General features: G+C 59.3%; 103 protein-coding genes, 1 tRNA gene and 5 pseudogenes. 50 read left to right on the forward strand and 59 right to left on the reverse strand.

The annotated features are described in order from the left end of the window. Positions 1-72 precede the first annotated feature (72 nt). Positions 73-429, reverse strand: coding sequence for a 6-carboxytetrahydropterin synthase QueD (gene queD, locus H8S56_RS17180; RefSeq protein ID WP_080265974.1), 357 nt, complete (start codon positions 427-429; stop codon positions 73-75). A gap of 187 nt (positions 430-616) precedes the next feature. Between queD and H8S56_RS17185 the strand changes: the two genes are divergently transcribed. The 7 genes and pseudogenes from H8S56_RS17185 to H8S56_RS17210 all read left to right on the forward strand — a co-directional run bounded on the left by H8S56_RS17185 (position 617) and on the right by H8S56_RS17210 (position 6,225). Then, a complete protein-coding gene (locus H8S56_RS17185; RefSeq protein ID WP_187519294.1) occupies positions 617-925 on the forward strand; it encodes a PepSY domain-containing protein in 309 nt (102 codons plus the stop codon). Beyond that, positions 925-1,230 (forward strand): PepSY domain-containing protein, encoded by a 306-nt coding sequence (locus H8S56_RS17190; RefSeq protein WP_024685516.1) that lies wholly within the window; start codon positions 925-927, stop codon positions 1,228-1,230. The genes H8S56_RS17185 and H8S56_RS17190 overlap by 1 nt, the downstream gene beginning before the upstream one ends. Next, positions 1,230-1,898 (forward strand): response regulator transcription factor, encoded by a 669-nt coding sequence (locus H8S56_RS17195; RefSeq protein ID WP_187519295.1) that lies wholly within the window; start codon positions 1,230-1,232, stop codon positions 1,896-1,898. The genes H8S56_RS17190 and H8S56_RS17195 overlap by 1 nt, the downstream gene beginning before the upstream one ends. Further along, positions 1,895-3,220 carry an ATP-binding protein gene (locus tag H8S56_RS17200; RefSeq protein WP_187519296.1) on the forward strand — a complete coding sequence of 442 codons (1,326 nt, stop codon included), beginning with the start codon at positions 1,895-1,897 and terminating at the stop codon, positions 3,218-3,220. The genes H8S56_RS17195 and H8S56_RS17200 overlap by 4 nt, the downstream gene beginning before the upstream one ends. Before the next feature lie 195 nt (positions 3,221-3,415). After that, positions 3,416-4,147 (forward strand): annotated as a pseudogene (locus H8S56_RS24975) (cache domain-containing protein); the annotation flags it as partial. Between the two features lie 102 nt (positions 4,148-4,249). Further along, on the forward strand, positions 4,250-5,005 hold the full coding sequence (locus H8S56_RS24980) for a methyl-accepting chemotaxis protein (protein WP_408003826.1): 756 nt from the start codon (positions 4,250-4,252) through the stop codon (positions 5,003-5,005). 155 nt (positions 5,006-5,160) lie between these two features. After that, positions 5,161-6,225, forward strand: a complete 1,065-nt coding sequence (locus H8S56_RS17210) for an AI-2E family transporter (protein WP_024694498.1) — start codon at positions 5,161-5,163, stop codon at positions 6,223-6,225. 57 nt (positions 6,226-6,282) lie between these two features. Here the strand turns inward: H8S56_RS17210 and nuoN are convergent, their stop codons facing one another. The 22 genes from nuoN to H8S56_RS17320 form a co-directional block, all read right to left on the reverse strand. Continuing rightward, a complete protein-coding gene (gene nuoN / locus H8S56_RS17215; protein ID WP_024685521.1) occupies positions 6,283-7,752 on the reverse strand; it encodes an NADH-quinone oxidoreductase subunit NuoN in 1,470 nt (489 codons plus the stop codon). 7 nt (positions 7,753-7,759) lie between these two features. Further along, positions 7,760-9,292, reverse strand: a complete 1,533-nt coding sequence (nuoM, locus tag H8S56_RS17220; RefSeq protein ID WP_187519298.1) for an NADH-quinone oxidoreductase subunit M — start codon at positions 9,290-9,292, stop codon at positions 7,760-7,762. 39 nt (positions 9,293-9,331) lie between these two features. Then, positions 9,332-11,185, reverse strand: coding sequence for an NADH-quinone oxidoreductase subunit L (nuoL, locus tag H8S56_RS17225; protein ID WP_024685523.1), 1,854 nt, complete (start codon positions 11,183-11,185; stop codon positions 9,332-9,334). Next, on the reverse strand, positions 11,182-11,490 hold the full coding sequence (nuoK, locus tag H8S56_RS17230; RefSeq protein ID WP_002554020.1) for an NADH-quinone oxidoreductase subunit NuoK: 309 nt from the start codon (positions 11,488-11,490) through the stop codon (positions 11,182-11,184). The genes nuoL and nuoK overlap by 4 nt, the downstream gene beginning before the upstream one ends. Further along, the gene (gene nuoJ / locus H8S56_RS17235) at positions 11,487-11,996 is read right to left on the reverse strand and encodes an NADH-quinone oxidoreductase subunit J (protein ID WP_024685524.1); all 510 of its coding nucleotides are present in this window, start codon (positions 11,994-11,996) and stop codon (positions 11,487-11,489) included. The genes nuoK and nuoJ overlap by 4 nt, the downstream gene beginning before the upstream one ends. 10 nt (positions 11,997-12,006) lie before the next feature. After that, entirely contained in the window at positions 12,007-12,555 is a 549-nt protein-coding gene (nuoI, locus tag H8S56_RS17240; protein ID WP_004884641.1) for an NADH-quinone oxidoreductase subunit NuoI, read from the reverse strand. An 11-nt stretch (positions 12,556-12,566) separates the two neighbouring features. Continuing rightward, positions 12,567-13,574 (reverse strand): NADH-quinone oxidoreductase subunit NuoH, encoded by a 1,008-nt coding sequence (gene nuoH / locus H8S56_RS17245; protein WP_004884642.1) that lies wholly within the window; start codon positions 13,572-13,574, stop codon positions 12,567-12,569. After that, positions 13,571-16,288 (reverse strand): NADH-quinone oxidoreductase subunit NuoG, encoded by a 2,718-nt coding sequence (gene nuoG / locus H8S56_RS17250; protein ID WP_187519299.1) that lies wholly within the window; start codon positions 16,286-16,288, stop codon positions 13,571-13,573. Before nuoG ends, nuoH begins: the two co-directional genes overlap by 4 nt. Positions 16,289-16,427: 139 nt before the next feature. After that, a complete protein-coding gene (nuoF, locus tag H8S56_RS17255; protein ID WP_004884644.1) occupies positions 16,428-17,786 on the reverse strand; it encodes an NADH-quinone oxidoreductase subunit NuoF in 1,359 nt (452 codons plus the stop codon). Next, a complete protein-coding gene (gene nuoE / locus H8S56_RS17260) occupies positions 17,783-18,280 on the reverse strand; it encodes an NADH-quinone oxidoreductase subunit NuoE (protein ID WP_004884646.1) in 498 nt (165 codons plus the stop codon). Before nuoE ends, nuoF begins: the two co-directional genes overlap by 4 nt. Before the next feature lie 2 nt (positions 18,281-18,282). Continuing rightward, positions 18,283-20,064 (reverse strand): NADH-quinone oxidoreductase subunit C/D, encoded by a 1,782-nt coding sequence (nuoC, locus tag H8S56_RS17265; RefSeq protein ID WP_024685528.1) that lies wholly within the window; start codon positions 20,062-20,064, stop codon positions 18,283-18,285. A 74-nt stretch (positions 20,065-20,138) separates the two neighbouring features. After that, positions 20,139-20,813, reverse strand: a complete 675-nt coding sequence (locus H8S56_RS17270; RefSeq protein ID WP_004884656.1) for a NuoB/complex I 20 kDa subunit family protein — start codon at positions 20,811-20,813, stop codon at positions 20,139-20,141. A 10-nt stretch (positions 20,814-20,823) separates the two neighbouring features. Then, on the reverse strand, positions 20,824-21,237 hold the full coding sequence (locus H8S56_RS17275; protein WP_002554011.1) for an NADH-quinone oxidoreductase subunit A: 414 nt from the start codon (positions 21,235-21,237) through the stop codon (positions 20,824-20,826). A gap of 452 nt (positions 21,238-21,689) precedes the next feature. Further along, positions 21,690-23,015 carry an isocitrate lyase gene (gene aceA / locus H8S56_RS17280; protein ID WP_024685529.1) on the reverse strand — a complete coding sequence of 442 codons (1,326 nt, stop codon included), beginning with the start codon at positions 23,013-23,015 and terminating at the stop codon, positions 21,690-21,692. 524 nt (positions 23,016-23,539) lie between these two features. After that, positions 23,540-24,271: a secretin N-terminal domain-containing protein gene (locus H8S56_RS17285; protein ID WP_187519300.1), complete on the reverse strand. Its 732-nt coding sequence runs from the start codon at positions 24,269-24,271 to the stop codon at positions 23,540-23,542. 198 nt (positions 24,272-24,469) lie between these two features. Further along, entirely contained in the window at positions 24,470-24,892 is a 423-nt protein-coding gene (locus H8S56_RS17290) for a GNAT family N-acetyltransferase (RefSeq protein WP_024685531.1), read from the reverse strand. Beyond that, complete coding sequence (locus H8S56_RS17295; RefSeq protein ID WP_024685532.1) at positions 24,885-26,051, reverse strand: ribosomal protein uL16 3-hydroxylase; 1,167 nt, start codon at positions 26,049-26,051, stop codon at positions 24,885-24,887. The genes H8S56_RS17290 and H8S56_RS17295 overlap by 8 nt, the downstream gene beginning before the upstream one ends. A 61-nt stretch (positions 26,052-26,112) precedes the next feature. Beyond that, positions 26,113-27,483: an adenylosuccinate lyase gene (gene purB, locus H8S56_RS17300; protein WP_187519301.1), complete on the reverse strand. Its 1,371-nt coding sequence runs from the start codon at positions 27,481-27,483 to the stop codon at positions 26,113-26,115. Between the two features lie 132 nt (positions 27,484-27,615). Continuing rightward, positions 27,616-28,236 carry a high frequency lysogenization protein HflD gene (gene hflD / locus H8S56_RS17305; protein WP_024685534.1) on the reverse strand — a complete coding sequence of 207 codons (621 nt, stop codon included), beginning with the start codon at positions 28,234-28,236 and terminating at the stop codon, positions 27,616-27,618. Then, entirely contained in the window at positions 28,236-29,366 is a 1,131-nt protein-coding gene (gene mnmA, locus H8S56_RS17310; RefSeq protein WP_024685535.1) for a tRNA 2-thiouridine(34) synthase MnmA, read from the reverse strand. Before mnmA ends, hflD begins: the two co-directional genes overlap by 1 nt. 60 nt (positions 29,367-29,426) lie before the next feature. Further along, positions 29,427-29,873 (reverse strand): NUDIX hydrolase, encoded by a 447-nt coding sequence (locus tag H8S56_RS17315; RefSeq protein WP_187519302.1) that lies wholly within the window; start codon positions 29,871-29,873, stop codon positions 29,427-29,429. A 106-nt stretch (positions 29,874-29,979) separates the two neighbouring features. After that, entirely contained in the window at positions 29,980-32,205 is a 2,226-nt protein-coding gene (locus tag H8S56_RS17320; protein ID WP_024685537.1) for an NADP-dependent isocitrate dehydrogenase, read from the reverse strand. 504 nt (positions 32,206-32,709) lie between these two features. On the opposite strand from H8S56_RS17320, the pseudogene H8S56_RS24555 reads away from it, so the two are divergent. Then, positions 32,710-32,914, forward strand: a pseudogene (locus H8S56_RS24555) (NADP-dependent isocitrate dehydrogenase); the annotation flags it as partial. A gap of 83 nt (positions 32,915-32,997) precedes the next feature. Here the strand turns inward: H8S56_RS24555 and cspD are convergent. After that, entirely contained in the window at positions 32,998-33,279 is a 282-nt protein-coding gene (gene cspD / locus H8S56_RS17325; protein ID WP_024685539.1) for a cold shock domain-containing protein CspD, read from the reverse strand. A 224-nt stretch (positions 33,280-33,503) separates the two neighbouring features. On the opposite strand from cspD, the gene clpS reads away from it, so the two are divergent. Both clpS and clpA read left to right on the forward strand, forming a co-directional pair. Then, the gene (clpS, locus tag H8S56_RS17330) at positions 33,504-33,866 is read left to right on the forward strand and encodes an ATP-dependent Clp protease adapter ClpS (RefSeq protein WP_004884680.1); all 363 of its coding nucleotides are present in this window, start codon (positions 33,504-33,506) and stop codon (positions 33,864-33,866) included. A 30-nt stretch (positions 33,867-33,896) separates the two neighbouring features. Then, positions 33,897-36,170 carry an ATP-dependent Clp protease ATP-binding subunit ClpA gene (gene clpA / locus H8S56_RS17335; protein ID WP_187519303.1) on the forward strand — a complete coding sequence of 758 codons (2,274 nt, stop codon included), beginning with the start codon at positions 33,897-33,899 and terminating at the stop codon, positions 36,168-36,170. Positions 36,171-36,282: 112 nt separating this feature from the next. On the opposite strand, the gene infA is transcribed toward clpA, so the two are convergent. The 3 genes from infA to aat form a co-directional block, all read right to left on the reverse strand. Continuing rightward, entirely contained in the window at positions 36,283-36,501 is a 219-nt protein-coding gene (gene infA, locus H8S56_RS17340) for a translation initiation factor IF-1 (RefSeq protein ID WP_002553999.1), read from the reverse strand. Between the two features lie 101 nt (positions 36,502-36,602). Beyond that, positions 36,603-37,310 carry an arginyltransferase gene (locus tag H8S56_RS17345; RefSeq protein WP_024694507.1) on the reverse strand — a complete coding sequence of 236 codons (708 nt, stop codon included), beginning with the start codon at positions 37,308-37,310 and terminating at the stop codon, positions 36,603-36,605. A gap of 49 nt (positions 37,311-37,359) precedes the next feature. Further along, the gene (gene aat / locus H8S56_RS17350) at positions 37,360-38,049 is read right to left on the reverse strand and encodes a leucyl/phenylalanyl-tRNA--protein transferase (RefSeq protein WP_024685542.1); all 690 of its coding nucleotides are present in this window, start codon (positions 38,047-38,049) and stop codon (positions 37,360-37,362) included. Between the two features lie 479 nt (positions 38,050-38,528). Here aat and ftsK point away from each other — a divergent pair, with 479 nt between their 5' ends. The 6 genes from ftsK to cysG all read left to right on the forward strand — a co-directional run bounded on the left by ftsK (position 38,529) and on the right by cysG (position 46,036). Further along, positions 38,529-40,928: a DNA translocase FtsK gene (gene ftsK, locus H8S56_RS17355; protein WP_024685543.1), complete on the forward strand. Its 2,400-nt coding sequence runs from the start codon at positions 38,529-38,531 to the stop codon at positions 40,926-40,928. Positions 40,929-41,004: 76 nt separating this feature from the next. After that, a complete protein-coding gene (lolA, locus tag H8S56_RS17360; protein ID WP_024685544.1) occupies positions 41,005-41,628 on the forward strand; it encodes an outer membrane lipoprotein chaperone LolA in 624 nt (207 codons plus the stop codon). A gap of 19 nt (positions 41,629-41,647) precedes the next feature. Beyond that, positions 41,648-42,970, forward strand: a complete 1,323-nt coding sequence (locus H8S56_RS17365; protein WP_024685545.1) for a replication-associated recombination protein A — start codon at positions 41,648-41,650, stop codon at positions 42,968-42,970. Then, complete coding sequence (gene crcB, locus H8S56_RS17370) at positions 42,970-43,344, forward strand: fluoride efflux transporter CrcB (RefSeq protein WP_024685546.1); 375 nt, start codon at positions 42,970-42,972, stop codon at positions 43,342-43,344. The genes H8S56_RS17365 and crcB overlap by 1 nt, the downstream gene beginning before the upstream one ends. A gap of 16 nt (positions 43,345-43,360) precedes the next feature. Further along, positions 43,361-44,641, forward strand: a complete 1,281-nt coding sequence (gene serS / locus H8S56_RS17375; RefSeq protein ID WP_024685547.1) for a serine--tRNA ligase — start codon at positions 43,361-43,363, stop codon at positions 44,639-44,641. Further along, entirely contained in the window at positions 44,642-46,036 is a 1,395-nt protein-coding gene (gene cysG / locus H8S56_RS17380) for a siroheme synthase CysG (RefSeq protein ID WP_187519304.1), read from the forward strand. 51 nt (positions 46,037-46,087) lie between these two features. Here cysG and H8S56_RS17385 read toward each other — a convergent pair whose 3' ends face one another. The 9 genes and pseudogenes from H8S56_RS17385 to H8S56_RS17425 form a co-directional block, all read right to left on the reverse strand. After that, positions 46,088-47,086, reverse strand: coding sequence for a glutathione S-transferase family protein (locus H8S56_RS17385; RefSeq protein WP_187519305.1), 999 nt, complete (start codon positions 47,084-47,086; stop codon positions 46,088-46,090). A gap of 108 nt (positions 47,087-47,194) precedes the next feature. Next, positions 47,195-48,196 carry a glycosyl transferase family protein gene (locus tag H8S56_RS17390; protein ID WP_024685550.1) on the reverse strand — a complete coding sequence of 334 codons (1,002 nt, stop codon included), beginning with the start codon at positions 48,194-48,196 and terminating at the stop codon, positions 47,195-47,197. Next, entirely contained in the window at positions 48,193-48,528 is a 336-nt protein-coding gene (locus H8S56_RS17395) for a TusE/DsrC/DsvC family sulfur relay protein (protein ID WP_187519306.1), read from the reverse strand. The genes H8S56_RS17390 and H8S56_RS17395 overlap by 4 nt, the downstream gene beginning before the upstream one ends. Further along, complete coding sequence (tusB, locus tag H8S56_RS17400) at positions 48,525-48,821, reverse strand: sulfurtransferase complex subunit TusB (RefSeq protein ID WP_187519307.1); 297 nt, start codon at positions 48,819-48,821, stop codon at positions 48,525-48,527. The genes H8S56_RS17395 and tusB overlap by 4 nt, the downstream gene beginning before the upstream one ends. Next, positions 48,821-49,183: a sulfurtransferase complex subunit TusC gene (gene tusC / locus H8S56_RS17405; RefSeq protein WP_187519308.1), complete on the reverse strand. Its 363-nt coding sequence runs from the start codon at positions 49,181-49,183 to the stop codon at positions 48,821-48,823. Before tusC ends, tusB begins: the two co-directional genes overlap by 1 nt. A 1-nt stretch (position 49,184) precedes the next feature. Next, complete coding sequence (gene tusD / locus H8S56_RS17410) at positions 49,185-49,577, reverse strand: sulfurtransferase complex subunit TusD (RefSeq protein ID WP_187519309.1); 393 nt, start codon at positions 49,575-49,577, stop codon at positions 49,185-49,187. 119 nt (positions 49,578-49,696) lie between these two features. Continuing rightward, positions 49,697-50,278, reverse strand: coding sequence for a hypothetical protein (locus tag H8S56_RS17415; RefSeq protein ID WP_187519310.1), 582 nt, complete (start codon positions 50,276-50,278; stop codon positions 49,697-49,699). Between the two features lie 49 nt (positions 50,279-50,327). Beyond that, a pseudogene (locus H8S56_RS17420) lies at positions 50,328-50,555 on the reverse strand (hypothetical protein); the annotation flags it as partial. Positions 50,556-50,716: 161 nt separating this feature from the next. After that, positions 50,717-50,804: transfer RNA gene (locus tag H8S56_RS17425), tRNA-Ser, on the reverse strand. 122 nt (positions 50,805-50,926) lie between these two features. Between H8S56_RS17425 and H8S56_RS17430 the strand changes: the two genes are divergently transcribed. From H8S56_RS17430 to H8S56_RS17440, 3 genes are all read left to right on the forward strand, one after another. Beyond that, entirely contained in the window at positions 50,927-51,598 is a 672-nt protein-coding gene (locus H8S56_RS17430; protein WP_083181329.1) for a Bax inhibitor-1/YccA family protein, read from the forward strand. Positions 51,599-52,050: 452 nt separating this feature from the next. Then, the gene (locus H8S56_RS17435; RefSeq protein WP_187519311.1) at positions 52,051-53,490 is read left to right on the forward strand and encodes a serralysin family metalloprotease; all 1,440 of its coding nucleotides are present in this window, start codon (positions 52,051-52,053) and stop codon (positions 53,488-53,490) included. A 56-nt stretch (positions 53,491-53,546) separates the two neighbouring features. Continuing rightward, positions 53,547-53,930, forward strand: coding sequence for an AprI/Inh family metalloprotease inhibitor (locus H8S56_RS17440; RefSeq protein WP_187519312.1), 384 nt, complete (start codon positions 53,547-53,549; stop codon positions 53,928-53,930). A gap of 6 nt (positions 53,931-53,936) precedes the next feature. Here the strand turns inward: H8S56_RS17440 and solA are convergent, their stop codons facing one another. The 3 genes from solA to H8S56_RS17455 all read right to left on the reverse strand — a co-directional run bounded on the left by solA (position 53,937) and on the right by H8S56_RS17455 (position 58,338). Then, the gene (gene solA / locus H8S56_RS17445; RefSeq protein ID WP_187519313.1) at positions 53,937-55,112 is read right to left on the reverse strand and encodes an N-methyl-L-tryptophan oxidase; all 1,176 of its coding nucleotides are present in this window, start codon (positions 55,110-55,112) and stop codon (positions 53,937-53,939) included. 475 nt (positions 55,113-55,587) lie between these two features. Beyond that, positions 55,588-57,171, reverse strand: a complete 1,584-nt coding sequence (locus tag H8S56_RS17450; protein WP_187519314.1) for an aldehyde dehydrogenase (NADP(+)) — start codon at positions 57,169-57,171, stop codon at positions 55,588-55,590. Between the two features lie 276 nt (positions 57,172-57,447). Next, positions 57,448-58,338, reverse strand: coding sequence for a LysR family transcriptional regulator (locus tag H8S56_RS17455; RefSeq protein ID WP_187519315.1), 891 nt, complete (start codon positions 58,336-58,338; stop codon positions 57,448-57,450). 104 nt (positions 58,339-58,442) lie between these two features. Between H8S56_RS17455 and H8S56_RS17460 the strand changes: the two genes are divergently transcribed. The 3 genes from H8S56_RS17460 (at position 58,443) to H8S56_RS17470 (ending at position 60,894) form a co-directional block, all read left to right on the forward strand. Then, positions 58,443-58,982 carry a GNAT family N-acetyltransferase gene (locus tag H8S56_RS17460; protein WP_187519316.1) on the forward strand — a complete coding sequence of 180 codons (540 nt, stop codon included), beginning with the start codon at positions 58,443-58,445 and terminating at the stop codon, positions 58,980-58,982. Between the two features lie 6 nt (positions 58,983-58,988). Beyond that, positions 58,989-60,164: an MFS transporter gene (locus H8S56_RS17465; RefSeq protein WP_187519317.1), complete on the forward strand. Its 1,176-nt coding sequence runs from the start codon at positions 58,989-58,991 to the stop codon at positions 60,162-60,164. 82 nt (positions 60,165-60,246) lie between these two features. Continuing rightward, a complete protein-coding gene (locus H8S56_RS17470) occupies positions 60,247-60,894 on the forward strand; it encodes a TetR/AcrR family transcriptional regulator (protein WP_024694527.1) in 648 nt (215 codons plus the stop codon). A gap of 42 nt (positions 60,895-60,936) precedes the next feature. On the opposite strand, the gene H8S56_RS17475 is transcribed toward H8S56_RS17470, so the two are convergent. After that, complete coding sequence (locus tag H8S56_RS17475; protein WP_024685565.1) at positions 60,937-63,678, reverse strand: beta-glucosidase; 2,742 nt, start codon at positions 63,676-63,678, stop codon at positions 60,937-60,939. Positions 63,679-64,157: 479 nt separating this feature from the next. Here H8S56_RS17475 and H8S56_RS17480 point away from each other — a divergent pair, with 479 nt between their 5' ends. The 13 genes from H8S56_RS17480 to H8S56_RS17540 all read left to right on the forward strand — a co-directional run bounded on the left by H8S56_RS17480 (position 64,158) and on the right by H8S56_RS17540 (position 75,335). After that, positions 64,158-64,367 carry a hypothetical protein gene (locus tag H8S56_RS17480; RefSeq protein ID WP_032610375.1) on the forward strand — a complete coding sequence of 70 codons (210 nt, stop codon included), beginning with the start codon at positions 64,158-64,160 and terminating at the stop codon, positions 64,365-64,367. Between the two features lie 103 nt (positions 64,368-64,470). Next, positions 64,471-66,195: a type II secretion system ATPase GspE gene (gspE, locus tag H8S56_RS17485; RefSeq protein WP_024685566.1), complete on the forward strand. Its 1,725-nt coding sequence runs from the start codon at positions 64,471-64,473 to the stop codon at positions 66,193-66,195. Next, on the forward strand, positions 66,192-67,394 hold the full coding sequence (gene gspF / locus H8S56_RS17490; protein ID WP_187519318.1) for a type II secretion system inner membrane protein GspF: 1,203 nt from the start codon (positions 66,192-66,194) through the stop codon (positions 67,392-67,394). The genes gspE and gspF overlap by 4 nt, the downstream gene beginning before the upstream one ends. A 25-nt stretch (positions 67,395-67,419) precedes the next feature. Beyond that, positions 67,420-67,851 carry a type II secretion system major pseudopilin GspG gene (gene gspG, locus H8S56_RS17495; RefSeq protein WP_073163253.1) on the forward strand — a complete coding sequence of 144 codons (432 nt, stop codon included), beginning with the start codon at positions 67,420-67,422 and terminating at the stop codon, positions 67,849-67,851. Between the two features lie 7 nt (positions 67,852-67,858). Next, on the forward strand, positions 67,859-68,293 hold the full coding sequence (locus H8S56_RS17500) for a prepilin-type N-terminal cleavage/methylation domain-containing protein (RefSeq protein ID WP_187519319.1): 435 nt from the start codon (positions 67,859-67,861) through the stop codon (positions 68,291-68,293). Then, a complete protein-coding gene (locus H8S56_RS17505) occupies positions 68,293-68,664 on the forward strand; it encodes a type II secretion system protein (protein WP_024685570.1) in 372 nt (123 codons plus the stop codon). Before H8S56_RS17500 ends, H8S56_RS17505 begins: the two co-directional genes overlap by 1 nt. Continuing rightward, complete coding sequence (locus H8S56_RS17510; protein ID WP_032610376.1) at positions 68,664-69,293, forward strand: prepilin-type N-terminal cleavage/methylation domain-containing protein; 630 nt, start codon at positions 68,664-68,666, stop codon at positions 69,291-69,293. Before H8S56_RS17505 ends, H8S56_RS17510 begins: the two co-directional genes overlap by 1 nt. Then, the gene (locus H8S56_RS17515; protein ID WP_024685572.1) at positions 69,290-70,024 is read left to right on the forward strand and encodes a type II secretion system protein GspK; all 735 of its coding nucleotides are present in this window, start codon (positions 69,290-69,292) and stop codon (positions 70,022-70,024) included. Before H8S56_RS17510 ends, H8S56_RS17515 begins: the two co-directional genes overlap by 4 nt. Beyond that, a complete protein-coding gene (locus H8S56_RS17520) occupies positions 70,021-71,103 on the forward strand; it encodes a type II secretion system protein GspL (RefSeq protein ID WP_024685573.1) in 1,083 nt (360 codons plus the stop codon). The genes H8S56_RS17515 and H8S56_RS17520 overlap by 4 nt, the downstream gene beginning before the upstream one ends. Further along, positions 71,084-71,695, forward strand: a complete 612-nt coding sequence (gene gspM / locus H8S56_RS17525; protein ID WP_187519320.1) for a type II secretion system protein GspM — start codon at positions 71,084-71,086, stop codon at positions 71,693-71,695. Before H8S56_RS17520 ends, gspM begins: the two co-directional genes overlap by 20 nt. After that, the gene (locus tag H8S56_RS17530) at positions 71,692-72,222 is read left to right on the forward strand and encodes a type II secretion system protein N (RefSeq protein ID WP_187519321.1); all 531 of its coding nucleotides are present in this window, start codon (positions 71,692-71,694) and stop codon (positions 72,220-72,222) included. Before gspM ends, H8S56_RS17530 begins: the two co-directional genes overlap by 4 nt. Then, positions 72,222-74,540, forward strand: coding sequence for a type II secretion system secretin GspD (gene gspD, locus H8S56_RS17535; protein WP_187519322.1), 2,319 nt, complete (start codon positions 72,222-72,224; stop codon positions 74,538-74,540). Before H8S56_RS17530 ends, gspD begins: the two co-directional genes overlap by 1 nt. A 75-nt stretch (positions 74,541-74,615) precedes the next feature. Next, positions 74,616-75,335 carry an alpha/beta hydrolase gene (locus H8S56_RS17540; protein ID WP_187519323.1) on the forward strand — a complete coding sequence of 240 codons (720 nt, stop codon included), beginning with the start codon at positions 74,616-74,618 and terminating at the stop codon, positions 75,333-75,335. Between the two features lie 187 nt (positions 75,336-75,522). Here H8S56_RS17540 and H8S56_RS17545 read toward each other — a convergent pair whose 3' ends face one another. From H8S56_RS17545 to H8S56_RS17580, 8 genes are all read right to left on the reverse strand, one after another. Further along, on the reverse strand, positions 75,523-76,698 hold the full coding sequence (locus tag H8S56_RS17545) for an MFS transporter (RefSeq protein ID WP_408003827.1): 1,176 nt from the start codon (positions 76,696-76,698) through the stop codon (positions 75,523-75,525). A 269-nt stretch (positions 76,699-76,967) separates the two neighbouring features. After that, the gene (locus H8S56_RS17550; protein ID WP_187519325.1) at positions 76,968-80,006 is read right to left on the reverse strand and encodes an efflux RND transporter permease subunit; all 3,039 of its coding nucleotides are present in this window, start codon (positions 80,004-80,006) and stop codon (positions 76,968-76,970) included. Then, entirely contained in the window at positions 80,003-81,103 is a 1,101-nt protein-coding gene (locus tag H8S56_RS17555) for an efflux RND transporter periplasmic adaptor subunit (RefSeq protein ID WP_187519326.1), read from the reverse strand. The genes H8S56_RS17550 and H8S56_RS17555 overlap by 4 nt, the downstream gene beginning before the upstream one ends. Next, a complete protein-coding gene (locus H8S56_RS17560; RefSeq protein ID WP_187519327.1) occupies positions 81,100-82,290 on the reverse strand; it encodes an efflux RND transporter periplasmic adaptor subunit in 1,191 nt (396 codons plus the stop codon). Before H8S56_RS17560 ends, H8S56_RS17555 begins: the two co-directional genes overlap by 4 nt. A gap of 75 nt (positions 82,291-82,365) precedes the next feature. Further along, positions 82,366-83,229 carry an alpha/beta fold hydrolase gene (locus H8S56_RS17565; RefSeq protein ID WP_187519328.1) on the reverse strand — a complete coding sequence of 288 codons (864 nt, stop codon included), beginning with the start codon at positions 83,227-83,229 and terminating at the stop codon, positions 82,366-82,368. Between the two features lie 467 nt (positions 83,230-83,696). Next, the gene (locus H8S56_RS17570) at positions 83,697-85,094 is read right to left on the reverse strand and encodes a sensor histidine kinase (RefSeq protein WP_024688766.1); all 1,398 of its coding nucleotides are present in this window, start codon (positions 85,092-85,094) and stop codon (positions 83,697-83,699) included. Next, positions 85,072-85,755, reverse strand: a complete 684-nt coding sequence (locus H8S56_RS17575; protein WP_024688767.1) for a response regulator transcription factor — start codon at positions 85,753-85,755, stop codon at positions 85,072-85,074. The genes H8S56_RS17570 and H8S56_RS17575 overlap by 23 nt, the downstream gene beginning before the upstream one ends. A gap of 86 nt (positions 85,756-85,841) precedes the next feature. Next, on the reverse strand, positions 85,842-86,777 hold the full coding sequence (locus H8S56_RS17580; RefSeq protein ID WP_187519329.1) for a formate/nitrite transporter family protein: 936 nt from the start codon (positions 86,775-86,777) through the stop codon (positions 85,842-85,844). A gap of 224 nt (positions 86,778-87,001) precedes the next feature. Here H8S56_RS17580 and H8S56_RS17585 point away from each other — a divergent pair, with 224 nt between their 5' ends. Then, positions 87,002-89,125, forward strand: coding sequence for a TonB-dependent siderophore receptor (locus tag H8S56_RS17585; protein ID WP_187519330.1), 2,124 nt, complete (start codon positions 87,002-87,004; stop codon positions 89,123-89,125). A gap of 17 nt (positions 89,126-89,142) precedes the next feature. On the opposite strand, the gene H8S56_RS17590 is transcribed toward H8S56_RS17585, so the two are convergent. The 4 genes from H8S56_RS17590 to H8S56_RS17605 all read right to left on the reverse strand — a co-directional run bounded on the left by H8S56_RS17590 (position 89,143) and on the right by H8S56_RS17605 (position 93,640). Then, positions 89,143-90,099: a D-2-hydroxyacid dehydrogenase family protein gene (locus H8S56_RS17590; RefSeq protein ID WP_187519331.1), complete on the reverse strand. Its 957-nt coding sequence runs from the start codon at positions 90,097-90,099 to the stop codon at positions 89,143-89,145. A gap of 39 nt (positions 90,100-90,138) precedes the next feature. Continuing rightward, the gene (locus H8S56_RS17595; protein WP_024688771.1) at positions 90,139-90,792 is read right to left on the reverse strand and encodes a DUF1345 domain-containing protein; all 654 of its coding nucleotides are present in this window, start codon (positions 90,790-90,792) and stop codon (positions 90,139-90,141) included. A 133-nt stretch (positions 90,793-90,925) separates the two neighbouring features. Further along, complete coding sequence (gene gudD / locus H8S56_RS17600) at positions 90,926-92,278, reverse strand: glucarate dehydratase (RefSeq protein WP_187519332.1); 1,353 nt, start codon at positions 92,276-92,278, stop codon at positions 90,926-90,928. A gap of 36 nt (positions 92,279-92,314) precedes the next feature. Next, positions 92,315-93,640, reverse strand: coding sequence for an MFS transporter (locus H8S56_RS17605; RefSeq protein WP_187519350.1), 1,326 nt, complete (start codon positions 93,638-93,640; stop codon positions 92,315-92,317). A gap of 476 nt (positions 93,641-94,116) precedes the next feature. Between H8S56_RS17605 and H8S56_RS17610 the strand changes: the two genes are divergently transcribed. Continuing rightward, the gene (locus tag H8S56_RS17610) at positions 94,117-94,830 is read left to right on the forward strand and encodes a FadR/GntR family transcriptional regulator (RefSeq protein WP_024688774.1); all 714 of its coding nucleotides are present in this window, start codon (positions 94,117-94,119) and stop codon (positions 94,828-94,830) included. A 10-nt stretch (positions 94,831-94,840) separates the two neighbouring features. Here H8S56_RS17610 and H8S56_RS17615 read toward each other — a convergent pair whose 3' ends face one another. After that, positions 94,841-95,995 (reverse strand): alpha/beta hydrolase, encoded by a 1,155-nt coding sequence (locus H8S56_RS17615; RefSeq protein WP_187519333.1) that lies wholly within the window; start codon positions 95,993-95,995, stop codon positions 94,841-94,843. Positions 95,996-96,199: 204 nt separating this feature from the next. Between H8S56_RS17615 and H8S56_RS17620 the strand changes: the two genes are divergently transcribed. From H8S56_RS17620 to H8S56_RS17635, 5 genes and pseudogenes are all read left to right on the forward strand, one after another. Beyond that, a complete protein-coding gene (locus H8S56_RS17620) occupies positions 96,200-97,291 on the forward strand; it encodes a sugar diacid recognition domain-containing protein (protein ID WP_187519334.1) in 1,092 nt (363 codons plus the stop codon). Between the two features lie 109 nt (positions 97,292-97,400). Further along, entirely contained in the window at positions 97,401-98,540 is a 1,140-nt protein-coding gene (locus tag H8S56_RS17625; RefSeq protein WP_187519335.1) for a glycerate kinase, read from the forward strand. Positions 98,541-98,836: 296 nt separating this feature from the next. Then, positions 98,837-99,607 (forward strand): annotated as a pseudogene (locus H8S56_RS24985) (HAMP domain-containing protein); the annotation flags it as partial. Between the two features lie 15 nt (positions 99,608-99,622). After that, on the forward strand, positions 99,623-100,462 hold the full coding sequence (locus H8S56_RS24990; RefSeq protein WP_408003828.1) for a methyl-accepting chemotaxis protein: 840 nt from the start codon (positions 99,623-99,625) through the stop codon (positions 100,460-100,462). Between the two features lie 121 nt (positions 100,463-100,583). Next, on the forward strand, positions 100,584-101,828 hold the full coding sequence (locus H8S56_RS17635; protein ID WP_187519337.1) for a D-mannose isomerase: 1,245 nt from the start codon (positions 100,584-100,586) through the stop codon (positions 101,826-101,828). A 16-nt stretch (positions 101,829-101,844) separates the two neighbouring features. Here H8S56_RS17635 and H8S56_RS17640 read toward each other — a convergent pair whose 3' ends face one another. Then, positions 101,845-102,891 carry an AbrB family transcriptional regulator gene (locus H8S56_RS17640; protein ID WP_080266825.1) on the reverse strand — a complete coding sequence of 349 codons (1,047 nt, stop codon included), beginning with the start codon at positions 102,889-102,891 and terminating at the stop codon, positions 101,845-101,847. Positions 102,892-103,061: 170 nt separating this feature from the next. Between H8S56_RS17640 and H8S56_RS17645 the strand changes: the two genes are divergently transcribed. Together H8S56_RS17645 and H8S56_RS17650 are read left to right on the forward strand one after the other, a co-directional pair. Then, the gene (locus H8S56_RS17645) at positions 103,062-103,967 is read left to right on the forward strand and encodes a LysR family transcriptional regulator (RefSeq protein WP_024694543.1); all 906 of its coding nucleotides are present in this window, start codon (positions 103,062-103,064) and stop codon (positions 103,965-103,967) included. A gap of 108 nt (positions 103,968-104,075) precedes the next feature. After that, positions 104,076-104,288 (forward strand): hypothetical protein, encoded by a 213-nt coding sequence (locus H8S56_RS17650; protein ID WP_187519338.1) that lies wholly within the window; start codon positions 104,076-104,078, stop codon positions 104,286-104,288. 199 nt (positions 104,289-104,487) lie between these two features. On the opposite strand, the gene H8S56_RS17655 is transcribed toward H8S56_RS17650, so the two are convergent. Continuing rightward, positions 104,488-104,985 carry a nucleoside 2-deoxyribosyltransferase gene (locus H8S56_RS17655; protein WP_187519339.1) on the reverse strand — a complete coding sequence of 166 codons (498 nt, stop codon included), beginning with the start codon at positions 104,983-104,985 and terminating at the stop codon, positions 104,488-104,490. A gap of 170 nt (positions 104,986-105,155) precedes the next feature. On the opposite strand from H8S56_RS17655, the gene H8S56_RS17660 reads away from it, so the two are divergent. Continuing rightward, a complete protein-coding gene (locus H8S56_RS17660; protein WP_187519340.1) occupies positions 105,156-106,853 on the forward strand; it encodes a VRR-NUC domain-containing protein in 1,698 nt (565 codons plus the stop codon). Between the two features lie 90 nt (positions 106,854-106,943). On the opposite strand, the gene H8S56_RS17665 is transcribed toward H8S56_RS17660, so the two are convergent. Together H8S56_RS17665 and H8S56_RS17670 are read right to left on the reverse strand one after the other, a co-directional pair. Further along, positions 106,944-107,249 carry a hypothetical protein gene (locus tag H8S56_RS17665; protein WP_187519341.1) on the reverse strand — a complete coding sequence of 102 codons (306 nt, stop codon included), beginning with the start codon at positions 107,247-107,249 and terminating at the stop codon, positions 106,944-106,946. Positions 107,250-107,380: 131 nt separating this feature from the next. Then, complete coding sequence (locus H8S56_RS17670; RefSeq protein ID WP_024685113.1) at positions 107,381-107,668, reverse strand: hypothetical protein; 288 nt, start codon at positions 107,666-107,668, stop codon at positions 107,381-107,383. A 517-nt stretch (positions 107,669-108,185) separates the two neighbouring features. On the opposite strand from H8S56_RS17670, the gene pstS reads away from it, so the two are divergent. From pstS to pstB, 4 genes are all read left to right on the forward strand, one after another. After that, positions 108,186-109,205, forward strand: a complete 1,020-nt coding sequence (gene pstS / locus H8S56_RS17675; protein ID WP_024685114.1) for a phosphate ABC transporter substrate-binding protein PstS — start codon at positions 108,186-108,188, stop codon at positions 109,203-109,205. Positions 109,206-109,287: 82 nt separating this feature from the next. Then, complete coding sequence (gene pstC / locus H8S56_RS17680; protein ID WP_024685115.1) at positions 109,288-110,283, forward strand: phosphate ABC transporter permease subunit PstC; 996 nt, start codon at positions 109,288-109,290, stop codon at positions 110,281-110,283. Further along, positions 110,280-111,164 (forward strand): phosphate ABC transporter permease PstA, encoded by an 885-nt coding sequence (pstA, locus tag H8S56_RS17685; RefSeq protein WP_024685116.1) that lies wholly within the window; start codon positions 110,280-110,282, stop codon positions 111,162-111,164. Before pstC ends, pstA begins: the two co-directional genes overlap by 4 nt. Continuing rightward, positions 111,164-111,943 carry a phosphate ABC transporter ATP-binding protein PstB gene (pstB, locus tag H8S56_RS17690; protein WP_004883964.1) on the forward strand — a complete coding sequence of 260 codons (780 nt, stop codon included), beginning with the start codon at positions 111,164-111,166 and terminating at the stop codon, positions 111,941-111,943. The genes pstA and pstB overlap by 1 nt, the downstream gene beginning before the upstream one ends. On the opposite strand, the pseudogene H8S56_RS17695 reads toward pstB, so the two are convergent. Continuing rightward, positions 111,944-112,872, reverse strand: a pseudogene (locus H8S56_RS17695) (LysR substrate-binding domain-containing protein). Between the two features lie 240 nt (positions 112,873-113,112). Between H8S56_RS17695 and H8S56_RS17700 the strand changes: the two are divergent. Then, positions 113,113-114,108 (forward strand): alpha/beta fold hydrolase, encoded by a 996-nt coding sequence (locus H8S56_RS17700; RefSeq protein ID WP_024685118.1) that lies wholly within the window; start codon positions 113,113-113,115, stop codon positions 114,106-114,108. 162 nt (positions 114,109-114,270) lie between these two features. Here the strand turns inward: H8S56_RS17700 and H8S56_RS17705 are convergent, their stop codons facing one another. Then, a complete protein-coding gene (locus tag H8S56_RS17705; protein ID WP_187519342.1) occupies positions 114,271-115,098 on the reverse strand; it encodes an HDOD domain-containing protein in 828 nt (275 codons plus the stop codon). Between the last annotated feature and the right edge of the window lie 245 nt (positions 115,099-115,343).

Consider the following 115,343-nt stretch of genomic DNA (forward strand, 5'->3'; position numbering starts at 1 on the left):
TGGGCGCCTAAAAAGCCAAGGTCTTAAAACCAGGACAAAAAAAAGCCACCTGGTAAGGTGGCTTTTTGAAGGTCATTCCCCGCGATACTCACATCCACTGGTACAGGTTTCATGGATGCGAACGGCAGAGAGTTCTGGAAGCAGCGGTTTCAACTCATCCCAGATCCATTTCGCCAGATTCTCACTGGTTGGGTTTTCGAGGCCCGGAATATCGTTCAAATAGTTGTGATCAAGGCGCTCATAAAGCGGCTTGAAGATGGCCTTGATCTCGGAGAAGTCGCGAATCCAGCCTGTATGAGGATCGACTTTACCGGCAAGGTGGATGCCGACGCGAAACGAGTGTCCATGCAGGCGGCCGCACTTGTGGCCTTCTGGCACATGAGGCAAGCGGTGCGCGGACTCGAACGTAAACTCTTTGAAAATTTCCAAAATGTATCAACTCTGGGAAAGTGGCTATCGCAGAAGCGACAATTGCAGCGCACGAGTTTAACAGTAATGGTTTGAAACTCCATCGTGGGTGATGGCGATCATCACTGATAGCATGTGGCCAGACCTATTCAGTTTGAGTTAAGTTGCCAGCGCTATGGTGGGTGCCATAAAAGCACTGGACGTGATCATGAGAACGCCGATAACCCTGCTGACCGCGCTAACCTTATCCACGACTGCCTGTATCATTCACGCACGTGACGTTGATCCGGATGAAGTCGTGCGGTTGAGCAGCGCTGGCACCATCAAACCCTACGAATTCCTTGATGCCCAGGCGTTGAGCCAACATCCAGGTGCAAGGATCGTAGAATCCGGGCTTGAAACTCAGTACGGCAAGTACATCTATAAGGTTGAGCTTCGTGATGTGAGGGATACCGAGTGGGATCTCGAGATCGACGCCGTCACGGGAAAAGTCTTCAGGAATCGTCAGGATAATTAATGAATGTCGACAAGCGTCTTTGCGCGACCTTGGTATTGAGTCTGGTGTGCTCGTATACCTATGCCAGAGACCTGAACCAGGATGAAGCGCTCAGCTTGCGTCAGCGTGGGGTAATTCTTCCGCTTGAGCAGTTCATCGAGCGGGCATTGGGGTTGTATCCGGGTGCCAGATTGCTGGAGGCCGAGCTGGAAGAGAAAGACAATGCCTATGTCTATGAGTTTGAATTGCTGACCCTGCAGGGCGTTGTTCGCGAACTTAAGTTCGATGCGCGCGATAGCCGATTGTTGAAAGATGAGGAAGATTGATGCGGCTGCTATTGGTTGAAGACCATGTACCCCTTGCAGATGAGTTGATTGCAGCGCTTGGGCGACAAGGCTACGCCATTGATTGGTTGGCAGATGGACGTGATGCGGTTTATCAAGGAACGAGCGAGCCCTACGATCTCATCGTGCTCGATCTGGGCTTACCCGGCATGTCTGGCCTGGAAGTGCTTGAGAAATGGCGCAGCAGCGGGCTGGCGACGCCGGTGCTGGTACTTACGGCAAGGGGATCCTGGTCTGAACGTATCGAGGGACTTAAGGCCGGTGCCGACGATTACCTGACCAAACCGTTTCACCCCGAGGAACTTCAACTGCGTATCCAGGCGCTGCTGCGCCGCTCTCACGGGTTGGCTAACCAGCCAACGCTGGAGGCCGCAGGCTTGAAGCTGGACGAGGGACGCCAGTCTGTCACCCGTGATGGCGTTGACATCCAGCTAACCTCAGCGGAGTTTCGTCTGCTGCGTTACTTCATGCTCCACCCCGAACAGATTCTATCCAAAAGCCACCTGTCCGAGCATCTGTACGATGGTGAGAACGAGCGCGACTCCAATGTGATTGAAGTCCACGTCAATCATCTGCGGCGTAAGCTGGGCCGTGCGGTGATCGAGACACGTCGTGGGCAAGGTTACGTCTACGGTGGGGCAGGGGGTTGAAATCCATACAGCGGCGATTGAGTATCGGGCTGATCGCCGTCATGGTGGTGGTAGGGCTGGTCATGGCGCAGACCAGCCTCTGGTTGTTTGAGCTTGGCTTGCAACGCTATCTCGAATCAGGTCTGCGCAACGAAAGCGAGAACTTGCTCGTGGCTTTGGTTCGCGGGCCTGCAGGGCTGCAACTGGACGAGCATCGCTTGTCTGGCGCCTACCAGCGTCCGCTGTCTGGCCACTACTTTCGAATCGATCTACCGCAAGGTCATTGGCGCTCGCGTTCACTCTGGGATTTCGAGCTGCCGGAGTCCTCTCCAGTTGGTCTGCACGCCAATTTCGAACTGGGTCAGACAGGACAATCGCTCCTGATGCTGACCGCCGAATACCGCAAGTTCGGCAAACAGATTTCGATTACGGTGGCTCAGGACTACACCCCGGTGAGGGCCAGTTTCAGGCGCATGCAACAGATCGGACTGGGGCTGGGGTTTGCCGCTTTGATTCTGGTATTGGTCCTTCAGCGCGTGACGGTGCGCAGAGCGCTACGGCCTCTTGAAACTGTGCGCGGCCAGATATCCCAGCTTCAGCAAGGACAGCGGTCCCAGCTGGACGATCAGGTGCCGCTTGAACTGGAGCCTCTGGTCGCGCAGATCAATCACTTGCTTGCCCACACAGAAGACAGCCTCAAACGCTCGCGCAACGCGCTGGGTAATCTGGGGCATGCACTGAAGACGCCCCTGGCGGTGCTGCTGAGCGTGGCATTGAGTGAACAGCTTGATGAAAAGCCGGCGTTGCGCAAAACGTTACAGGAACAGTTGGAAAATATCCGACTGCGTCTGGAGCGAGAACTCAACCGGGCACGCTTGTCCGGTGACGCATTGCCTGGCGCACGTTTTGATTGCGATGCCGAACTGAGCGGGCTGTTCTCCACGCTGAGCATGATCCATGGTGGGCATCTGGATCTGGTCAATAACGTTGAAGCGGGCATGCAGTTGCCATGGGACCGCGAGGACATCTTAGAGCTGCTCGGTAACCTGCTGGATAATGCTTGCAAGTGGGCAGACAGCGAGGTGCATCTGAGTATCCTGCGTCAGCAAAACGGTTTTTGCCTGTTGGTCGATGATGACGGCCCAGGGATTCCGGAGCTTCAGCGTGTGGAAGTGTTCAGTCGAGGTGCTCGCCTTGATGAGCAAATCATCGGACATGGCCTTGGGCTGGGTATCGTGCGCGATATCGTTGAAGCGTGGGGCGGGCGGCTGCAGTTGCTGGACAGTCCGCTGCAGGGGCTGCGGGTTCGGATCGACCTGCCCGAGCGTATCGCACCGATGTAGGCAATATCCGACGATAAAGAAGGGCAGGCCTTAATGTTCAAGCGGATTGGCCGATAAAGAGTGGTGTAACCATGACTTTATAAAAATAACCACAAGGCCAATCCTATGCGTCTTAGTCTGAAAGCCAAGGTTCTTCTGCTGGCGGTACTGCCCGTGCTGACGTTCGGGGTGGTGATCAGCGCAACTACGGTATTCATGCTGCATCAACAGGCGGATCGTGAGGTCAACGACACGCGAGAGCGCCTGCTCTCCGAAGCCAAGACGACGCTGCAGAATTATGTCGCTATCGCGATGACCGCCATCAAGCCGCTTTACGAGGCGGCAGCGCCGGGTGACGAAAATGCCCGGGCGTCGGCTATCAAGCTGCTTTCCTCGGTGTCCTACGGCAAGGACGGCTATCTCTTCGGCTATGACTCTCAGGTCGTACGCATTTTCAGAAGTACCAGTCCCGACGGATTGGGCAAGAGCTTCAATGACGTTCGTGATCCAAACGGCGTGTATCTCAATCGTGAACTGGTGGCCGTGGGCAAAGCGGGTACTCACTACGTCATGTACTCCTCAGCCTTGCCAGGCAAGACTGAACCCGTCCCTAAAATCGGTTACACCGAATACCTGCCCAAGTGGGATCTGATCGTGGGTTCTGCCGTGAATCTGGACGGCATTGATGCACAGGTCGCCATCGTCAGGCAAAACGTGGAGGCGCGCCTGCAGGAGATGCTGTACAGCATTGTCGGTATCACGCTTCTGGTGTTGGTCGTTATCAGCGTCATTGGAGTTCTGATGACCGGAACGTTACTGCGCCCTCTACGGCTGATGAAAAACAACCTGGACGATATCGCCGCAGGTGAAGGTGATTTGACGCGTCGTCTCGCTATTACCAGTAATGATGAGCTGGGTGATCTTGCGGGGTCGTTCAACCGGTTTGTCGACAAGATTCACGGGCTGGTCCGTCAGATCACCGAGATGACGGGACAACTGAATGGGCTGGTAGGCGAAGTGTCATCACAGGCTCAGCGTTCCGAAAACGCCATGGAGCGTCAGCGTCACGAAACTGATCAAGTGGCCACTGCGATCAACGAGATGTCCGCGGCTGCGCAAGAAGTCGCCAAGAGTGCGCAGAGTGCCTCTGTCGCAGCTCAACAGACCGATGAGCAAGGGCGGACCGCCAAACGCGTGGTTGATGGCAGCATTCGTCAGATCCACGCGCTGGTGGACGATATTCGTAAAAGCGGGACATCGCTGGACAGTCTGCAACAGGACGTTTCGTCGATCGTCAGTGTGCTGGGTGTGATTCGCTCGATCGCAGAGCAAACCAACCTGCTTGCGCTTAACGCTGCCATTGAGGCCGCAAGGGCCGGTGAGGCCGGTCGCGGTTTTGCGGTCGTGGCTGACGAGGTTCGGGCGCTGGCCAGTCGCACCCAGCAAAGCACTCAGGAAATCCAGAGCATGATCGACCGCCTGCAGTATGGTACACAGGAAGCGGTGACGGCGATGCGTCGCTCCAGTGAAGCAGGGGACGGTACCTCGACCCAAGCCAATGAAGCCGGTGTTTCGCTGGTCTCGATTGGCGAGCTGATTGCGACCATCAACTCAATGAACGCTCAGATCGCCAGTGCTGCCGAGGAGCAGACGGCGGTCGCCGAAGAGATCAACCGCAGCGTTCATCAGATCGCCGGTGCGGTCGAGAGTGTTGCGGAAGAAACCCGACTGGGCGCTCAGACCTCACGCGCGCTCGCCGAACTGGGAACAAGGCTTGGAGGCCTGGTCGGACAGTTCCGGGTCTGAAAAATGGGTGGCAAGGGCCCGGGTCCTTGCCACGTCGGGCTTTTAGCCTTTCTGGCCATGCCATGATCATTGTCATTCATACGGCACTCGCACGTTCGCCCGCTGACTAAGGTCTAGACCGCGCGCAATGCGCGGCCGACTGACATGGAATGGACATGAACGAAACCGTACAGCAATACAAGACACTCCTTCTGCTACTGGTGGGGGTGACCGTTGCCTTCATCTGGATTCTGCTGCCGTTTTACGGCGCGGTGTTCTGGGCAGTGATTCTCGGCATCATCTTTTCGCCTCTTCAGCGAAGGCTGTTACTTCGATTCAACTGGTCACGCAACCTCACGTCCTTGTGCACATTGATGATCTGTCTGGTCATCGCCATTCTGCCAGTGATCATCATCAGCGCCTTGCTGGTCCAGGAAGGCACCACACTGTACAAGAACGTCGAAACCGGGCAACTGGACATTGCAGGCTATCTGGCCGAGTTCAAGACGCTGCTGCCGCACTCGCTGCAGGGACTGCTGGATCGGCTCGGCATGGGTGACCTCAATGGGCTGCGTGACAAGATCGCCAAGGGCGCCATGCAGGGCAGCCAGTATCTGGCGACCCAAGCGTTCAGTTTCGGTCAGGGAACCTTCGATTTCGTGGTGAGCTTTTTCATCATGCTCTACCTGTTGTACTTCTTTCTGCGCGACGGTCACGACCTGGTTCGCAAGATGCGCAACGCAGTGCCGCTTGCCGAACAGCAGAAGCGCCGCTTGCAGCTCAAGTTCACCCGCGTGGTGCGTGCCACAGTCAAAGGCAACGTTGTGGTGGCTGTCACGCAGGGCGCGCTGGGCGGCTTCATCTTCTGGGCGCTGGACATACCGAGCGCATTACTCTGGGCTGTCATCATGGCCTTTCTCTCGCTGCTGCCAGCGGTGGGCGCGGGGATCGTCTGGGCGCCGGTTGCGTTGTATTTCCTGCTCAGTGGCATGATCTGGCAGGGCGTGGTGCTAGGCCTGTTCGGGGTGTTCGTCATCGGCTTGGTGGATAACGTGCTTCGCCCGATTCTGGTCGGCAAGGACACCAAAATGCCGGACTATCTCATCCTGATCTCCACGCTTGGCGGCATGTCAGTATTTGGACTGAACGGCTTTGTGATTGGTCCTCTGATTGCCGCACTGTTCATCTCGACCTGGGGCTTGTTCAGCAGCGCCAAGAAGCCGGTCCGACTGCCCGGTTAAGTTTATTTGAGGCAAAAAAAACCCTGCTCGAGAGCAGGGTTTTTTGTTTTCGGGCAATCAGCCGGGCATATGAATGCCAGCGTTGACGACCAGATCCAGCAGCGGTTGCGGGTAGACACCCAGTACGAAGGTCAGGATCGCAACAGCCAGTAGCATGACGCCACCTGTACGCTGTGCCCAGTTGAACGCTGCGTCATGACGCGGCAGCTTGGCGTCGACCAGGTACATCGTGACCATCACTCGCAGGTAGTAGAACAGGCCGATGGCGCTGCCCAGGACCAGTGCGCCCACCAGCCACCACAGTTGCGACTCGACACCGGTCGCAATCATGTAGAACTTGCCGATGAAGCCTGCGGTGAGCGGAATGCCCGCCAGCGACAGCAACATGAGGGTCATGACGGCGGTCAGATACGGACGACGCCAGAACAGGCCGCGATACTCGAACATCGCATCGGCGTCGCGACCGCTGTAAGGCGACGACATCATGGTGATCACGCCGAAGCTGCCCAGCGAGGTCAGCACGTAGGTAGCCAGGTACACGCCAATGGCTTCCACAGCCATGCCCTTGCTGGCTACCAGCGCGATCATCAGGTAACCGAAGTGTGCGATGGAGGAGTAACCCAACAGACGCTTGAGGTTGGTCTGGGTCAGCGCCAACAGGTTACCCACCAGAATCGAGGCGACTGCGATCACTGCCAGCACATTCTCCAGCACGCCGCTGGTGGCAGCTGGCGATATCTGGAACAGGCGCACCAGCACGGCAAACACAGCTACCTTGCTGGCTGTGGCCAGGAATGCAGCCACCGGAGCCGGGGCGCCTTCGTAGACGTCAGGCGTCCAGAGGTGGAAGGGCACCAGCGACAGTTTGAACGCCAGACCGACCAGCATCATCGCCAGACCCAGGCTGGCGATCGGGCTAGGCATGCCGGTTGCCGCGATGGCCTTACCGATGCCTTCGAAGCTCAGCGAGCCTGCTTCTGCGTACAGCAACGCCATACCGAACAGCAGGAACGCAGAGCCGGCCGCTGACAGCACCATGTACTTGATGCCGCCTTCCAGCGAGCGCTTGTTGAAGAACGCATAAGCCACCAGACCATAGACCGGTACCGACAACAGTTCCAGACCGATGAACAGGCCAGCCAGATGCTGAGCGCTGACCAGAACCAGACCGCCAGCGGCGGCCAGCAGGATCAGCAGGTAGAGTTCTTCGCGGTTACCCGGATACCCGACCTTTGCGTCGCCCAGATAGGCGTGCGCCATGGTCACGCACGCCAGGGTCGAGGCAAGAATGATCGCCATGTACAGGCAGGCAAAGTTGTCGACCTGCAGCAGCGGAGTGACCGCCAGCGGGGCAACCTTCATTGCCGGGTAAATGGAAAGCAGGGCCAGGTTCAGCCCCGCCACCGAAAGCAGAAAGGTTTGCGAGTGATTGCGGCGCCACGCGATTGCCAGCATCACCACAACAATGGTGATACTGGTAATCAGCAGCGGCGCAAGCGCAATAAAGTGTTGAATCGTCAGGTCCATAGCGCTCTTACCGGGCCGAAGCGAGTTGAGTGAAGGCAGTGCCTAGCCATTGCTGCACGCCGTGCATGGTCGCTGCCGATGTGTCGAGGAACGGCTGCGGGAAAACCCCGAGCACGATCAGCAACACGGCAAGGCCCAGCACCATGATCAGTTCCCGTCCATCCATGCCTTTGAGAACCTCGTCCGATTTGGACGGGCCAAAGTAGGCGCGGTGGATCATGATCAGAGAGTAGACAGAACCGAATACCAGACCGGATGTTGCGATAGCCGTGACCCATGGCGAGCTGACAAAGCTGCCCAGCAGGATCAGGAACTCACCCACGAAGTTACCGGTGCCCGGCAGACCCAGAGACGCCGCCGCGAAGAACAGGCTGATGGCTGGCAGATAGGCGATGCGTGACCACAGGCCGCCCATCTCGCGCATATCACGCGTATGCAGACGCTCGTACAACTGACCACTGAGGATAAACAGCGCTGCTGCTGACAGACCGTGCGCGAGCATCTGTACCACGACGCCCTGCAATGCCTGCTGGCTGCCCGAGTAGATACCAATCAGTACAAAGCCCATGTGCGAGACACTGGAGAATGCGATCAGACGTTTGATGTCGGTCTGCGCAAAGGCCAGGAAGGCACCGTAGAAAATACCAACCAGACCCAGCGTCATCGCGATCGGAGCGAACTCGGCCGATGCATTCGGGAACAGGGGCAGGGCGAAACGCAGCAGACCGTAGGCCGCAGTCTTCAGGAGGATACCCGCCAGATCGACGGAGCCTGCTGTAGGTGCCTGGGCGTGTGCGTCCGGCAGCCAGGAGTGGAACGGTACGACCGGCAGCTTCACCGCAAAAGCGATGAAGAAGCCCAGCATCAGGATGTACTCGGTGCCCGGCGTCAGCTTGGTTTTAAGCAGGTCGGCGTAGGCGAAGGTGATGACACCCGTCTGATTGAAGTGCACCAGCACCAGACCCAGGATCGCCACCAGCATGATCAGGCCGCTGGCCTGAGTGAAGATGAAGAACTTGGTGGCCGCGTAGATACGTGTCTTCTTGCCGTCTGCCGAGCTGTGACCCCAGAGCGCGATGAGGAAGTACATCGGCACCAGCATCATTTCCCAGAAGAAGAAGAACATGAACAGGTCGATGGCGAGGAACACGCCCACCACACCGCCCAGGATCCACATCAGGTTGAGGTGGAAGAAGCCCACCTTGCGCTGAATTTCCTTCCACGAGCACAGTACCGACAGCACGCCCAGCAGGCCGGTCAGCAGAATCATCAGCAACGACAGGCCGTCAAGGGCCAGGTGCACGTCGATGCCGAAACGGGTGATCCACGGATGGTGGAATTCCAGGGTCCAGGTCGGATCGGCACCCGGCACCGGCGCGTAGCCGAAGTTGCCGGTCGCCCAGAGCCAGAGGCCCAGGGCCAGTTCGAGGGACATGGTCAGCAGCGCGATCCAGCGCGGCAGGGTAGGGCCGAAGCGCTCACCCAGCCAGCACAGCAGGCCACCGATAAAGGGGATCAGGATTAGCCAAGGCAGAATCATGACGGGCTCAATTCCTTTCGCAAATTCGCAAGGTTCATGTCAGACCGCAACCAGAACGACGGCACCGAGTACCAGAACGGCACCCACGGCAATCGAGGCAGCATACCAACGCAACTGGCCGGTCTCTGTGCGGCTCATGGTGTCATGACCGCCTTTGACCAGACGTGGGATCAAGCCGATGGTGCGGTCGAACGGATCGCTACGCAGCAGATGACTGATCGCCAGATAAGGTTTGACGAAAAGCTTGTCGTAGATCCAGTCGAAACCCCAGGCAGCGAACCACCAGGCCGACAGGAAGCGGCCGGGACCGCTGTTGGCAATGGCCGTCACCAGACGACGCTTGCCAAGGAACAGCAACGCCGCCAGCAGAATGCCTGCCAGTGCGATGGCACCCGACGCAATTTCCAGACTGTGCTTGGCTTCACCACCGGCGTGGCCGACGCTCTGCGGCAACACGCCAGCCAGTGGAGGCGTGATCAGTGCGCCGATGAACGTCGACAGCACGATCAGCACCGACAGTGGCAACCAGTGAGCGATACCGTGACCGGCATGCGCTTCGGTCTTGGCTTCACCATGGAACGCGATGAAGATCAGGCGGAAGGTGTACAGCGAGGTCATGAACGCACCCACCAGACCCGCGTACAGCAGACCGTTGTTGCCGCTGGCGAACGCCTCCCAGAGGATTTCGTCCTTGGAGTAGAAACCTGCAGTCAACAGCGGCAGAGCTGCCAGGGCGGCACCACCGACGATGAAGCTGGCGTAGGCCAATGGCAGTTTCTTCCACAGGCCGCCCATCTTGAAGATGTTCTGCTCATGGTGGCAGGCAACGATCACGGCACCCGATGCGAGGAACAGCAGCGCTTTGAAGAACGCGTGCGTCATCAGGTGGAAAATTGCGCCTTCCCAAGCGCCGACCCCCAACGCCAGGAACATGTAACCAATCTGGCTCATGGTCGAGTAGGCGAGGATACGTTTGATGTCGGTCTGAACCAGCGCGGCGAAACCTGCCAGCACCAGAGTGACACCACCCACAATACCGACCAGATGCAGAATGTCCGGTGCCAATGCGAACAGGCCATGGGTACGGGCAATCAGGTAGACACCGGCCGTTACCATCGTTGCGGCGTGGATCAGCGCCGAAACTGGCGTAGGGCCAGCCATCGCGTCAGCAAGCCAGGTCTGCAGCGGCAGTTGCGCGGACTTACCGACAGCACCGCCCAGCAGCATCAACGTCGCCAGCACGATCCAGAAATCGCCGACCTTGAAGTGTTCTGGAGCCTTAACCAGCAGTTCTTGAACGTTCAGCGTGCCCAACTGCTGGAACAGAATGAACAGGCCGATGGCCATGAACACGTCACCGATGCGCGTCACGACGAAGGCTTTCAGAGCTGCATTGCCGTTGTTGCGGTTGCTGTAATAGAAACCGATCAACAGGTAGCTGCACAAACCTACGCCTTCCCAACCGAAGTAGATGAACAGCAGGTTGTCGCCCAGAATCAGGAACAACATGCTGGCAATGAACAGGTTGGTGTAGGAGAAGAAACGCGAGTAGCCCGCTTCACCGCGCATGTACCACGACGCGAACAGGTGAATCAGGAAGCCGACACCGACCACTACGCCCAGCATCGTGACGGACAGGCCGTCCAGATACAGGGCGAAGTTGGGCTGGAAGCCATCCACATCCATCCAGCGCCAAAGCACCTGGGTGTAATGACCCCCTTCAGGCGGTGCGACGTTGAACTGCCAGATGACCCACGCCGCCACGATGGCGGAAAGGCCAATGGAGCCGACGCCGATCAGCGCCGCGAGGTTTTCCGAGAGGCGGCCACGTGAAAACGACAGCAGCAGGAAACCGATGAGGGGAAATACGAAAGTCAGAAAGAGAAGATTCATCCGCGCATCTCACTGGCAGCGTCGATATCGAGCGTGTGGAAGCGGCGATACAGTTGCATCAGGATCGCCAGACCAATACTGGCCTCGGCGGCTGCAAGGCTGATCACCAGAATGAACATGACCTGTCCATCCGGCTGCGCCCAGCGGCTACCTGCAACAACGAACGCCAGAGCAGAGGCGTTCATCATGATCTCAAGGCTCATCAACACGAAAAGGATGTTGCGTCGCACCATCAAGCCGACCAGACCGAGGCAGAACAGCACCCCGGCAACCGCCAGACCGTGTTCGAGAGGGATAGCATTCATTGGCTTGGCTCCTTCGCCTCGTTGCGGCCCAGGTGGAACGCTGTGACCGCTGCTGCAAGCAGCAGCATCGAGGCAAGTTCCACGACGAGCAGGTAAGGCCCGAACAGGCTGATGCCGACGGCTTTGGCGTCGACTGTGGTGTGACCGATGGCAGCGCCGGTCTGGTGGGCGAACAGCACATACAGCAGTTCAGCCAGCAACAGCACGCCGAGGATGACCGGACCAATCCAGATGCCGGGCTTGAGCCAGGTGCGCTCCTGCTGAACCGAGGCTGGACCCAGGTTCAGCATCATGACCACGAACACGAACAGCACCATGATTGCGCCAGCGTAGGCGATAACTTCCAGTACACCGGCGAACGGTGCACCCAGGCTGAAAAAGGTCATGGCCACAGCGATCAGTGAAATGATCAGGTAGAGCAGGGCGTGCACCGGATTCGTGTTCGTGATCACCCGCAGGGTGGACACAACAGCGATACCGGATGCGAAATAGAAAGCGAATTCCATCTTTACTTCCTTAAGGCAGCAAGCTCTTGACGTTGATCGGCTCGGCTTCATTCTGCGCGGAGCCCTTGGGCTTGCCAGCAACGGCCATGCCTGCAACGCGGTAGAAGTTGTAGTCGGGGTTCTTGCCGGGGCCGGAGATCAGCAGATCTTCCTTCTCGTACACCAGGTCCTGACGTTTGAAGTCGGCCATCTCGAAGTCCGGCGTGAGCTGGATTGCGGTGGTCGGGCAGGCTTCTTCACACAGCCCGCAAAAAATGCAGCGCGAGAAGTTGATGCGGAAGAAATCCGGATACCAGCGGCCGTCTTCTTTTTCAGCTTTCTGCAACGAAATGCAGCCCACCGGGCAGGCCACAGCGCACAGGTTGCAGGCTACGCAGCGCTCTTCGCCATCAGGGTCGCGGGTCAAAACGATGCGGCCACGGTAGCGGGGCGGCAGGTAGACCTGCTCCTCGGGGTACTGCAGGGTGTCGCGTTTGCGGAAGCCGTGACCAAACACCATCACCAGGCTGCGCAGTTGGGTACCAGTACCCTTAACGATGTCGCCAATATATTTGAACATGGGTCAAATCCTCACTGAACCGAGCCTGCCGGTGTGTTCAACAACACAATCGCAGCAGTCACCAGCAAATTGATCAGGGTCAGCGGCAGACAGAATTTCCAGCTGAAATCCATGACCTGGTCATAACGAGGGCGCGGAATGGACGCGCGCAACAGAATGAACAGCATGATGAAGAACGCGGTTTTCAGGGCGAACCAGAAGAAGGCCAACGATGGCAGGATATCGAACGGGCCGTGCCAGCCGCCGAAGAACAGGGTCACCAGCAACGCCGAGATCAGAATGATGCCGATGTATTCGCCAACGAAGAACATGCCCCATTTCATGCCGGCATATTCAATGTGGTAACCGTCTGCCAGTTCCTGCTCGGCTTCCGGCTGGTCGAAAGGGTGACGGTGAGTCACTGCCACGCCTGCGATGAAGAACGTACAGAAGCCGAAGAACTGCGGAATGATGAACCACAGGTTCTGCGCCTGATACTCGACGATATCGCGCATGTTGAACGAGCCGACCTGCACCACGATGCCCATCAGCGCAAGGCCCATGAACACTTCGTAGGAAACGGTCTGCGCCGACGCACGCAAGCTGCCGAGCAGGGCGAACTTGTTGTTGCTCGACCAGCCGGCGAACAGCACCGCGTAAACGGACAGACCGGCCATGGCGAAGAAGAACAGCAGACCGATGTTCAGATCCGCCACACCCCAGGTCGGGGTGATCGGGATAACGGCGAACGCGATCAGCAAGGCACTCATGGCCACGACCGGTGCCAGGGTGAAGATCACCTTGTCGGCGAACGGTGGCGTCCAGTCTTCCTTGAAGAACATTTTCAGCATGTCGGCTGCAATCTGGAACATGCCGAAAGGGCCGACGCGGTTAGGACCGTAACGGTCCTGCCACCAGCCCAGCAGGCGACGTTCCACAAAGCTCAGCAATGCGCCGCAGACCACCACGGCCAGCAGCACCACGATGGCCTTGACGACCGCAATGATCGCGTCGATCACTTCAGGGGTGAACCAGGTCATTGCGCTGCCTCCTGCAGACCGTCTACGGATTTGCCGAACACTGCCGCAGGAATGCCCGCCAGACCGGCTGGCAATGCAACCAGACCTGCACCCAGTTCTTCGTTGATGCGCAGCGGCAGCTTGAGCGTCTGACCTGCTACGTTCAGCGAGATCAGTGCGCCTTCGTTGACGCCCAGGCGATCTGCTTCCGACTTGCCCAGCGCTACGTAGGCCTGGGGAATGCGCTCCTGAACCGGTGCCGCCAGAGACGAGGTTTCATCGCTGCCGAACAGGTGGAAGAACGGCACAACCTGCCAGGTGCCACGCTCCGGCGCGAAGGCGCGAGGGACGCTGGCGAACCACGACAGGCCATCACCTTTACTTTCGATCAGGCGTGTACCCGGATCGCCTGCACGCAGATGACCACCGACCTCGTCCTGGAACTTGTTCCAGGCCTGTGGCGAGTTCCAGCCCGGAGACCAGGCGAACGGCACTTGCTGACGTGGCTCGACAGACCCAGAGTAACCTTCCATGGAGAAGGAAAACGCGGTGTCCTTATCCTGCGGGGTGCGGGGTTCATGCACACTGATGTTGGCGCGCATGGACGTACGACCGCTGTAACGCAGTGGCTCGCGAGCCAGTTTCAGGCCTTTGATGCGGAACGATGCCGATGGTGCAGCATTGACGATACCGGCCAGTTGCGCAGAACTGCTCGCACAGGCTTCGGTGACGTGGTCCAGTTGCGTCCAGTCCACCGGCTTGTTGAGCAGGGTCGAGCGCAGGGCATGCAACCAGCGCCAGCCCTCGTGAATCATAATGCTGGCGTCCAGGTAGGTCGGATCGAACACCTGGAAGAAGCGTTGTGCACGGCCTTCCTGACTGACCAGCGTGCCGTCGCCTTCGGCGAAGCTGGCAGCGGGCAGAATCAGGTGGGCGCGATCACTGGTCGGCGTCTTCTGATGGTCAGCAACGATCACCACCTTTGCAGCACTCAGTGCGGCGTCGACAATCGATGCATCGACACGGCGGTACAGGTCGTTTTCCAGCACCACAATCGCGTCGGCCTTGCCGGAGATGACCGCTTGCAGCGCAGCGTCAACGGACTCACCGCCGAGCATGGCCAGACCCATGCTGTTGGCTTCGGGAACGATCAGGCTGATGGAGCCTTGCTTGTCGCGCAGCTTCAGTGCCTTGGCAATGTTGGCGGCGGCTTCGATCAGAGCGGTCGAACCCAGCGAACTGCCGGAAATGATCAGAGGACGCTTGGCGGCGAGCAGGGCGTCGGCGATGCGTTGCGCCAGTTCCAGCGCTTCGCTGTCCAGGCCTTCGACGGCTGGTGCGCTGGCGTCCAGGGCGTGGGCAACGGCGAAACCGATGCGTGCCAGGTCGTCAGGTGCCGCATGCACGCATTCTTCGGCCACGTCGTCGAGGCGGGTTTCAGCCAGGCTGGCGATGAACAGCGGGTTCAGCTCGTGCTGGCCGATGTTCTTGACGGCTGCATCCAGCCACGGCTGGACTTTCATGGCGGCGGCCATGTCTTCGGCCTTGCCTTTAACGGCCTGACGTAGACCCAATGCCATGCGGGCAGCGGTCTGGGTCAGGTCTTCGCCCAGCACGAAGATGGCGTCGTGGTCTTCGATATCACGCAAGGTCGGAATCGGCAGCGGGCTGTCGTTCAGGACCTTGAGGATCAGGCGAATGCGTTCCAGCTCGCCCGCTTCGATACCGCTGTAATAGTGCTCGGCACCGACCAGCTCGCGCAGCGCGTAGTTGCTTTCCAGGCTGGCGCGTGGCGAACCGATGCCCACGATGTTACGACCGCGCAGCAGATCGGCGGCCTTGTCCAGCGCTTCGTCCAGGCTCAGTTTGACCTGGCCCGCGGCAAGCAGTGGCTGACGAGGGCGATCCTTGCGGTTGACGTAGCCGTAGCCGAAACGGCCACGGTCGCACAGGAAGTATTGGTTCACGGAACCGTTGTAGCGGTTTTCGATGCGGCGCAGTTCGCCATAACGCTCGCCAGGGCTGATGTTGCAACCGCTGGAGCAGCCATGGCAGATGCTTGGCGAGAACTGCATGTCCCACTTGCGGTTATAGCGCTCGGAGTGGGTCTTGTCGGTGAACACACCGGTCGGGCAGACCTCGGTGAGGTTGCCGGAGAACTCGCTTTCCAGCGTGCCGTCTTCGACGCGGCCGAAGTACACGTTGTCGTGCGCACCATAAACGCCCAGATCCGTGCCGCCAGCGTAGTCCTTATAGAAGCGGACGCAGCGATAGCAGGCGATGCAGCGGTTCATCTCGTGTGCGATGAACGGCCCCAGTTCCTGGTTCTGGTGGGTGCGTTTGGTGAAGCGATAACGGCGCTCGTTGTGGCCGGTCATCACCGTCATGTCTTGCAGATGGCAGTGACCGCCTTCTTCGCAAACCGGGCAGTCGTGTGGATGGTTGGTCATCAGCCATTCGACGACACTGGCGCGGAACGCCTTGGATTCATCGTCATCGATGGAAATCCAGGTGTTGTCGGTGGCTGGCGTCATGCAGGACATGACGATACGACCACGTGTGTCGTTCTCGTCGGTGTACTGCTTGACCGCACACTGGCGACAGGCGCCAACGCTGCCCAAGGCAGGGTGCCAGCAGAAATAGGGGATATCGAGGCCCAGCGACAGACAAGCCTGTAACAGGTTGTCTGCGCCATCGACTTCGAGGGCTTTGCCGTCTACGTGGATAGTAGCCATGGTTCAAAGATCTTCGTTGGCCCGTTGTCAGCAGGCGTGGCTAATGGAATCTCGGTAGTACCTGCAGCATTCAGCCCGTCGGGGCGTCAGCGGGTACGAGGACGGCGGCCTTGAAAAGTCCGCCGTCCGGTGTGTCTTGTTATGCGCCGACCATGGTCGGACTTTTGCCGGGTGTCAGCGTGTCGGGTCTGGCAGGTGCGATACCGGCTTCGAACTCGGAGCGGAAGTACTTGATCGCGCTGCCCAGTGGCTCGACGGCTCCTGGTGCGTGTGCACAGAACGTCTTGCCAGGACCGAGGAAATTGACCAGACCCAGCAGGGTTTCGATATCACCCGGCTGGCCCTGACCATTCTCGATGGCGCGCAGCATCTTCACGCTCCACGGCAGACCGTCGCGGCATGGCGTGCAGAATCCGCAGGATTCCTGGGCAAAGAACTCTTCCATGTTGCGCAGCAGCGACACCATGTTGACCGAATCGTCGACCGCCATCGCCAGGCCTGTGCCCATCCGCGTACCGACCTTGGCAATGCCACCGGCATACATCTGGGCGTCCAGGTGTTCCGGCAACAGGAAGCCTGTACCGGCACCGCCTGGCTGCCAGCACTTGAGCTTGAAGCCATCGCGCATGCCACCGGCGTAGTCTTCAAAAAGCTCGCGAGCCTGCACGCCGAACGGCAGCTCCCACAGGCCCGGGTTCTTGACCTTGCCGGAGAAACCCATCAGCTTGGTGCCATGGTCTTCACTGCCTTCGCGGGCCAACGACTTGTACCAGTCGTTACCGTTGTTGACGATAGCGGGCACGTTGCACAGGGTTTCGACGTTGTTTACACATGTCGGCTTGCCCCAGACACCCACGGCAGCGGGGAAGGGCGGCTTGGAGCGCGGGTTGGCGCGGCGGCCTTCCAGCGAGTTGATCAGTGCGGTTTCTTCACCGCAGATATAGCGCCCGGCGCCGGTGTGCACGAACAGCTCGAAATCGAAGCCGGTACCCAGGATGTTCTTGCCCAGCAGACCGGCTGCCTTGGCTTCGGCCACGGCACGGTTCAAGTGTTTGGCGGCAGTGACGTATTCGCCACGCAGGAAGATGTAACCGCGGTAGGCCTTCAATGCCTTGGCGCTGATCAGCATCCCCTCGACCAGCAGATGGGGCAGTTGCTCCATCAGCATGCGGTCCTTCCAGGTATTGGGCTCCATCTCATCCGCATTGCACAGCAGGTAGCGGATGTTCATGGATTCGTCTTTGGGCATCAGGCCCCACTTCACGCCAGTGGGGAAGCCTGCACCGCCGCGCCCCTTGAGGCCGGAGTCCTTGACGGACTGGACGATCTCGTCGGCTGATTGCTGGAGCAGTGCTTTTCGCGCCGCTGCATAGCCGTCTTTGGTCTGGTACTCGTCAAGCCACACCGGCTCGCCGTCGTCGCGCAGACGCCAGGTCAGCGGGTGGGTTTCTGCGGTGCGCGCAATGCGGTTCGCAGGGCCGAAGGACGTGATGGTCATAGGTAACCCTCCAGCATCTTGGCTACGCCAGCAGGCTGTACGTCGCCGAAAGTATCGTCATCGACCATCACGGCCGGGGCCTTGTCGCAGTTGCCCAGGCAGCAGACGGGCAGCAGGGTGAAACGGCCGTCTTCGGTGGTTTGACCCAGACCGATGCCCAGCGAAGTCTTGATCTCGTCGACCACCGATTCGTGGCCGCCGATGAAGCACACCATGCTGTTGCAGACGCGGATAATGTGGCGTCCGACCGGTTGACGGAAAATCTGGCTGTAGAAGGTGGCCACGCCTTCGACGTCGCTGGCAGGAATGCCCAGCAGATCGCCGATGGCGTAGATTGCACCGTCCGGCACCCAGCCGCGTTCCTTCTGAACGATCTTCAGGGCTTCGATGGACGCCGCGCGCGGGTCCTCGTAGTGATGCATTTCATGCTCGATGGCCGAGCGCTCTGTTTCGCTCAGCGCGAAACGGTCTGTCTGGATAAGCGGGCTGTTCATGCTTAGCGGTCCACGTCGGCCATAACGAAATCGATACTACCCAGGTACGCGATCAAGTCCGCGACCATGCTGCCTTTGATCACCGAAGGGATCTGCTGCAGATGCGGGAAACTTGGAGTGCGGATCCGGGTACGGTAGCTCATGGTGCCGCCGTCGCTCGTCAGGTAATAACTGTTGATACCCTTGGTCGCTTCGATCATCTGGAAGGATTCGTTGGCCGGCATGACCGGGCCCCACGAAACCTGCAGGAAGTGCGTGATCAGGGTTTCGATGTGTTGCAGCGTGCGCTCTTTGGGCGGCGGCGTGGTCAGCGGGTGATCCGCCTTGTACGGGCCAGCCGGCATGTTGCGCATGCATTGATCGATGATCTTGATGCTCTGGCGCATTTCTTCCACGCGCACCATGCAGCGGTCATAGGCATCACCGTGCACGGCCAGCGGCACTTCGAATTCGAAGTTCTCATAGCCCGAGTAAGGACGAGCCTTGCGCAGGTCGAAGTCCAGACCGGTGGCGCGCAGGCTCGGGCCGGTTACGCCCCAGTCCAGTGCTTCCTTGGTGTTGTAGGCGGCGACGCCGACGGTACGACCTTTAAGGATGCTGTTCTGCAGGGCTGCCTTGTTGTATTCGTCGAGACGCTTTGGCAGCCAGTCAACGAAGTCCTTGACCAGCTTTTCCCAACCGCGTGGCAGATCGTGGGCAACGCCGCCGATGCGATACCAGGCCGGGTGCAGACGGAAACCGGTAATGGCTTCGATCACCGTGTACGCCTTCTGGCGGTCGGTGAAGGTGAAGAACACCGGCGTCATCGCACCAACGTCCTGGATGTAGGTACCCAGGAACAACAAGTGGCTGGTGATACGGAAGAACTCGGCCATCATGATGCGGATCACGTTCACGCGATCCGGCACGGTGATGCCCGCCAGTTTTTCGACCGATAGCACGTAGGGCAGGTTGTTCATCACCCCGCCGAGGTAATCGATACGGTCGGTGTAAGGAATGTAGCTGTGCCAGGACTGGCGCTCGCCCATCTTCTCGGCACCACGGTGGTGGTAGCCGATGTCTGGAACGCAATCGACGATTTCTTCGCCGTCCAGTTGCAGAATGATACGGAAGGCACCGTGGGCCGAAGGGTGGTTCGGGCCCAGGTTGAGGAACATGTAGTCCTCGTTCTTGCCGGACCGCTTCATGCCCCAGGCTTCCGGATTGAAGCGCGCGGCTTCTTCTTCCAGTTGCTGCTTGGCCAGCGTCAGGCTGTACGGATCGAATTCGGTCGCACGCGCCGGGAAATCCTTGCGCAGCGGGTGACCTTCCCAGGTCGGCGGCATCATGATGCGGGTAAGGTGCGGGTGGCCCGGGAAGTCGATCCCGAACATGTCCCACACTTCACGCTCGTACCAGTTGGCGTTTGGCCAGATACCGGTGACGGTCGGTACGCTCAGGTCGCCTTCCGACAGCGCTACCTTGATCATGACGTCACTGTTACGTTCTATCGACATCAGGTGATAGAAGACCGTGAAGTCAGCACCCGGAAGACCACGGCGATGGGTGCGCAGGCGCTCGTCCACGCCGTGCAGGTCGTAAAGCATGGAGTAGGGTTTGGATACCTGACGCAGGAAGGTCAGGATCTCGACCAGTCGGGCGCGCTCAACCCACAGCACAGGCATGCCAGTGCGGGTCGGCTGGGCCGTGAAGGCCTCGGCGCCAAAACGGTTGTTCAGTTCAACGACGACGTCTTGGTCGTCAGCCTTGTAAGGCGGGATGTACAGAGCGTTGTCTGCAGTCATAGGTCTCAATCACTTCGGTCAACGTACAGAATCAACCCCGGTTCTTGTCTTTTTTATAAGAAGAACGGGCTGGATCAGACTTCGTCGGGGCTGCGCAGGTTGGTGACCTGAATACGCTGTTCGCGGCGCTGTTCCTTTTGCGACGGCATATCGGCGCGGTACACGCCTTGATCACCGACGACCCAGGAAAGGGGGCGACGCTCCTGGCCGATGGATTCCTGCAGCAGCATCAGGCCTTGCAGAAATGCCTCTGGGCGGGGCGGGCAGCCGGGCACGTAGACATCCACGGGGAGGAACTTGTCCACACCCTGGACCACAGAGTAGATGTCGTACATGCCACCGGAGTTGGCACACGCGCCCATGGAAATGACCCACTTGGGTTCGAGCATCTGTTCATACAGACGCTGAATGATGGGGGCCATCTTCAAGAACGGCGTACCAGCGATTACCATGAAATCCGCCTGACGTGGCGAAGCCCGGATAACCTCTGCGCCGAAGCGCGCGATATCGTGAGGTGCCGTGAAGGCGGTGGTCATTTCCACGTAGCAGCACGACAGACCGAAGTTGTAGGGCCACAGGGAGTTCTTACGTCCCCAGTTGACCGCACCATTCAGCACGTCTTCAAGCTTGCCCATGAAAATGTTTTTGTGGACTTGGTCTTCTAACGGATCGGAAACGGTTTCCCGTTTGCCGATGGGGTACTGCTCGTTAGGAGCATCCGGGTCGATCCTTGTAAGATTATATTGCATCGCCAAAGCCTCATTGTTTCAGCTTCGCTTGCCGATTACGGCGACCTTCAGGAGCCCAGTCAAGAGCGCCAACCCGCCATAGGTAGACAAGACCTGCCAACAGAATTGCTATGAAAACGAGAGCTTCGACGAATCCGGTCCAGCCGCTTTCGCGGACGGACACAGACCAGGCAAAGAGAAAAAGGGCTTCAATGTCAAAGATCACGAAAAGCATCGCGACCAGATAGAATTTTGCGGAAAGACGCAGGCGCGCGCTGCCGGTAGGCAACATGCCGGATTCGAAAGGTTCGTTCTTGCTGCGGCCCCAGGCCTTGCTTCCGAGCAGGCTGGACAGACCGAGCATGAAGGCGCAAAGGCCGACAACACCCAAAAGGAAAATGGCGAAGCCCCAGTTGTGGGCAATCAATCCTGTCGATTCGGGCATGCTGGCAGTCCTTGTTAGAGAGCAAAGGTCTCTGTGCTTGATAAAGAGTTGAGGCAGTGACGAAATGTCGCAGCGCGGTCAACGCAATGATTTTATGTGCAAACAGTTAGCAAGTAAATTTTCTACATCAAATTTATTCAACGAATCAATCGGCTATAAGCCTCCAGAAAGGCTGGAGGGCATGCGGGACGGGGCTCGTGGGGCGTTTCACCGATTATGTATCCGTGCACCGAAAGTGACTGAAACGCAATTTGAATGATAATTGATATCATTTGTGGGGCGGTTGTTAGTTTGGTGTGACATAGTTGCGACGCGGGTCCATTTACAACCCGCCGTTTTTATCGCAGTTCCTGCGGCGCTCTGCATTGTCCGGAATCAATATTCATTCGACCGCTTACAATAAAAAAACCGCCCGATTGGGCGGTTTTTCATTCAGCATGCGGCAGGTAGTATCAGTGGAATTGCTCTTCTTCGGTGGAGCCGGTGAGTGCGGTGACGGAGGAGGCGCCGCCCTGGATCACGGTGGTCATGTCGTCGAAGTAGCCAGTACCCACTTCCTGCTGGTGGGCCACGAACGTGTAGCCCTTGGCGGCGTCAGCGAATTCCTGCTCCTGCAGTTTCACGTAGGCAGTCATGTCGTTGCGGGCGTAATCGTGTGCCAGGTTGAACATGCTGTGCCACATGTTGTGGATGCCCGCCAGTGTGATGAACTGGTGCTTGTAGCCCATGGCTGACAGTTCTCGCTGAAATTTCGCGATGGTTGCGTCATCCAGGTTCTTCTTCCAGTTGAAGGACGGCGAGCAGTTGTAGGACAGCAACTGGTCCGGGTATTCCTTCTTGATCGCTTCGGCGAATCGACGGGCTTCTTCCAGATCCGGCTTGGCGGTTTCACACCAGATCAGATCGGCGTAAGGCGCGTAGGCCAGGCCGCGAGAAATGGCCTGATCCAGACCCGCGCGGACCTTGTAGAAACCTTCCGGTGTGCGCTGGCCGGTCACGAACTCTTTGTCGTAAGGGTCGCAGTCCGAGGTCAGCAGGTCTGCCGCGTTGGCGTCGGTGCGGGCCAGAATGATCGTGGGTACCCCAGCGACGTCAGCAGCCAGGCGGGCAGCCACCAGCTTCTGAATCGCTTCCTGAGTCGGCACCAGTACCTTGCCACCCATATGGCCGCATTTTTTTACGGAGGCCAGCTGATCTTCGAAGTGCACACCGGCAGCACCAGCCTCGATCATGCTTTTCATCAGCTCGTAGGCGTTCAGGACGCCTCCAAAACCGGCTTCCGCATCCGCTACGATCGGTGCGAAGTAGTCGATATAGCCTTCGTCACCTGGATTCTTGCCGGCTTTCCACTGGATCTGGTCGGCGCGACGAAATGAGTTGTTGATGCGCTTGACCACCGTTGGAACCGAGTCGACCGGGTAAAGCGACTGGTCCGGGTACATGGACTCGGCGGAATTGTTGTCGGCGGCAACCTGCCAGCCAGAGAGGTAGATCGCCTGGATACCGGCCTTGACTTGCTGCACAGCCTGACCACCGGTCAGGGCACCCATGCAGTTGACGAAGTCCTTGTCTGGTCGAAAGGACGGCTTGGCACCTTGAGTGACCAGATTCCAGAGCTTGTCAGCGCCCATTTTTGCGAGGGTATGTTCCGGTTGAACCGAGCCACGCAAGCGGACCACATCTGCGGCGGAATAAGTACGGGTCACGTTTTTCCAGCGCGGATTTTCAGCCCAGTCTTTCTCAAGAGCCGCTATTTGTTGTTCGCGTGTCAGTGCCATGGTGATAAACCTCTAGAAGTAGGTCTTGTAGGAAAGTCCTGCTCCGCCAAAACGCCTCGTTTATCGAAGGCACGGTAAATGGCTGCTCGCTGATGAGAGGCCCTGGACCAGGCCGCGGTTTAAAGGATTGCGAAAGGTGAACGATGGCTCGAGGGGGAGCGGGTACCGGGCATGACTCAGTCAAGTGGACAGTCTGGCTCGTGGATGCCGTTGTGCGTCACCAAAAAGCCTTGCCGGGTTACCGTTTACGCTTCCGTCCCTCGGGACAACTTCGTTCCAGTCGCAACCTCGTCAAACTGCCTTGTGGGCGGTGCGGACACGAACCGGCTCTAGTGGGTGAGTCAGAGCGCGATTCGAAGGCCTTTGCGGGGCCTCTGATCAGCGGGAGCGAGGCAATCATGCCTCGCGTCTTTTGACCCGTCAAACGATTTGTAGTGCTTTTCTGTTATCACTACATATTTACCTGAAACCGACCGAGTGGTCACTAAAAGCCCCGTAGGTACTGGCTTTCAGGGCAGAGCAGGCTACTCGAGGGTTTGCACCATGACGCGCAGTACCATATCGTCCCGACCCTGGGTCGAATAGCGCTGCGCAATACCGTTCTGATCGGCCACAGACTGGTCGCTGCTGCTGGCCAGCGTGATCCATTCGCCCAGGCGGCCACTGACCTGGCTATCGGTACTTTGCACCTTGATGGTATCGGGGCGCTCCTGGCTCATTCGGTCGCGATTGGTGCTGATGCTAAGGTGCACATTGTCGCCGGTGACGCTGGCAGTGACATAGAAGCCTTGGGTCACGTTCCTGTATTCGGTGTTGCTCTGCGCATACCCGTAGGAGTCTGTCGAGGACGTCGTCAGTGGCACGCTTTGTCCAATCTGAATCAATGCCGGCGTTCCCTCACTGGTCTGCACCTGCTGTACGCCACCTTCGCGACTGGCAGTGCCGTAACTGATGACTCGCGAACCGTTAGCGCTACGGGAGGCGTTCTCGCTGGTATCCACGCTGATCAACAGGCGTTTTGGAGCGGTATCAAGTTGCAGAATAAGGCTACGAAGTTCTTCGATCTTGCGAGAATCCGCGTTGACAATCAGTTGGTTGCCGTAAGCGCTTACCGTGCCATCCTGGCCTAGAAAGGACTTCGCGACAGGCAGCAGATCAGCGCTGGTCCGGTAGTTCAGCGGCACCACCTCTGTGGCTGCAAGTGTGCAGGCGCTGAAAGCGATCAGCAGCGAGGCGAGCAGGGTACGTCCTGACATGTCCAGTCTCCGCGATGATTGAGTGAAGCATCATGGCTTAAAATAAGTGTGCACGGTTATCGGCCTGCGCCCAGTAAGCTGAACCGCTGGATGGCAAAACGCCCCATCATTACGTCTCTCAGCATAGTCAGGCTGCGGCGCAATGTGGGGCGTCGTGTTTTTGTAGTGCGTTTGATAACGCCTACACAGGGCTAGCTTTCAGGCCTGGCGAACCATGTCTACGTGAGGCAGGCCTGCCTCAAGAAACTCGTCGCTGACTACGGTGAAGCCGAAGCGTTCGTAAAACGCGGCAGCCTGAACCTGAGCGCTGAGTTTCTGCTTCTGCAAGCCGCGCTTCTCGGCCTCACCGATCACTGCAGTGAGCAGCGATTCGCCGACTTTCAGGCCACGCCAGTCCTTGAGGACTGACAGGCGACCAATTTCACCATCCAGTAGCAGGCGGGCAGTGCCGATCGGGTAGTCGCCTTCATAAGCCAGGAAATGCACGGCATTCATGTCTTCTGAATCCCATTCCAGTTCCGGTGGTACCGATTGCTCGGCGATGAAGACTGCGTCGCGAATACGCCGAATGTCGGCGTTGTTTTTCTGCCAATCTGCAACGGATACGGTGATTTTATTCATCGGCAAATCCCAGGCTTCCTTGTTTTACGAGTTCGCAAAGCAGATTGCGTCCCTCGTCATCGGCCAACCATTGGCCGAGGTTGTCGCTGTGCAATGCATCGGCAGCGCAGATCAGCTTTAGCAGATCGCGCAGGTTACCGGGCAGCAGGCGGCTCTGACCACTGGCAAACAGTAGCAGATCATCGTCTACTTCCGACCAGGCCAGGCGTGCGCTTGGGTTGCGGATCAGCACGGCACCCTGTTCCAGGCTGGCGATCAAATCCTCTTCGCCCAGTTCCGGGCCCACGACCAACTCAGGATAGCGTGGTTCGGTCATGAACTGGCCGAACCAGGTCAGCAGCAGACGCTCATCGCCCATGTGCTCGGCCAGCAGGGCCTTCAGGCGGTCCAGCGCGTCGTGCTGGATCTGGTGTGGATCATTGGCCGGTTGCGCATCGGCATCGGTGTAGCGTTCTTCGTCAGGGATGAACTGGCTGAGGAAGTCGGTGAAGTGCGTCAGCACCTCGGCTGCGCCAGGAGCGCGGAATCCGACCGAGTAAGTCAGGCAGTCATCTACGGCCACACCACAATGAGCCAGGCGCGGCGGGAGGTAAAGCATGTCGCCTGGCTCCAGCGTCCACTCTTCGGTGGCCTGGAAATCAGCAAGAATGCGCAGGTCGGCGTGCTGCAGTAGCGGGCTTTCGGCGTCGCACATCTGGCCGATCTGCCAGTGACGCTTGCCGTGACCTTGTAGCAGGAACACGTCGTAGTTGTCGAAATGCGGGCCGACACTGCCGCCCGGCGCTGCGTAGCTGATCATCACGTCATCGATGCGCCAGCTCGGCAGGAAACGGAAGTGCTCCAGCAGTTCGCTGACTTCCGGAACGAACTGGTCGACCGCTTGAACGAGCAGGGTCCACTCGCGCTCGGGCAGCTTGCTGAACTCGTCCTCGGCGAACGGGCCGCGGCGTAGCTCCCAGGGGCGTTCGCCTTTTTCGATGACCAGACGCGACTCGACCTCTTCTTCCAGGGCCAGACCCGCCAGCTCGTCTGCATCGATCGGGCTCTGAAAGTCCGGCAATGCCTGACGGATCAGCAGCGGCTTCTTTTGCCAGTAGTCACGCAGGAAAACGCGCGCGCTGATGCCGCCCAGAAGTTGAAGAGGAATATCAGGATTCATGTGTAAGCCCTTGAAATGAAAACGCCCGGCACAGCCGGGCGTGTGCAAATTGTATTGCGTGTCAGATGCGCTTGGCCTGAGCCGCTGCGTTGCCGATGTAATTGGCGGGCGTGAGCGTTTTCAGCTCGGCTTTCGCTTCGGCAGGCATGTCCAGGCCGTCGATGAAAGTTTGCAACGCTTGCGGGCTGATGCCCTTGCCGCGTGTCAGTTCTTTCAGTTTTTCGTACGGGTTTTCGATGTTGTAACGACGCATGACGGTCTGGATCGGCTCGGCCAGTACTTCCCAGCAGGCGTCCAGATCGGCGGCGATGCGCTGCTCGTTCAATTCCAGCTTGCCAATGCCCTTAAGGCTGGCTTCGTACGCAATCACGCTATGGGCAAAGCCAACGCCCAGGTTGCGCAGCACGGTGGAGTCGGTCAGGTCGCGCTGCCAGCGGGAGATCGGCAGCTTGCTTGCCAGGTGCTGGAACAGTGCGTTGGCAATGCCCAGGTTGCCTTCGGAGTTCTCGAAGTCGATCGGGTTGACCTTATGCGGCATGGTCGACGACCCGATTTCGCCTGCGATGGTGCGCTGCTTGAAGTAACCCAGGGAGATATAGCCCCAGATATCGCGGTCGAAATCAATCAGGATGGTATTGAAGCGCGCCACGGCATCGAACAGCTCGGCGATGTAGTCATGCGGCTCGATCTGGGTGGTGTAGGGGTTGAAGCCCAGGCCCAGTTCGTCTTCGATGAAGGCGCGTGCGTTGGCTTCCCAGTCGATGTCGGAGTAGGCCGACAGGTGCGCATTGTAGTTGCCGACGGCGCCGTTGATCTTGCCCAGCAGCGGTACGGCAGCGATCTGGGTGATCTGGCGTTCCAGGCGATAGACGACGTTCGCCAGTTCCTTGCCCAGTGTGGTCGGTGAGGCGGGCTGGCCGTGGGTGCGCGAGAGCATCGGCACATCGGCGAAGCGGATGGCCAGTTCACGAATGGAATCGGCGATCTGACGCATCAGCGGCAGCATGACGGTGTCACGGCCTTCACGCAGCATCAGGGCGTGGGACAGGTTGTTGATGTCCTCGCTGGTGCAGGCGAAATGGATGAACTCGCTGACCTTGTCCAGCTCGGGCAGCTTGGCGGCCTGTTCCTTGAGCAGGTACTCCACGGCTTTCACGTCGTGGTTGGTGGTGCGCTCGATCTCTTTCACACGCTCGGCGTGCTCTACCGAGAAGTCTTCGGCCAGCGTATTGAGGATGGCGTTGGCCTGAGCGGAGAACGCCGGGACTTCCGTGATCTGCGGGTGTGCCGCCAGGCGCTGGAGCCAGCGGACCTCAACCATCACACGAAAACGGATCAGACCGTATTCGCTGAAAATAGGGCGCAGGGCCTGGGTTTTGCCGGCGTAGCGGCCATCAACAGGGGAAACCGCGGTGAGCGAAGAAAGCTGCATGGGGTGCTCTCGGACAGTCGGGCAACGAAAAGGGGCGCGTATCATACATGAAAAATCAGTCCGACTGAGGCGGACTGACCAGCGTAGATCACACCGTGCCTGTGGTGGTGAGGGTCATTGTCGTGCGGCGGGTCAGCCGTGCAGCAATGGGTAGAGTTCTTTCAACAGCTTGCGTCGATTGAAGACCAACTGCCAGCGATGACCGCCAACTTGCCGCCACAAACGCGCGGAGCGAATCCCGGCCAGCAGCAGGGCGCGAATCTTCGACGCGTTGTTGGGTTGCTGCAGGTTGCGCATGTCGCCCTGTACCTGAATGCGTTGGCGCAGCGTGCTGAGCGTGTCCTGATACAGGGCGCCGGTGGCGGCGATGACGTTCTCATGGGCCACACCGAAATGCTCGGCCTGAGATTGAATGACCGGAATGCGCTTGCCGATCACCTCCAGCATGTCATCGCGCTTGGCCAGCTGGCGCTCCAGGCCCAGCATCGACAGGGCATAGCGCAGCGGCTCGCGTTGCAGGGTTGCAGGATCGCGTTCCAGGGCGCTGGCCATGGCGCGATAGCCTTCATGCAGGTTCAGGTCATCACCGCCGTACACGTCCAGCGTGTCTTTTGGGTCGACGACCAGCAGGCTGCCGATCATGCAGCTTATCGCGGCTTCGCTGACCTGGCCGGTCTTGGCGATCCGGTCGACCAGTACGGCAGCCTGGAACACGCCACCCAGGGCGATCAATTGTTCCTGAATCGGGGTCATCAACGCTTATCCTTGCTGGTCCAGGGTTCGGCCACTTCAATCACTCCGCCACCCAGGCAGATTTCGCCGTCGTAGAACACCACGGACTGTCCGGGCGTAACAGCGCGCTGTGGTTCGTCAAAAGTGGCGCGGTAGCCGTCGGCGGTTTTTTCCAGCGTGCAGCGCTGGTCGCCCTGGCGATAACGAACCTTGGCCGTCAGTGTGCGTGGGCTGCTCAGGTCGATGGGATTGACCCAATAGATTTCCGACGAGATCAGTGCCTGGGAGAACAGCCAGGGGTGATCGTTGCCTTGGCCGACGATGAGTTCGTTGTGCTCCAGATCCTTGACCAGTACGTACCAGGGATCATCGCTTGCGTCCTTGAGGCCGCCGATGCCCAGGCCCTGGCGCTGGCCGATGGTGTGGTACATCAGGCCGCTGTGGCGACCGATCACTTCACCTTCGGTGGTCTTGATCTCGCCGGGCTGGGCGGGCAGGTACTGGCGCAGGAAATCGGTGAAGCGGCGCTCGCCAATGAAGCAGATCCCGGTGGAGTCCTTTTTCTTGGCAGTCGCCAGGCCATGCCTTTCAGCGATGGCGCGCACTTCCGGCTTTTCCAGTTCGCCGACCGGAAACAGGGTTCTGGCGATCTGTTCGCCACCTACGGCATGCAGGAAGTAGCTCTGGTCTTTGTTCGGGTCCAGGCCCTTGAGCAGTTCGGTGCGCCCGTCAATATCGCGTCGGCGCACGTAGTGGCCTGTCGCAATCAGGTCGGCGCCCAGCATCAGGGCGTAATCAAGGAAGGCCTTGAACTTGATTTCCCGGTTACAAAGGATGTCCGGGTTGGGGGTGCGCCCGGCCTTGTACTCTTCCAGGAAGTGCTCGAACACATTGTCCCAGTATTCGGCCGCAAAGTTGGCGGTGTGCAGCTTGATGCCGATCTTGTCGCACACGGCCTGGGCGTCAGCCAGGTCTTCCCGGGCTGTGCAATATTCCGTTCCGTCGTCTTCTTCCCAGTTCTTCATGAACAAGCCTTCCACCTGATAACCCTGCTCCATGAGCAGTACGGCGGAAACGGAAGAGTCCACGCCGCCGGACATGCCGACGATGACGCGCTTCATTTCTGAGTTGGAGGGAGCTGGATCACGCATAGGGATTCAACGGGTGGCCTTGAAAAGGACGCGATTCTATCAGGCTGAGGGCGTCGAGTCTCACGCCTTGTCGCGCAGCAGGTCGAGACTGAAATGTTCGGCATTCAAATAGTCATCGATACAGCGCAGTACCAACTCGCTGCGCCAGCGATCCTGTTCAGCCAGTAGCTCGTCTCGTGTCAACCACACAGGGCCTACGATGCCCTCGTCAAGTCTGTAGTCGGGGTGATGGCGCAGTGCTTTTGCCGCAAAGCAGATCCGTTGATAGGTCACGCCATTACCGGGCGCGGTATAGAGGTAGATCCCCACCACGCTGGTCAGCTCGACATCCCAGCCGGTTTCTTCGAGCGTCTCGCGTACCGCTGCGCGTTGCAGGCTTTCGTTCGGGTCCAGATGGCCTGCGGGCTGATTGAGGACCGAGCGGCCGCCTTTGATTTCTTCGACGAACAGGAAGCGTCCCTGATCCTCGACAATGGTGGCGACTGTCACATGGGCTTGCCAACGCATAAAGGCTCCTTTGAAGAGGGAATGGTCTTTGCGCAATGAAAAAAGCCCCGGCGTTTAGGCCAGGGCTTTCACAGGGCAGCGCCTTCGAGCGCTGCCCGTTTGCCTCTTACAACGCGGCGATGGCTGCGTTCAAGGTTGCGCTAGGGCGCATGGCTTCGCTGGTCTTCTCGGCGTTTGCGTAGTAGTAGCCGCCGATTTCCACAGGCTTGCCTTGAACCGCTCCCAGCTCGGCAACGATTTTGTCTTCGTTGTCGGTCAGGGTCTTGGCCAGTGGCGTGAACTGCGCCTTGAGCGCTGCATCGTCATTCTGTGCCGCCAGTGCCTGTGCCCAGAACAGGGTCAGGTAGAAGTGGCTGCCACGGTTGTCGATGCCGCCAACCTTGCGCGAAGGCGACTTGTTGCGGTCCAGGAACTCGCCAGTGGCCTGGTCGAGGGTCTTGGACAGTACCAGCGCTTTCGGGTTGTTGTAGGCGTTACCCAGGTGCTCCAGGGAAGCCGCCAGTGCCAGGAACTCGCCCAGGGAGTCCCAGCGCAGGAAGTTTTCTTCCACGAACTGCTGAACGTGCTTCGGAGCCGAACCGCCAGCGCCGGTTTCGAACAGGCCGCCGCCATTCATCAGCGGCACGATCGACAGCATCTTGGCGCTGGTGCCCAGTTCCATGATCGGGAACAGGTCGGTCAGGTAGTCGCGCAGTACGTTGCCGGTCACCGAGATGGTGTCCTTGCCGGCGCGGGTGCGCTCCAGGGTCAGTTTCATGGCGTCGACCGGCGACAGGATCTGGATGTCCAGGCCCGAAGTGTCGTGGTCACGCAGGTAGTGACGTACTTTCTCGATCATTACGCTGTCATGCGCACGGGAGGCGTCGAGCCAGAAGATCGCCGGGGTATCGCTTGCGCGAGCGCGGTTGACTGCCAGTTTGACCCAGTCCTGAATCGGTGCGTCCTTGGCCTGGCACATGCGCCAGATATCGCCAGCCTCGACCTTCTGCTCCATCAGCAGCTTGCCCTGGCTGTCGGTCACACGGACCACGCCGTCGGTCTTGATCTGGAAAGTCTTGTCGTGCGAACCATACTCTTCGGCTTTCTGAGCCATCAGGCCAACGTTCGGTACGCTGCCCATGGTGGTCGGATCGAAGGCGCCGTTCTTCTTGCAGTCTTCGATCACCGCCTGGTAGATGGTGGCGTAGCAGCGGTCCGGGATCACGGCCTTGGCGTCGTGCAGCTGGCCATCGGTGCCCCACATCTTGCCGGAGTCACGGATCATGGCGGGCATGGAGGCGTCGACGATCACATCGCTCGGCACGTGCAGGTTGGTGATGCCCTTGTCGGAATTGACCATGGCCAGCTGTGGGCGCACGGCATAGACCGCGTCGATGTCAGCCTTGATTTCGGCCTGCTTGTCGGCGGGCAGGGCGCTGATGCGGTCGTACAGATCGCCAATGCCGTTGTTCAGGTTGAAGCCGATCTGCTTCAGCGTGTCAGCGTGTTTGGTCAGCGCGTCCTTGTAGAACTCGTCAACGATCTGGCCGAACATGATCGGATCGGAGATCTTCATCATGGTGGCTTTCAGGTGTACCGAGAACAGCACGCCTTGCTTTTTGGCGTCTTCGATTTCGGCGGCAATGAAGGTGCGCAGCGCTTTTGCACTCATCACCGAGCAATCGACGATTTCACCAGCCTTCACGGCGGTTTTTTCTTTCAGGACGGTGGTAGTGCCGTCTTGGGCGACCAGCTCGATCTTGACGGTGTTGTCGGCGTCGATCTGGGCAGCTTTTTCGCTGCCGTAGAAGTCACCGTTGCTCATGTGGGCAACGTGAGCCTTGGAGTCGGACGACCAGGTGCCCATCTTGTGCGGGTGCTTGCGAGCGTAGTTCTTGACCGACAGCGGCGCGCGGCGGTCAGAGTTGCCTTCACGCAGTACCGGGTTCACAGCGCTGCCCTTGATTTTATCGTAGCGGGCGCGGGTTTCTTTTTCGGCATCAGTGGAAGGCGCTTCAGGGTAGTCAGGAATGTTGAAACCCTGATCCTGAAGCTCCTTGATGGTGGCTTTCAGTTGTGGAACCGAAGCACTGATGTTGGGCAATTTGATGATGTTGGCTTCTGGCGTGGTGGCCAGTTTGCCGAGCTCGGCGAGATGATCCGGCACTTGTTGATCGGCGCCAAGCGACTCCGGGAAGCTGGAAAGAACGCGGCCTGCCAGGGAGATATCACGCGTTTCCACGTCGATATCGGAGGAGGCGGTGAACGCTTCGATAATGGGCAGCAGCGAATAGGTGGCGAGGGCCGGAGCTTCGTCGGTGAAGGTGTAGATGATCTTCGAGCGGTTGGACATTCGTATTAACTCTCTGTTTTGCTGAGCATGCACAAAATCTCGATACGCGCAGGGTATGCACTCTGCTCACAGTTCAGTCATGAGCCTGGATCGAGGTTTATTCGCGGTGATGTTGGGTGCATCAGTCGAGCGTCAAGCTGCCGGGCCGAGCTTCAGTCCGGCGCATTCGGAGGGCTGAGAGGTCTGTTTCAGACGGGTCAGCCCTTATGACTCTGCGGTCACGGCGCGCAGTATATCAAACCCTTGGCGCCAAGCATTAATGCTATGCGTGCTATCGAATGATGGATATTCGCCGTTGGTCGAACGAAACCGCTCTGGATCAATGCTTCCGGGTGTTTTTTCTTGAGTTTTGGGCGCTTTTCGAATTGGGGGGCGCAAGGGGGTGGATTGCGCTTGATGACTGACATGCCGAATGCAATCCGGAAAATCCGCCGCTGCAAGGAAGGGTCTTATGTGGCGTGGTTGCTGCGCTACACCTTATAGGCTGCGAGCTGCCAGCGCAGGCGGGTCTTGGAAGGTGGGTTGATGTTGCTGGCTGAAGTGATTCAGCGACACGCTTGGCGAGATCAAGTGGTAGGGCGGGTTCATCAAGGGCACCAACGGCGCAATCTCCGCTAAAACGGTGACCTATGATTTTGAGCGTTTGATGGAAGGCGCTACCTCGTTGTCCTTCTCGGCATTTGGCGACGCACTGGTCGCGCACATGTGAATTGTCGCAGCTCTTTCAGAACAGCCGGCTCAACTGGGGCCGAGCCGACTGTTTCCTATGGCTGGCGTTCGTGGTGGTTCGCCTTAAGCTGGCACATTGGAGGCTTTCTGAGCTGCATTCGAGCTCTCTGTCACGGCGCTGGTGCCTGTCGTGACGGTAGAGCTGTCGACAGATATGTCGACCGCATGCAAGCCCTTGGGGCCCTGGATAATCTCAAAGTTAACCGGCTGGCCCGCCTTGAGTGTTTTGTAACCGTCCATCTTGATAGCCGAATAATGAGCGAACAGATCCGTATCCTGGCCGTCGGCAAGGATAAATCCGTAGCCTTTTGCATTATTGAACCACTTGACCTTACCACTGAGCATAGCCATATCCCTCTGCAAAGGACTCCGTCTGGAGTATCATCCGTCCCAATCCGCCTGACCTAAAAAAATTTTGGTTGACTGCGCGGACCCTTTTTACCCAATGTGGGTTCTATTGTTTGTAACACCGTTTAGCTGATAGTCAAGGTCATGCGGCAGTCCATTTCAAAACCGGTCAGACTGCGACTCACGCTCAATCCGCCCTTTTACCGTGAACGTTTCTTTCCATGCATGCATTCAGCAAGATTCGACTAACATTCAATCAGGATGGTCCGCAGTCACACGAGGACGACTCGGCTGGCATCGCAGTGCAGGACGCCAAGCCGACCCTGCAGGCTCCACCTATGTACAAGGTGGTTTTATTTAACGATGACTACACCCCGATGGATTTCGTCGTTGAAGTGCTCGAGGTGTTTTTTAACCTGAATCGTGAGCTGGCCACCAAGGTCATGCTGGCCGTCCATACAGAGGGACGGGCAGTTTGCGGATTGTTTACCCGCGACATCGCCGAGACCAAGGCAATGCAGGTCAATCAATACGCCAGGGAGAGCCAGCATCCACTACTCTGTGAGATCGAGAAGGACGGTTAAACGCCGACCACTTGGGTATGAGGTGAAGCTATGTTAAACCGTGAGCTCGAAGTCACCCTCAATCTGGCCTTCAAGGAAGCTCGTTCAAAACGTCATGAGTTCATGACGGTCGAGCACCTCCTGCTGGCTTTATTGGATAACGAGGCTGCAGCCACTGTCTTGCGTGCCTGCGGCGCAAACCTCGATAAACTCAAGCATGATCTGCAGGAGTTTATCGACTCCACCACACCGCTGATCCCCGTCCATGACGAGGACCGTGAAACCCAGCCCACGCTAGGTTTTCAGCGCGTACTGCAACGTGCAGTCTTCCATGTTCAGAGCTCCGGCAAGCGTGAAGTGACCGGCGCCAACGTACTGGTCGCGATTTTCAGTGAGCAGGAAAGCCAGGCTGTGTTTCTGCTCAAGCAGCAGAGCGTTGCCCGGATTGATGTCGTCAATTACATCGCCCATGGTATTTCCAAGGTCCCAGGGCATGGCGAACACTCTTCTGAAGGTGAACAAGATATGCAGGACGACGAGGGTGGTGAAGCATCTTCCTCTGGCAATCCTCTGGATGCCTATGCCAGCAATCTGAACGAATTGGCGCGGCAGGGGCGCATTGATCCACTGGTGGGACGTGAGACGGAAGTCGAGCGCGTTGCGCAGATTCTGGCGCGTCGTCGCAAGAACAACCCTTTGCTGGTCGGAGAGGCGGGCGTCGGCAAGACGGCCATTGCCGAAGGTCTGGCCAAGCGTATTGTCGACAATCAGGTTCCTGATCTGTTGGCGAGCAGCGTGGTGTACTCACTTGATCTGGGTGCGTTGCTGGCTGGCACGAAATATCGCGGCGATTTCGAGAAGCGTTTCAAGGCGTTGCTCAATGAGCTGCGCAAACGTCCTCACGCCATTCTGTTCATCGACGAAATCCACACGATCATTGGTGCCGGCGCGGCGTCCGGTGGCGTCATGGATGCGTCGAATCTGCTCAAGCCGCTGTTGTCTTCGGGTGATATCCGTTGCATCGGTTCGACCACCTTCCAGGAATTTCGCGGCATTTTCGAGAAGGATCGGGCGCTGGCTCGTCGTTTCCAGAAAGTCGATGTGTCCGAGCCTTCGGTTGAAGACACCATTGGCATCCTGAGAGGGCTCAAGGGGCGTTTCGAACAGCATCACAGTATCGAGTACAGCGATGAGGCGTTGCGTGCCGCTGCCGAGCTTGCATCGCGCTACATCAATGATCGCCACATGCCAGACAAGGCGATTGACGTGATTGACGAGGCGGGTGCCTACCAGCGCCTGCAGCCGGTCGAGCAGCGCGTGAAGCGTATTGAAGTGCGTCACGTCGAGGACATCGTCGCCAGGATCGCGCGTATTCCCCCGAAACACGTCAACAGTTCCGACAAGGAGCTGCTGCGTAACCTGGAGCGCGACCTCAAGCTCACGGTGTTCGGTCAGGATGCAGCGATCGATTCGCTGTCCACCGCGATCAAGCTGTCCCGCGCTGGCCTCAAGTCGCCGGACAAGCCAGTCGGATCGTTCCTGTTTGCAGGCCCGACCGGTGTCGGCAAGACCGAAGCAGCTCGTCAGCTGGCCAAGGCGCTGGGCGTCGAACTGATTCGTTTCGATATGTCCGAGTACATGGAGCGGCATACCGTTTCACGTCTTATCGGTGCGCCTCCAGGCTATGTAGGTTTCGATCAGGGCGGGTTGCTGACCGAAGCCATCACCCGTCAGCCACATTGTGTGTTGCTGCTCGATGAAATCGAGAAGGCGCACCCTGAAGTGTTCAACCTGCTGTTGCAGGTGATGGACCACGGTACGCTGACTGATAACAACGGACGCAAGGCGGACTTCCGCAACGTCATTGTGATCATGACCACCAACGCCGGTGCTGAATCGGCGGCGCGGGCTTCGATCGGCTTCACGCATCAGGATCACTCGTCCGATGCGATGGAAGTGATCAAGAAGAGCTTCACGCCGGAGTTCCGCAACCGCCTGGACACCATCATCCAGTTTGGCCGTCTCAGCCACGAAGTCATCAAGAGCGTGGTCGACAAGTTCCTCACCGAGCTTCAGGCGCAACTGGAAGACAAGCGTGTTCTGCTCGAAGTCTCCGACGCGGCCAGAAGCTGGCTGGCGCAGGGCGGCTACGATGCGGCGATGGGAGCCCGTCCGATGGCGCGCCTGATTCAGGACAAGATCAAACGGCCGCTGGCCGAAGAGATCCTGTTCGGCGAATTGTCGGAGCACGGTGGCGTGGTTCATATCGACATCAAGGATGGCGAGATCACGTTCGACTTCGAAACCACGGCAGAAATGGCGTGATGTAGTTGTAGAGGGCGCTGCGTCCGGGAACGGCCGCAGCGCCTGAGCGTGCTGAGTATCCTGCACAAACAAAAACGCCCGGCATGTGCCGGGCGTTTTTGTTGATGCCTGATTAACGAGCGCGGTAGGTGATACGCCCTTTACTCAAGTCATAGGGCGTCAACTCTACACGCACCTTGTCACCGGTCAGAATACGGATGTAGTTCTTGCGCATCTTGCCGGAGATATGCGCGGTTACGACGTGCCCGTTTTCCAACTCCACGCGAAACATGGTGTTGGGCAGGGTGTCGACGACAGTGCCTTCCATTTCGAAGCTGTCTTCTTTCGACATGCAGTAAAGCCCTCGGTATACAAATGAGTGGCCCGGTGCAAGTGGCGCCAGGCAAAAGCGGCGTGCATTGTGCCCGAAAAAACCTGTTTAAGCCAAGGGGTTCAATACAGAGTGACCCATCTTTGATTGGTCAGCAGCTCGATAGGGCGATATTGGGTCTTGTAATTCATCTTTTTGCAGTTCTTTATCCAGTACCCCAGATACACCGCGTGCATCTGAAGTCTGGCGGCTTCGGCGATCTGCCACAAGATTGCGTATCGCCCCAGACTGCGGCGCTCCTCGTCCGGTTCGTAAAAGGTATAGACCGCAGAAAGGCCGTTGGGCAGCAGGTCGGTGACAGCGACTGCCAGCAGGCGCTCATCGACGCGAAATTCGTAAAAACGCGAAAATGGCAGATCGCGTACCAGAAATGTCGAAAACTGGTCGCGACTGGGTGGAAACATGTCCCCATCCGCGTGCCGCTCTTCGATATAACGCCTGTAAAGCTCGAAATATTCCTGAGTGAAGGCCGGCTTGGTGCTGCGTACCTGAATGTCAGCGTTGCGCTTGAGAATCCGCTTTTGCTGTCTGTCGGGTACAAAAAGGTTCACGGGAATACGCGCAGGCACGCAGGCGCTGCAATTCTGACAATGAGGACGGTACAGGTGATCGCCGCTGCGCCGAAAGCCCATGTCCGACAGGTCTGCGTAAACCTGCACGTCCATGGGTTGGCTGGGATCCAGAAACAGGGTAGTCGCCTGCTCTTCAGGCAGGTAACTGCAGGTATGGGGTTGAGTGGCATAAAACTTAAGCCGCGCCAGCTCGGTCATGATCGCCCCCTTGTCAGAAAATCCATAGGTATGAGTGTATGCCAGCCTGTCAAACTCGCCTAGGCAACCAGTCGGCGTTAGTCGGGCTATCCAGGTGCCTGTTCAGGTAGTCGGCAAACATCTGGCGGGGAATAGAGCGTGCTCCGAAGCTGTGCAGGTGCTCAGTGGGCATCTGGCAGTCGATCAGAACGAATCCCCAGGCCTGCAGGCGTTCGACCAGTGTGGCGAATCCGACCTTCGAGGCGTTGTCTGCACGGCTGAACATGGATTCCCCGAAGAACAGTTGCCCCATTGCCAGGCCGTACAGTCCGCCCACCAATGATTCTCCCTCCCAGACCTCTACGCTGTGCGCATGGCCGCGCCGATGAAGTTCAAGGTAGGCGTCCTGCATCGACGTCGTGATCCAGGTTTCGTTGGCGTAGCTGCGCGGTGCCGCGCAGGCCTGTATGACCGCCGCAAAATCCTTGTCGAACGTCACGGTATAACGAGCCTGGCGTAAGGTTTTGCTCAGGCTGCGCGACACATGCAGCTCCTCTGGCAGCAGAACGGTGCGCGGGTCCGGCGACCACCACAGGATCGGCTGGCCCTCTTGGAACCATGGAAAGCAACCGTGGCGATAGGCACGGATCAGTCGGTCGGCGGACAGGTCGCCGCCCGCCGCCAGCAAGCCGTTGGGCTCGCGCAGCGCTTTGTCCAGTGGTGGGAAGTCGAGGCTGTTGCGTTGCAGCCAGGTCAGCATGGCATCACGGCTTTGCGGAAGGGGAGGGCGCACGTCTGGCATGCGTGCAACTCTGGGCGGCAAATGCGGTCACAAGCGATCGTCATGATGGTACGTACCTGTGGTGTTCGATAGGGCGCGCATGCGAAGGGCGGTTTTGGAACATCGGGTTGTACCCGGTTGTTTGAATCATGTCATAAGCCTTTGTCACACAACAGAATGCATGCTCAAATTGAACGTGATCAGCAATGCTTGAAAATTATCGGCGTCTGCGCAAGGTTATTGTGCGGTGTGAAACCGGTTCAGAGAGTTTTCGTACAGACCTTGCGGCTCTCAAGGCCGTACAATGCCGATATTGCGCATTATCATCAAACGGCTTTCAATCAGGCGTTCCAGATAGCTGCCAGCCTTTGCTCACCAAGGCCCAGCCGTTACCTTTGCGCAGTTGTTCAAAGTCAATCAACGAGATGTTCGCGCTCCAGCGCAGGAAATAAAGCGTTTTGAAGAAATCCACACCAGCACCCAGCGCTGTTCCGCTTTGGCGGCAGCAATTACATTATCGACTCAAAGAAGGCGCCCTGATCGCCTTTGGTGCCCTGTGCCTGTACCTGATGATGGCGCTGTTGACCTACGATCAGAGCGATCCCGGCTGGAGCCATACCAGCAGCGCCTCGCAGGTCCAGAACGCTGCCGGTCGTGCCGGGGCGTTCTGTGCTGACATCCTGTTCATGGTGCTGGGCTACTTTGCTTATATTTTTCCGTTGCTGCTGGCGATCAAGGCCTGGCAGGTCTTTCGCCATCGTCACGAACCGTGGCAGTGGAGCGGCTGGCTGTTTTCCTGGCGCCTGATCGGACTGGTTTTCCTGGTGCTGGCGGGTGCGGCGCTGGCGCACATCCATTTCCATTTTTCGGCAGGTTTCCCGGGTTCCGCAGGTGGTGTGCTCGGCGAGGTGCTGGGCGATCTGGCCAAGAAGGCACTGAATATCCAGGGCAGCACCTTGCTGTTCATTGCCCTGTTCCTGTTCGGTCTTACCGTGTTCACTGACCTCTCCTGGTTCAAGGTCATGGACGTGACCGGCAAGATCACGCTGGACCTGTTCGAGCTGTTCCAGGGCGCGGCCAATCGCTGGTGGACGGCACGTGCCGAGCGCAAGCAGATGGTGGCGCAACTGCGCGAAGTCGATATGCGGGTCAACGATGTTGTTGCACCCGTGGCCCCCGACCGCCGCGAGCAGGCCAAGGCCCGCGAGCGTCTGATCGAGCGCGAGGAGTCCCTGAGCAAGCACATGACCGAGCGCGAAAAGCATGTGCCTGCGGTGATCGCTCCTGCGCCGTCTCGTCCACCTGAGCCAAGCAAGCGTGTGCAGAAGGAAAAGCAGGCGCCGTTGTTCGTCGACAGCGCGGTGGAAGGCACATTGCCGCCTATTTCAATTCTCGATCCGGCAGAAAAGAAGCAGCTCAATTACTCGCCTGAGTCGCTGGCGGCTGTCGGGCATCTGCTGGAAATCAAGCTCAAGGAATTTGGCGTCGAAGTGTCGGTGGATTCCATCCATCCGGGGCCGGTGATTACGCGTTACGAGATCCAGCCAGCCGCTGGCGTCAAGGTCAGTCGTATCTCCAACCTGGCCAAGGACCTTGCGCGCTCGCTGGCCGTGACCAGCGTACGAGTGGTCGAAGTGATTCCAGGCAAGACCACGGTCGGCATCGAGATTCCCAACGAGGACCGCCAGATCGTGCGTTTCTCGGAAGTGCTGTCCACGCCTGAATACGACAACGCCAAGTCTCCTGTGACGCTGGCGCTCGGCCATGATATTGGCGGCAAGCCGGTCATCACCGATCTGGCGAAGATGCCGCACCTGCTCGTGGCGGGTACTACAGGTTCCGGTAAGTCGGTGGGCGTGAACGCGATGATCCTTTCGATCCTGTTCAAGTCCGGTCCGGACGACGCCAAGCTGATCATGATCGACCCGAAGATGCTTGAATTGTCGATCTACGAAGGTATTCCACATCTGCTCTGTCCGGTGGTGACCGACATGAAGGACGCTGCCAACGCCTTGCGCTGGAGCGTCGCGGAGATGGAGCGTCGCTACAAGTTGATGGCCAAGATGGGCGTGCGTAACCTGTCGGGCTTCAACCAGAAGGTCAAGGATGCTCAGGATGCCGGAGAGCCTTTGGCGGATCCGCTGTACAAGCGCGAGAGCATTCATGACGAAGCGCCGCTGCTGACCAAGTTGCCAACCATCGTGGTGGTGGTGGACGAGTTCGCGGACATGATGATGATCGTCGGCAAGAAGGTCGAAGAACTCATCGCCCGTATTGCCCAGAAAGCACGTGCTGCCGGTATTCACCTGATCCTCGCGACCCAGCGGCCGTCGGTGGACGTGATCACTGGCCTGATCAAGGCCAACATTCCGACACGCATGGCGTTTCAGGTATCGAGCAAGATCGATTCGCGGACCATCATCGACCAGGGTGGTGCCGAGCAACTGTTGGGCCACGGCGACATGCTCTACATGCCACCCGGCACCAGCCTGCCGATTCGTGTGCACGGTGCTTTCGTTTCCGACGAGGAAGTGCACCGCGTGGTAGAAGCATGGAAACTGCGCGGCACGCCGGACTACAACGACGACATTCTGGCGGGTGTCGAAGAGGCGGGCAGTGGTTTTGAAGGCGGTGGTGGTGATAGTGAAGACAGCGAAAGTGATGCGCTTTACGACGAGGCCGTCAAATTCGTTCTCGAAAGCCGCCGTGCATCGATCTCCGCTGTGCAGCGCAAGCTCAAGATCGGCTACAACCGCGCTGCCCGCATGATCGAGGCGATGGAAATGGCCGGTGTCGTGACCTCCATGAACACCAATGGCTCGCGCGAGGTCATCGCTCCCGGCCCCATGCGCGACTGATTAAAACGTTACAGACTGCATCGACAGCGGGTTCTGCTCGCTGTCGTTCCATCCAATGACTGCAAAGAGGAATTCCATGCGTCTTATCCGCATCCTGTTGGCAACCGCTCTGACCTTTTCCGTGATTCCCGCCCATGCCGACAGCAAGGATGTGGCACGCCTGACTCAGTTGCTGGAAAATTCCCGTACGCTGACGGCACGCTTTTCCCAGTTGACGCTGGATGGCAGTGGCACCCAGTTGCAGGAAACAACCGGCGAGATGGCGCTGCAGCGTCCTGGCCTGTTCAACTGGCATACCGACGCGCCTCAGGAACAGCTGATGGTGTCGGATGGCAAGAAGGTTTCGCTCTGGGACCCGGATCTTGAGCAGGTCACTATCAAGACCCTGGATCAGCGCCTGACCCAGACGCCGGCGCTGCTGCTGTCCGGTGATGTGTCGAAAATCAGCGAAAGCTTCGATATCACCGCCAAGGAAGCCGGTGGCGTGATCGACTTCGTGCTCAAGCCCAAGACCAAGGACACGCTGTTCGATAGCCTGCGTCTGTCGTTTCGTAATGGCATCATCAACGATATGCAATTGATCGACAGCGTGGGCCAGCGAACCAATATCCTGTTCACTGGCGTCAAGGCCAATGAGTCGATTGCCGCCAGCAAGTTTCAGTTCCAGATACCCAAGGGTGCTGATGTCATTCAAGAGTAAGAAGGCCTGATTCCTGACCATGGACCTGTTTAGCCGCGAACCTATTGCCCAGCCACTGGCAGCCCGCCTGCGTGCGACCAACCTGGATGAGTATGTCGGTCAGGAGCACGTGTTGGCTCATGGCAAGCCGCTGCGTGAGGCGCTGGAGCAGGGCGCTCTGCATTCCATGATCTTCTGGGGGCCGCCCGGCGTCGGCAAGACGACGCTCGCCCGGCTGCTGGCCAAGGTTTCGGACGCACACTTTGAAACGGTGTCGGCCGTGCTGGCCGGTGTGAAGGAAATTCGCCAGGCCGTCGAGGTCGCCAAGCAACAGGCCGGTCAATACGGTCGGCGCACGATCCTGTTCGTTGACGAGGTGCATCGTTTCAACAAATCGCAGCAGGATGCGTTCCTGCCGTACGTTGAAGACGGCACACTGATTTTCATCGGTGCGACCACCGAGAACCCATCGTTCGAGCTCAACAACGCGTTGCTGTCACGGGCGCGTGTCTACGTGCTCAAGAGTCTGGACGAAACCGCGCTGCGCAAGCTGGTGCATCGTGCGTTGACAGAGGATCGCGGCCTTGGTCAACGTCAACTGACCCTGAGCGATGAAGGCTTTGCCATTCTGATGGCGGCGGCTGACGGCGACGGTCGGCGCATGCTCAACCTGCTCGAAAACGCTTCCGATCTGGCAGAAGATGGCAGCGAGATCGGCACCGAACTGCTGCAAAGCCTGCTGGGTGACAGTCGGCGTCGTTTCGACAAGGGCGGCGAAGCGTTCTATGACCAGATATCGGCGCTGCACAAATCGATTCGCGGTTCCAACCCGGATGCAGCGTTGTACTGGTTCGCCCGCATGATCGATGGTGGTTGTGACCCGCTTTACCTGGCGCGTCGTGTAGTGCGTATGGCCAGTGAAGACATTGGTAATGCCGATCCCCGCGCTTTGCCTCTGTGCATGTCCGCGTGGGACGTGCAGGAGCGCCTTGGCAGTCCGGAAGGCGAGTTGGCGGTTGCTCAGGCGATTGTCTATCTGGCCTGTGCTGCGAAGAGCAACGCGGTGTATACGGCGTTCAAGGCCGCCATGCGCGAAGCCTCTGAACACGGTTCGCTCGAGGTGCCGTTGCATCTGCGCAATGCGCCGACCAAGCTGATGAAACAGCTCGGCTACGGTGAAGAATATCGTTACGCCCACGACGAACCGGATGCGTATGCTGCCGGCGAAGACTACTTCCCCGATGAGCTGGAACCGCGTCAGTATTACCAGCCGGTGCCTCGCGGCCTGGAACTCAAGATCGGCGAAAAACTCAGGCATCTGAGCGCCCTGGACGAAGCAAGCCCTCGCAAGCGGAGAAAGTAGTGATTCAGACCATTCTTGCGGTGTCGATTGCCGGTATCGCTGGTACATTATTGCGCTTTGCCGCAGGCACATGGGTCAGTGCTAACTGGCCGCGGTATTTCTACACCGCGACGCTGGCAGTCAATATCGTCGGATGCCTGATCATAGGCGTGCTGTACGGTCTGTTTCTGCTGCGTCCTGAAGTGCCCATCGAAATTCGGGCCGGCCTGATCGTCGGCTTTGTAGGGGGTCTGACGACCTTTTCATCCTTTTCACTGGATACGCTGCGCCTGCTGGAAAGCGGGCAACTGCCACTGGCCCTGGGCTATGCCGGTATCAGCGTGTTCGGCGGGCTGCTCGCAACCTGGGTTGGCCTGTCCCTGACCAGACTTTGATAGACGAGAGAACGATATGCTCGATTCCAAACTGTTACGTACTCAACTTCAGGACGTAGCGGATCGCCTGGCTTCCCGTGGTTTTACACTGGACGTGGCCCGTATTGAAGCGCTGGAAGCCCAGCGCAAGGTTGTGCAGACCCGCACCGAACAGTTGCAGGCCGAGCGTAACGCCCGTTCCAAGTCCATCGGTCAGGCCAAGCAACGCGGCGAAGACATTGCGCCGTTGATGGCCGACGTCGAGCGCATGGGCAACGAACTCAGTGAGGGCAAGGTCGAGCTGGACGGCATTCAGGCCGAGCTCGACGCTCTGGTGCTCAATATCCCGAACCTGCCGCACGAATCGGTGCCCGTTGGTGCCGATGAAGAGGGCAACGTCGAGGTGAGCACCTGGGGCACGCCGACCCGCTTCGATTTCGAGGTCAAGGACCACGTTGCGCTGGGCGAACAGTACGGCTGGCTGGATTTTGAAACCGCCGCCAAGCTGTCCGGTGCGCGTTTTGCGCTGCTGCGTGGTCCTATCGCGCGCCTGCACCGCGCTCTGGCGCAGTTCATGATCAACCTGCACATCAACGAGCATGGCTACGAAGAGGCTTACACGCCTTATCTGGTCCAGGCACCTGCCTTGCAGGGCACCGGTCAGTTGCCGAAGTTCGAAGAAGACCTGTTCAAGATTTCCCGCGAAGGCGAAGCGGATCTGTATTTGATCCCGACCGCTGAAGTGTCGCTGACCAACATCGTGTCCGGCGAGATTCTGGACGCCAAACAGCTGCCTTTGAAGTTCGTCGCCCACACGCCGTGCTTCCGCAGTGAAGCGGGCGCATCGGGTCGTGACACCCGTGGCATGATTCGCCAGCATCAATTCGACAAGGTCGAGATGGTGCAGATCGTCGCGCCGGATGAGTCCATGGCCGCGCTCGAATCGCTGACCGGCAACGCCGAACGTGTTCTGCAATTGCTTGAGCTGCCTTATCGCAAACTGGCCTTGTGCACCGGCGACATGGGTTTCAGTGCCGTGAAGACCTACGACCTTGAAGTCTGGATTCCGAGCCAGGACAAGTACCGTGAAATCTCTTCGTGCTCCAACTGCGGGGATTTCCAGGCGCGTCGCATGCAGGCTCGCTGGCGCAACCCGGAAACGGGCAAGCCGGAGCTGGTGCACACGCTGAACGGTTCCGGGCTGGCAGTGGGTCGTACGCTGGTAGCGGTTCTGGAGAACTACCAGCAGGCAGACGGTTCGATTCGTGTGCCGGAAGTTCTCAAGCCCTACATGGGCGGCCTTGAGGTCATCGGTTAAATGGAATTCCTGCCGCTGTTCCATAACCTGCGTGGCAGCCGAGTGCTGGTGGTCGGCGGCGGTGAGATTGCCTTGCGCAAATCCCGGCTGATCTTCGAGGCGGGCGCTGTCATCCGGGTCGTCGCACCGGAAATCGAGAGTCAGTTACGCGAGCTTGTTGTCCAGAGCGGCGGTGAGCTGATTCTGCGTGGCTACCACGCAGATGATCTTGAAGGCTGCGTGCTGATTATTGCTGCAACCGACGACGAGCCGCTTAACGCCCAGGTCTCTGAGGATGCCCGGTCACGTTGTGTGCCGGTCAACGTGGTGGATGCGCCTGCACTGTGCACGGTGATCTTCCCGGCCATCGTCGACCGCTCGCCGCTGGTCATTGCCGTGTCCAGCGGTGGCGATGCGCCCGTACTGGCGCGACTGATCCGCGCGAAGCTGGAAACCTGGATTCCGTCAACCTACGGGCAATTGGCAGGCCTTGCGGCGCGCTTTCGTCATCAGGTCAAATGCCTGTTTCCAAACGTGCAGCAGCGTCGTGCTTTCTGGGAAGATGTTTTTCAGGGTGCCATTGCCGATCGGCAGCTGGCCGGGCAGGGTGCCGAGGCTGAGCGCCTGCTGATCGCCAAGATTGCAGGCGAACCGCCACCGGAAACCGGAGAGGTGTATTTGGTAGGTGCTGGTCCCGGCGATCCGGATCTGCTGACGTTCAAGGCACTTCGCCTGATGCAGCAAGCGGATGTGGTGCTGTATGACCGTCTGGTGGCGCCGACCATTCTTGATCTGTGCCGTCGCGATGCCGAGCGGGTCTACGTCGGCAAGCGTCGCTCCGAACACGCCGTGCCTCAGGATCAGATCAACAAACAGTTGGTCGACCTGGCCAAACAAGGTAAGCGTGTGGTTCGCCTGAAAGGCGGTGATCCGTTTATCTTCGGCCGGGGTGGTGAGGAAATCGAAGAGCTGGCCGCGCATGGCATTCCGTTTCAGGTGGTGCCAGGTATCACGGCCGCCAGTGGTTGCGCGGCGTACGCCGGTATTCCGCTGACTCACCGCGATCATGCGCAATCGGTACGTTTTATCACCGGGCACCTTAAGAATGGCACGACGGATCTGCCGTGGTCCGATCTGGTAGCTCCAGCGCAAACCCTGGTGTTTTATATGGGTTTGATCGGTTTGCCGGTTATTTGCGAACAACTGATCAAGCATGGTCGTTCGGCAGATACGCCAGCGGCACTGGTTCAGCAGGGCACCACGACCAATCAGCGCGTGTTCACGGGTACGCTGGCCAATCTGCCACAAATGGTCGCGGAGCATGAAGTGCATGCGCCGACGCTGGTGATCATTGGCGAAGTGGTTCAGTTGCGAGAAAAGCTGGCCTGGTTTGAAGGCAATCAGGCAAGCGTCTGATGTCGGTTAACGGATAGCCCGTTCGGGCTATCCGTCTTTCTTTGCATTCCCTTACTTTTTCCAGACGCCCATGCCGGACAGCCGTTCGCGATCATGGCTGGCCTCAAGATTCAGTGCCGGACCTTTGGGGATGATCCCGGTGGGGTTGATCGTGCGATGGCTCGCGTAATAGTGACCCTTGATGTGCTCAAAGTTCACGGTTTCAGCGATCCCCGGCCACTGGTACATTTCGCGCAACCAATTGCTGAGGTTCGGATAATCGGCGATTCGTCGCTGGTTGCATTTGAAATGGCTGTAATAGACCGCATCGAAGCGCACGATGGTCGTGAACAGTCGCACATCGGCTTCGGTCAGGTGTTCGCCTGCCAGATAACGCTTTTCTCCCAGCAGATTTTCCAGCTCGTCCAGCTCGGCGAATACATCGTCGAACGCTTCTTCATAAGCCTGCTGCGAGGTCGCGAAGCCTGCGCGATACACGCCGTTATTGACCGCCGGATAGATGCGTTCGTTGAGTTCGTCGATGGTCGCCTGCAGCGCTGACGGGTAGAAATCCAGGCGGTTGCCGGTCAGTTCGTCGAACGCCGAGTTGAACATGCGGATGATCTCCGCCGACTCGTTGCTGACGATGCGCTGTTGCTGTTTGTCCCACAATACCGGCACGGTGACCCGGCCTGTGTAGTGAGGGTCGTCAGCGGTATAGCGCTGATGCAGAAAGGTGAGGTTGTCGAGGGCATCACCGCTGGAGCCCTTTTGCTGATCGAAGGTCCAGCCATTTTCCAGCATTAGCCAGCTGACTATCGAGACATCGATCAGACTTTCCAGGCCTTTTAGCGTGCGAAGAATCAGAGTGCGGTGTGCCCATGGGCAGGCGAGGGAGACATATAAATGGTAGCGGCCTGCTTGCGCCACGAAACCGCCTTCGCCTGACGGTCCCGGTGTGCCGTCGGCTGTGACCCAGCTACGACGCTGAGCATTTTCACGTTGAAACGCACCGTCTTTACTGCTTTCGTACCACTGGTCATGCCAGCGTCCTTCGACCAGAAGGCCCATGTCTGACTCCCCATTTCTGAATATGTGAGATTTGGAGGTCAGTCTAGAGGCATCGGTTCGACCTAAAAGCGCAAATTGTGACCGATCATCATCGATAAAGCCGATCGGTCACAGATTCTTGTCGCGACGCTCCCAGAATATTTGGGCTTGCGCAAACGCTTCATCACGCGCCATACCGAGACCGCGCAATGCCAGCGCCATGGTCGAGATCAGCGCCAGTTGCGGATAGCTGTCTTCAAGCTCGCCACGCCACAGAGCGACCAGCTGCGCGGGCTCAAGCGTGGCCGGTTTGACGTGACGACGAGGGGAAAGGGCGGGCCATTCCTCATCCCACGGCTGCCCGCCGGTGGTACCGTACAGATGGCTGATGGTGTCCGGGTTGATCTCGATCTCACCGCCATCGCCCTTGACTACGATAGCGTTGTCGCCCAGAAGACTGCTCGCGTCGCGATGCACGCTCTGATAGCCGGGATGGAAGATGCTTTGCAGACCGCAGCGCGCTTGCAGCGGATTGAGAATGCGCGCCAGCGAATGGATGGGAGAGCGCAGACCCAGCGTGTTACGCAGGTCGATCATGCGTTGCAATTGTGGCGCCCAGTCAGCGAGCGGGATGAATGCCAGGTTGCCCTGTGCCATCGCCGTTTCGACTGACGACCAGTTGCGGCACAGTGAAATGTCCAGCAAGCCCAGCAGTTGCTCGGTGTACAGCCGCCCGGCGGTGTGGGCGCCGCCGCCGTGCAGCAGTATTTTGATGCCGTTCTGGGACAGGCATTTGGCAGCCAGCAAGTACCATGGCAGGTGGCGTTTCTTGCCTGCGTACGTTGGCCAATCGATATCGATCTGTATCGGCGGCGCGTTGAGGCGTTCGCGTACGGCTTCGGTGAAACCTGCCAGCTCCTCCGGGCTTTCTTCCTTATGACGTAGCAGCATCAGGAAGGCGCCAAGCTGGGTGTCCTCGACCTTCTCATCGAGCACCATGCCCATGGCCTCGCGCGCTTCTTCGCGCGTCAGGTTGCGTGCGCCACGCTTGCCCTTGCCCAGAATGCGCACGAACGGCGCGAAGGGGTGTTCTGCAGGGGTTTCAGTCACAAGTGGGGCGTAGTCATTCATATGCAATTGGTCGGTTTGGGCAGGCCCGCCAGCTTGGCGGCGAGTTTGGCGGGAGTGCCGTTGAACAGGCGATTGAGGTGCAAGCTGTTGCCTTTTTCGGCACCCAGTTTCAATGCGGTGTATTTGATCAGCGGGCGGGTCGCGGGAGATAGCTGAAACTCTGCATAGAACGCGCGCAACAGTTCAAGAACCTCGACATGCTCGGCCGTCAATGTCAGGCCTTCTGCGTCCGCCAGCGCATGCGCGACGTCCATGGACCAGTCATTGAGGTCTTGCAGGAATCCGTCCTTGTCGAGTTCCAGCATGCGGTCGGCGACCATCAATTGTTTCATAGCCAGGTGTTCACTTTGTCAAAACGGGTCGACAGCTCGACGAAGCCCTCGTAATCCACGCTGACGATTCCGGCAGGTAACTCAAGGTTGCGCGCCAGAAGGTCTTCATCGAGCACGTAAAGCGATTCAAGGTTTGCCTGTTGCAGCCTGTCCAGCACTGCGCTGGACGGCATTAGCGCGTAAGCAGCGTCACCACACAGCAGAATGCCGTCGTCGTCGCCCAGCAGGCGCAGGCAGCTGTCCAGCCGGTTGTCAGTGAAGGGCGAGTGGGAAATAACGTGCAACGTGCTCATCAGAGTGTAATCACCTGGTCATAGCGCTCGAACAACGCCGAAAGCTCGGGCTGGGCGGTCAGCAACTGGATGTCTTCGTCCAGATCATCGCGGGATATGCCGCGTTCAGCGAGGCTGAGCGCGCAGGCATAAAGGTCTTCGACGCCGAACATCGGCAGTGCTTTAAGGTTAGCGCTCAGGTCTTTCTGTTGCAGGGCTTGCGCATTTTGTTGCGGCAACAGTTGCAACACGCCGTCATCCAGAAACAGCAGGCCGACGGGCAGATCGAACGCTCCGCCTGCCAGCACGATATCCAGCGCTTCGCGAGCACCGGGGCCGGACCAGGGCGACTGGCGACTCACAATCAATAGTGATTTGGGCATTTCAAGGCCCTCCGAAACAGATCAGGCGGTCTGCCGATTGCACAGCATCGTGCAATTGCCCAAGCCCTGATAATTCCCAGGGCGCCAGCAGGTTGGCCGCAGGGCGCTGATAACGTTCGGCCTCTTCCGGATTCAACACGCCACGGCGCAAGGCGGCGGCGATACAGACCACGCCGTCCAGCTGGTGCTCGACAATGAAGTCGCGCCATTGCCTTGGCAGGTCCTGTTCGTCCTGAGGCATGACGGTATTGGCCGACGCGCTGTGGACGCCATCCTGATAGAAGAACAGCCGGACAATCTCATGCCCGCCCGCCAGCACCGCCTGCGCAAACAGCAGCGCACGCCGGGAAGAGGGCACATGGCCTGCGGAAAATAGGGAGATGGCGAATTTCATTGTCGGCTCTGCCAGCAAAACATGCGCAATGATAAAGAATTCGAGGGCAGGGGTGTGAGTTTGCCGAGACAAAGGGGCTGTGATCAGGTGTCATTCCTGGTGTCTCGGCGTGTATGGCGTCAGGCGATCTGTTCGATGCGACACTTTTCGCACATCGGCTGGGTCGCCAGATAGTCACTGATTTTCTCTTTCATGACTTCAAATGAAGGCCCATAGAGGTACAGCGCCGTTTCGGTCGGCCCTTGCCAGTAGCTGTAGATTTGCCCGCTACCCTGGATCAGGCGGCTGATGTCCTCATAAAGGACATTCACGTCGTTCTGCGCATAGACCTCGTCAGGCAAATCCGTCCCATTGAGGTAGAGCCCCACCCCCTCTGCATTACCGAACATCGTGGTCTCGCCATCGCGTTTCAGGCTGGAGCCTTTTGGTGCCTGCATCGAGTCGAAGACACCGATCAGCAATTCGATGTTCTGCGCAGTTGGCTTGTGCAAGAGGACTTCAATGTCGCAGTAAGCGACTTCTCCCTCGGGTGTCATGCCTGTTCCGCCCCCGCACACTTCGCCCAGACCGTGGCTGCGGAGCACTTCATCGGCAGGGTCCTCGAACAGCTCACCACGATGTATCGGTTGCAGGCGCGCGTTGAGTTGCACCACGAACACCGCAGGCTCAGGTGGTTTTGCGCCGAAAAGATTTTTCAACATGTCCGGTATCCTCAGTCGTTATCTGGAACAGTCCGTTCAAAAGAAGGCGTCAGGGTGAAGGCGGGTCAAGAGCAGGGCTGACCACCAGGCTGCTATCAGAGAGCGATAACATCCCGGCAAGTTCAATGGCCCCTTTGAGGTCCAACTGACTGGACGCGAATGATTTGAGCAGCAACGGTACAGGCAGCGCCCAATCCCATTTCTCCCGAATCGGGTTTTTGACATCCTTCAACAGCGACACCACGTCGTCCGGATCCAGCCGGGCAATCTCGCCCACGTGAATCGAACCGGTCTGGTGGCGTGAATTCCTCGATTGCCCGCGCGGGCCAGACGCGGGCGCTCGTCAGGGGCCGGAAAGCGAACTGGCATCCGTCCATGAAAACGCAAACCCCAGAAACGACAAAGCCCTGAATAATCAGGGCTTTGCGCTACTCAATATGGCGGAGGCATAGAGATTCGAACTCTAGGACCTGTTACAGTCGGCAGTTTTCAAGACTGCTGCCTTAAACCACTCGGCCATACCTCCACTTTCGTTGCGGGCGCCATAATACCGGAATGAAACACGCTGTCAAACTCTCTGGGTAGCCAGTTGCAGCGCCTCTGTTATGATCTTTGCAACTCAACATTTCAACAGGAAGGAGTTTCGCCATGCGCGAACAGGATTACGCCCTTAAAACCGGCATGCAGGCCGACCAGCTAGAGGTTAGTCGTGTCCTGCGCAACACTTATGGTCTTCTGGCCCTGACCCTCGCATTCAGCGGTGTCATGGCGTTTGTGGCTCAACAGATGCGCGTCGGCTACCCGAATATTTTCGTGGTGCTGATCGGTTTCTACGGTCTGTTCTTCCTGACCAACAAGCTGCGTGATTCGGTATGGGGTCTGGTTTCGACCTTCGCCCTGACCGGTTTCATGGGTTTCCTGCTTGGCCCGATCCTTAACCGTTATCTGGGCATGGCCGGCGGCGCTGAAGTGGTCAGCTCGGCGTTTGCAATGACGGCTCTGGTGTTCGGTGGTCTGTCGGCTTACGTGCTGATCACCCGCAAGGACATGAGTTTCCTGGGTGGCTTCATCACCGCAGGCTTCTTTGTCCTGCTGGCTGCGGTATTGGCAAGCCTGTTCTTCCAGATCAGCGGTTTGCAACTGGCGATCAGCGCAGGTTTCGTCCTGTTCTCGTCGGTCTGCATCCTGTTCCAGACCAGCGCCATCATCCATGGCGGTGAGCGTAACTACATCATGGCGACCGTGAGCCTGTACGTATCGATCTACAACCTGTTCATCAGCCTGTTGCAGATCTTCGGCATCATGAGCCGCGATGACTGATTGCGCACCGCGCTAATGGGCGGTCCGCTTCCATAGCGCGACCGCCAGCGTTCAACGAATGCCCCGACTTGTCGGGGCATTCGCGTTTCTGGCGTTCGGCGCTCATCTGTCTGACCTGATCGGGCGGGCAGTCCACGGGACAGAATGCGTTCGGCTGGAGGGCCGTGCGGGCACAAAAAAAGATGACCGATTAGTCATATTTATCAGGATTGTTACAATCCTTTCAATCGCTTATGGCTTTGCGAGATATCACTAAAATAATTATCAGGGTATTCCTCAATGGATGTAGGCATTTTCTCGATTTGGGCGATTTGACATCAACACGAGGGTCTGGACACCGTATTTTTAAGTGTGTCAGTTTGGTTACGCTTCACCCGCGAGTGACAGGATTCTCTCGCTGCAGAGAGAGGCTGTCGCATCCAATCTGTCCTGCTTGAAAACAAGGAAGTGTCATGTCGAACGACGTAGTAAACGCTGCTACCTCAGCCATTCAACTGGCGGCAACAGCAAGCACAGCCTTCACCCAGATTGATACCTTCGCCCATCAGTACGACCGGGGCGGCAACCTAATCATCAACGGCAAACCCTCCTACTCGGTCGACCAGGCCGCCGATTACATTCTGCGCGACGATGCCGCATGGGTTGATCGGGACAGTAATGGGGTCATCAATCTCACGTACACCTTCCTCACGGCCAGGCCTGCAACCTTTGACAGCGCATTGGGCACCTTCAGTGCCTTCAACACGCAGCAGAAAGCGCAGGCCGTACTGGCAATGCAGTCCTGGGCCGATGTCGCCAAGGTCTCGTTTACCCAAGCGGCTTCCGGCGGCGATGGACACATGACGTTCGGCAACTACAGCGATGGCAGCAGCGGTGGAGCGGCATTTGCCTACCTGCCAAGCGGCAACAGCCGTTACGACGGTCAGTCCTGGTACCTCACCAGCAACGCCTACACGGTCAACAAAACGCCGGACAACGGTAACTATGGCCGTCAGACGCTGACCCACGAAATCGGTCACTCCCTCGGTCTGTCGCATCCTGGCGATTACAACGCGGGTGAAGGCAATCCGACCTATAACGATGTGTCGTACGCCGAAGACACGCGTGGCTATAGCGTGATGAGCTATTGGAGTGAGTCCAATACCGATCAGAGTTTCATCAAGGGCGGAACGCCGGTCTACTCGTCGGCACCGCTGATGGACGACATCGCGGCGATCCAGCAACTCTATGGCGCCAACATGAGCACCCGGGCCGGCGACACGGTGTACGGGTTCAACTCCAATGCCGGACGCGATTTCTACACGGCAACGTCTGCGTCGTCCAAAGTGGTGTTCTCGGTGTGGGATGGTGGCGGCAAGGACACACTGGATTTCTCCGGCTTTACTCAGAATCAGAAAATCAACCTTAACGAAGCGTCGTTTTCCGACGTCGGTGGCATGGTCGGCAACGTATCCATCGCCAAAGGCGTGCTGATCGAGAACGCTATTGGTGGTTCGGGCAACGACCTATTGATGGGTAACGCCGCAGCCAACAACCTCAAGGGCGGTGCTGGCAACGACATCATCTATGGCGCAGGAGGGGCTGATACCCTGACGGGCGGAGCCGGTGCGGATATCTTTGTGTTCGCGGCTGCTTCGGATTCCAGTCGGGCAGCGCAGGACACCATCCTCGACTTCGTCAGCGGTCAGGACAAGATTGATGTCTCGGCTATTTCTTCGTTGACGTCGTTGCAATTCGTCAACAGCTTCAGCGGTCATGCTGGCGAGGCAATCCTGAGCTACAACCAGGCGAGCAATGCCGGTAGTCTTGCGATTGATTTCGCAGGTCTGGGGCAGAGCGACTTCCAGATCACTTTGGTAGGTCAGGCTGTCGTGACGGACATCGTGGTTTAACCTGCATGTTTGTGGAGGGCTCGGTCGAGCTCTCCACAACGCTGGATGTATCCCTCATGAAGATTCATACCTTTTTATACAGGCTGTCGATGATGTTGATCCTGTCGACAGGCATTTGTGGAGTTGCTATCGCCATGAGTCTGAAGCTGCCAAGCCCTGCCGAGTTGAGTGGCACGTGGCGTTTGTTCACCAGCGATCAAAGGCAAGTGGCTTGTGAGTTGTCTCTGAACGCCGACGAGCCAGCGTCGGTTGGCAATCCGGACTGTGCGACACGCTGGCTCAAGGAGACGCCCACCGGCTGGGTGCCGACGCCTGATGGGCTGGCACTGATCGGTAAGGACGGCACTGGCCTCATCCATTTCAATCGTCTGAGCGAGCGGCTGTATCAGGCACGCTTGCCCGGTGGAGAACAGCTCAACCTCGAACGCGTAGCTGAGTGAAGCTCGTCAATCAGCCTGAGCAAAACGCGTCAGGCTGAACGCCGAGAGGTCCACATCGCTATGGCCTGTGATGCATCGTTGCGCCAGCGCCAGCCCCAGGCCCGCCGAATGCTTGAAACCGTGCCCAGAGCAGGCAGACACCACGGTCACGTTCTTCAGATGGGGATGATCATCAATGATGAAGTGGCAGTCCGGCGTCACGGTGTAGGCGCAGACAGACGACTTGAGCACCTCAGGCTTGAGGCCTGCGACCTTGCCCTGTACCTGTGTGCGGAACATGTCCTGCTCTTCCTCGGCGCTGATGGTGCGATTCAGCGCTGCGGGCGATGAGCTGGCTATATATTGCTCGGTGGCGATCTTCATGCTGCCTTCGCCGGGCTGCGGCGGGAAGCCGTAACTGATGTCTACGTCGCCCGGGCCGTGGGTCATGATGAAACTGGGCGACACCGGTGCGAAGACGGCGTTTTCCTGCAGCTCGAACCAGAACAGCTTTTGCCGGCACACCCGAAGCAGATCCGTGAAGGGTGCGCCCAGCAACTCTGACGACCACATGCCTGCGCTGACGATGACCTTGTCGGCGAGGATTGAGCCTTGTTGGGTGGTGATGCGCACTCGCTGGCCTTCTGATTGCAGGCGAGTCACGGTCTCGTTCGTGTGCACGCGAGCGCCCAGTTGGCTGGCCAGTTGCAGTTGTACGGCGATGCAGCGCTCGGGCCGCACGAATCCACCGTCGGGCTCGAAGTAACCGATTGCGGTATCCAGAACCGGACTGAATTGCGGGAAGCGCTCGCGGATGGCGCCTGCCGACAGCACTTCGTGCTCAACGCCGTAGGCTTTGGCCAGCGCTATCGTCTTGTGAGTGAAGTCTTCGGGGTCGTCAGCGGCGTAGGTGGGGCTGGAGGTCATGACCAGCACGCCGCATTGTTCGAACAGAGACACACCAGACAATGCCTCGAGTTCACGCCAGATACGATGCGAATCCCTCACCAGCGGCACATACTGCGGGCCTTCGCCGACGGCCAGACGCGTGATGCGCGTATCGCCGTGACTGGATCCCTGCGTGTGGGGCGGTGCATGGCGGTCAACACCCATCACATCGACGCCGGCTTTTGCCAGCTGATAAAGAGTGGCCGCGCCCATGGCCCCAAGGCCAATGACGGCCACTTCACACCGTTGCTCCATCGACAGATCGCCTTGCAAAATACGCTATTTCACGTGGATGCCTGCCGGGTGGCAATAGCCAGTTTCATCTAAGGATAGCTCCGCTGTGTCGAAAGGCTGATTCCGGGTGCGGATGGCGTGGGCATTGAAGAATTGGGCTTGCGCTTATGGCGGGTTTTGAGGTCGGGATTTGACAAAAAGTTGTCCACGGAAATCGTGGGTATGTCTGTGGGTAACTTTTTGAAACCCTTGTTCTGCGTGGCCTGTGGCGTTGTGGTTATTTTGTGAACAGCCTCTGGGTTGCGCCTCAACGATGCTGTTTCTTCTTTGCAAAATAGCGGGTTTGCACGCGACTGCACGCACAAAACGGAAATTTTTTTCGAGGCAGCATTCATTTCACGACAACCCGTCTTACCCGAATACTTTGCGAGCGCCCACAAAAAAGCGGCGCGCTCTTCACAGGGCGCGCCGCTTTGCGTTCAACCGGGTTCAGCGGTCAGACGATCGGTTGCTCACTCCATTCGCCATTGACCAGGCGACGCAGGCCCAGCGGATTGGCGTTTTGCAGGGCAGGCGGCAACAGGCTGTCAGCCTGGTTCTGATAGCAGACCGGGCGCAGGAAGCGGTCGATGGCCAGCGTGCCTACTGAAGTGCCCCGCGCATCCGATGTAGCCGGGTAGGGGCCGCCATGAACCATGGCTTCGCACACTTCAACGCCGGTCGGGTAGCCGTTGACCAGAATGCGACCGACTTTCTCTTCCAGCAGCGGTTGCAGCCAGCTGTATTGAGTCAGGTCGGCAGGTTCACCAATCAGGGTTGCCGTGAGTTGACCACGCAGCGCCAGCAGCGCTTCTTTTAGTTGCGCGTCGTCCGCGACTTCGATCACCAGCGTGGTCGGGCCGAAGACTTCTTCCTGCAACAGCTGGTCGCCGTTGAGCAACAGGCTGACGTCCGCCTTGAACAGCTGCGCCTGAGCCTGTTTGCCTTTCTGCGGTTTGCCGGCCAGATGAGTGACACCCGGATGCGACAGCAGGTGCTCGACGCCTTTGCTGTAGCTGCGCAGACCACCGGCATTGAGCATGGTCTGTGGTGCCTGGCTGCCCATCTGCTCGGTCAGTTGTTCGAGGAAGGACGAGAACGCCGGGGAGCGCAGGCCGATCACCACGCCAGGGTTGGTACAGAACTGACCTGCGCCCATCACGACCGAGGCCGCGAGTTCCTTGGCGACGGTTTCGCCACGTGCTGTCAAAGCGCCCGGCAGAAGCACAACCGGGTTGATGCTCGACATTTCGGCAAAGACCGGGATCGGCTGCGCGCGCTCTGCAGCCATTTTGCACAGGGCGTTGCCGCCGTTCAGCGAGCCGGTGAAGCCGACGGCCTGAATGGCAGGGTGCTTGACCAGGCCTTCGCCTACGCCGTTGCCGAAGATCATGTTGAACACGCCTTTTGGCATCTGGGTGCGTTCAGCGGCACGAATGATTGCGCTGGCGACCAGATCGGCCGTGGCCATGTGACCGCTGTGGGCCTTGAACACCACCGGGCAACCGGCGGCCAGCGCTGCGGCGGTATCGCCACCGGCTGTGGAGAAGGCCAGCGGGAAGTTACTGGCACCGAACACGGCTACCGGGCCGACGCCGATGCGGTATTGGCGCAGGTCAACGCGCGGCAGTGGCTTGCGGTCCGGCAGGGCCTGGTCGATGCGTGCACCGACGAAGTCGCCACGGCGCAGCACTTTGGCGAACAGGCGCATCTGGCCACTGGTACGGCCGCGCTCACCTTGAATGCGCATTTGCGGCAGAGCGGTTTCCCGGCAGACGACTGCGACGAAGTCGTCACCCAACTGATCCAGTTCGTCGGCAATGGCGTCGAGAAACTCGGCGCGGCGGGCCGGGCTCAGTTGACGGTATTCAGGGAAAGCGTTTTTGGCAGCCAGTGCCGCGGCATCGATTTCGCCGTCGGTGGCTTGATGAAAGCTGTACGGCAGTTCCTCGCCCGTCGTGGCATCCAGGCTTTTTTGCAGGCTTTGGCCCAGTGCGCTGCGGCCGCCAGCGATGAAGTTCTGGCCGAGAATGTTAGGCATCGGTATCTCCTGTTGTTTTGAAGGTGGAGGCGGGCACCGTTTGCGTGGGCCTTGCGCTCCTTATGGGTTGCCGAGTTGCTTTACGGTATTCGGGGTTTGCTGGCGGTGCTGAAGCAGGCCAGCCATCCAGCTTCTGGAAAGTCGGCAGTCATCGTACAACTTGAATCGCTGCCGATGCAACTGCCGGGCAGCGTTTGCCCGGCTACGTGGCTCGCCTGCCGTGCTGCTGCTCTTTATAGACCTTCAGCACGCTTGAGCCAGAATAATGGGCCGTGGTTATGACCCTTTCAGGTGCTCCAATGCGTCAAGCACCTGACGAAGTGCCTTGCTGACCGGTTTGTCCTGCCGCAGAACGATGCCCAGTGTGCGGCTCAAGCCCGGCGTCAGTGCGTGCACCTGCAAGCCGCGTCGGTGATGGACCGCCGCGACCGACATCCGCGGCACGATGCTGTAGCCCAGCCCGGCCGCAACCATCTCCTTGATGGCTTCGATGCTGCCCAGCTCCATGACCGGCTTGACGCGAATTCCGGCCTTCAGATACCACTCGTTGATCAGCAGGCGCGTGCTGCTCCCGGCTTCGAAGACCACCAACGGTAATTCGCTCAACTGTGCGGGCGTTATCTCGCGGGGCATGGGCTGGTAGCTGTCGGCGAAAATCGCTACGAATTCGTCGTCGAGCAAAGGCGTGACGCAGAGGCTGCGACCTGAGGCAGGCAGCGTCACCAATGCCAGATCCAGCCGGTTTTCTTCAACGGCCTTGAGAATGCCGTCGGTGTTGCCGGTGCTGACCCGTACGTCCAGCTGTGCGAAGCGTCGACGTAACGTCTGCAATACCGGCGGCAGCAAATGAATGCAGGCCGTGGCGCCCGTACCGATGGCGACTTGCCCGGCAATGCCTTCGGCATGACTGGATAACTCAAGCAACGCCTCTTCGACCACGGCATCAATGCGCGAAATGTGCCCCAGCAACGCTTCGCCAGCCGAGGTGGGTTTGAGGCGTTTGCCCACGCGCTCGATCAGACGCAAGTTGAGGTGATCCTCCAGTTGCCGGATTTGCAGGCTCACGGCGGGCTGGGTCAGGTGCAAGCGTTCGGCTGCGGCCGAAAAGCTGCCATGGGCGATGACCAGCGAAAAGGTGTGCAAGTGGTTGAGGTTCAGTCGGCGCATGGCAAAGTATTTCTTATGCTAAGGATGATTAATCATAGCTTTTTTAATAATGGCGCTGGACGCATCATTGCAGTCATTCACAAACACCCGCCAAGAGCTTTTCCATGACGACCTTTATCCTGCGCGACGCCTGCGATGACGATATGCCCGCCATTCAGGTGATCTATGCCCAGCATGTGCTGCATGGCATTTCCAGCTTCGAGCTTGAACCGCCCAGCGTTGAAGAGTTGCTGCGACGTCGCTCGCTGGTCCTTGAGAACGGCCTGCCTTACCGAGTCGCCGAGCGCGCGGGCGAGCTGGTCGGGTACGGCTACGTCACGCCTTACCGGCCTCGTCCGGGTTATCGCTTCACCGTGGAAGACTCTGTGTATGTTCGCGATGGAATGGGCGGCCTGGGTATCGGTCGGGCGCTGCTGGGCGATCTGGTCCGGTACTGTGAGCAGGGCGGCTGGAGGCAGATGATTGCAGTGATCGGCAGCAGCGAAAATGCCGCTTCGATTCGCCTGCATGAAAGCCTTGGGTTTCACCGGGCTGGCGTGTTCGAGTCGGTCGGGTTCAAGCACGGTCGTTGGGTGGATACTGTGCTGATGCAGCGGGCGTTGGGTGATGGTGCGTCGACGGCACCTGCCGAACGCACAGTCTGACCGACCATGAGCAGCCCGATTTTGCCCCGGCTCGTCGCTTTCAGGCTGGGCTGCGCACAGCTGATCCTCTGGGGCACCACATTTTACCTGCCGGGCGCATTTGGTAATGCCATCGCCCAGGATATGGGTTGGAGCGGGCAGCAGGTGTTTTCCGGGCTGTCGGTGGCGCTGTTGGTCATGGGGATTGTGTCTCCCGTCGTTTCATGGCTGATCCAGCGCCTGGGCGCCCGTCAGGTGTTGCAGTTGGGCAGCCTGCTCGCCGCCTTGGGGTGCTGCGTGCTGGCCGTATGCGAACGCCCGTCGATCTGGCTTCTTGGCTGGGCGGTGTTGGGCGTCGGCATGCGCCTGTCGCTTTACGACGCGCTGTTTGCTGCGCTCGCAGGCTTGATCGGCGCACGCTCCCGACCGCTGATGGTCCAGATCACCCTGTTGGGCGGTTTGGCCTCGGCCGTGTTCTGGCCATTGGGGCATGCCTTGCTGGATGCGCTGGGCTGGCGCAGCGCGGTGGCGCTGTATGCCTGTTTCGCGCTGCTGGGCGGTCTGCTGATGAGTGGCTTGCCCGATGCGCCCGTCTCTGTTCTGAAAAACGACCATGAAGTGCCCGGACCTGATGGGACGACAGGCTGGTTGCGCCCGTTGGGTTACGCCTTGGGCATGACACTGATCGGTTTCATGTCGGCCGGGTTGTCAGCCCATTTGCCCGCATTGCTCACAGGTCTTGGCGTGCCTGTGGGCTGGGTCGCGTTATGGGGAGTCGGGCAGACCTGTGCTCGGCTGATGAGCCGGCTCATGGGGCAAGGACTGCCGGCGTTGCGGTTGAACGTCTGGGTAGGGGCCGGGTTGGTGCTGTGTTTCGTCATGGCGCTATACAGTCATGCAATGGCTGTACTGGCTTGCCTGTTTATCTTCTTTTATGGCGCCATGAATGGGTTGGGCACGCTGCTGCGTGCCAGTCTGCCGTTCGAGCTGTTCGCGCATCATCACTATGCGCGGTTGCAGGGGCGTCTGTTGGCACCAGGCTTCGTGCTTTCGGCGGCTGCGCCCTGGTTTTATGCCTGGGTACAACAGGTGGCGGGTGACTGCGGATTGTTGTGGTTATCCCTCGGGATCAGTTGCGTCGCGCTGTTGCTGGCGCTGATTCTGCAACGTCACTGCTGCGTCAGGCGCGCGGTGCCGATTTGACCTCGTACGCACACTTGTCAATGCCGTTGCCAGGTTCAGCCTGAGTGGGTAGGGTACGCGGCTGTTGAAGAAGGAACCTCATATGACACAGCAACCCCCTGGGGAAACGGGCGCGGTTGTCACCCGGCAACGGCGTGCGCCAAAAGGTGAAAAACGTCGCGAAGAACTGCTCGATGCGGCCTTGCAGGTGTTTTCGCTGGAAGGTTATACCGGCGCTTCGGTCGCAAAAGTGGCAGCCATCGTCGGGATCTCCGTCGCAGGGCTGTTGCACCACTTTCCCAGCAAAATCTCTCTGCTGATGGGCGTGCTCCAGCGCCGCGACGAGGTCAATGGACGAATCGCAGCCGAAGTGCGTACCGAAGAAAACACGTTGACCGGCCTGCTTGGTGGTTTGCAGGCGATCAATCGCTCGAATGCGACTGCGCCCGGCGTCGTGCGCGCCTTCTCGATCCTGAATACCGAAAGCCTGCTCGACAACCAGCCTGCCTACGAATGGTTTCAAACGCGTTACGAGCGCATACACGCGCACCTGCTGAAGCAGTTTTCGGAATTGGTAGAGCGTGGCGAGGTGAGGGCGGATGTGGACCTGGATGTGTTGATCCAGCAGATCCTGTCGATGATGGACGGTTTGCAGATCCAGTGGTTGCGCTTTCCCGAGCGGGTGGATCTGGTCAAGAGTTTCGATGCCTACATTGCGCAGGTCGATGCAGCAGTAAGGGCTCGTCCTTGAGCCTGGTTCTGTCCGTGGTTCAGTCAGTCACTGCGTGAGCGCTTACTCGCTGGTTTGATCGAACACGCCGCCGGTCTTGACCGGTGGCTTCTCGACGTTCACCGAGTTCAGCGCTGAACGTGGCAGCGGGTTACTGGTGGTCGTCGACAGTTCCTGGCGGAACGAGTTGGTCAGTTTGGCGTTAAGGCGAATGTCCTGCGACGAACCACCCAGCGACAGGTTGAAGGTGTCGGCGTCGACTACCCACTGATTGGTCTTGGTGTCGAAGTAGGCCAGCGAGCGATCGTTGAGCTCGATGGTCACGCGCTTGCTTTCACCCGGCTTGAGGAACACCTTTTTGTAGCCTTTGAGTTCCTTGATCGGGCGCTCGACTTTCGGGTTCTGCTGACCGACGTACAGCTGTGCCACTTCCGAGCCGCCCACCTTGCCGGTGTTGGTCAGGTCAAACGAGACCTTGATCGGCGTGTTGCCCACCGCAACGCCCGGCGTCACGCTGATATTGCTGTAACCGAAGGTGGTGTACGACAGGCCATAGCCGAACGGATACAGCGGCTTGATGCCTTTCTTCTCGTAGCCGCGATAACCCAGCATCAGGTCATCCTTGTAGCTCATTTCGGCCAGCGAGTTCTGGTTGTCGAATTTCGGGAAGGTCGCGTAGATCGGGTTGTCTTCGATGTTGCGTTCGATACTGATCGGCAGCTTGCCCGACGGGTTGACCTTGCCGAACAGAATCTCGGCCAGGGCCTGACCACCGTTCTGCCCAGGATAGAAGGCATGCAGCGCTGCCGGAACCTGATCGATCCAGTCGCTCATTTTCAGACCTGTGCCACCGAACATGGTGACGACGGTGTTCGGGTTGACCTTGGCGATGCTCTGGATCAACTGGTTCTGGTATTCAGGCAGATCGAAGCTGTGGTCGAAACCTTCACCTTCGTATTCGTTGCTGTTACCTACTGCCACCACGACCGCGTCGTAGGCCGACAGATCCTGTGGCGCGTTCAGCGACGCCCAGCTCATCTGTACGCCCACCAAACCGCCCATGGTCGACAGGTAGCCGGCACGGCGCGAGTATTCCAGCTTCACGTCATAAGACTGGCCTGCTTCGAGGCTGATCTTGGCGAACTCAGGAATGGTGGGCGGAATGCTGTTGCCCGGCAGTGGCTTGCCTTCACCGTTGTCGATGATCTTCTTGCCATTAACCCACAGACGCACTGCGCCGTCGGCACGAACCTTGAACACCTGCTCGCCGCTTTCGGTCGGGGTGATCTTGCCGGTGTAACGAATCGAGGTCGAAGAGGTGTCGCCGTTGAGCGAACCTGCGGTCGAGCCTTTGCTGGTGTATGGGTCGGAGCCTGAGGTGTTGCTTTCGAACGGCAGGTCCTTGTCGTTGGCCCAGTCCAGGTCGACGTGTTTTTCAGTACGGGTCACAGCCGCGTCGCCAGACCAGTCGGCGTTGCTGAAGTACTCGACTTTCATGCCCTGCGTGTCTTTACCCGTCTGGTCAGTGCTGCTCCAGGCCGTGGTGCTCGGGTCCAGCGACAGGCCATCGATGAACTCGACCTTGGTGTTGGGCGCCATCTGCTGCAGGCCGCTCAACTCGCTGATGTAATGGCTGGCCATGACATTGGCGCTGCCGAAGCCGGTAGGTGGCGCGTATTTGGCCAGGTTGCCGACCACCGCGATGCGCTTGGCTTTTTGCTTGTCCAGCGGCAGCAGGTTGTTTTGGTTCTTGAGCAGCACGATGCCTTCGCGGGCAGCGTTCAGTGCGACCTTGTTGCTGGTTGCGCTGTTCATGTTGTGCACGGTCGACGGGGTTTTACTGTCGAACTTGTACAGATAGATCTGCTTGAGGATGCGACGAACCTTGTCGTCGATGGTCGCAGCGCTGAGCTCGCCGCTGTCCAGGTAAGGCTTGAGCACCTTACTGTTCATCTGGTAGCCCATCATGTCCAGGTCGGTGCCAGCCTGAGCAGCGTTCAAGCCATGTACCACGGCGTTGTAGTCGCTCTGCACGAAGCCCTTGTAGCCCCATTCCTTCTTCAGGATCTGGCGAATCAAGTGGTCACTTTCGCAAGCGAAGTCGCCGTTTACCTTCTGGAACGCACACATCATCATCGCGACGTTGCCGTTCTTCGATGCGGACTCGAAGGCAGGCAGCGACATCTCACGCAGTACGCGTTCGCTCATGATCTGGTCGAGGTTGAAACGGTTGCTTTCCTGGTCGTTGGCCGCGTAGTGCTTGGCGTTGGCCCACACACCGCGAGACTGGATACCATTGATCACGCCCGGTGCCAGGCTGGCGCCGAGAAACGGGTCTTCACCGGAGAGGTATTCGAACGCACGGCCGCCATAAGGCATGCGGTACAGATTGACGCCTGGACCTGTGACGAACTGGTAGCCGCCGATGGCAGTGTCATAACCCAACGCTCGGCCCAGATCGATTGCGCGACGTGGGTTCCAGGTGGCTGCCAGGTTAGGGCCGGACGGATAGACCACGCCCTGTGCGTTGCCTTCGCTGGTGTAACGCACACCCACGCCACCGTCAGCGCCGTGGATCTGCGGAACGCCGTAGTTGGAAAGGGGTTTCACATCCCAGCCACCGGTACCGCCGATGTAGGTCAGCTTCTCTTCCTGGGTCATCTTGTCCAGGGTTTTTTGTGCGGCTTTCTCAGCACGGTCTTCGCGTGCCTGCAGCGTGGAAGCATCAGCGGCATGGACCTGCGACACGGCCAGTGCCAGCAAGGCCAGTGCGGAATGTGCACCCATCATCTTTCGTTTGTTCATACGGCTCTCCAACGACTTTCTAATTAAAAAAACTGCCGACACACAGGCACTCGATTGAGCGCGTGTCTGTTTTGTTTTATTCAGGCAACAGCTATCCGCTATCGCGTCTTATCCCGGTGTTACGGGATGCGATTCAGGGATGTTTAAATAAGTTTCTACTGTTTTTTATTGTGGTTTTTATTACGAAGAGTGACATCAATGAGCTACTAGTTGATGGCACTTTGAATTCGCAAAGCGTTACAATTAAGTCGAAAATCGAGCGTGATTGTCAAATAAAAGCGTATTTTTCTTGATTTCGGTGTTTTTTCTTTACAATTTAGGAACTCTTCTTAAACCTACTGGTCGATGGGTTTAAGATTTTTCAGGTGCGCACGTTGGCCTCGGATTTTCGAGGTGGTGGCAGTTGTTGGTTTTTCACTCGTGACCCCTATGGCCCTCTTTGTTGTGGGCTTATTATTTTATTCAGTGGAGTATTAGTTATGAAGTTGTCCAGTATGGCAGCAGGCGTTATTGCGGGTCTGGCACTAAGCAGTGCTGTTTTTGCTGCCGAATCGACTGACGCCGATGCGACTTCCGGGACCAGTGATTCGACCGTCATGACCCAGACCACAGACGCCAAGGCAGCGCAGCAGCAGAAAACCGAAACCACAAAAGGTGGTCGCCCGCAGAACACTTCTCCTCAGAAGTAGTCAAACCTGCCGTTTGATGCCTCTGACCACGGCGCTCCCTGCTCTTTTTTAGGCAGGCGAGGGCCGTGAATCTGTCCCTTCGATGCAGTAGATGTCCTCGCCCATGTCTTCATTTCCCGTTGATGCCTCCCAAATACTGATTCCCGATGCAGGTCAGGTGTGCGCCTGGCTGACGGAAAATGCGGGTCTCAAACTGCAGGATCTGGAGCGTGCACAACGCTTGCAGCAAGAGTCTGAAGGCACTGAACTGCTGGGTCTGCTGACGCGTCTGGGACTGGTATCCGAATTCGAGCTGGCGCGGGCCTGGGCCGCGCTGCTGCAAGCCCCTTTATTGATGGCCGACGCGCTGCCGCCGCTCCTGGATCCGCTGCCCCCCTTGACCGAACGCTTCATGCGTCACTATCAGGTGGTGCCAGTCAGTTGGAGTGAAGAGGGTGTGCAGGTGCTGAGCGCCAACCCTTCTGTGCTTTACCCGTTTCAGGCCATCGCATACGCCTGCGAAGTGCCTGTGCAGGTGGCGATCGGCCCTCGCAACGAAGTGGAAACGCTGATCGAGCGCTATTACGGTCAGGGGCGTTCGGCCATGGGCACGTTGATCGAAAACCTTGACGACGAAGGCGGCTCGCTCGAAGACATCGAGCACCTCAAGGACCTGGCGTCCGAGGCCCCGGTGATTCGTCTGGTCAACCTGATTCTGCAGCGCGCCGTCGAGCAGCGCGCATCCGACATTCATATCGAGCCGTTCGAAAGCCAGCTCAAGGTTCGTTACCGCATCGACGGGGTGCTGCACGAGGCCGAAGCGCCGCCGTCCAGTTCTTCGGCGGCGGTGATTTCCCGCGTGAAGATCATGGCCCGGCTGGACATCGCCGAGCGCCGCCTGCCACAGGACGGGCGGATCATGCTGCGAATCCAGGGCAAGGAACTGGACCTGCGGGTTTCTACCGTGCCGACCAGTTTTGGCGAGTCAGTGGTGATGCGTCTGCTGGACCGTCAGACCATTGATTTCGACTTTCCAAGCCTTGGGTTCGACGGCGAACGTCTGGATGATTTTCTCGACGTGCTCGAACGGCCGCACGGCATTCTGCTGGTCACCGGCCCTACCGGTTCCGGCAAGACCACCACGCTTTATACCGCACTGTCTCGGCTCAATACCGCCGAACGCAAGATCATCACCGTTGAAGACCCGGTGGAGTATCAGCTCGAAGGCATCAACCAGATTCAGGTCAAGCCTTCCATCGGCCTGGACTTCGCAGGTGCCTTGCGCTCCATCGTGCGCCAGGACCCGGACGTGATCATGATCGGTGAGATGCGCGACCTTGAAACCTGCCGCATCGCCATTCAGTCCTCGCTGACCGGTCACCTGGTACTGTCCACGCTGCACACCAACAGTGCCGCCGCGAGTATTACCCGTCTGCTGGACATGGGCGTGGAAAGCTACCTGATTGCCTCGACCGTCAACGGCATCCTGGCTCAGCGTCTGGTACGCCGTCTGGACCCCGAGACCCGCGAGGCCTTCGATGCGCCACCTGAGTTGATCGCTGAGCACGGCCTTGATCGGTTCACGGATGAGCGCCCGATCCGCCTCTATCGGCCGCGTGCGGATGCACCGGGCGCAGGTTATCGCGGGCGCAGTGCAATCACCGAATTGCTGGTCATGAATGAAGAGCTGCGCAGCCTGCTCATGCGTCATGCCGATGCGTCCACGCTGGAAGAGGCGGCCCGTCGCGGCGGCTTGCGAACCCTGCATGAAGAGGGGTTGCGTCAGGCAGTGGCCGGCGTCACGTCGCTTGAAGAAGTGCTGCGCGTTACCCGGGGCGAAGGCACGTGAGCCTGTTCAAGTACCGCGCGCTCGACGCCCAGGGCGTTCAGCAGAACGGCACGCTGGAAGCTCGCGATCAGGACGCTGCCGTGGCGGCACTGCACAAGCGCGGCCTGATGGTCTTGCAGATCGACAGCGCCAGTCTGGGCGGGCTGCGACGGGCACTGGGCAGTGGTTTGCTCAACGGCGCAGCGCTGGTCAGTTTCACCCAGCAACTGGCGACTTTGCTGGGAGCAGGGCAACCGTTGGAACGATCTCTTGGAATTCTGCTCAAACAGCCTGGACAACCGCAGACCAAGGCGCTGATCGAGCGCATTCGCGAGCAGGTCAAGGCCGGTAAGCCGCTGTCGGTGGCGCTGGAAGAAGAGGGCAGCCAGTTTTCGCCGCTGTACATCAGCATGGTGCGTGCGGGAGAAGCCGGTGGCGCACTGGAAAGTACCTTGCGCCAGTTGAGCGATTACCTGGAGCGCAGCCAGTTGCTGCGCGGCGAGGTGATCAATGCGTTGATTTATCCTGCGTTTCTGGTGGTCGGCGTACTGGGCTCGCTGGCCCTGCTGCTGGCCTACGTAGTGCCGCAGTTCGTACCGATCTTCAAGGACCTCGGGGTGCCAATCCCGTTGATCACCGAGGTGATTCTGGACCTCGGACAATTTCTCGGTGATTACGGCCTGGCCGTATTCGCTGGCCTGATCGTAATGATCTGGGGGCTGGTCATTGCCATGCGCGATCCACAGCGGCGCGAACGCCATGATCGGCGCGTGCTGGGTATTCGGGTCATCGGCCCGTTGCTGCAGCGCATCGAGGCGGCGCGTCTGACCCGCACGCTGGGCACGCTCTTGAGCAATGGCGTTGCCTTGTTGCAGGCACTGGTGATTGCCCGGCAGGTCTGTACCAACCGTGCGCTGCAAGCGCAGGTGGCGCAGGCCGCCGAGTCGGTCAAAGGCGGAGGCACATTGGCCAGTGCCTTTGGCGCGCAGCCGCTGCTACCGGATCTGGCCCTGCAAATGATCGAGGTCGGTGAACAGGCCGGCGAACTGGACAGCATGCTGCTCAAGGTGGCCGATGTCTTTGACGTCGAGGCCAAGCGCGGCATTGACCGCATGCTGGCAGCACTGGTCCCGGCACTGACTGTTGTGATGGCAGGCATGGTCGCGGTGATCATGCTGGCGATCATGCTTCCGCTGATGAGCCTGACCAGCAACATCTGAATCCATGAACGAGGACACCATCCCGATGAGTTTTAGCCGTACACGCTTCACCCTCGCGCGCCGACAAAGCGGCTTTACCTTGCTGGAAATGCTCGCGGTCATCGTGCTGCTGGGCATCGTGGCGACCATCGTTGTGCGCCAGGTGGGCGGCAACGTCGACAAGGGCAAATACGGTGCGGGCAAGGCGCAATTGGCGAGCCTGGGCATGAAGATTGAAAGCTATGCGCTGGATGTCGGCTCGCCGCCCAAGACGCTGCAGCAATTAACCGACAAGCCTGGCAACGCCGCTGGCTGGAATGGCCCGTACGCCAAGCCTTCGGACCTCAAGGATCCGTTCGGCCATGCATTCGGCTATCGCTTCCCGGGCCAGCATGGCAGCTTCGACCTGATTTTCTACGGTCAGGATGGCCAGCCAGGTGGCGAAGGTTACAGCGCTGATCTGGGCAACTGGGAGTAATCCTCGAATGAAAGCGCCTGTTGCAAGCCGTGGTTTTACCCTGATGGAAATGCTGGTGGTGCTGGTGTTGATGAGCATCGCTGTCGGTCTGGTGGGGTTTGGTCTGCAACAGGGGTTGAGCGCTGCCAAGGAGCGTCGCGCGGTGGGTGACATGGTCGAAGCCCTGCGCGCGACGCGGGTGCGCGCCATCGTGACCGGTCAGCCGGCACGGACCGAATTCGACTTGCGTCATCTGAGTTTCAAGGCGCCCGGCAAACGTAAGCAGCATTGGCCAGATAGCCTGCAGGTCACGATGCAGACCGCCTCGGATCTGGGGTCGGCAGTGGAGTTCTATCCCGACGGTGGTTCCAGCGGTGGCAACGTGCTGGTGGCCGATGGCGACAGACGCTGGCGGATCGACATTGGCTGGCTGACGGGCAGCGTCCAGGTCCGGTCGTTGTAATGAAACCCTCACAGTCGGGATTCACGCTGTTGGAGATGCTCGCCGCGCTGACGGTCATGGCCGTGTGCAGTGGCGTCTTGCTGGTCGCGTTCGGGCAGAGCGCGCGTTCGCTGCAACAGGTCTCGCGCAGCGACCGATTGAGCCTGGCGGCCCGCACCGTGTTCGATCAGGAAAGCAGCGGCGTGCTTGAAAGCGGTTCGCGACAAGGGCGGGTGGCCGGTATCGACTGGAATCTAGAGATCCGGCAGGTGTCGGGCAGCAACGATCAGAGCAGGCTGTTTCGCCTTGACCTGACACTGGAAGAACACCAGCGCCGCGCGCAGTTCAGTACCTTGCGGCTGCGCGGTGCGGTGACCGGTGCCGGGTCTTGATGGGCCGACAGCGCGGCTTCACCCTGCTCGAAGTCTTGCTGGTGATCACCCTTTTGGGCGTGCTGCTGGTGCTGGTTGCCGGTGCCTTGCTGGGTGCCAATCGGGCCGTGCTCAAGGCTGAGCGCTACACCGTGAGTCTGGATGAAACGCGTGCCGCACAGGCGTTCTTGCGTTCATCCATCAGTCAGGCGTTGCCGTTGGACACGTCCTCCGAGGATGACGCCAACAGCGGTTTTTTCGAAGGCTCTGCACAGCGTCTGCGCTTTGTTGCGACGTTGCCGGGGGAGTTGGGGGGTGGGATTCATGTGCATACCCTGGGACTGAGCGGTCCCGAGGGCAAGCGCGACTTGCAGGTTGAGTTCGCGCGGATAAAAACCTCGGCAAACGGCATTGCACTTGAACCGTGGGGCGACCCTCAGGTGTTGCTGCATAACGTTGAAACACTGACTTTCAGCTATCGCGGACTGAACCCCAAAGGCAAGCCGACCGGGTGGATGGCGCAGTGGCCCTGGCCGACGCGTCTGCCTGGCGCTGTGCGGATCGATGCACAGGTCAAGGGATCGATCCCTTGGGTCAGTGAAGTGGTGGCTCTGCGGCTGGATCTTTCCGGCGGGGCGGGCGGCCAATGAGTTGTGTTCACACGCGTCAGCAGGGCGTGGCGCTGTTGGTGGTGCTCTGGGTTCTGGCCCTGCTGAGCCTGCTGCTTGGCGGACTGGCCGGCTGGGTGCAACTGGAGAGTCGTCAGGCGCTCTGGCTGCGCCAGCACACCCAGGCACTGCTGGCCGCTGAAGGTGGCCTGAACATAGCGGTACAGGGTTTGCTTGATCCTGCGCAGCGCAAGCGCTGGGTAGCCGATGGGCGAGCGATTGGTCTGCGTTTCGATGACACGCAACTGCTGGTCAGCGTGCGCAGCGAGCGGGGCAAGCTGGACCTCAACAGTGCGCCGGCCACTGATGTTGCCCGTTTGTTGCAGGCTTGCGGCGCGGGCAAAGGACAGGCCAGTGGCATCGCGCAGGCGCTGGAAGCGCAGCGCGATAACGGTCAGTCACCGTTGCGGGTTGTTGAAGAGGTGCGTCAGCTGCCTGGCATGACCCAGGCGTTGTACGCCCGGCTGTTGCCGGAAGTGACTTTATGGAGCGGGCTGGACCGGCCCGATCCTGCGTTTGCATCGGCGCTGTTGCGTCGGGCGCTGAATTTGCCGAACCAGAGCGCGGTGGGGGCCGATGCCGGTGAGGTGCTGGCCATCGACAGCCGCGCAGAACGACCGGGCGGCGTTGTCGCCCTGTTACAGACCATTGTTTTATTGAGCCCATCGGAGGGAGGCGCACAGCCCTATCGGGTATTGCGTTGGCAAGAATGAATGCATCCGTTTCAGCACGTCTGGCACCGCTGATCGCGTTACGCGACCGGGTCGTCCAGCAATGGCGTGGCAGTCTGGGGCAACAGGCCTGGCAATGGTGGAGCGCAGAGTTGCGCGCCTGCCTGCCACCGCGTGTCCGCCAGTGGCTGGTGCGCGAGACGGTCGAGCAGATTCATGCCTGGCCGCTGGTCGAACCGATTGCCGCAACCGGTGCCGACGCGCAAAAGATCCTGCTGCTGCCACCGTCTCTGGTGTTGGTGCAGACGTTGCAGTTGCCGGTAGCGGCAGCGCGCAGTCTGTCGACGGTGATCGGTTACGAGCTGGACCGCTTCACGCCATTCGATGCCGGGCAACTGTATTTCGTGGCTCGCCGGGAGAGTCGCAACGCCAGCTTCATTGACGTCACGCTGGTTGCAGTGTTGCGCAAACGGCTGGACGCCATTCTGGAAGAATGTGCCGCTCTGGGCTTGCGCCCCGATGCTGTCGATGTCGGCACACCCGGGCAGCGCATGGGGATCGATCTGCTGCCCGCGCCGTTGCGCCCACAGCAGTCGCGTTCAGGTCATCGCCTGCAACGCTGGCTGCTGTGGATTTCCTTCGGCTTGCTGCTGGGTACCATGCTGCTGTGGCTCAACGACCGTCAACGATTGCTCGATGAGATGCAGGCCGAGGTCAAGGCACAGCGAGCGCAGGTCAGCGAGGTTCAGCACTTGCGCCAGCAATTGACCAACACACTCGGCGCGGCCAATTACCTGCTACGCCGCAAGGCCGCGCAGCCGCCGTTGTCGGCGCTGCTCAGCGAGCTGACCGCGTGCCTGCCTTCCGACACCTGGATCGAACACCTGGAAATCAACGACAGCGCCGAAGTCGCATTCGCCGGACAAAGTGCCAAGGCCAGTGCGCTGATTGCCCGCGTCAAGGACTGCCACAGTCTGGACAACGCTCAGTTTCAAGGCGTGATCCAGCCCGACAGCAAGACCGGCAAGGATCAGTATTCGTTGCGCGCGCACTTGCATCAAAGCCAGCCGCAGGACCCATCAGAACCGCAGGAGAACGCCGATGCGTCGTCCACTGACTAGCCGTGAACGGCGAGGGGCGGCGCTGGTGATTCTGGCGCTCGTACTCTATCTGGCTTACTGGCTGCTGATCGACAGCTGGTTTGCCGGTCCCTTGCGTGACATCAGCGAACAGACTGAACAGTTGCGCGAGCAGCAGCAGCGTTACGCCGGTCTTTTGAAGCAGGGCGACGCCTTGCGTGAGCAACTGGAGCAGGCGCGCCGCGATCCGGCCAGCAGCACCAGTCTGTTGCCGGGCAACGACCCGAGCGCAGTGGCTGCCGACCTGATGCAGCGTGTCGCTGACCTGATTACCAGTCAGGCCAGCACCGGCGGCGGCTGCGCACTGACCCAGCGCATGCCCATCACGCCCGAGCAGGACAGCGCCGAGCCGTATCGGCAGGTCAAGGTCAGCCTGACCCTCAACTGCGCCATTGAGCCGCTGACGGCGATCCTGCATGCACTGGAGTATCAGCGCCCGTTCCTGTTCGTCGACGAAATGAGCCTGCGCCGTGACACCAACGCCCCGGCCAATGGTGGTGCTGGCAAGCTGGTTGTGCACCTGCTGGTGCGCGGCTACCTGCAACCGGCCTCTGCCGGGGAGGGCGAACAATGATTCGTTCATTGCGTGCGCTGGAGTGGACGTTGCTGGGCGTCGCCGCCGTGCTGGCCGCGCTGGCGAGCCTGATCCTCAGTGGCGCTGCGCATTCGCCGCACTGGCTACCCGAGCAGGCACCACGCGACCCTGTTGATCGTGCCGCGCAGACTCACAGTGCGCCCACGGCGACACTGGACAGTCTGGCCAACACCTGGAAAACACCCCTGTTCAGCCCTGACCGCAGTCCTGATGTCGCGGTGCGCAAGAACGAAGTTCAAGCCACCAGTCTGGCGGGCCTCACTCTGACAGGCGTCATTCTCGACGGCACGTTGCGTGTCGCGCTGATCAAGCAGGCCAGTGGCCCGGCGCTGAAAGTGAGGCAGGGTGACCGGCTGGCCAATGGCTGGACCCTGGACCAGCTCGACCCGATGCAGGCCACCTTCAGTCTCGATGGCCGCAAGGAGACCCTGCGCCTTCCCGCGCCGCGTCTGCCGCCGCCGTCGACGACACCCCCGATTTCCCTTACCAACGATTCGACCCTGTGATGGGTACCTTTTCTGGAGTTTCCGCCATCGCTACCTTGCGCACCCCCTTGCTTTGTCTTGCCACCGCTGTTGCCCTTGGCGGCTGCGCGTCCCGACAGGACACCCTCGACCCCGACAATGGCATGCTGCAGGAAGCGCTCCAGGGAACCGGTTCACAACGCCCACCCGTGGATCCGCGCAGCGAGCAACTGCCGGTTCAGGCCCAGCCTCAGTCGTCGGCCACCTCGCCGCAACGACAGATCATTCAAGGCAACCAGCGTTTCATCCGCCCGCCCGCAGCCACGCCCGCAGCGAAGGCCGGGGAGACGGGCGATATTGTGTTCAATTTCACCAACCAGCCAATTCAGGCGGTGATCAACAGCATCATGGGTGACCTGCTGCACGAGAACTACAGCATCGCCCAGGGCGTGAAGGGCGACGTGAGTTTCTCGACCTCCAAACCGGTCAACAAACAGCAGGCGCTGTCGATTCTGGAAACCCTGCTGTCCTGGACCGACAACGCCATGATCAAGCAGGGCAACCGTTATGTGATTCTGCCGTCCAACCAGGCAGTCGCGGGCAAGCTGGTCCCGGAAATGCGCGTGGCGCAGCCTTCGGCGGGCATGTCGGCGCGGCTGTTCCCGTTGCGCTACATCTCGGCCAACGAAATGCAGAAGCTGCTCAAGCCTTTTGCCCGGGAAAATGCCTTCCTGCTGGTCGATCCGGCGCGCAACGTCCTCAGCATGGCTGGCACACCCGATGAGCTGGCCAACTATCAGGACACCATCGACACTTTCGACGTGGACTGGCTCAAAGGCATGTCGGTCGGTGTGTTCGGTCTCCAGCGCGCCTCGGTCGGCGAACTGATGCCCGAGCTGCAGAAAATGTTCGGCCCTGACAGCGGCATGCCGTTGGCGGGCATGGTGCGTTTTCTGCCTATCGAGCGTACCAACTCGGTGGTGGCGATTTCCTCGCAGCCCGAGTACCTGCGCGAGGTCGGGGAGTGGATTCACACCATTGACGAAGGCGGCGGCAACGAACCGCAGATGTACGTCTACGACGTGCGCAACATGAAAGCCACCGATCTGGCCAAGTACCTGCGACAGATCTACGGTACCGGCGCGATCAAGGACGATTCCCCGGCCAAGGTCGCGCCCGGGCTGCGTACCACAACCATGTCCTCGCTCAATGGCTCTGGCGGCACCGGTATGGGTAGCTCCTCAAGCCTGGGCGGCGGCATGAGCGGCGGGGGTATGGGTAACGGCATGAACGGCAGCAGTGGCTTTGGCAACAACCAGGGCATGAACGGTCAAGGCGACAGCGAGTCGGAGGATGAGCAGGGCGGCGGTGAAGCCGATGTCGCCAGTGACGAAGGGGGCGGCGCAAGTGGCAACAATAAGTCCCTGGATGCCAGCACCCGCATTACAGCGCAGAAGAGCAGCAACCAGTTGCTGGTCCGTACACGTCCTGCGCAATGGAAGGAAATCGAGTCAGCGATCAAGCGTCTCGACAACCCGCCGCTGCAAGTGCAGATCGAAACACGCATTCTTGAAGTCAAGCTGACCGGCGATCTGGACATGGGCGTGCAGTGGTACCTGGGGCGTCTGGCTGGCAATGCCAACTCGACAGGCACTGTCACCAACACGGCAGGCAGCCAGGGTGCGCTCGGCGCAGGCGGTGCAGCGCTGGCGGGTACGGATTCGTTGTTTTATTCGTTTGTCAGCAATAACCTGCAGGTCGCCTTGCGGGCGCTGGAAACCAACGGCCGCACCCAGGTGCTGTCGGCACCGTCGCTGGTGGTCATGAATAACCAGCAGGCGCAGATTCAGGTCGGCGACAACATTCCCATCAGCCAGACCACCGTCAACACCAACACCTCTGACACCACCCTGAGCAGTGTCGAATACCTGCAAACCGGTGTGATTCTGGACGTAGTGCCGCGCATCAATCCGGGCGGTCTGGTGTACATGGATATCCAGCAGCAGGTCAGCGATGCCGACAGCAGCGGCACAACGGATGTGAACGGCAACCCCCGGATTTCCACGCGCTCGGTGGCAACGCAGGTGGCGGCGCAGAGCGGTCAGACAGTGCTGCTGGGCGGCCTGATCAAACAGGACAACGCCGAGTCGGTCAGCGCCGTGCCTTATCTGGGACGTATTCCGGGTCTCAAATGGCTGTTTGGCAGGACCAGCAGGTCCAAGGATCGCACCGAACTGATCGTGCTCATCACCCCGCGTGTGATCACCAGCAGCAGCCAGGCGCGTCAGGTCACCGATGACTATCGCCAGCAGATGCAGTTGCTCAAGCCTGAGGTCGCTCGCAAAGTCGGGCAGAACTGAGGGTGTGTTAGCTTGCGCTCCGACGTCCACCGACAACGCTGCCTGTGGGCAGCGTTCAACCGAGGTTATCGACCGATGCTGAAATTTTTCGCCGCATTGCTTTTCGTCTGCTCCGGGCTGGTTCAGGCGCAGGACACCCTGCACATCGACCTGCCCCTGAACTACCTCGCTCAAGCCAGTAGCGACAAGCCGAACACGCCGTTGGTGATCTTCATTCACGGCTACGGCAGTAACGCGGCGGACCTGTTCAGTCTCAAGGACCGCCTGCCTTCCGGTTACAACTACCTGTCGGTACAGGCCCCGGTCGAACTGCAGCCCGACAGCTACAAATGGTTCACACGCAAGCCAGGCGTAACCGAATACGACGGCGTGACCGACGAGCTGAAAAGCAGCACCGAGCGGCTGACGGCGTTCATCGGTCAGGCGACGGACAAGTACCAGACGCAGCCGGACAAGGTGTTTCTGGTGGGCTTCAGCCAGGGCGCGATGATGAGCTACGAGGTTGCCCTGCGCCAGCCAGCGCTGGTGGGCGGGATTGCGGCATTGAGCGGGCGACTACTGCCGGTGGTTAAATCCGGACTCCAGTCCAGCGATGCGCTCAAGCATCTGAACGTCTTTATCGGCCATGGCGCCGAAGACCGTCAGGTGTCCTACGCCAGCGGCCCTGACGCCGAGACGACCTTGAAAGCGCTCGGTCTCAAACCTGAGTTTCACGGCTATCAAGGGTTGGGGCACGGCCTGAGTGGGGCCGAGGTTTCGGACCTGGCTCAATGGCTGGAAAAATCGGCTCGCTGATACGCTTGGCTTAAGGCTAGCGCCTGGATGGCGCTGGCCCTTTCGCGAGCGAGCTCGCTCCCACAAAAAACGCTTTTCTTCAGTAAATGAAGGTGTGCGTGGTGAGCGCGAGCCTGCATGTAGAGTTGAACGTCGATGTGACTCTCGCGCACAGATGCTTCTGTGCGCTAAAGCAGCCAGGTATCGCTCAGTTGCGGCCGACCCTCGCAGCCTTTTCACCCGATGCATCCTTCAAGAATGCCAGCAGCGCAATCAATGGCAACGCGGTGCCTGCGATCAGTACCCAGGTCCATCCGCCATGGTCGAACAGCGGGCTGGCCACTGCCGACCCAATGGCCCCGCCAATGAAGATGCTGGTCATGTACAGCGCGTTGAGTCGGCTGCGGCTGGCGGCATCCAGTGCGTAGACGGTGCGCTGGCCCAGCACCATGCTGGTTTGCACGCAGTAGTCCAGCACCACGCCGGTCACGGCCAGGCCGATCACGCTGTAGACCGGGTGGACCAGCCCGGGCAAGAAGCTCAGCGCGCCGAACAGCAGCGCACCTAGCGAGACGATTCGGGTGTGGCCTGCATCGGCCAGTCGGCCACTGATGGGCGCGGCAATCGCTCCGATAGCGCCGATCAGCGCAAAAAGGGCGATCTGGGTTTGCGTCAGGCCGTGATTGCGCGACAGTTCAAGCGGCACCGCCGTCCAGAACAGGCTGAAAGTAGCGAACATGCAGGCTTGATAGAACGCACGCTGGCGCAGCACCGGCTGGGTACGCAACAGTGTCCAGAGCGAAAACAGCAGTTGGCCGTACGTGGCACGATGGTCAGGCAAGCGCTTGGGCATCGTGGTTGCCAGCACCACGCTGATGCCGATCATCACCACCGCCGCTGAGGCGAAGACCGCGCGCCAGCCGAAATGGTCGGCCACCAGGCTGGAAATCGGCCGTGCCAACAGGATACCGAGTAGCAGGCCGCCCATGATTGAGCCGACCACGCGCCCGCGCGATTCCTCGGGTGCAAGGTGCGCCGCCAGCGGGATCAGCATCTGTACCGACACTGAACTGAAACCCACCAACAGCGAGACCAGCAAAAACAGGTTCGGCTGTTCGGCGAACGCCGCGCCCAGCAGGCTCAACGTCGCAACGGCGGTAGTGACCAGCATCAGTTTGCGGTTTTCCAGCAAGTCCCCCAACGGCACCAGAAAGAACAGACCCAGCGCATACCCGATCTGCGTCAACGCCACGATCAGGCTCGCAGCCGTACTGGACAGCCCGATGTCCGGCGCGATCAGCTCAATGATCGGCTGGGCATAATAGATATTGGCGACAATGGCGCCGCAGCAGAATGCAAACAGCATCACCAGACCACGGGTCATGGTGAGGCTGCCGGAAGGGTTTGGGGTCGAGTGGGGCATTGTCGGTCTCGCTCGTGCAATCGGCCTGCGCACACGCTTTAACCGCGCGCGGACCGTTCAGAATGGAATGCCGAGCAGGCTAATGGTTTTACCGACAATTAAGTAGGTGCGGCGAGGTGATACAAGATATTTCCATGAGTGATGATTGGAATCGAATCAGCGAGTGAGGCAGTCTTCCTGCCGCCGCGAGTAATGCCACAGTGCATACCTTCATCACGCGCTTGTCGCCCCTAACGCCCCGCTGGCCTGATTCCATAACACACCACATACAGCGCGGGCAGAAAAAACAGGGTCAGCAGGGTGGCGACGGCTATGCCGCCGATCATGGCGATGGCCATCGGTCCCCAGAATACCTCTCGTGCGATCGGGATCATGCCCAGGCTGGCGGCGGCCGCTGTCAGCAGGATCGGCCGGCATCGATGCTCGGTAGCCTTGATGACCGACGCCCAAGGGCTTTCACCTGCGGCCATGAACTCGTCGATCTGGGTCACCAGAATCACCGAATTGCGGATGATGATGCCGATCAATGCCAGCACTCCGAGAATCGCCACGAAGCCCAGCGGATAGCCTGAAATCAACAGCGCAGCGACGACGCCGATCAGCCCGAGCGGTACGACGCTGACTACCAGCAGCAACTTCTTCACGCTGTGCAGCTGGATCATCAGGAAGCTCACGACCAATAACAGCATCAGCGGCACGACTTTCAGGATCGGCCCCTGGGAGCGGGCGCTGGCTTCGACTGCGCCGCCTGTGGCAACCGAATAGCGCACGGGCAGGGCGGTGCTGAACGCATCGACCTCAGGTTTCAACTGTTTGACCAGCGCTGCCGGTTGCAGCTTGCCCAGCACGCTGGCCTTGAGGGTGATGGTGGGCAGGCGGTCACGACGCCAGACCAGCGGTTGTTCCTGTTCATAGCTGAGGGTGGCGAAGGACAGCAGCGGGACGGTCGAGCCATTCGGTGTCGGGATCTGCAGGCTACCGAGCGTCTGGATTGAGCTGCGCTCGTCATTTTGGGCGCGTCCCACCACGTCGATCAGGTAGGTGCTGTCTCTTATCTGGGTGATGGTCGTACCGCTGACCAGACTGTTGAGAATCTGCGCCACGTCTTCCGATGACAGCCCGAACTGACGCACCTTGTCCTGCGCGATGTCGATCTTCAGCACCTTGCCGGGCTCATTCCAGTCGTAGATCACCTGGCCGATGTCGGGGTGGGTGTCGAGGATCGCGGCGAGCGCCATGGCCTGACTGCGTACCTGTTCGATATCCGGTCCGCTGACCCGGTACTGAATCGGCCAGCCCACCGGCGGGCCCATATTCAGCGGCTGCACGTAGCCGCCGACACCGACGTAGTCGTCGCGAAAGCGCTCGCGCAGACGGTCGATCAGCCGGTCACGCGACTCGCCGCCGCGACTGACGATCACCATCTGGCCGTAGAACGGGTTGCTCAGTTGCTGGTCCAGCGGCAGGTAGAAACGCACCGCGCCCTTGCCGACGTAGGAACTCCAGTGCAGCACATCCGGATCGTCCTTGAGCGTGGCCTCGAAGCGGTCCATGGTCTGGCGGGTGCCTTCGATGGAGCCGTTTTGCGGCATGTAGAGGTCGATGAGGATTTCCGGGCGATCCGAGTCCGGGAAGAACTGGTTCTGCAGCAGTGTGCTGGCGAACAGCGAGCCGACGAAGATCAATGCGGTGATTCCGATCACCCACCCACGATGTTCCAGCGCCTTGACCAGTGAGCGGCTGAAGCCTCGCATCCAGCGTCCCGGAGCCGCATGCACCGCCGACACCTTAAGGATATGCACGCCGATCAGTGGCGCGAACAGCACGGCCACCAGCCAGGACAGCAATAGCGCGACGGCAATCACCGCAAACATGGTGAACACGTACTCACCCGCCGAGCTGTGATTCAGACCGATCGGCACAAAACCCGCGACCGTGACCAGGGTGCCCGTGAGCATCGGGAATGCGGTCGAGGTGTAGGCAAAGGTCGCTGCCTGTTCTCGGGTGTCGCCGTGTTCGAGGCGGGTCACCATCATCTCGACGGTGATCATCGCATCATCCACCAGCAGGCCGAGCGCAATGATCAGCGCGCCCAGGGAAATACGCTGCATGGTGATGCCGCTGTACTCCATGAACACGAAGACCAGCGCGAGCACCAGTGGAATCGAACAGGCCACCACCAGACCCGCACGGATGCCCAGGCTTATGAAGCTGACCACCAGCACGATCAGGATCGCTTCGAACAGCGCCCGGGTGAAACCGCCGATGGCTTTCTCAACCACATCGGCCTGACTCGATACCAGATGCACATCAATGCCCAGCGGCAGTTCGGTGGTCAGTTCTTCGATGCGCTGCTGCAGTTGGGTGCCGAACGCTTGAATATTGCCGCCCTGTTTCATGGCCACGGCCAGGCCGATGGCAGGCTGGCCGTTGAAGCGGAACAGGGAAGAGGGCGGGTCGGCGTAACGGCGTTCGACGGTGGCCAGATCACTCAGACGAAAGAAGCGCTCGCCGAAGCGCAGATTGACCGCCAGCAGATCCTCTTCGTTGGAGAACTGGCCGCTGGCCCTGACCGCAATACGCTCAGGACCCGCCTCCATGACCCCGGCAGGCGTCACCGAGTTTTGGGCTTGCAAGCTTTGCAGCACCTGGCGCTGGTCGATTCCCAGGGCGGCCAGTTTGCGAACCGAAAAATTCAGGTAGATGACTTCGCGTTGGGCGCCGAGCAGCTCGATCTTGCCCAGGTTCGGCACGCTGCGGATGTCGGCTCGCACCTGCTCGACGTAATCGCGCAATTGGCGAAAGGACAGGCCGTCAGTCGTGAAGGCATAGATGCTGCCGAACACGTCGCCGAACTCGTCGTTGAATGCCGGGCCCTGAATCCCGCTGGGCAGGTCGCCGCGCACGTCGCTGATCTTCTTGCGCACCTGATACCAGGCCTCGGGAATGTCGGCGCTGCGGGTCTCGCTTTTGAGAAATACAAATAACGTGGATTCGCCGGCCAGCGTGTAGCTTTTCACGTAGTCCAGTGCATCGATTTCTTCGAGCTTCTTCTCCAGGCGATCGGTCACTTGCTGCAAGGTGTCGTTCAGGGTCGCCCCCGGCCAGCGTGCCTGAATCACCATGGTCTTGATCGCGAACGAGGGGTCTTCCTCGCGTCCCAGATTCAGGAACGATCCACAGCCCATCAGCAGCGCAACGAACATCATGTACCAGACCAGCGTGCGATGCCTGAGGCCCCAGGCCGACAGATTGAAGCGCTCCTTCACAAACCGACCTCTCGTTCCATGCGTACTTTCTGTCCGGGCTGCATCGTGTTGACGCCTGCAATGACGACTTTTTCGCCGGCTTGCAACGGGCCACTGACCTGAACCGTTGAGCCGTTGCGTGCCAACACCTGCACCACACGCGGGTTCAGCGTCGAGGTCAGTGGGTCGACCACCCACACCTGCGCCTTACTATTGCGTTGCAGCAGCGCGCTGTCGGGCAGTTGGAGAGCTGGGGTGGCAGGTCCTCTGATGTCGATACTCACGGTCGAGCCGAGGCGCAAGCTGTCCGGTGTGTGCTGCAGCGCCAGCCGCACCCGTTGGGTGCGTGTGCTGGCGTCTATCTGCGGAGACAGCTGGCGGACCTGCGCGACCACCGAGATTTTTTCATCCAGTGGCGACATGACCCGGATCTGCGCCTTGTCGGTCAACGAGGCGATCAGCCCGACCGGCAGGTCGACCACCACTTCCCGACTTTCCGGGCGCGCCAGACTGACCACCGGCTGCCCGGCAGCCATCACCTGACCCACTTCGGCACGCCAGTCAGTGACCAGACCGTCGAACTCGGCGAACAGGCGTGTGTACGTCACGTGATCGCCAGCCTGTTGCAGGGCAACGCGCGCGCGTTGTTGCAAGGCGTCCTGATTGCGCAGGTCGCTGCTCAGTTGATCGAGCCGCGCCCGAGAGCCGACACCGCGTTCGAACAGTTGCTGGTAGCGCAACTGTTCGTCACGCACCTGTTGCCAGGAGGATTGCGCCTTGCTGAGTTCTGCCTGCCGAGCGTGCAGCTGATTCTGCTGCTCGCTGGGTTCCAGGGTGGCGAGCAGATCACCCTTGCGCACGGCCTGGCCGATCTCTGCCCGTCGGGTGGCGATTCGCCCGGCGACGCGGAAACCTAGCGCCACCTCGTACTGCGGCTGGACCGTGCCGGCAAAGCGGGCGTGCAGGCTGTCATGCGACGCGACGACTTCAGTGAACAGCACGGGGCGCTCGAGGGCTTCGCGGACTGGCTTGTCGCGGCAACCTGGCAAGGCCAGAAGCAGCGCGCAGAGCAAGCACAGGTTTTTCCTCGTCGGCGTAGGTTGCCCGGTCCTGCTCATCGCTGCGGTTCCGAGGTGGCGAGGGCGATTGTCTTGCGGCTGTTTTGCCCGGTTACTTCGACCTTTTGCCCGACATAGAGAAACTGCAACCCTTGGGAAACCACCTGATCACCTTCGGACAGGCCTTCGCTCACGAGGACCTGACCTTGCTCGTAACGCAGCACATGAACGTTGCGCAGTGCGACGCTGGACTGGTCATCCACCCGCCACACCGCCGGTTGCCCTTGGGTGCGTGTCAGTGCCGACCACGGCAATATGAAGGCGCGTTGCGCAGGGTTTTCCAGGCGGGCGCTGACGACGGTGCCCAGTTCAGGTGCGGCGGCGGAGTCCGGCAGCGCAATACGCACGCGCAATGTGCCGCTGGTGGCAGAAACGATCGGAGTGATTTCGCGAATCCTGCCAGTCAGTTCGACGTCGGGCCGGGCTACCGGGCTGATGATCACCTTGTCGCCAATCCGGTCGGTACGCAGCAGTGATTCATAGGCGGCAAACACCGCTTCGCGTTCGCCATCGTGTGCCAGGCTTAAAACCGGCGCCGCTGCCTGTACCACCTGACCTTCCTCGGCATGCCGTGCCGTGATCACGCCATCTGCCACGGCAATCAGTTCGGTATGGCCGACCTGCTCGCGGGCGCTGGCTTGTTGGGCCTTGAACGCTGCCAGATCTGCACGGGCGCTTTGCAGGTTCGCGTGTGCTTGCTCATATTCGCTCAGATTGGTGTAACCCTTGGGCAGCAAGCGCTGTTGGCGCTGGTAATTCTGCTCAGCCAAGTGCAGTCGCGATTCCCTGACGGCTACATCGGCATTGGCCGACTCAAGGCCTGTGCGCTGTTCACGCGGATCCAGGCGGGCCAATACCTGGTTGGCCTTGACCCGATCACCCACATCCACGAATCGCTTCACCAGCTTGCCCGATACCCGAAAGGACTGATCCGTGACCTTGCGTGCCTGGATATCGCCGCTGAGTACCACGTGGGTGGCGATGTCCTGCGCGTGGACCGTCTGAACTGCAACGCGCACCGGCCGTTTTTCTGGCGGTGTGCCGGCAGAACAGGCACTCAACGAAAGTGTCAGGGCTAGCGTGCAGCTAAAGGGTAGGCGGTGCTGAAACGAGGGGAGGTGCGTCGGTCGGCTGGTTTTGCAAGCAAGGGCGAGCCGACGCACAAGATCTGCACAAGAGAACATCATCAATGAATAGCCGCTGCCCGGGAAAATGAAGGGTCATCCGTGAACCACTGCGCCACGCTGCGTGGCGCGGGCGTCTCAGGCCATCGCGGTCGCGCTGGGCCATTCCTGGTTGCAGGCTTCGGTCCCCAGAAAGGCGAGTACGTTGCGCTGCGAGTGGTGCCAGGCAGCCTTGCTTTCCAGGTCCAGAAAGTGCCCGGTGTCGGGAACTATGTTGAACGTGCTCTTGGGGATGTAGTGGGCAAACGAACGCGCATCTTCCACGGTGGTGTATTCATCTTTTTCACCGTTGACGAACAACACCGGGATCTTGATCGACGAAAAACGCTCAACGTAGTTACTGGCGCTTAGTTGTCGAATCTGGCTGATGTGAAAGTCGATCTGGCCGTATTCATGTTCGGCAAGACTGATCAGGTGCTTGTAGTTGTAAAGTTTGAACAAACGCGGCAAGTACTTGCCGACGGTGTCGTTGAGCAGCGAGCCGATCTTGCGTTTTTCGCGTGCGGCCAGGTAGACCTGAGCCTTGTCGATGTAGTCGAGCATCGGTTCGTTGAGCACGGGCGAAAACGAGCTGATGATCGCCTTTTCGACCGATGGCGGGCAGTGCGAAAGCGCCAGCAGGGCCGAAACGCCGCCCCAGGATACGGACAACAGGTAGTTCACCTGGAACAGGTCGATCAGTTGCAGCAGGATCCCGACTTCGTCTTCCTTGGTAACAATCATGTCGTCGGCGTTGTGCGCCCGGGACTGGCCGGAAAACGGAAGGTCAAACAAGACGATGTTGTAGTGAGGTTGAAGGTACTTGACGGTTTGCCCGAAAGAACCCGTGGTCGACAGCGCGCCGTTGACCAGCAAGATGGTCTTTACATGACTGCCTTTCCAGTAGGTTTCGGTGTAAACCTTGTAGTCGCCGACGTTTAGAATCTTTGATTGTGCGCCCATAACAGCCTCCCAGCCGGTGTCATTCCAGTGAAATTAGTGCAGCGTTCTCTACTCCGGCAGCCATGCCAAAGCCTCGCCCGGTTTTTGGCGAAATCCGTTGAGTTCTTGTTTTAGGGTGCATCAGGAGTCTCAATCCGTGCGGCTATAGATAACGCAGTGCCAGCAGACCGACAAGTCACTGACGTCATAAAAATGCCGAATGGGTCACGATTTGATCGTTTGCGTGCTGTGTTCGGGTTGACAAGGAAGGGCGCTAGTTCGGTGAAAAGTGCCTGATTGGGTCGTAATTGCGGAACTAACGAAGGGAACTTGTGAGCGCTGAAACGGTCAAGCAGCGCGGTTTCTTGTAACATCTAGTTACAAATTAGCACTTGAGCTGCCGCGCCAGATTAATATCGAAATCCATGAAACCCTCAGTCTAGAAGCGTTAAGCTCGTCAAAAAGCAGTCACCGAGGGTAAAAAGGAGTCAAGCCAGCGGACGGACGGTGCGGCACTCCAGTACCAGACTGGCTCCGCCGTATTGGCTCGTTCCAATCTGCAGCGTAAAGCCATGCAGATTGACGATCGCGGCGACTACGGACAGGCCCAGACCAAACCCGCTCTGCTGGTTTCCGGTCTCGCTGCGATAGAAACGCTGGAACACAGCCGCGTGTTCCGTTATCGGGATCCCTGGACCGGAGTCCTGAACTTCGATGCAAGGGCCGTTGCCGTCCTTGCAGGGATAGGCACTGACGGCAACGATTCCGCCAGCCGGAGTGAACTTGATAGCGTTGCTCAGCAGGTTGGTCAGCGCCTCGAACAACAAGGCCCTGTCTCCCACCATCGTGGGCAGTGGCGCTTCAAGATTCAGCAGCAGGGTGATCTGGTCTTCCTCGGCCAGCGGCAGGTAGAAGTCGTACAGCTCTTGCAGCAAGGGCTGCAGTTCCAGCTCCACGAACGCCGAGCGCCTCTGGCGGTCCTCCAGTTCGGAGATGCGCAGCAGACCCCTGAACCGGGCCATCAAGGTATCGGCTTCGCTGATCACCTGCGCCATTTGCTGAGCGCTGGGTGAGTCGTGTGCTGATTGCTGTTGAATGCGATAAAGCTGTGCGCGTAACCGGGTCAACGGGGTGCGCAGGTCATGGGCGATGTTGTCGCAAACGCCCTTGACCTCGTTCATGAGTTTTTCGATCCGGTCGAGCATGGCGTTGACGATCACCGCCAGCATGTCCAGTTCGTCGCGCCGGTTGGAGACCGGCAGGCGGCCCGCCATGTCGCCGGCAATGATCGATTCGGCACTGGCCTGAATCGCCCCGATGCGACGCAAGGGTCTGCGGCGCAGCAGGTGCCAGCCGGCCACACCTGGAATGATCGTCAGTGAGATCCCCCAGAGCAGGGCGTGCAGAATCAGGTTGCTGACGGCTAACAGCGAGCCGTTCTCGCGCACCAGTACTAGCCAGCGTCCATCGGCGGTGCGTGTGACCACGGCATCGCAACTGGCCTGCGGCAGGCCTGGATCGTCCGAGTCGATACAGTCGCTCAGCTCATGAATCTGGCCGTCGACCGGCAGCACGCTGGGGATGCTGGTGATGGGGCCGGTCAGCGGCCGGAAATTCTCGTCGAACAGGCCGTAGGCGTCCACAGCGCGCATGTCGAAACTCATGCTGGTGGCGAGCGCATCGTCCAGAGCCTGGCCCTGAAACCTGGAAAACAGCTGCTGGCGCTGGGTCAGCGAATGGCGTGCCAGGTTATCCAGATAGGCTGTGACTTCCCAGTACAACACGCCCAGCAGGATGGCGCTCCACGCCACGAAGAGTGAACTGTAGAGCGCCAGCAGGCGGCTGGTAGACGATCGCCAGCCGTTAGACGGGTTCGGCAATAACATAACCGGAACCTCGCACTGTCTGAATCAGCGCTGCGGTGCCGGGTTGGTCGATCTTCTTGCGCAGGCGGCCGATATGAACGTCGATCAGGTTGGTCCCGGGATCGAAGTGATAGCCCCAGACTTCCTGGAAAATCATCATGCGCGTGATGATCTGGCCGCTGTTGCGCATCAGGAATTCGAGCAGCTTGAACTCGGTGGGCAGCAGCGTCAGTGGCTGGCCGCCACGACACGCCTCGCGGCTCATCAGGTTGAGTTCCAGATCGGCGACCTGCAGAACGGTCTTGGCCGCGCTGACTGGATTGCTGCGACGCAGCAGGACTTCGACGCGTGCCGCCATTTCATCCGATGCGAACGGCTTGGGCAGGTAATCGTCGCCCCCGGCGCGCAAGCCACGTACGCGCTCATCCACATCCGAAAGTGCGCTGATCATCAGGATCGGCGTGGAGATGCCTTGAGCGCGCAGGTGAGTGACGATGGTCAGGCCATCCATCTCGGGTAGCATGCGGTCGAGGGTGATCAGGTCGTAGTCGCCACTCACTGCACGCGCCAGCCCGTCACGGCCATTGTCCACCCAGTCCACTTCCAGCCCGTGGCTGCTGAGCTCCGCGACGATTTCCTTTGCGGTGACGGCATCGTCTTCGATTGCCAGAATTCGGGTCATGTTCCCTGCCTGAATAAGTGCGTTCAAAGTGCTAGTTTGCCCCTAAATCGTCACGAAGTTCCTGAAAGAAAGTTTAATGACGGGGATCATATCCCTTTCTTCAGCGCTGAATCTGCGTCCTTGAGCTTCTGTTTGTCGTTGAGGCGTTTTTCCTCTGCGCGGCGCTTTTTTTCCCGTTCGAACTTTGCACTGGTGTCTTTCTCGCTACGGATCTGCGCATGGCTGATCAAGGCGAAAATGAAGCTGCCACCAATGATGTTGCCCGCAAGCGTCGGCCCTGCGAAGGTGAACCAGAAATCCGTCCAGCCCAGCTCGCCTGCAAACACCAGATAAGACACTTCCGCCGAGCCGACCACGATGTGGGTGAAATCACCGAGCGCCATCAGATACGTGATCATGATGATGATCGCGATCTTGGCATTTTCCATCGACGCAATCATCCAGACCATCGTCGCAATCATCCAGCCGGATACGATGCCTTTGGAGAACATCTGACCGACGTCGTTTTCCATGACCTTGCGGCCGATTTCCAGAAAAGCGTGATCGGTCTTGGTGTCGAAAATCGGCAGGTGCAGCATGACGTACGCCACCAGCAAAGTGCCTACCAGGTTGCCGCCCAGCACCACGGTCCATAGCCGCAGCAGGCGACCGATATTGGCCAGGTTGAGTTTGCTCATCACCGGCAGCACGGCGGTGATGGTGTTTTCGGTGAACAACTGCTGACGTGCCAGGATCACCGCGAGAAAGCCGGCAGAGTAACCAAGGCTGGAAATCACGTGACTGCCAGGGATGCCTTCAAGGCGCGACATGAACAACCCCATCGCCATCAAAGACAGCCCCATGGTCAAGCCTGCCGCCAGCGCCGACCACCACAGCGCTGCAACGCTGCGCTCCAGTTCGTGGTCGCCCTGCATACGGATGGTTTCGTGCAGAACTGCCGCGCGGGGTGGTTGATTCTCATCGATCTCGCGCTCTTCTTCGGCTGACAGGCCGGGGGTCTTGCCGTCTACTTGTTCGTCCATATCGTTTCCTGATGCGATGCTGATGCGCTAGTGATGAGGATCCGGTCTGCGCCGGTCCGATGCTTCAGACAGGCAACGCACGCGGTCGTTCGCCGTCCGCGTGCAGGCGCTGTGCATATCCCTTTGGTAATTTGTATCAACTGCTAATAAGAATCTGTACTATTCGCGAAAAAATCCCGCCGGATCCCAGATGAACCGGTTTTACTGCCGAAGGCTGCACACCGATGCGTCGTACCTTTATATCCCTTTGCGTCATTCAAGCGATCTCCCAGTCTGCCTGGGCCGATCAGGTCACTGCCCCTCATTCCTCTATCGAACTGCAGAACATCGATATCCAGAGTGCTACGGATATTGAAAACGCGCAGGGCCCTGTTCAGGGCTACCGGGCGACACGTTCTGCCAGCGCGACCCGTACCGACACGTCGCTGCACGAAACGCCACAGTCGATCAGCGTGGTGACCCGCGAAGCGGTCGAGGACATCGGTGCCACACGTTTGCAGGACGCACTGGATTACGCAGGCGGCGTGGGGCGTGCCAACAACTTCGGCGGGCAGGGCCTGACGACGTTTACCGTGCGCGGTTTCACTACAGGCGAGTTCTACCGTAACGGTTTCCCGATCAACCGCGGCTACCCGAACATGCCGGATGCCAGCACCATCGAGCGTCTTGAGGTGCTGCGCGGCCCTGCCACCACGCTGTATGGCCGGGGCGACCCGGGCGGCACCTTCAATGTGGTTTCCAAGCAGCCGCTGGCCGAGCGCTCGGTCACGTTAGGCAGCCAGCTTAATGATCAGGGTATGAAGCGCGGCACGCTGGATGCGTCCGGCCCGCTGGACGAAGAGGGGCGTTTTGCGTATCGCCTCAACGTGGTGGGCGAGGGCGGTGATACCTTTCGTGATCACGTCGAGACCGAGCGCTATGGCGTGACGCCAGTGTTGAGCTGGCAGGTCGACGATGCGACGCGCATCACCTTTGAAGGCGATTTCATGCGCAACAACGCGCCGCTGGACCGTGGCCTGACGCGTTACCCGAACCAGACCCGCACCGCTTCCCGGGACACGTTCTTCGGTGAGAAAAACGTGGGCAAACTGCACAACGACAACAACATGGCGCAGATCCGTTTCGATCACGACCTGAACGCCGACTGGAAGCTGGGCGGCGGTATTCAGATGCTCGACGGCTCGCTCAAAGGTGACGCCATCGAGGCCAACGGCCTGGCGGCGGACGGCCGTACGCTGGGGCGCAATTTCAACTACCGCAAGCTGGAATGGACCGACCGCGACGTGCAACTGAACGTCACCGGACATTTCGCTACCGGCGCGTTCGACCACACGCTGCTGGCGGGCGTCGAGTATGAAGACTACGACTACAAGTCGATCATTCAGCGTTCCAGCGGCGCAGTGAATGCCTACACCATCGACATCTTCGACCCGGTGTATGGCAAGGCGCGTCCGGCGCTCACTCGCACCACCACCCACGACAAGGAGAATCTCAAGACCTACGCAGCGTTCGTGCAGGATCAGGTGGCCCTGACCGAGCGCATGAAGCTGCTGGCAGGCGTTCGTTTCGAGCGTTTCGAGCATGACTACGACACGTTCGGGGTCGGTGTTCCGTTTACCAACAGCGATAACGCCGTGACCCCGCGCCTCGGCCTGACCTACGACTTGACCGACACCGTCGCGGTCTACGCCAATACGGCGCGCTCGTTCAAACCCAACACCGGCGCGAGCCGTCTGGGTGGCGGCTTCAAGTCGGAGGAGGGCAAGTCCTACGAAGTGGGCGTCAAATGGGACGCGCTGGACCGCCAGTTGAGCGTCGATGCAGCGTTGTATCAGATCGAGAAGCAGAACGTGCTGACCACCGACCCGGTCGATTCCACGTTCAGCGTGGCCGCAGGTGAAGTGCGCAGTCGGGGGCTGGACCTGAATGTGGTCGGCAACCTGACACCTGAGTGGCGTGTGATGGGCAGCTATGCATACGTCGATGCTGAAGTGACCAAGGACAACACGTTGCGCTCAGGCACCCGTCTGCTGAACATTCCGCAGCAGACCTTCAGCCTGTTGAACGTCTATGAGTTCCAGGACGGTGCGCTTCGCGGGTTGGGCCTGGGGGCTGGCGGCCGCTACGTCGATCAGCGCGCCGGTCAAACCGCCAACACTGCTTTTTCCATGGACAGCTACACCGTGTTCGATCTGCTGGCTTTCTATAAGGTCAACGAGCACATCAAGCTCAACCTCGACCTGAAGAACGTCTTCAACACCGAGTACGAGGAGGGCGCTTTCGGCAACGTGTATGCCTACCCAGGCGCTCCGCGCACGGTGCAGGTCGGGATCGCCTACACCTTATAAAGGTCGATCGGTCGCGATCAGGCAAACACCCTGATCGGCGACCCCGCCTGCCAGGCCTGGATGTTCTCGATCATCCGGCTGTAAAAAGTCTGGTAGTTATTTTCGGTGACATAGCCGACATGCGGGGTCGCCAGCACGTTGTTCAGCGTGCGGAAGGGATGACCTTCGGGCAGTGGCTCGGTATCGAATACGTCCAGCGCGGCACCGGCAATGCGCTGTTGCTGCAAGGTCTCGATCAGCGCCGCTTCGTCGATGATCGGCCCACGGGATGTATTAACGATGAACGCGCCGGGCTTCATCCAGCCGAGTGCTTCAGCGTCCACCAGCCCTCGGCTGCGGTCGCTGAGCACCAGATGCACCGACAGCACGTCGGACTGCTCGAACAGCGCCTGTTTGCTGACGTAGGTGACGCCGGACTCGGCTGCGGTCTCGGGTGTCAGGTTCTGACTCCAGGCGATCACCTTCATGCCAAACGCCTGTCCGTAGCGAGCAATCCACTTGCCGATACTGCCCAGGCCCAGAATACCCAACGTCTTGCCATGCAGATCGCTGCCCAGTCCCACCTGCCAATGACCGGCGCGTAACGAATTGGCCTCTGTTACCAGGTTGCGGGTGATGCCCATGATCAATGCCCAGGTCAGCTCAGGCGCTGCGTGCTTGTAGCTTTCGGTCCCGCACACTGTGATGTTCAGGCGCTTGGCCGCTGCTACGTCGATGGCAGCGTTGCGCATGCCGCCAGTGGTGAGCAGCTTCAAGCGTGGCAACTGGCTGAGCAGGGCCTCATCGAACGGCGTTCGCTCGCGCATCACGCAGATCACATCGAAGTGCTGCAGGCGCTCGACCATGGTTACCGTGTCGGCAGGGAAGTCATGCAGAAAACTGATGTCGCCGATCGTGTCGAGCACCGACCAGTCCACAACGTCTTTGGCAACGTTTTGCCAGTCATCAAGCACCGCAATGGTCAATCGAGTCATGAATAAACGCCTTTTTGGGCTGTGTTCGAAGAGGAGTGTCTAGTTGAAGAGGCTGGCCGCGATATTGATCGAAAACCCCAGAATTGCTGTGTTGAACACAAAGCAGATCAGTGACTGGGCCAACACGATCTTGCGCATCTGCCGGGTGGCGACACCGACATCCGAGGTCTGCACGGCAACGCTCAGGGTGAACGAGAAATACAGAAAATCCCAGTAGTCCGGGTTTCGCTCACCATCGTTGAAGGACAGCGCCGGCGACTTGCCGTCCCAGGTGTAGAACAGCCGCGCGTAGTGCAGGCTGAAAATCACCCCGATCATCAGCCACGACCCGACAATGGTCACGCCGGTGAAGGCGTGATGCAGCAATTGGGCATGGGGGGAGAGCCCTTTGCTGCCAGCGACTTCGACAATGATGGCCGCAAGGCTTGCCAGTGCTGCGATAGAGACCGTCATCAGGATGGTCCCGGCGTTTTCATCTTCCATTACGGCAATGCGCCGAACGTCACTGGCGTCGCTGCGCAGGGTAAGCATGAACATCAGGATCAGATAAAGCCAGACGCCCGAGTTCCAGCCGATGAGCAGGCTCTGGATCAGGGTTGTGTCGGGAAATAGCCAGGCCGATGCAATGCCGCTCGTCAGGCCTGCTAGGGCTGCAAGGGTCAGGCGAGGGTGGGTACGAGCGATATGGCGCATGCGGGGTAGTCGTTACTGATTGTTGCAAGACAGTATCACGCGGCTGATCAAAGCAAGAAAAAACGGCGCGCAAGGGGGTTGCGCGCCGTGTGCCCACGATGTGGCGAGTGATTCAGGGTCAGGCGAAAGCGGCTCAACGCACCAGGCAAGGCTGCTTGTTGTTGAACGTCCAGTCTGGAATCAGGAACTGCATCGCCACGGCATCGTTGCGCGCGCCCAGGCCCATGCCTTTGTACAGTTCGTGCGCCTTAGCCAACTGATCCATGTCCAGTTCGACGCCCAGGCCCGGTTTTTTCGGAACCTCAACCTTGCCGCCGATGATCTGCAACGGGGCCTTGGTCAGGCGCTGGCCGTCCTGCCAGATCCAGTGCGTATCGATGGCCGTGATGTTGCCCGGCGCGGCGGCCGCCACATGGGTGAACATCGCCAGTGAAATGTCGAAGTGGTTGTTGGAGTGTGAACCCCACGTCAGGCCCCACTCGTTGCACATCTGTGCGACACGCACCGAGCCCTGCATGGTCCAGAAGTGCGGGTCGGCCAGCGGGATGTCCACCGATTGCAACTGAATGGCGTGGCCCATCTCGCGCCAGTCGGTGGCGATCATGTTGGTGGCGGTCTTCAGGCCTGTAGCGCGGCGGAATTCGGCCATCACTTCGCGACCGGAGAAACCGTTTTCCGCGCCGCACGGGTCTTCGGCGTAAGCCAGTACAGCGTGCTGATCACGGCACAGACGGATGGCTTCCTTGAGCGACCAGGCGCCGTTGGGATCCAGGGTGATGCGTGCGTCGGGGAAGCGCTCGGCCAGCGCCGTCACGGCTTCGATTTCTTCATCGCCGCGCAGCACGCCACCCTTGAGTTTGAAGTCCTGAAAGCCATAGCGCTGATGCGCCGCTTCTGCCAGACGCACCACGGCTTCAGGCGTCAGCGCGACTTCATGGCGCAGTCGGAACCAGTCGTTGTCGGCGTCCGGTTCGCTGCGATACGCAAGGTCAGTCTTGCGCTGGTCACCCACATAGAACAGATAGCCCAGCATCTCGACCTGATCACGCTGCTGACCTTCACCCAACAGCGCCGCGACCGGGACATCAAGGTGCTGACCGAGCAGGTCGAGCAGGGCGGCTTCCAGTGCAGTGACCGCGTGAATGGTAATGCGCAGGTCGAAGGTCTGCTGGCCACGGCCGCCCGAGTCGCGCTCGGCGAAGGCTTTGCGTACATCGTTGAGAATCTTCTGATACGTCCCGATGCTGCTACCGACGACCAGCGAGCGTGCGTCTTCCAGCGTCTGGCGAATAAAGTCGCCGCCGGGCACTTCGCCAACCCCGGTATGACCCGCGTTGTCCTTCAGGATCACGATGTTGCGGGTGAAGTAAGGGCCGTGCGCGCCGCTGAGGTTGAGCAGCATGTCGTCATGGCCCGCTACCGGCACGACCTGCATCTCGGTGATGACAGGGGCCTTGGCAGTGATGTGGGTGTGCTGAGCGTTCATGGTGAAATCCTTGCGAAATTGTTATTGAAATGAGCGTCAGTGAGTCGCCGGCGTCTGGATGGCGGCAACGGGTGTTGCGCCAGGCTTTGGCCTGTTGCGGGCGGCGAAGACAATGACCGCCGCAATCAGCGACGTTGCGGTCAGGCCGTAGAGTCCGCCTTGAATCGAACCGGTGTGCTCTTCCAGCAGGCCGAAGGTGGTCGGGGCGACGAAACCGCCCAGGTTGCCCACCGAGTTGATCAGCGCGATCACCGCTGCTGCGATTCGTGCGTCCAGATAGGCCTGAGGAATCGGCCAGAACAGTGACGACGCCGATTTGAAGCCCAGTGCGGCGAAGCAGATGGCGACGAAGGCGAAGATCGGGCTGCCGGTGGTGGACATGAACATGCCAGCGGCAGCAATCAGCAGCGCCGCTGCGACCCAGGCCTGCTGGCGCTTCCATTTGGCCGACAGCGTGGCGAAGGCGTACATGCCGACGATCGACAAGAGCCAGGGAATGGAGTTGAACATGCCGACTTCAAAATCAGTCAGGTTGCCCATTTTTCGAATGATGCTCGGCAGCCAGAAGGTCGCGGCGTAGATGGTCAGTTGAATGAAGAAGTAGATCAGGCAGAACAGAATGATCTGGCTGTCCTTGAGCAACTTGCCAATGGACGCTTTGACGGGGGTGGCGGCCTCGCGGGCGGCCTGCTCGGAGTCGATGGCATTGACCAGCGCGTCCTGCTCCTCGCGGCTCAGCCACTTGGCGTCGTGGGGCTTGGAGTCCAGCCAGAACCAGACAAAGAAGCACAGACCCACCGAGAACATCCCCTCGATGAAGTACATCCACTGCCAGCCTTTCAGGCCGAAACCGGTGATCTGCAGCAGCAGGCCGGACAGCGGACCGGATATCAGCGAAGCAATGGCCGAGCCACTGAGGAAGATGGCAATCGCCTTGCCACGTTCAACGCCTGGCAGCCAGCGGGTGAAGTAATAGATGACACCCGGAAAGAACCCGGCTTCGGCTACCCCCAGCAAAAAGCGCAGGATATAGAAGTGGGTTTCGTTCTGGATGAAGGCCATGCAGGAGGCAACCAGGCCCCAGGTGAGCATGATCCGCGTCAGCCAGATACGGGCACCGACTTTCTGCAGCAGGATATTGGAGGGTACTTCGAACAACGCATAACCGATGAAGAACAGCCCGGCACCCAGGCCATAGGCCGCCGCTCCGATGCCCAGGTCGTGCTCCATGTGCGAGCGCACGAAGCCGATGTTCACCCGGTCGATGTAGTTGACGATAAACATGATGACGAAAAGCGGCAGGACATGGCGTTTGACTTTCGAGACGGCCGAACTCAGGACCGAATCTGCACCGTTGGCCATCCCGGAATTGGATGTGCTCACAATTGAATCTCCCACTCGTTGTTTTTATGCGGGTCCGTGCGAGGTGTGTTCCTTGCATTGTCGGTCATCATACAAGTTAGTCGCGCTTACGCAAGCCCTCCGCCGATCGGGCAGCGATAAATTTCTACGCCGGGCGGTGAGGCGGGCAGCGTTCATCCATCCGCGATAGTGGTTTTAAGTCGTCAATTTTCAACGTTTGTTGAGCTTTAACGCCCTTAGTGATTGCGGCGTCGGCTCATAGACGGTTCCTTTCTTCGTCGGACCCCTGAAGAAAAACAGGACGGAAGGAGACGTGCAGCTTTGACAGGTGTGGCTGACTTGTAATACAAGTCAGACAAGTGCCGGGCTTCCCGAAACGCAGTCCCCGCGGCTCTTCAGCAACCGCGCCGCTGGTTTCGGATTCTTCCAACGGCCTACGGTCAGACAAGCGCCAGACAACTTCAGGACAACCCTTCATGCAAGAGCCCGTCAGCACCGCGCCCAAACGCCGCCAGCACAGTCTGGCCACCGATCTGGTCACTGAATTGAGTCAGCGCATCTTGCTGGGCAAAATCGCGCCGGGCGAAAAGCTGCCGTCCGAGAACCAGATTGTTCGTGAACACGGGGTCAGCCGCACCGTAGTACGCGAGGCGATTTCCAAGCTGCAGGCATCAGGTCTGGTGGTGACCCACCATGGCATCGGCACCTTTGTGCTGGAGCGCGGCGATCAGACCGGGCTGCGCCTGAAAGTCGAAACCGTCTCGCGAGTGCGCGACATCATTGAGCTACGCATCGGTCTGGAAACCCAGGCCGTTGCGCTGGCGGCGCTGCGGCGCACCGATGAGCAACTGGCAGCGATGCGCCAGGCGCTGGACGACTATCAGGATTTGCTGGCCAATGACGACAGCTGCGTCGAGGCGGACAAGCGTTTTCACATGCTGATCGCCGAGGCGACCGGCAATCCGTACTTCATGGAAATCATGCAGCATCTGGGCAGCGCGATTATTCCGCGCAGCCGCATTGCCTCAAGTGAACGTGCCGGGAATAACCTGGCGCATCAGGGCTATCTGGCGAATCTGGAGCACGAAGCGCTGCTCAGCGCCATCCGGCGTAAGGATCCGGACGCGGCGCGTGCGGCGATGTGGACGCACCTGAGCAACAGTCGCGAGCGTCTGGTGCCGCTGGAGTGAAGTGCCCGAGCTATTGACCACCCTTGAGCACGCTCAGCATCTGTTGCGACTGCCACTCGAAATAGGGGTTATAGGTGGTTCGCGAATGGATCTTGCCGGGTTCCCGGTAGCCCCAGTCCGAATACCACACCGGCTCGCCTGCCATGCATTTCGCCGTGTCCTCGTCCGTCTGGCCGTTCCAGCAGATTCGCTGCGTGGCATTGACGCCATACAGCGGGTTGTCGGGCGAGAACAGCAGGCCCATGTGCGAGAAGCGGCTGATGCGGTAATCGGGCAGGTAATCGGTACGCACTTCGACGCGTGAGGTACGCGCAGCCTTGGCAGGCAGATCGCCGTACCAGACCAGCCGGCTGTCGGGGTGGCTGAACCGTTCGTTGAAAGTGTCCAGTACGTAAGCCGTGTCCAGCACCGAATCGTGCTGGGCGATGGCCACGAACACCGGCTTGTCGTATCGGCGCTGGCGCAAGCGGTCCTGAGCCAGTGCACTGCTGCGATAGAACTGGGCGAACCCGTTGGTGGGCACGTTCATGTAGCGCAACGGTGTCTGCATCGGGCGCAGGCCTTCCTTGGGCGCTGCGAGCAACCAGGGTCTGGCCCAGCCGATCCACGGTGTCAGCCAGGCATACGCGCTGTCGGAGCGGAAGGCGGGGGAGAACAGTAGCAGTCCGGCAATCTCGTCATGGTCGTAGGCGTAGTCCAACACCAGATTGGCACCGGTTGAAAAGCCGCCGAGGTAAACCCTGGGCGCATCCTTGCCGAGCAGTTTCGCCTGTTCGCGAACCACCTGTTGCCATTGTTCCAGGGTCACGTCGAGCATGTCTTCAGGCTTGGTGCCGTGGCCTGGCAGCAGCACGCTGCGCACCAGAAACCCCTGATCAGCCAGCCGTTGACCCACATCATGAAACGACCACGGCGAATCGCCCAGCCCGTGAACCAGCAACACGCCGCCTTTGACGGTGCCGGTCGGCGTCCACTGCTGCGGTGCATTCCACTCAAGCTCCGCCTCATGATCCGGTGTTTGAAATGTGCGTTGTGACCGCATCAGCGCGATTGACTGCTGACGATAATCCTCAAATCGGCGTGTGGGGTCTTCACTCTCGGCCATCGAGGAGCAGGCCGACAGTGTGAGCAGGGACAGCAGGCTGGCGAGTCGGAATTTGATCAAGTTCAGCGGGCCTTCGATTGGGCGTGACAGGTTCGGTCGTGCACAGTGTGCTCAAGGGTACAACGGCAAGCGCGGCGCAGGCACTATGCCATGCACATCGCGCTCGCTACGCGTTTCAGGCACACTCGCAGCCTCTAATAACTTCAACAAAATGTATCCGCATGCCTACTCAATCCAAACACTCAGCGGCAGCGGGCGGTCTTTATGTTCGCGCTTGATCGGGACCTGGCACAGGACATCGTCGATCGCGCCATGGCGATTCTGCCCTACAACGTCAACGTCATGGACTACCTGGGCATCATCATTGGCAGCGGGGATCCCGAGCGTCTGTGTACTCGACACGAAGGCGCACAATTGGTGCTGGCCGACAGCCGGGTGGTGGAAATCGACTCTCAGGCCGCGCTTCATCTGGGCGGGGTGAAGCCTGGTGTCAATCTGCCCTTGATGCTCGACCACAAGCTGGTGGGTGTGCTGGGCATTACCGGCGAGCCGGACGAGGTCCGGGTCTATGGTGAGCTGGTCAAGATGACCGCCGAGATGCTCATGGAGCATCGCCGTCAGCAGGCCGATCGGCAGTGGCGTTTACAGCGCAGTGAGGACCTGCTGGCGCGGCTGTTACTGCCCGATTGCCCTGAAAGCCTGGTCGACGAAGCGCGGCAATTGGGGTTGCAGCCACAGTTACCGCGTCAGGCGGTGCTGATTCAGCTCGATGTACAGACTTCGGTCGCCAGTCAGATTGTCACCTGGCTAGGCTCGCGCTACCCCGACAGCTGGTGCGTGATGCGCGAGCCCACCTTGCTCTGCTGGTGCCGCGCGGTCGGCAAGGACCGTGACGACGCATTACTGCTCAAGCAGTTTGAGGAGCACCACTGGCCGGTAGTGCGCATGGCCACCGCGCCGCTTTCGGCGGATCTTGGTGCGTTGCGCCATGCCTGCACAGCCTTGCGGGACCTGCTGGATTTCGCGAGTCAGGCCCGTCCGCAACACAAACTGCTGCGTCTGGATGCTTATCGCCTGCCGGTCTTGTTCTGGCGCTACCGCCATGACTGGCTGGCCGCCGAAGTGGCCGAGCCCATTGGCCGTTTGCACAACCATGCACAGTTGCTTGAAACGCTGCGCAGCTGGTTTGACTACAGCGGCGAAAGCCAGGCGTGCGCCGATGCGCTGGGCCTCCATCGCAACAGTCTGCGTTACCGGCTGGAGAAGATTGCCGAACTGACCGGCTGCGATCCATACAAGACCGACGACCTGCTGCGCCTGTATCTGGGAGCGCAGATGAGTCCGCGTCATGGTTGAACGCGATTTTGTTCAAATGCCCGATAAGGGCAGACAATCATTGTGCGCAGGGCAGGCGGCAAAGCGGGTCCGGGATGAGAACATCCGATAACGGATATGGAGAACAACAATGAAAATAGTCATCGCCCCCGACTCCTTTAAAGACAGCCTCAGCGCGCAGGCGGTTGCAGATGCCATTGCCAGCGGCCTCGCTGAAGTATGGCCCGACGCCGAGCTGATCAAATGCCCCATGGCCGATGGCGGTGAAGGCACCATCGAAGCCTTGCTGGATGCCTGTAACGGTCAGTGGATGAGTGCGCAGGTCAGTGGCCCGCTGGGCACTATGATCCAGGCCGGTTGGGGCTGGCTGGCACAGAGCCGCACCGCGATCATCGAGATGGCCATGGCCAGCGGGCTGCAACTGCTCACCCTCGCTCAACGCGATGCCTGTCTGACAAGTACCAAGGGCACCGGTCAGTTGATTTCAGCGGCGCTGGATGCGGGTGCGCAGCGCATAATCCTCGCTATCGGGGGCAGCGCCACTAATGATGGTGGCAGCGGCATGCTGTCGGCGTTGGGGGTGCGGTTTCTGGACCGTGACGACCAACCGTTGCCGCACGGCGGTCTTGCACTGGCCGGTCTGGCACGTGTTGACCTGAGCGGTCTGGACCCGCGTCTGGCCGACGTGCGCGTTGAAATTGCCGCCGATGTCGATAACCCGCTTTGTGGTCCAAACGGGGCATCCCATATTTTCGGCCCGCAGAAGGGCGCATCACCCCAGCAGGTACTGGCGCTCGACGCTGCGCTGGCGAATTTCGCCGACCACTCGGCCCTTGCCTTGGGTCACGACCTGCGTGACAGCCCTGGCAGTGGCGCGGCGGGAGGTATGGGGTTTGCCGCCAAAGCCTATCTGAATGCCTCTTTTCGCGCGGGCGTCGAGGTCGTCGCTGACCTGACAGGTCTTGAACAGGCACTGGTCGATGCTGACCTGGTGATCACCGGCGAAGGTCGTTTCGACGCCCAGACCCTGCGCGGCAAGACACCGTTGGGCGTGGCACGTGTCGCGCAGCGTCAGGGTGTGCCGGTCATCGTGCTGGCCGGAACGCTGGGCGAGGGTTATGAACAACTTTATCCGCATGGCATCAGCGCCGCATTCGCCCTGACCAGCGGCCCCATGAATCTTGAAGACGCCTGCCGCGAAGCGCCTCGCCTGTTGCACGAACGTGCGCGAGATGTGGCGCGTGTCTGGCAATTGGCGGCCTCACGTTAGGCGTCTGTCACTTCAGAGTCATGATCAACCGAACGCACACCCTTTTTGTGCAAGGCGGCTTGAACGGCCGCCATCTCTGGCAAGCTGCCTCACCTTATCGGGGGGCGCTGCATCGGTCTCAATGTTTGAGCCCCGGTCCTTGACGCAACTCGGCGATTGACTACTCGGGGCTGAACAGTCCGTAAATAAAGTCCCATGAACCTCAAGAATTGTCTGACAAGGGCGATACGCTGTGCGGTTGTCTGACAACTGTCGATGCCAACACTGCCCTCTAAAAATACAAAAGAGCCCTGGCCATGAACTTACGCACACTCACTATCGCCCGCCGCGCCGGTCTGGGCTTTACCTTGATTGCCCTGCTGGTAGCGTTGCTTGGCTGGTTTGCACTGGTGCAGATGTCGACCATTCGCGAGAGCGAAGTGGCCGTCGAAACCAACTGGGTGCCCAGCATGCGTGTGGTCAATGACGTGCGGGAGATCATGTTGCGCATTCGCACTATTTCCTTGCGCATGGCGCTGGACACCGACCCTGCGAATATCTCCACCTACCGTGGGCAGATGGATGTGCGCCTGGGTGATCTGACCAAGAAGCTCGACATGCTCAACACGTTCGTCGACACCCCGGAGGAGAAGGTCCTCGCCGATCAGTTTCTGGTGACCATGGGCCAATACCGCAGTGCGCTGGATCGCTCTTTCGTGCTCGCCGCTCAAGGTGATAGCACGGGTCTGAACAAGCTGTTGCTGGTGGACATGAAGCAGATTGTCGACGGCTCGGGCAAACAGCTGAACGACTTCGCCGACTTCTACGTCAGCAGGGTAGACGCTGAAGGCAAGGCCGCCGAGGCTCAATACGAAGCTTCTCGTAATATTGTGTTGGTGTTCGTGGTCTTCGCGGCGCTGAGCACCATTGGCCTGGCGTTGTGGCTGACGCGCAGCATTGTCCGCCCATTGCAGCGTGCAGTAAGCGCCGCCGAACACGTCGCGCAGGGCGATCTGACCCATGCCATTGAAGTCGATGGCAATGACGAAGTCACTCGCCTGCTACGTGCGCTGGCGCAGATGCAAGGCAATTTGCGCGAAGCCATGCGCCACATCGGCAGTTCCGCCAGCCAACTGGCCTCGGCTGCCACGCAGCTGAACTCGGTGACCGAGGACAGCTACCGCGGCTTGAATCAGCAGAACGCCGAGATCGATCAGGCCGCCACGGCCATCAACGAAATGACCTCGGCAGTCGAAGAGGTCGCGCGTAATGCCGTGTCCACGTCCGATGCCTCCAGTCATTCCAGTTCGTCGGCGCAGGCGGGGCAGACGCGGGTGATCGAGACCGTGCAGTCAATCCAGACGCTGACCGAAAACGTTCAGGCTACGTCGGTGCTGGTGCAGAGCCTGGCGGATCAGTCTCAGGACATCGGCAAGGTGCTGGACGTGATTCGCTCGATTGCCGAGCAGACCAACCTGCTGGCGCTCAACGCGGCCATCGAAGCAGCGCGGGCAGGGGAGTCGGGCCGCGGCTTTGCCGTGGTGGCCGATGAAGTGCGGGCACTGGCGCATCGCACCCAGCAATCGACGCTGGAAATCGACTCGATGGTCAACGCCATGCGCAGCGGCTCGGCCCAGGCGCTGGAGTCGATGACCACGAGCCGCGACCGCGCCAGCTCGACACTGTCGCTGGCCAAGGGTGCCGGGGAATCACTGAGCGAAATCACTTCGTCCATCAACCAGATCTCGGAACGTAATCTGGTGATCGCCAGTGCCGCAGAAGAACAGGCGCAGGTCTCGCGTGAAGTGGACCGCAACATCGTCAACATCCGCGATCTGTCCATGCAGTCGACCCAGGGCGCCAATCAGATCAGCGCTTCCAGCCATGAGTTGTCGCGTCTGGCTGTGGATCTGAATCAGGTAGTGGCACGTTTCAAAGTCTGAAACGCCGACATCGATGGCGGCCTGCACGCGCTTGCCGCCGACCGGTCGGGCGCGCATTATTGCTCCCGGTCGCGAAGACCACCGTGCAGGTATGTCTTATCGATGGAGGCTGCTCAGCGTCATGAACAATAACAATCACATCTTCAGCAGTTGGCTGCGCTCGCCGGCCCATCATCAATGGCTGTCTCAGGAAGGCAATCGCCTGCTGACTTTTGCCAAGGCGGCGAAGCTGCAGAACGGTTTTGGCAGCCTTGATGAGTATGGCCGTCTGATGGTCGGCGCGACTGCCCAAACCATGAACACTGCGCGCATGACCCATTGTTTCGCCATGGCCCATACCCAGGGCATTCCCGGTTGCGCTGCACTGGTCGATCATGGCATTGCAGCCTTGAACGGCCCATTGCGCGATGCCGAGCATGACGGCTGGCTCAGCGCCGCGCTCGAAGACGGCGCAACCACCGATAAACAAGCCTATCTGCATGCTTTCGTCGCGTTGGCGGCCAGCTCTGCGGTGGTCGCCGGGCGGCCCGGCGCTCAGGCGCTGCTGTCCGATGCGATTCAGGTCATCAACAGCCGTTTCTGGAGCGAGGAAGAAGGCGCGATGCGTGAGTCCTTTGCCCGTGACTGGAGCAACGAAGAGGCGTATCGCGGTGCCAACAGCAACATGCACAGCACCGAAGCGTTTCTCGCGCTGGCAGACGTCACCGGCGACTCGCAATGGCTGGACCGGGCGCTGAGCATCGTCGAGCGAGTGATTCATCGGCACGCTGGGGCCAACCACTTTCAGGTGATCGAGCACTTTACTCAAGCCTGGCAACCACTACCCGATTACAACCGCGAGAACCCGGCCGATGGCTTCCGTCCGTTCGGCACCACGCCCGGCCACGCTTTCGAATGGGCGCGCCTGGTGCTGCACCTTGAATCCGCCCGTCGTGATGCTGGCCGTTCCAGCCCGGAGTGGCTGCTCAACGATGCGCGAGAGCTGTTTGCCAATGCCTGCCGCTATGGCTGGAGCGTTGATGGCGCACCAGGCATCGTCTACACCCTGGATTGGGAAAACAACCCGGTGGTCCGCCATCGCCTGCACTGGACGCACTGTGAAGCGGCTGCCGCCGCGGCATCGCTGTTGCAGCGCACGGGCGAGCAACAGTACGAAGAATGGTATCGGGTGTTCTGGGAGTTCAACGAAACGCTGTTCATCGATTATGAGCACGGCAGTTGGCGTCATGAACTGAACGAGCAAAATGTGCCCAGCGAAGACATCTGGCCCGGCAAGCCTGACCTCTACCATGCCTATCAGGCGACGCTTCTGCCGGTGCTGCCATTGTCTCCGAGCCTTGCAAGCGCACTGGCGGGCCTGGACTGAAACCGTGTTTGAAACTTCAGTGTGACGGCACGCTTTTGTCGGTCAGGCGGATAATCTGCCTGGCCAGGAAGCTGCCGGTCAGGATCACGCCGAACAGGCGCAAGGTCTGCATGGCCAGCACGAAGCCGACGTCGGCATGGGTATCGATGGCGATGATTGCCATGGTGTCCAGGCCGCCGGGGCTGGTCGCCAGATACACGGACAGGTAATCCTTGTCCATCAGCGTTGCAATCAACCAGGCCGAAAGGGCACAGAGCACGATCAGCAGCAGGGACGCGAGGATCATCACCGGCAAGCGCCGCCAGACATACAGCACCGTCGGACGATCAAAGCGCAGGCCCACGTAACAGCCGATCGCTCCGTAACCCAGTGGCAGCAGCCAGTCCGGGATGGTGATCTGCAGCACGCCGCTCAATTGCAAGGCTCCGCCCAGTATCAACGGCATCAGCAGGGCACCTGCGGGCATCTTCGAGCCCAGCAACACGCCGACCACGATCACCGCCAGACTCAGCCCCAGATCCAGCAGGCTGGAACCGTGCTGCATCACCTCGTTGCTGTGAGCATTCGCGTCACTGCCGGTTGCCCCCATAAAGTGGCTGACCAGCGCGCCGATCACCACCACGCAGACCACACGTACATATTGCATCGTCGCAACGATGCGTGAGTCTGCGCCGTAGTCCTCTGACATGGCGACCATCGCAGACGCAGCGCCCGGCGACGTGCCCCAGGCCGCAGTGTTACTGGGAATGCCGGCAAAACGCACCAGCAAAAGGCCGACGGCGGCGCTCAAGACGACCGTCAGCAACGTGGCCAGTAACATGACGTGCCAGGATTGCAGCGCGGTCATCAACACGCTGACCGACATGGCATGCGCAATCAAAACGCCGACCGTACCCTGGCCGAGCTGAAACGCCCGTTTATTCATGCGAATGGTAGCGCCCGATACACCGAAGCCGATGGCGACCAACATAGGTCCCAGAAACATCGCCGCAGGCATATTGATCAGTTTGAGCAGTTGACCGGCACTGCCGGCGAGGATGACCAGACCCAGCCATTGGGCCATTGGAGGAAGGTAGGGCAGTGACAGACTGGAGGCACGTTGCAAGAGGTTCTCCCTGATGTTGCGAGTCAATTGCGCCGATGGCAGCGCTTTCGAATGCGTTCAGTATCGACATCACAACCCATCAAGTCTATTTTCTAATAATCATGAATTGATAACTTTGGTTGATAGATATGGACCTGCGCGATCTGACGTACTTCGAGACCATCGCCGAACTGGGGCACTTGGGCAGAGCCGCTGAAAAGCTCAACCGCAGCCAGCCTGCGCTGACCAAAAGCATTCAGCGACTGGAAGAGTCGTTCGGAACCAGACTGTTTCAGCGTGACGGGCGGCGGATCAAACTGACGCCGGTGGGCGAGCTGCTTCAGGCACGGGGCAAGGAGTTGCAGCAGAGCATCGCTCAGACCCAGCGCGAGGTGAGGGATTTCGCCAGTGGCATGGTGGGCAATATTCGCGTGGGCTGCGCGGCAACCATGGCCGAATACCTGATGCCGAAACTGACCTCGGCCTTGTTACAACGCACGCCGGACGTCACCTTCAAGCTGGTGATCGGTCAGGACGACCTGCTGCGCGAGTCGCTGCGCTCGGGGCAACTGGACATGATCATCTGCGCACTCGCACCTGACAGTGAAGGCGTTACCAGCTTTGAAGTGCTCAGAGACGAGGCGGTGGTGATCGCCAGCAAGCATCACCCGATTTTCAAGGCTGCGCCGCTGCAAATGAAGGATCTGTGCGCCTGGCGCTGGGTGCTGCCGCCCGTCAGTGTGTCGTCGCGAAAATGGCTGGACGGCGCTTTTGCAGCGCACGGTTTGCCGCTACCAACGGTGCAGATCGAAGCGAATTCAATCTCTCTGCTGCCCAACCTGATCGCCCAGAGCAACCTGCTGAGTTTCGTCGCTCGCGAGTCGCTGGAGTTTGGCAAGACCATGCAGCACCTGCGCGAAGTACCATTGGAGCAGACGACCATGAAGCGCACCATCGGCGTCACCTTGCGCAGCGGTGGCTACCTGTCGCCGGCCGCGCAGGGCATGTTGCAAATGCTGCGCGACAACGGTGGGGACTTTTTGGTGTGGGCCTGAGCATTCACCCTTCAGGCACTGGATTTTGGACGTGGCTGGGTTAGCCTTCTGTCAGCGGACCCCAGGAGCGGGGCCGGTTCATTGACGACTGGCAGGAGCATCCAGATTATGCAGGGACCTTTACACGTAAACGCTTACCTGATACGAGACGTCTATCACTTCGGTGGCGACCAGTCGCCCTTGAACGACGCTGACGCCGATGAAGACACTGACCCGGAGGCCTATCTCGACCTGGATATTCTCGGTCTGGACGACTTTGTCGATGCTGACAAGCTCGATCCGTTAGTAACGGGTGATATCGGCTCTTCAACCTTGAATTGAATGTCTCGTTGTGTGGCGGGACGATCAATATCGCCAAGGCCTTGATCGTCCCTGCGGCAAACCCGAACCGGTGGGAGGCGGCTTGCCGGCGATGGCGTCAGAGCAGTCACTGCACCGTTGGCTGACAGATCGCCTCGCCGGCAAGCCGCCTCCTACGAGGAATGGTGTTGCTCGGTAGGTCAGGTGTGGCCGAACGCTTTCACCGCTTGCTCAGGTACAGCGCCAACGCCTGCGCTGCCAACTCGACGGTCGAGCTGGCTCCGGCCCAACTGCACGCCAGCATGAGGTTGCGGGGCAGGGCGAAGTCTTCCACTGAGAATCCATTACTGTCGAATCCGTTGCCATCGTGCGGCACCAGATCACGCAGCGAATCCACTGGCTCGAAATACGCCCAGACCGGCTTGTCGAGTGCCACGGCCATGCCTACTTCGAACGCTGTGCCCGAGTCTGGCTCAAGGCCGCGAAATACATTCAGGTTCGCCAGGACCGCCGTGCAGCGTTGAATCATCGCCACATTCATCGTGTAGATCTGGCGCGCAGTTTCATGGGGCGACAAGCCGGGCGTGACTTCATTGTCGAAGGGGAACAACCCTTCCAGACCCTGCGCGGCGCACAGTGCTTTCAGGTAGCGTCCATACTCGACGGCATCAGGACGAAACACATCGAAGCCTGCGAGATAAATCAGGGGTGTCTGCATCGTCGTCGCTCCGCACGTGAACAAGGTGCGCCGATTCTACGTTGGGTTGCACATCGGACGAAACGCGCCACTGATCGGCACGTCCGCTCAATTTCACTGTTTGGGCTGGTATCTGTACGGATAGCCAGTATCCTTGGCCGGTCTGATCATTCATCGTGCGACCGCTTGCCTTGACTATTTCCCCTCTCGACAATCCGTTTTATTACCTGGAAAACTTCCGCCAGGTGCTGAGCTGGATCACGAAGCGTTACGACGACTTGCTCGACGAATCGGAGCGCCAGTTCATCGAGACGTTTACGCAACTGCCAACGACAGCGCAGGGCCTGCTGGTGCGAATGGTCATGCGCAAAGGGACGCTGTTTCGCGCGAGCAAGTTGAGTTACGAGGAAATAGGCGACCCGATCCAGGCGGTGGGCCCGTTGCTTGAACTGGGATGGGTCGATGACCGTCCTGCGCTGGGACTGGGCGAGTTGTTTCAGCTACTGCGCAAGGATGAGTTGAGCCAGTGCTTCAAGGCGCATGGCGTCAAGAATTCCGAGCGCAAGGAGCAGTGGCTTGAGCGCCTGACGCCACTTCATGCAGCGCCGCAGACCCTGGAGCAGTGGCATGGCTCGTTGCCGGATACAGTGTTCTGCCTGACGATCATGCCGCTGTGTGACCGCTTGCGTTTGTTGTACTTCGGCAACCTCTATCAGGAGTGGTCAGAGTTCGTATTGGCGGACCTTGGCATCTATCGTTACGAAAAAGTCGAATTTTCTGCGGATTCCCGGGCAATCAATGCGCGCGAAGACATCGATGTCTGCCTGCAATTGCATGCCTGCCGCGAGGCGCTCGAATCGAGTCTCGCCCTGCATGAACTGGCCGAGCAGGCGATTGCCGTCCAGTGCCGCAGCCCCTGGCTGCAGATGCGCCGCGCCAAGCTGCTGTTTCGCATCGGTCAGCAGGCCGAGCGGGTGCAGGACTGGCCATTGGCGCTGTCGGTGTATCGGCAATCCGATTATCCTGGTGCGCGCTCGCGACAGATTCGAGTGCTGGAGCGCAAGGAAGAATACGCGCAGGCCATGGCGTTGCTGCAACAGGCCCGGTTGGCACCGGAAAACGATGCCGAGGTACAGCATCTGTCGCGGGTCCTACCGCGCCTGCAACGCAAGCTGGGTCTGGCAGCAGAACGTCGGCGAACGGCACGCCAGGTCGAGCGGCTGGATGTTCAAGTCACTCCGCTGGCTGGTTGCAGCGTTGAATACCTGATTCGCGAACACTTGCAGTTGCAAGGTGGCGAGGTGCATTACGTCGAGAACACGCTGATCAATTCCCTGTTCGGGTTGTTGTGCTGGTCGGCGATTTTCTCACCGCTGCCCGGTGCATTCTTCCACCCGTTCCACAGCGGTCCGAGTGATCTCTACAGTCCCGATTTCTACTCGCGTCGTGCACAGCAGTTCGATGCCTGCCTGGCCCAGCTCGAGTCAGACGCGTATCGCGTCACCATCCAGCAGAACTTCTTGAGTAAGTACGGGCTGCAATCGCCGTTTGTATTCTGGGGCGCGTTGACACCGGATCTGCTGAATCAAGCACTCGATTGCCTGCCAGCCGAGCATATGCGTCACTGGTTCAGACGTTTATTACAGGACATCAAGGCTAACCGTACCGGCATGCCTGACCTTATCCAGTTTTTCCCCGAGCAGCGCGCCTACCGGATTATAGAGGTGAAAGGGCCGGGCGATCGCTTGCAGGACAACCAGTTGCGGTGGCTGGATTTTTGCGCAGAACACGGCATGCCTGTACTGGTCTGCTATGTGCAGTGGCGTGCGGAGGGTCTGAATGAGGTGGACGCAGTCCGAGAGACGCATGCGCTTTGCGCTCAAGCCTGAGAGAGGGCTTTCAACAGTCTTTGAAGCGAGGGGGGCGAGGCGGTCCTTGAATGAGCCTGCAGCGGGCCGCCGCGTGTTACCGGGTTCAGATCATGGCGCGCCGTCGTCATCGTCCTGGTCGTCACCATCGTTATCCATGTTGCCTTTGCCCGCGTCGTGGGTCTTGTCATGCATACCACTGTTGTTGCCTGGCTGAGGGTCCATGCCTTTGGTTCCAGGGCTGGTGCCCGGCGCACCCGGCGTTGTGCCGTCGGTATTCTTTTCCATGCCTGTGCCTGGCACTTTCGGGCCGCCAGTGTCTGGATTCGTCGGCCCTGTCGAGCCAGCCAGAGCCACTGCACTGACGCTGCCCAGTACCGCAGCGAGTGTCCATGCGCCAACCGTTTTCAGATTCATTTCAAAAACCTCCTGTGGATCTGTCGATGTCTTGCGGGATGTTGCTACAGACATTGAGTGGTCATCGGCGGGGCTGGTGCCGAACTTCCGACCGGTGGCAGGGGAAGCCCCTGCCACCGTCGGTCTGGCGATCAGTTGACCTTTGGCTTCTCGGTCACGCCATTTTTGTCGTGTGTACCGTGAGTGCCTTTGTCATGGGTCGTCGAGTTGCCCATTGGCTGGTCACTCTGCGTGCCCTGGGTTGTGCCCTTGGTATTAGAGGAGTTGCGATCGGCGGGCGCCGTGTCAGTGCCAGGCAGCTTGGTTGCACTTTTGTTTACGGGACTGGCAGGCGTGGTCGTCGATTCAGCAAAGGCTGCGCCCGATGCAACAGCCATCAGGCCAGCGAGGGTCAGGGCAGTCAGTTTGGTCTTGATCATGATGCTTACTCCGTTTTTTAAGATACCCCTATTGGTCCTTGGCCACTGGCCATAGGTGCCAACGAGCCCGACGAACGGTAGCACACTGATCGCATTGCAGTTAATACCACCCCTAATAAACACTGGGTTTATCGCTCCTACCCATTCGGCCCGGAAGAGCAGTTGATTAGCAGACGTGCTGCCGGTTTTAAGGCGATCTGGTTATAAATAAATTTCTGCGAAAAACTTGCGCTTCTAAAAGGGCACAAATTTTTACACTTTTATAACGATGATGGCGTTGAGCTATGTGGTTTTTGATAGCACATGGCTAGCCGTTGATGGCGCGGGTTTCTAGCCCGTAAACAGGGGCTCTTATCGATTTTCAGGCGTCATTTTGCGCGGGTATAGAGCGATAAAACCGCGTTTCGGCCGACGAGGTTCGACTGATTGTCATTAAACAGAAACATTTGAGGGTTTAAATCCGCCTCGGGCCTCCTTAAGTGGACCACCACACAATCTCCTGGACTGAGGTATTACCGTGATTCTGCTGACTAAAAAACGCTTGTCGCTTCTGATCGCTTCGCTGTGCCTGAGCGGTGTAGCCCATGCGACTGATGTAACCGGCGCTGGTTCGAGTTTCGTCTTCCCGGTCATTTCCAAATGGTCCCAGGACTACAGCAAAACTGCAGACAACCGCATCAACTACCAGTCGATCGGTTCGGGCGGCGGTATCGCTCAGATCAAGGCGGCTACCGTTGACTTCGGCGCTTCCGATGCCCCGATGTCCGCTGAAGACCTGTCGGCTGCCGGCCTGGGTCAATTCCCTAGCGTCATCGGCGGTATCGTGCCGATCATCAACGTTGAAGGCATCGACAGCGGCAAGCTGAAGCTCGACGGCGAAACCCTGGCCAAAATCTTCATGGGCACCGTCAAGACCTGGAACGATCCGGCGATTGTCGCGCTGAACCCGGGCGTCACGCTGCCAGCGACCGCTATCACCGTTGTTCACCGTTCGGACGGTTCGGGCACCACCTACAACTTCACCAACTACCTGAGCAAAGCCAGCTCGGAGTGGAACGAGAAGCTCAAGTTTGGTTCGACCGTGCAATGGCCAGCAGGCGTGGGCGGCAAGGGTAACGAAGGTGTTTCGGCTTACGTGAAGCAGATCAAAGGTTCGATCGGCTACGTTGAATACTCCTACGCTGTAACCAACAAGCTGTCCTACACCCAGTTGAAGAACGCCGCTGGCAAGTTCATCTCACCGACTGCCAAGTCGTTCGCTGCAGCCGCCGACACCGCGGACTGGGCAAACGCCAAGGACTTCGGCCTGATCATGACCAACGCTCCGGGTGAAGAAGCATGGCCGATCACTGCCACCACCTGGATCATCATGTACAAGAAGGCCAAGAACGCAGAGAAGAGCGCAGCGGCTTTCGACTTCTTCAAGTGGTCCCTGGAAAACGGTCAGAAGCAGGCTGCAGAACTGGATTACGTTGCCTTGCCGAAATCGCTGGTCGATCGCGTAGAAAACTACTGGAAAGCTGAATTCACCAAGTAAGTGATTCAAGCCTGTATGACCCCTGTCATCGACCGCGATATCGGTCTGGTGACAGGGGCTTTTCCTTGCGAGTGGACTCAACATGACTGAAAACACCCAATACCTGTCCGCTGCCGTCAAAACGGTCGAGACCGAAGGCGAGAAACGCGCCAAGCGGGATCACCGCCATGACCTGTGGTTCAAGCGTTCATTGCAGGCTGCGGCCATGCTGGTGCTTGCTTTGCTGGGTTGTATTGCCTTGTCGACCCTCTGGGGCGGCAGCCTGGCATTCCAGACATTCGGGTTTGGCTTTTTGACCAGTACCGAATGGGACGTGAACGCCGGCAAGTTCGGCGCACTGGTTCCGATCTACGGCACGCTGGTGACCTCTTTTCTGGCTTTGCTGATCGCCGTTCCGGTGAGTTTCGGCATTGCGATTTTCCTGACAGAAGTAGCGCCGCCGTGGCTGCGGATGCCCATTGCCTCGGCCATCGAGCTGTTGGCAGGCATTCCGTCAATCATCTACGGCATGTGGGGACTGTTCGTATTCGGTCCATTCATGGCCGAACACCTGTCGCCCTGGATCACTGAAAACCTGGGCGCTCTGCCGCTCGTTGGCCCGATGTTCCAGGGCCCGCCATTGGGTATCGGCATGCTGACCGCCGGTATCGTGCTGGCCATCATGATCACCCCGTTCATCACCTCGGTGATGCAGGAAGTTTTCCGCACCGTGCCTACCGCACTCAAAGAGTCGGCTTATGCACTGGGTGGCACGACCTGGGAAGTGGTCTGGGACATCGTGCTGCCTTACACCCGTTCGGCAGTGGTCGGCGGTGTGTTCCTCGGGTTGGGGCGTGCGCTGGGTGAAACCATGGCGGTGACCTTTGTACTGGGTAACGCTCACCAGTTCTCGGCGTCGCTGATGATGCCTAGCAGTTCCATTGCCTCGGTCATCGCCAACGAGTTCAACGAGGCTTACACCGACTTGCACCGTTCCGCACTGATCGCCTTGGGCTTCCTGTTGTTTGTCGTCACCTTCATCGTGCTGGCCCTTGCACGCTTGATGCTGTCGCGTCTGTCGCGTAAGGAGGGGTTATGAGTAAGGACATGGCAGGCAGCGAGCACATTTACCGTGTTCGCAATATCAAGAACAAGATCGCAATGGTGCTCAGCTGTGGCGCCACGGCATTCGGTCTGTTGTGGCTGGTCTGGATTCTGCTGACCACCATCATCAAAGGTATCGATGCCCTCAATCTGCAGTTGTTTACCGGCATGACGCCGCCGCCAGGCACCGAAGGCGGTCTGGCCAACGCGTTCTACGGCAGCGTGCTGATGTCCGGTATCGGTCTGTTGATTGGCACGCCCATCGGCCTGATGGCCGGTATCTGGCTGGCCGAGTTTGCGCGTTACACCAAACTGGGTAACGCGGTGCGTTTCATCAACGACATTCTGTTGTCCGCACCTTCGATTGTGTTGGGCCTGTTCGTCTACACAGTCGTGGTATTGCCGCTAAACGCGGTGACCGGTCACCAGGTGGGCTTTTCCGCCCTGGCCGGTGCGTTGGCGCTGGCGCTGCTGGTGATCCCGGTTGTGGTGCGTACCACCGACGAAATGATGCAACTGCAACCTTCGACCATGCGTGAAGCTGCGCTGGCGCTGGGTGTTCCACAGTGGAAACTGACGCTGCAGATCGTGCTGCGTGCCGCCAAGGCGGGTGTCGTGACGGGTGTGCTGTTGGCACTGGCACGTATCACCGGCGAAACCGCACCTTTGCTGTTCACCGCATTCGGCAACCAGTTCTGGAGCAGTGATCTGCTCAAGCCAATCGCCAGTGTTCCGGTGGTGGTGTTCCAGTACGCAATGAGCCCGTTCGAAGATTGGCACTCCCTGGCTTGGGCTGGTGCGCTGGTCATGACGCTGTTCGTACTGATACTGAGTCTGCTTTCTCGCTTAATTCTTCTGCGCAATAGGGCGTCCTGATGAACAACCTTTCCCTGGCCAACGAAAAGACCAAGATTCAAGTGCGCGGTCTGGAGTTTTTCTACAACAACCAGAAGTCGCTGAAGTCCATCGACATGACCATCCCCGAGAAGCGCATCACTGCGATCATCGGCCCGTCGGGTTGCGGTAAGTCGACCCTGCTGCGTGTGTTCAACCGTATTTATGCGATGTACCCGAAACAGGAAGCGCGCGGCGAAGTGCTGCTCAATGGCGAAAACATCCTGGCGCCGGGCTATTCGATGAACCGCCTGCGCAGCCACGTGGGCATGGTGTTCCAGAAGCCGGTGCCGTTTCCGATGTCGATCTACGACAACATCGCCTACGCCATCAAGCACCACGAAAAACTGTCGCGTCGTGAAATGGAAGATCGCGTTGAGCAGGCACTGCGTGGCGCAGCCCTGTGGGATGAGGTGAAGGACAAGCTCAAGCAGAGCGCGACCGGCCTGTCCGGTGGTCAGCAGCAGCGTCTGTGCATCGCGCGCACTATCGCGCTGCGTCCTCAGGTACTGCTGCTGGATGAGCCGACTTCCGCCCTTGATCCGATTTCTACCGGTCGTATCGAGCAACTGATCACCGAGCTCAAAGAGCAGTTCACGGTGATCATCGTGACCCACAACATGCAGCAGGCTGCACGCTGCTCGGACTACACCGCGTTCATGTTCATGGGTGAACTGATCGAGCACGGCGACACCGACACCATCTTCACCAAGCCTTCCAAGACCCAGACCGAAGACTACATCACCGGTCGTTTCGGCTGATCAGCCGGCCAGGGCGGGCGCCTCCCGGCGCTCGCCCATGAACTCCTCGATCCTGCTGCGCAACCAGCGTTCGGCAGGGTCGTTGTCCATCACGCTCAGCCACGTCATTGACAGGTCCAGCCCCGGAGTGGGGAAGGGCAGCGGTTCGTCGTACACCAACCCCAGCGCACTCATGGCACTCGCCGCATAATCAGACAGCCCAGAGATCAGATCGGTGCCCGCCATCAGCGCAGGCAGCGTGGTGAACTGCGGCACTGATAACACCACATGCCGCTTGCGGCCCAGCGCGGTCAGCCACTCATCTGCGAAACTGCTCACGCTGGCCACGTGCGACACCACCACGTGCGGCCGCGAGCAATATTCGTCCATCGACATCGGTCCTGAAGGCTTGTCGGCCCTGACCAGGCGCGGTTGAACATTGCGCAGCAGCTTGCGTTTGGCGTTGGCGGGCAACTCACGTGTCCGGGGACACCCACGGTGATGTCCCCGGACATGAGCACTTCGGAGATATTCAGGTAATCGACATGCTTGACCACGATCACCACGCCCGGTGCTTCCTTGCGAATCGCCTTGAGCATGGCGGGCAACAGGCCGAACTCCACGTCGTCTGAAAGCCCGATGCGAAAGGTCATCTTGCTCACCGAGGGATCGAAATCGGTGGTCAGGCTCAGCGCTGTGGACATGGCGTCCAGTGCGGGCGTGAGATGTTTGAGGATCTCGTGGGCGCGTGCAGTCGGTTCCATGCGATGGCCCACGCGGATAAACAGTGGGTCGTTGAGCAGGCTGCGCAGGCGGTTCAGTGCCGCGCTGATCGTCGGCTGGCCGAGGAACAGCTTTTCCGCCGCGCGGGTCACATTGCGCTCCTGCATCAAGGTCTCGAAGACCACCATCAGGTTGATATCGGCCTTACGCAGTTCATTGCGATTCATGGTGGTTCCTTGGCATCAGACATGTCACCCGGATGGCGCCTACAAAAGGTCGGCTCAGTCTAGGGAAGCCCCGTAGCGGGCGTCCAGCGTTTTACCTTGCTAACCAGACACGTCTTCTTACGTTTCTGTCGGTAGGAAAAGAGCGAATCTGTCGTGGGATCTGAGGTCTACTTGCGGGTCTGGAACCTGTTGCGAGAAGGGTTTCGCCATCACCGTCCCACACCCACAGGAGGTGCCCCTATGCGGGCTGCAACGATTGCCGGTTTGTTGATATCGCTGACGCTGCCCTGCGTGGCGCTGGCTGAGACACCCAGCTATGGTCAGCAACTGGAAGGTTTCACCTACCCCCACACTCTCAAGAGGTTCGACTTCCAGTCCCAGGGCCAAGCGCTGCAAATGGGCTACATGGACGTCGCGCCCACCGGCAAGGCCAATGGCCGCACTGCCGTGCTGATGCATGGCAAGAACTTCTGTGCCGCCACTTGGGAAGACACGATCAAGGGCTTGAGCGCCGCCGGTTATCGGGTGATTGCCCCCGACCAGATCGGTTTCTGCACCTCGACCAAGCCTGGCTATTACCAGTACAGCTTCCAGCAACTGTCGATGAATACCCATGCGCTGCTGGAAAAGCTCGGTATCAACAAGGTGTCGGTCGTCGGCCACTCAACCGGCGGCATGCTGGCCACGCGGTATGCGCTGATGTATCCGAAGCAGACCGAGAAACTGGTGATGGTCAACCCGATTGGCCTGGAAGACTGGAAAGCGCTCGGCGTGCCGTATCGCACCGTGGATCAGTGGTATGAGCGGGAACTGAAGACCACCGCCGAAGGCATTCGCGCCTATGAACAGAAAACCTATTACGACGGGCGCTGGAAGCCTGAGTACGACAAGTGGGTCGATATGCTCGCAGGCCTTAACAAGGGGCCTGGCCAGAAAGCGGTCGCCTGGAACTCGGCGCTGATCTACGACATGATTTTCACCCAGCCGGTGTTCTACGAATTCCCGAAATTGCAGGTGCCGACTGTGCTGATGATCGGTGACGCTGACACCACTGCCATCGGCAGCGACATCGCGCCGCCGGACGTGAAGGCGAAAATCGGCAACTACAAGGTACTGGGTAAGCAAGTCACCGAGATGATTCCAGGCGCCAGGCTGGTGGAATTCAAGGGCATGGGGCATGCCCCGCAGATGGAAGATCCCGCTGGTTTCAACAAGGCGCTGGTTGAGGCGCTTTAATAGGCTTGTCTCTGGCGCGGAAATACTTCGCCGCTGCCAGTCAGTCTTCGCGAGCAAGCTCGCTCCCACTTGAAATTCAACCCCAAGTGGGAGCGAGCTTGCTCGCTAAGAGGGTGGGACATTCATTCGGGAGGTATCAATCGAACATCCCGAGTCTTTGACTCAACTCAACAGCTGCGCAAACGCCTTGTCGGCCTCCAGCACTGCAGGCAGGCCGGCGAACAGGGTGTCCAGGTCGATGCCTTCCATGATCGGTCCGTCGGACGCCTTTTGTGCTTGTGGGGTTGCACCTTCGTGGGCTTCCAGTGCGTCGGAAATCACGATGGCCTGCGCGACGATCCTCGGCAAGGCTGCATTGCCGGGTGCCTGCATCGGCTTGGCCTGGTACGCAATAGCCTCCTGAATCGAGTTCGGCAGGTGCCAGCGGCGGGCCAGCTCGGCACCCACTTCCGGATAGCCGAACCCCAGTTGCACGGTTTCATTGGCCGCGCGTCCCGCAGTGCCAGCCTTCGTCGCGCTGTTCAGGCGCTCAGCGACGTCTGGCGCGCCGGTCTGGATCAACAACTCGCCGATGTTGTGCATCACGCCGCAGGTGAACGCGATCTCTACGTCTACGTCCGTCTGCCTGGCGAGCATCCGGCAGATGCCCGCGACCTGAAAGCTCTTCAGCCAGAACGCCTTGAGGTCGAAGCTGGGACCGGCCTTGAACGCGCCTGTCACTGCCGACGCCATTACCAGTGTGCGCAAGGTATTGAAACCCAGGCGCATAGCGGCATCCTCGATGCTCGATGATTCCCGAGAACCCCTGAATCTGGCCGAGTTGGCCAGGCGCAGGACCTTGGCGGCGATCACCGGGTCCTTCTCGATGTTGCGGGCGATACTTTCCAGGTTGGAGGAGGGGTTGTCGAACTGAAGCATCAGGTCCTGAGCCACTTTGGGAATGCTCGGCAGGCTGTGCAAATCATCAAACAGTTTTTCAATACTCATCATGGCGGGACCATCCTCTGGACGACGGGATGAGTTGACCATAGCCAGTTTTTCGCGCACTGCACGTTTTACTGTCGTTTGTGGGAAGCGTTTCTCACAGGGCAAAAATAAAAATAAAAGACTCCTCATGCCCGGCCGATATACCACTTGGGGCTCCGTTCGAAATATTCCGCTCTCTATTCGAAACCCCTTAAACAGCGGCACCGTTCGAGTTCCTATTGACGATCCCCGTATCGTCCTAATTGTTT

Origin of the sequence: Pseudomonas triticifolii (assembly GCF_014358015.1) — a bacterium.
Lineage (GTDB): Bacteria > Pseudomonadota > Gammaproteobacteria > Pseudomonadales > Pseudomonadaceae > Aquipseudomonas > Aquipseudomonas triticifolii.

Coding starts and splice junctions, on each gene's coding strand:
- H8S56_RS17185 (WP_187519294.1), top strand. CDS start 617: ATGAGAACGCCGATAACCCTGCTGACCGCGCTAACCTTATCCACGACT.
- H8S56_RS17190 (WP_024685516.1), top strand. CDS start 925: ATGAATGTCGACAAGCGTCTTTGCGCGACCTTGGTATTGAGTCTGGTG.
- H8S56_RS17195 (WP_187519295.1), top strand. CDS start 1,230: ATGCGGCTGCTATTGGTTGAAGACCATGTACCCCTTGCAGATGAGTTG.
- H8S56_RS24980 (WP_408003826.1), top strand. CDS start 4,250: ATGGAGCGTCAGCGTCACGAAACTGATCAAGTGGCCACTGCGATCAAC.
- H8S56_RS17210 (WP_024694498.1), top strand. CDS start 5,161: ATGAACGAAACCGTACAGCAATACAAGACACTCCTTCTGCTACTGGTG.
- nuoN (WP_024685521.1), bottom strand. CDS start 7,752: ATGGACCTGACGATTCAACACTTTATTGCGCTTGCGCCGCTGCTGATT.
- nuoM (WP_187519298.1), bottom strand. CDS start 9,292: ATGATTCTGCCTTGGCTAATCCTGATCCCCTTTATCGGTGGCCTGCTG.
- nuoL (WP_024685523.1), bottom strand. CDS start 11,185: ATGAATCTTCTCTTTCTGACTTTCGTATTTCCCCTCATCGGTTTCCTG.
- nuoK (WP_002554020.1), bottom strand. CDS start 11,490: ATGAATGCTATCCCTCTCGAACACGGTCTGGCGGTTGCCGGGGTGCTG.
- nuoJ (WP_024685524.1), bottom strand. CDS start 11,996: ATGGAATTCGCTTTCTATTTCGCATCCGGTATCGCTGTTGTGTCCACC.
- nuoI (WP_004884641.1), bottom strand. CDS start 12,555: ATGTTCAAATATATTGGCGACATCGTTAAGGGTACTGGTACCCAACTG.
- nuoH (WP_004884642.1), bottom strand. CDS start 13,574: ATGACCTGGTTCACCCCTGAAGTGATCGACGCGATCATTGCGGTCGTC.
- nuoG (WP_187519299.1), bottom strand. CDS start 16,288: ATGGCTACTATCCACGTAGACGGCAAAGCCCTCGAAGTCGATGGCGCA.
- nuoF (WP_004884644.1), bottom strand. CDS start 17,786: ATGACCATCACGTCCTTCGGCCCTGCGAACCGCATTGCGCGCACCGCA.
- nuoE (WP_004884646.1), bottom strand. CDS start 18,280: ATGAACAGCCCGCTTATCCAGACAGACCGTTTCGCGCTGAGCGAAACA.
- nuoC (WP_024685528.1), bottom strand. CDS start 20,064: ATGACTGCAGACAACGCTCTGTACATCCCGCCTTACAAGGCTGACGAC.
- H8S56_RS17270 (WP_004884656.1), bottom strand. CDS start 20,813: ATGCAATATAATCTTACAAGGATCGACCCGGATGCTCCTAACGAGCAG.
- H8S56_RS17275 (WP_002554011.1), bottom strand. CDS start 21,237: ATGCCCGAATCGACAGGATTGATTGCCCACAACTGGGGCTTCGCCATT.
- aceA (WP_024685529.1), bottom strand. CDS start 23,015: ATGGCACTGACACGCGAACAACAAATAGCGGCTCTTGAGAAAGACTGG.
- H8S56_RS17285 (WP_187519300.1), bottom strand. CDS start 24,271: ATGTCAGGACGTACCCTGCTCGCCTCGCTGCTGATCGCTTTCAGCGCC.
- H8S56_RS17290 (WP_024685531.1), bottom strand. CDS start 24,892: ATGAATAAAATCACCGTATCCGTTGCAGATTGGCAGAAAAACAACGCC.
- H8S56_RS17295 (WP_024685532.1), bottom strand. CDS start 26,051: ATGAATCCTGATATTCCTCTTCAACTTCTGGGCGGCATCAGCGCGCGC.
- purB (WP_187519301.1), bottom strand. CDS start 27,483: ATGCAGCTTTCTTCGCTCACCGCGGTTTCCCCTGTTGATGGCCGCTAC.
- hflD (WP_024685534.1), bottom strand. CDS start 28,236: ATGACCCCGATTCAGGAACAATTGATCGCCCTGGGTGGCGTGTTCCAG.
- mnmA (WP_024685535.1), bottom strand. CDS start 29,366: ATGCGTGATCCAGCTCCCTCCAACTCAGAAATGAAGCGCGTCATCGTC.
- H8S56_RS17315 (WP_187519302.1), bottom strand. CDS start 29,873: ATGCGTTGGCAAGCCCATGTGACAGTCGCCACCATTGTCGAGGATCAG.
- H8S56_RS17320 (WP_024685537.1), bottom strand. CDS start 32,205: ATGTCCAACCGCTCGAAGATCATCTACACCTTCACCGACGAAGCTCCG.
- cspD (WP_024685539.1), bottom strand. CDS start 33,279: ATGCTCAGTGGTAAGGTCAAGTGGTTCAATAATGCAAAAGGCTACGGA.
- clpS (WP_004884680.1), top strand. CDS start 33,504: ATGCATGCATTCAGCAAGATTCGACTAACATTCAATCAGGATGGTCCG.
- clpA (WP_187519303.1), top strand. CDS start 33,897: ATGTTAAACCGTGAGCTCGAAGTCACCCTCAATCTGGCCTTCAAGGAA.
- infA (WP_002553999.1), bottom strand. CDS start 36,501: ATGTCGAAAGAAGACAGCTTCGAAATGGAAGGCACTGTCGTCGACACC.
- H8S56_RS17345 (WP_024694507.1), bottom strand. CDS start 37,310: ATGACCGAGCTGGCGCGGCTTAAGTTTTATGCCACTCAACCCCATACC.
- aat (WP_024685542.1), bottom strand. CDS start 38,049: ATGCTGACCTGGCTGCAACGCAACAGCCTCGACTTCCCACCACTGGAC.
- lolA (WP_024685544.1), top strand. CDS start 41,005: ATGCGTCTTATCCGCATCCTGTTGGCAACCGCTCTGACCTTTTCCGTG.
- H8S56_RS17365 (WP_024685545.1), top strand. CDS start 41,648: ATGGACCTGTTTAGCCGCGAACCTATTGCCCAGCCACTGGCAGCCCGC.
- serS (WP_024685547.1), top strand. CDS start 43,361: ATGCTCGATTCCAAACTGTTACGTACTCAACTTCAGGACGTAGCGGAT.
- cysG (WP_187519304.1), top strand. CDS start 44,642: ATGGAATTCCTGCCGCTGTTCCATAACCTGCGTGGCAGCCGAGTGCTG.
- H8S56_RS17385 (WP_187519305.1), bottom strand. CDS start 47,086: ATGGGCCTTCTGGTCGAAGGACGCTGGCATGACCAGTGGTACGAAAGC.
- H8S56_RS17390 (WP_024685550.1), bottom strand. CDS start 48,196: ATGAATGACTACGCCCCACTTGTGACTGAAACCCCTGCAGAACACCCC.
- H8S56_RS17395 (WP_187519306.1), bottom strand. CDS start 48,528: ATGAAACAATTGATGGTCGCCGACCGCATGCTGGAACTCGACAAGGAC.
- tusB (WP_187519307.1), bottom strand. CDS start 48,821: ATGAGCACGTTGCACGTTATTTCCCACTCGCCCTTCACTGACAACCGG.
- tusC (WP_187519308.1), bottom strand. CDS start 49,183: ATGCCCAAATCACTATTGATTGTGAGTCGCCAGTCGCCCTGGTCCGGC.
- tusD (WP_187519309.1), bottom strand. CDS start 49,577: ATGAAATTCGCCATCTCCCTATTTTCCGCAGGCCATGTGCCCTCTTCC.
- H8S56_RS17415 (WP_187519310.1), bottom strand. CDS start 50,278: ATGTTGAAAAATCTTTTCGGCGCAAAACCACCTGAGCCTGCGGTGTTC.
- H8S56_RS17430 (WP_083181329.1), top strand. CDS start 50,927: ATGCGCGAACAGGATTACGCCCTTAAAACCGGCATGCAGGCCGACCAG.
- H8S56_RS17435 (WP_187519311.1), top strand. CDS start 52,051: ATGTCGAACGACGTAGTAAACGCTGCTACCTCAGCCATTCAACTGGCG.
- H8S56_RS17440 (WP_187519312.1), top strand. CDS start 53,547: ATGAAGATTCATACCTTTTTATACAGGCTGTCGATGATGTTGATCCTG.
- solA (WP_187519313.1), bottom strand. CDS start 55,112: ATGGAGCAACGGTGTGAAGTGGCCGTCATTGGCCTTGGGGCCATGGGC.
- H8S56_RS17450 (WP_187519314.1), bottom strand. CDS start 57,171: ATGCCTAACATTCTCGGCCAGAACTTCATCGCTGGCGGCCGCAGCGCA.
- H8S56_RS17455 (WP_187519315.1), bottom strand. CDS start 58,338: ATGCGCCGACTGAACCTCAACCACTTGCACACCTTTTCGCTGGTCATC.
- H8S56_RS17460 (WP_187519316.1), top strand. CDS start 58,443: ATGACGACCTTTATCCTGCGCGACGCCTGCGATGACGATATGCCCGCC.
- H8S56_RS17465 (WP_187519317.1), top strand. CDS start 58,989: ATGAGCAGCCCGATTTTGCCCCGGCTCGTCGCTTTCAGGCTGGGCTGC.
- H8S56_RS17470 (WP_024694527.1), top strand. CDS start 60,247: ATGACACAGCAACCCCCTGGGGAAACGGGCGCGGTTGTCACCCGGCAA.
- H8S56_RS17475 (WP_024685565.1), bottom strand. CDS start 63,678: ATGAACAAACGAAAGATGATGGGTGCACATTCCGCACTGGCCTTGCTG.
- H8S56_RS17480 (WP_032610375.1), top strand. CDS start 64,158: ATGAAGTTGTCCAGTATGGCAGCAGGCGTTATTGCGGGTCTGGCACTA.
- gspE (WP_024685566.1), top strand. CDS start 64,471: ATGTCTTCATTTCCCGTTGATGCCTCCCAAATACTGATTCCCGATGCA.
- gspG (WP_073163253.1), top strand. CDS start 67,420: ATGAGTTTTAGCCGTACACGCTTCACCCTCGCGCGCCGACAAAGCGGC.
- H8S56_RS17500 (WP_187519319.1), top strand. CDS start 67,859: ATGAAAGCGCCTGTTGCAAGCCGTGGTTTTACCCTGATGGAAATGCTG.
- H8S56_RS17505 (WP_024685570.1), top strand. CDS start 68,293: ATGAAACCCTCACAGTCGGGATTCACGCTGTTGGAGATGCTCGCCGCG.
- H8S56_RS17510 (WP_032610376.1), top strand. CDS start 68,664: ATGGGCCGACAGCGCGGCTTCACCCTGCTCGAAGTCTTGCTGGTGATC.
- H8S56_RS17515 (WP_024685572.1), top strand. CDS start 69,290: ATGAGTTGTGTTCACACGCGTCAGCAGGGCGTGGCGCTGTTGGTGGTG.
- H8S56_RS17520 (WP_024685573.1), top strand. CDS start 70,021: ATGAATGCATCCGTTTCAGCACGTCTGGCACCGCTGATCGCGTTACGC.
- gspM (WP_187519320.1), top strand. CDS start 71,084: ATGCGTCGTCCACTGACTAGCCGTGAACGGCGAGGGGCGGCGCTGGTG.
- H8S56_RS17530 (WP_187519321.1), top strand. CDS start 71,692: ATGATTCGTTCATTGCGTGCGCTGGAGTGGACGTTGCTGGGCGTCGCC.
- gspD (WP_187519322.1), top strand. CDS start 72,222: ATGGGTACCTTTTCTGGAGTTTCCGCCATCGCTACCTTGCGCACCCCC.
- H8S56_RS17540 (WP_187519323.1), top strand. CDS start 74,616: ATGCTGAAATTTTTCGCCGCATTGCTTTTCGTCTGCTCCGGGCTGGTT.
- H8S56_RS17545 (WP_408003827.1), bottom strand. CDS start 76,698: ATGACCCGTGGTCTGGTGATGCTGTTTGCATTCTGCTGCGGCGCCATT.
- H8S56_RS17555 (WP_187519326.1), bottom strand. CDS start 81,103: ATGAGCAGGACCGGGCAACCTACGCCGACGAGGAAAAACCTGTGCTTG.
- H8S56_RS17560 (WP_187519327.1), bottom strand. CDS start 82,290: ATGATGTTCTCTTGTGCAGATCTTGTGCGTCGGCTCGCCCTTGCTTGC.
- H8S56_RS17565 (WP_187519328.1), bottom strand. CDS start 83,229: ATGGGCGCACAATCAAAGATTCTAAACGTCGGCGACTACAAGGTTTAC.
- H8S56_RS17570 (WP_024688766.1), bottom strand. CDS start 85,094: ATGTTATTGCCGAACCCGTCTAACGGCTGGCGATCGTCTACCAGCCGC.
- H8S56_RS17575 (WP_024688767.1), bottom strand. CDS start 85,755: ATGACCCGAATTCTGGCAATCGAAGACGATGCCGTCACCGCAAAGGAA.
- H8S56_RS17580 (WP_187519329.1), bottom strand. CDS start 86,777: ATGGACGAACAAGTAGACGGCAAGACCCCCGGCCTGTCAGCCGAAGAA.
- H8S56_RS17585 (WP_187519330.1), top strand. CDS start 87,002: ATGCGTCGTACCTTTATATCCCTTTGCGTCATTCAAGCGATCTCCCAG.
- H8S56_RS17590 (WP_187519331.1), bottom strand. CDS start 90,099: ATGACTCGATTGACCATTGCGGTGCTTGATGACTGGCAAAACGTTGCC.
- H8S56_RS17595 (WP_024688771.1), bottom strand. CDS start 90,792: ATGCGCCATATCGCTCGTACCCACCCTCGCCTGACCCTTGCAGCCCTA.
- gudD (WP_187519332.1), bottom strand. CDS start 92,278: ATGAACGCTCAGCACACCCACATCACTGCCAAGGCCCCTGTCATCACC.
- H8S56_RS17605 (WP_187519350.1), bottom strand. CDS start 93,640: ATGGCCAACGGTGCAGATTCGGTCCTGAGTTCGGCCGTCTCGAAAGTC.
- H8S56_RS17610 (WP_024688774.1), top strand. CDS start 94,117: ATGCAAGAGCCCGTCAGCACCGCGCCCAAACGCCGCCAGCACAGTCTG.
- H8S56_RS17620 (WP_187519334.1), top strand. CDS start 96,200: ATGTTCGCGCTTGATCGGGACCTGGCACAGGACATCGTCGATCGCGCC.
- H8S56_RS17625 (WP_187519335.1), top strand. CDS start 97,401: ATGAAAATAGTCATCGCCCCCGACTCCTTTAAAGACAGCCTCAGCGCG.
- H8S56_RS24990 (WP_408003828.1), top strand. CDS start 99,623: ATGCGCCACATCGGCAGTTCCGCCAGCCAACTGGCCTCGGCTGCCACG.
- H8S56_RS17635 (WP_187519337.1), top strand. CDS start 100,584: ATGAACAATAACAATCACATCTTCAGCAGTTGGCTGCGCTCGCCGGCC.
- H8S56_RS17640 (WP_080266825.1), bottom strand. CDS start 102,891: ATGGCCCAATGGCTGGGTCTGGTCATCCTCGCCGGCAGTGCCGGTCAA.
- H8S56_RS17645 (WP_024694543.1), top strand. CDS start 103,062: ATGGACCTGCGCGATCTGACGTACTTCGAGACCATCGCCGAACTGGGG.
- H8S56_RS17650 (WP_187519338.1), top strand. CDS start 104,076: ATGCAGGGACCTTTACACGTAAACGCTTACCTGATACGAGACGTCTAT.
- H8S56_RS17655 (WP_187519339.1), bottom strand. CDS start 104,985: ATGCAGACACCCCTGATTTATCTCGCAGGCTTCGATGTGTTTCGTCCT.
- H8S56_RS17665 (WP_187519341.1), bottom strand. CDS start 107,249: ATGAATCTGAAAACGGTTGGCGCATGGACACTCGCTGCGGTACTGGGC.
- H8S56_RS17670 (WP_024685113.1), bottom strand. CDS start 107,668: ATGATCAAGACCAAACTGACTGCCCTGACCCTCGCTGGCCTGATGGCT.
- pstC (WP_024685115.1), top strand. CDS start 109,288: ATGACTGAAAACACCCAATACCTGTCCGCTGCCGTCAAAACGGTCGAG.
- pstA (WP_024685116.1), top strand. CDS start 110,280: ATGAGTAAGGACATGGCAGGCAGCGAGCACATTTACCGTGTTCGCAAT.
- pstB (WP_004883964.1), top strand. CDS start 111,164: ATGAACAACCTTTCCCTGGCCAACGAAAAGACCAAGATTCAAGTGCGC.
- H8S56_RS17700 (WP_024685118.1), top strand. CDS start 113,113: ATGCGGGCTGCAACGATTGCCGGTTTGTTGATATCGCTGACGCTGCCC.
- H8S56_RS17705 (WP_187519342.1), bottom strand. CDS start 115,098: ATGATGAGTATTGAAAAACTGTTTGATGATTTGCACAGCCTGCCGAGC.